A 111,728-nucleotide genomic window follows, 5' to 3' on the forward strand; every position below is an offset into this window, starting at 1 on the left:
TGGCGCAGGGCCAACTGGTCGGAGGCCAGGAAGTTCTCACCGTGGCCCAGGCCGATCACCAGCGGGCTGCCGCTGCGTGCGGCCAGCAGGCGGTCTGGCTGGCTGGCGCTGATCACCGCCAGGCCATAGGCGCCATGCAGTTGCTTGACGGTCGCCTTGAGGGCGTCGGCCAGGTCCGGCAGGCTTTTGAGGGTGTGGTGCAGCAGGTGCACGATCACTTCGGTGTCGGTCTGCGAGGTGAATACGTAGCCCAGGCCCTTGAGCTGTTCACGCAGCACATCGTGGTTCTCGATGATGCCGTTGTGCACCACCGCCAGGTCGTGGCCGGAGAAATGCGGGTGTGCATTGCCTTCGGTTGGCGCGCCATGGGTCGCCCAGCGGGTGTGGGCGATACCCAGGTTGCCGACCAGCGGCTCGGCGGCAACGGCCGCTTCCAGCTCGCTGACCTTGCCGATGCGACGACGGCGTTCAAGGTGGCCCTGCTGGGTGAAGACAGCCAGGCCGGCACTGTCATAGCCGCGGTATTCCAGGCGCTTGAGGCCTTCGATCAGGATGGTGGTGATGTTGCGTTCGGCGACGGCGCCCACGATTCCACACATAGATGTTGCTCCTAGCTGATAGCGGCACAGATGAGGTTGATGCCGCGGGCTTGAATTTGATCGCGTGCCTCCTGGGGCAGGCGTTCGTCGGTAATCAGGGTATTCACGCTGGCCCAGGGCAGCTCCAGGTTGGGAATCTTGCGCCCGACCTTGTCCGACTCGACCATCACGATCACTTCGCGGGCCACCTCGGCCATCACCCGGCTCAACCCCAGCAATTCGTTGAAGGTGGTGGTGCCGCGCACCAGGTCGATACCATCGGCACCAATGAACAGTTGGTCGAAATCGTAGGAGCGTAGTACCTGCTCGGCAACCTGGCCCTGGAACGATTCGGAATGCGGGTCCCAGGTGCCGCCGGTCATCAGCAGTACCGGTTCGTGTTCCAGTTCGCTCAAGGCACGGGCCACGTTCAGCGAGTTGGTCATCACCACCAGCCCCGGTTGCTGACCCAGTTCGGGGATCATCGAAGCCGTGGTGCTGCCGCTGTCGATGATGATGCGCGCATGCTCGCGAATCCGCGCCACGGCGGCACGAGCGATGGCCTGTTTGTAGAGAGAGACGCGCTGGCCCTGGTCGGCGAACAGTTCCTGAGGAAGGGTCACCGCGCCACCGTAGCGGCGCAGCAGCAGGCCGTTGGCCTCCAACGCGGCGAGGTCCTTGCGAATGGTGACTTCGGAGGTTTCGAAACGCTTGGCCAGTGCATCCACACTCACCTCGCCCTGCTCATGCAGCAAGGCCAGGATGTTGTGGCGGCGTTGAGGTGTGTTTCGTTTCGACATGAGAAGTTAAGTTTCGATTCGAAAGATAATGACGTCAATCAAAACCTAAAGCTTTCATTTGGTCAAGCAGGCAATGAAACTATTTCTGTGGATAAGGCGTTGCTGGGGTCAGGTTATCCACACTCGAATGCCAGGCAAAAAAAAAGCCGACTTATGCACAATGCGGTCGGCTTTTTCAGAGCTGTGGACAACTCAGCTCTTCTTGATCTTCTCTGGCCGTTTCCAGCCATCGATGTTGCGCTGACGACCGCGGGCCACGCCCAACTGGCCAGCCTCGACCGTCTGGGTGATGGTGGACCCCGCAGCGGTGGTGGCCCCATCGAGGATATCCACAGGCGCCACCAGCGAGTTGTTGGAACCGATGAAGACATCTTCGCCCAGTACGGTACGGAATTTGTTGGCCCCGTCGTAGTTGCAGGTGATGGTGCCGGCGCCGATATTGGTGCGCGCCCCCACCTCGGCATCACCCAGGTAGGTCAGGTGGCCTGCTTTGGCACCTTCACCCAGGTGGGCATTCTTCAGTTCGACAAAGTTACCCACATGCGCACGGGCATCCAGCACGCTGCCCGGGCGCAGCCGCGCGAACGGACCGGCATCGCTGCCCTCGCCCAGCACGGCACCTTCGAGGTGGCTGTTGGCCTTGACCACTGCGCCCTTGCGCAGGGTACTGTTCTTGATCACGCAGTTCGGGCCGATGACCACGTCATCCTCGATCACCACGCGGCCTTCGAGGATAACGTTGACGTCGATGAGCACGTCACGCCCCACGATGACTTCGCCGCGCACGTCGAAACGCGCCGGGTCACGCAGGGTCACGCCCTGGGCCATCAGGCGACAACCTTCGCGCAATTGATAATGACGCTCCAGTTCGGCCAACTGACGACGGTCGTTGGCGCCCTGCACTTCCATCGGGTCCAGCGGCTGCTCGGTGGCCACCACCAGGCCGTCGGCCACTGCCATGGCGATCACGTCGGTCAGGTAGTACTCACCCTGTGCGTTGTGGTTCGACAGGCGGCCCAGCCACTCGGCCAACCGAGCCCCCGGTACGGCAAGGATGCCGGTGTTGCCTTCATTGATCGCCTTCTGTGCGTCGCTGGCATCCTTGTGCTCGACAATGGCAGCCACCTGGCCCTGGTCGTCGCGCACGATACGGCCGTAGCCGGTCGGGTCGGCCAGGGTCACAGTGAGCAGGCCCAGTTGCTGCGGGTTTACCCTGGCCAGCAAACGCTGCAGGGTGTCCACCTCGATCAGCGGTACATCGCCGTAGAGGATCAGCACGGTGTCGGCACTGAGCGCCGGCAAGGCCTGGGCCACGGCGTGGCCTGTGCCCAGCTGTTTGTCCTGCAACACAAAATTCAGGTCATCGGCAGCCAGTCGCTCGCGAACCAGCTCGGCACCATGTCCGATCACCACGTGAATACCCTGGGGCTCGAGCTGGCGGGCGCTGTGGATAACATGGCCAAGCATCGAGTTGCCGGCGACCGGGTGCAGTACCTTGGGCACGGCCGAGCGCATGCGTGTGCCCTGGCCTGCCGCGAGAATAACGATATCGAGAGACATTGACTGGCTACCAAATCCGGGGAGAGGTCGATGAATGACCGAAATGAGATATGCAGAAAAAGAAAAAGGGTAGCCGAGGCTACCCTTTAACTCAATCGCGGCGAAAGCAATCAGCCTGTAGGCCGAATTACCTTCCCTTGCGCAACTGCTGGACGGTGCGCAGCTGAGCTGCGGCTTCGGCCAGACGTGCGGCAGCGGCGCCGTAGTCGAACTCCGCGCCTTTGGCGTTCAGGGCGTTCTCGGCAGCCTTGAGGGCTTCCTGGGCCTGAGCTTCGTCCAGGTCGGCAGCACGTTGCACGGTATCGGCAAGCACCTTGACCATGTTCGGCTGGACCTCGAGGAAACCACCAGAGATGTAGAACACCTCTTGGGCGCCACCCTGCTTGGTCAGCGTGATCGGACCAGGCTTCAGATTAGTGATCAGCGGGGCGTGGCCTGGAGCGATACCAAGATCACCCAGGTTGCCGTGCGCAATCACCATCTCGACCAGGCCGGAGAAGATCTCTCCTTCCGCGCTGACGATATCGCAATGGACTGTCATAGCCATCTGCTTGCCTCAACCTGATTAGCGCCCCTCGCGGGGCGCCGGGATTACAGTTTCTTGGCTTTCTCGACTGCTTCTTCGATGCCGCCGACCATGTAGAACGCTTGTTCTGGCAGGTGGTCGTAGTCACCGTTGAGGATGCCTTTGAAGCCAGCAATGGTGTCTTTCAGGGAAACGTATTTGCCTGGAGAACCGGTGAAGACTTCAGCCACGAAGAACGGCTGGGACAGGAAGCGCTGGATCTTACGAGCACGGGAAACCAGTTGCTTGTCGGTCTCGGACAGTTCGTCCATGCCCAGGATCGCAATGATGTCCTTCAGCTCTTTGTAGCGCTGCAGCACGTACTGAACGCCGCGAGCGGTTTCGTAGTGCTCGTTGCCGATCACGTTCGGGTCCAGCTGGCGCGAAGTCGAGTCCAGTGGATCGACCGCTGGGTAGATACCCAGGGAGGCGATGTCACGGGACAGTACGACGGTGGCGTCCAAGTGGGCGAAGGTGGTGGCTGGCGACGGGTCGGTCAGGTCGTCCGCAGGTACGTATACGGCCTGGATCGAGGTGATCGAACCTTCCTTGGTCGAAGTGATACGTTCTTGCAGAACGCCCATCTCTTCAGCCAGGGTCGGCTGGTAACCTACCGCCGAAGGCATACGGCCCAGCAGTGCGGATACTTCGGTACCGGCCAGGGTGTAACGATAGATGTTGTCGACGAACAGCAGAACGTCGTTACCTTCGTCACGGAACTTCTCGGCCATGGTCAGGCCGGTCAGCGCTACGCGCAGACGGTTTCCTGGTGGCTCGTTCATCTGACCGTAGACCAGCGCTACCTTGTCGAGAACGTTGGAGTCCTTCATCTCGTGGTAGAAGTCGTTACCCTCACGAGTACGCTCACCCACACCGGCGAACACGGAATAACCGCTGTGCTCGATGGCGATGTTACGGATCAGCTCCATCATGTTTACGGTCTTGCCTACACCGGCACCACCGAACAGACCAACTTTACCGCCTTTGGCAAACGGGCAGACCAGGTCGATAACCTTGATGCCGGTTTCCAGCAGGTCGTTGCCGCCTGCCTGGTCAGCGAACGAAGGCGCTTCGCGGTGAATGCCCCAGCGCTCTTCTTCACCGATCGGACCAGCTTCGTCGATCGGGTTGCCCAGCACGTCCATGATCCGGCCCAGGGTCGCTTTACCGACCGGTACGGAGATGGCTGCGCCGCTGTCGACGACGTCCAGACCGCGCTTCAAGCCTTCGGTCGAGCCCATCGCAATGGTACGGACCACGCCGTCGCCCAGCTGCTGCTGAACTTCCAGGGTGGTTTCCGCGCCTTGTACTTTCAGTGCGTTGTACACGCTCGGCACGCTGTCACGTGGGAATTCCACGTCGATGACGGCGCCGATGATTTGAACGATACGTCCGCTACTCATAGCTGGATCCTCTGAATATTTGAACCGTTAAACCGCGGCAGCGCCGCCGACGATTTCCGAGATCTCTTGGGTGATCGCAGCCTGACGCGCCTTGTTGTAGATCAGCTGCAATTCGCTGATCAGGTCGCCGGCGTTGTCGGTGGCGTTCTTCATTGCGATCATCCGCGCAGCTTGTTCGGCCGCGTTGTTCTCGACCACCGCCTGGTAGACCTGCGACTCCACGTAACGCACCATCAGGCCGTCCAGCAGCTCCTTGGCGTCAGGTTCGTAGAGGTAGTCCCAGTGGTGCTTGAGTTCTTGATCCGGGGTTGCAACCAACGGAATCAACTGCTCGACCGTTGGGGCTTGCGTCATGGTATTGATGAACTTGTTCGATACCACGGACAGACGATCGATACGACCATCCAGGTAAGCGTCCAGCATGACCTTGACGCTGCCGATCAGATCATTGATCGACGGCTCTTCGCCCAGGTGGCTGATCGCTGCAACGACGTTACCGCCGTAGCTGCGGAAAAACGCCGCACCTTTGCTGCCCACCACGCACAGGTCGATTTCGACCCCTTGCTCGCGGTTGGCTGCCATGTCCTTGACCAGGGCCTTGAACAGGTTGGTGTTCAAGCCACCGCACAGACCACGGTCACTGCTCACAACCACATAACCGGCGCGCTTGACAGGGCGTTCGATCATGAAGGGGTGGCGGTATTCCGGGTTGGCGTTGGCCAGATGACCAATCACCTGGCGGATACGCTCCGCATAGGGACGGCTAGCAGCCATGCGCATTTGAGCCTTGCGCATCTTGCTGACCGCCACTTTTTCCATGGCGCTGGTAATTTTTTGCGTGCTTTTGATGCTCGCAATCTTACTGCGAATCTCTTTTGCGCCTGCCATGTAACACCTATCAGGTTAGCAAGCGGGGGCTGCAAAGCCCCCGCTGCGGCTTACCAGGTTTGGGTGGCCTTGAACTTCTCGATACCGGCTTTGATGCCAGCGTCGATTTCGTCGTTGAAGTCACCCTTCACGTTGATCTTCGCCATCAGTTCGGCGTGATCACGGTTGAAGAAAGCGATCAGCGCTTGTTCGAAGCTGCCGATCTTGGTGATTTCGACGTCGGTCAGGAACCCACGCTCAGCGGCATACAGCGACAGCGCCATGTCCGCGATGGACATTGGAGCGTATTGCTTCTGCTTCATCAGCTCGGTAACACGTTGACCGTGCTCGAGTTGCTTGCGGGTGGCTTCGTCCAGGTCAGAAGCGAACTGGGCGAATGCCGCCAGTTCACGGTACTGAGCCAGAGCGGTACGGATACCACCGGAGAGCTTCTTGATGATCTTGGTCTGAGCGGCACCACCTACACGGGATACCGAAACACCGGCGTTCACTGCAGGGCGGATGCCCGAGTTGAACATGGCCGATTCCAGGAAGATCTGACCGTCGGTGATCGAGATCACGTTGGTCGGAACGAACGCGGAAACGTCGCCAGCCTGGGTTTCGATGATCGGCAGTGCGGTCAGCGAGCCGGTCTTGCCAGTTACGGCACCGTTGGTGAACTTCTCTACGTACTCTTCGGAAACGCGCGATGCACGCTCCAGGAGGCGGGAGTGGAGATAGAACACGTCACCTGGGTATGCTTCGCGTCCTGGTGGACGGCGCAGCAGCAGGGAGATCTGACGGTAGGCAACAGCCTGCTTGGACAGGTCATCGTAGACGATCAGTGCGTCTTCGCCGCGGTCACGGAAGAACTCGCCCATGGTGCAACCGGCGTATGGCGCCAGGAATTGCAGTGCGGCGGATTCCGAAGCACTGGCAACCACCACGATGGTGTTGGCCAGGGCGCCGTTTTCTTCCAGCTTGCGAACGATGTTGGCAACGGTCGAACGCTTCTGGCCGACAGCAACATACACACAGAAAATACCGGAGTCTTTCTGGTTGATGATGGCGTCGATGGCCATGGCGGTCTTGCCGATCTGACGGTCACCGATGATCAGCTCACGCTGGCCACGGCCGACAGGGATCATGGCGTCAACCGATTTGTAGCCAGTCTGTACAGGCTGGTCTACCGATTTACGCCAGATAACGCCCGGTGCAACCTTTTCAACAGCGTCGGTCTCGGTGTTGTTCAGCGGACCTTTGCCATCAATTGGGTTACCCAGTGCGTCGACGACGCGACCCAGCAGTTCCTTACCAACCGGAACTTCGAGGATGCGGCCGGTGCACTTGGCGCTCATGCCTTCAGCGAGGGTGTCGTACGCGCCCAGTACTACCGCACCAACGGAGTCTTGCTCCAGGTTGAGGGCCATACCGAACACGCCGCCCGGAAACTCGATCATTTCGCCGTACATAGCGTCGGCCAGACCGTGAATCCGCACGATACCGTCAGAAACGCTGACGACAGTACCTTCGTTGCGGGCTTGGGAGGCTACATCGAGTTTCTCGATGCGGCCCTTGATGATTTCACTAATTTCGGAAGGATTGAGTTGCTGCATTGCTCTGCTGCCCCTTCAAACTCAAGATTTCAATGCTTCGGCCAGTTTCGCGATTTTGCCGCGTACTGAACCATCGATAACCAGGTCGCCGGCGCGGATTACGACACCACCGATCAGGCTGGCATCCTCCGTCGCGTGCAGGCGCACTTCCCGGCTGAGTCGTGCACTGAGAACCTTGGCGAGTTTGTCTTGCTGTTCTTGGTTCAACGCAAAAGCACTGGTGACTTCCACGTCCACGGATTTCTCTTGTTCGGCCTTGTACAGATCGAACAGAGCCGAAATCTCCGGCAACAGCAGGAGACGTTCGTTTTCCGCGGCAACATGAATGAAATTCTGTGCCTGTGCATCGAACTTGTCACCGCACACGTCAATAAACGCGGCGGCCTTTTCTGCGCTCGTCAGTCGCGGGGCCTTGAGCAGGCGCTGCATTGTGTCGTCTTGAGACACTGCAGCAGCCAGGCCGAGCATGGCTGACCAATTGGCCAGTTGCTGATGGGCCTGGGCGTGCTCAAAGGCCGCCTTAGCGTAAGGTCGGGCCAACGTGGTCAGTTCTGCCATGATCGCCCTCGCTTAAATTTCAGCGGCCAGTTTATTAACCAGCTCCGCATGCGCGTTTTGATCGATTGTGGCGCCAAGGATCTTTTCAGCACCGTTGACGGCCAGGCTACCCACTTGGGCGCGCAGCGCGTCTTTGACACCGTTCAGTTCCTGTTCGATCTCGGCTTGAGCCTGGGCCTTCACACGGTCAGCTTCGACGCGAGCCTGGTCACGGGCTTCCTCGACGATCTGGTTACCGCGTTTCTTGGCTTGCTCAATGATTTCGGCTGCCTGAGCTTTAGCTTCGCGCAGTTGCTGACCCGCTTTATCTTGGGCCAGCTCCAGGTCGCGAGCTGCTCGGTTGGCAGCGTCCAGTCCTTCCGCGATCTTCTTCTGACGTTCTTGCAAAGCCGCGATGACCGGAGGCCACACGAACTTCATGCAAAACAGTACAAAAATGAAGAACGCAACGGACTGGCCAATCAGGGTTGCATTAATGTTCACGCCAACACCTCGCTCGTTCTAAGTCCATCACACCAATCCACTCGAAAATTCGAGTGATTAGCCAGCGATTTGACCAACGAAGGGATTAGCGAAGGTGAAGAACAGAGCGATACCAACACCGATCATGGTCACGGCGTCGAGCAGACCGGCGACGATGAACATTTTGACTTGCAGCATCGGAACCATTTCTGGCTGGCGAGCAGCGCCTTCCAGGAACTTGCCGCCCAGCAGGCCGAAACCAATGGCGGTACCCAGGGCACCCAGGCCGATCAGCAGAGCAACAGCGATAGCGGTAAGACCAACTACAGTTTCCATCTTTCCTCCCGACTTTTACGTCGTATTGGTTAGGTTTTTTAGTTTGAAGCGGTAAAACAAAATCGTTTGGTACAGCTGCCCTTGCGGACTTTTTCGGCCTCCCCCCACCCCGGCGGAGAGGCCTCAGACACGCCAGGCGGTCTTAATGGTTATCTTCGTGAGCCATCGACAGGTAGACGATGGTAAGCATCATGAAGATGAACGCTTGCAGGGTGATGATCAGGATGTGGAACACAGCCCACGCCCATTGCAGCACCACGCCCAGGCCGCTCAGCCACAGCAGACCGGCACCGAACATCACGGCGATCAGGATGAACACCAGCTCGCCGGCATACATGTTGCCGAACAGACGCAGGGCCAGCGAGATCGGCTTGGCGATCAGGGTCACGAATTCCAGCAGGAAGTTGACCGGGATCAGCAGGATCTGGACGAAGATGTTCTTGCTGCCGAACGGGTGCAGGGTCAGCTCGCCGATGAAGCCGCCGATGCCCTTGACCTTGATGCTGTAGAAGATGATCAGCGCGAACACGCAGAAGGCCATCGCGATGGTGGCGTTCGGGTCGGTGGTGGATACGGCACGGAACGGGATGTGCGGATCACCGGAGATCAGCATCGCCAGTTGCGGGATCCAGTCGACCGGGATCAGGTCGACGGCGTTCATCAGGAACACCCACACGAAGATGGTCAGGGCCAGCGGTGCGATGACCGGGCTGCGGCCGTGGAACGAGTCCTTGACGCTGCCGTTGACGAATTCGACCATCACCTCGACGAAGTTCTGCAGGCCGCCGGGTTGACCGGAAGTCGCTTTTTTCGCCGCCATGCGGAACAGGAGGATGAAGATCAGACCCAGCGCAACGGACCAACCCAGGGTGTCCACGTGGAACGCCCAGAAGCCCATTGCCTTGGCTTCTGCTGCGGAATGGGCAAAGCCCCAACCGCCGTCTGGTAATTGCCCGAAGGTCAAGTTCTGCAAGTGGTGCTGGATATAGCCCGAAGCGGTTTCTGCTGCCATGTTTGCCTCAAACGCCCTAAGGTCTCGAAAGTCTCGTTTTTATCAGCAGGGGCGCGAACCAGCTGACCAACTGGGTCAGCAAGAAGACGCCGAATACTGCTAATGGCGCCAATGGCTTCACTCCTGCGAACGTCAATGCGAACAGCACTGCCGTCAAAATCAATTTGCCTGCCTCGCCAGCGTAGAACGACTTGACGATGGCCTGCGCTGCCCTGGCGCCGGTGTAACGGAACGCCTTGTAGGCAAAGTACAGATTCGGCAGCCAGGCGATCAGTCCTCCGCAGAGTGCCGAATAGCCGCTGACCACTCCATGCCACTGCCACACCCCCAACGATGCCAGCAGCAACACGACAAATTGAGCGAACAGTACCGGAAAAACCGCCCAGCGATGGAAAGGCAAGCGGTTTGGCGTGCGGGTCTCCATCACAACTGCTCCTCGAAAGTCGACCAACCAGTCAGTAATGACTTGGCATAATTTGTGCCGACAAAATGCGCGCAGAGTATAGGGGCGCTTGGACCCCTATTCAACTGCTGGGTAGTGATTTCCGACTGCGCGCTACAAAGCGAATTGTTTCAGCGGATGTGAGCGAGCACGCCCTGCAACTCGTCCAGGGAGTTGTAACGGATCACCAACTGGCCTTTGCCCTTGTTGCCGTGACGGATCTGTACCGCCGAGCCCAGCCGCTCTGCCAGACGCTGTTCAAGGCGGGTGATGTCCGGATCGGGCTTGGCCGGTTCCACCGGCTCGGGCTTGCCGCTGAGCCACTGGCGAACCAGGGCTTCGGTCTGGCGTACGGTCAGGCCTCGTGCGACAACGTGTCGCGCCCCGTCGACCTGCTGTTCTTCAGGCAAACCGAGCAGCGCACGGGCATGCCCCATCTCCAGGTCGCCGTGGGACAGCATGGTCTTGATGACTTCCGGCAGCGAGATCAGGCGCAGCAGGTTGGCCACGGTCACCCGCGACTTGCCCACAGCATCCGCGACCTGTTGCTGGGTCAGCTGGAATTCCTGCTGCAGGCGCTGCAGCGCGATGGCCTCTTCCACCGGGTTGAGGTCTTCGCGCTGGATGTTCTCGATCAGCGCCATGGCGATGGCGGTTTCATCCGGCACATCGCGCACCATCGCCGGGATGGTCTCCATGCCGGCCTGCTGGCTGGCGCGCCAGCGGCGTTCGCCGGCGATGATCTCGAAGCGGTCGTCACCGATCGGGCGGACCACGATCGGCTGCATCACGCCCTGGCTCTTGATCGAATGCGCCAGTTCTTCAAGGGCCTGCGGGTCCATGTCCCGACGGGGCTGGTATTTGCCGCGCTGGATCAGGTCCAGCGGCAGGTGTTGCAGTTCTTTCTGGTCGACCTTGACAGCCTGCTCTTCGAGCGCGCTGACGGTAGGACCACTGAGCAGTGCATCCAACCCACGTCCGAGACCTCGTTTCTTAACGGCCATGCGGATTCCTTAAGTTGCCTGTGCGGCAGTGCGGGTTTGACGGCGTTGACGGCGTACCAGTTCACCGGCCAGGGCCAGATAGGCCAGGGCGCCACGGGACTGCTTGTCGTAGGCCAGGGCCGGCATACCGAAGCTCGGGGCCTCGGCCAGGCGAATGTTGCGCGGGATCACCGTATCGTAGAGCTGCTCGCCGAAGTGTTCCTTGAGCTGCGCGGACACGTCGTTGATCAGGCTCAGGCGCGGGTCGTACATGGTGCGCAACAGGCCTTCGATCTTGAGCTGCGGATTGAGCTTGGCAGCGATGCGCTTGATGTTATCCACAAGGTCGCTCAAGCCTTCCAAGGCAAAGTATTCACATTGCATCGGAATGATCACGCCATCGGCGGCCACCAGGGCATTGAGCGTCAGCATCGACAGCGACGGCGGGCAGTCGATCAGGATGTAGTCGTAACTCTCGCGGATCGGCGCCAGCGCTGTGCGCAGCCGGCTCTCCTTCATCTGCATTTCGAGCAGAACCACTTCGGCGGCAGTGAGGTCGCGGTTGGCCGGCAGCAGTTGATAACCGCCGTGCTCGGACACGTGCATGGCCTGAGCCAGGTCGCACTCGCCGATCAGCAGGTCATAGACCGAATGTTCAAGGACGTGTTTATCCACACCGCTACCCATGGTGGCGTTGCCCTGTGGATCGAGGTCAATCAGCAGCACGCGGCGCTTGGTAGCCACCAGCGATGCAGCGAGATTGATGCAGGTGGTGGTCTTGCCCACACCACCTTTCTGGTTCGCGATCGCGAATACCTTAGCCATTCTTGCTTGTGTTCCCAGTCATGCCGTGCGGCGCAGTATCAGCAGATGGCGCTGGCCTTGGCAACCCGGAACGGTCAAGGCCTGCTCGCTATCCACTTTGAAATCTGCCGGCAATGCTACCAGCTCATCAGCCGGATGCAGCCCTTTCATTGCCAGCCACTGCGTCTGGGCGTCGCCAAGGTGGCGCGTCCAATTGGTGAAGTTCTCCATGCTGCTGAAAGCACGAGAAACAATTCCGGAGAAAGGCTGTTCCGGCTGGAACGCCTCGACCCGGCTGTGGATAACTTGCAGGTTATCCAGCTTCAGCTCCAGTTTCACCTGGGTGAGGAAGCGGGTTTTCTTGCCGTTGCTGTCCAGCACCGTGACCTGCTTGTGCGGATGCAGGATAGCCAGGGGAATGCCCGGCATGCCGCCGCCGCTACCGACGTCGAGCCAGCGCTCGCTGTCGCTGTGGATAAACGGCATGACGCTCAGGCTGTCCAGCAGGTGGCGGGACACCATTTCGTCGGGATTGCGCACTGCAGTCAGGTTGTAAGCCTTGTTCCACTTGATCAGCAGCGCCAGATAAGCCAGCAGTTGCGCGTGCTGGGCCTCGCTCAGCTCGACACCAAGCTGGCGGGCACCTGTGGACAACTCCTGGGCGTGTTGAGGGGTGACCATAGAACTCAAGCGCTTTGCTCCAACTCGCGGCCTGCGCCGCGTTTTTTCAGGTGAATCAGCAACAGGGAAATAGCCGCCGGGGTCACGCCGGGAACGCGCGAGGCCTGGCCGAGTGTCTCTGGGCGGGCCTGGCTGAGCTTACCCTGAATCTCCTTGGACAACCCGGAAATACCAGCGTAGTCGATATCCTCGGGCAGGCGGGTGTCTTCGCTTGCCCGCAGGCGAGCGATTTCTTCCTGTTGCCGGTCGATGTAACCGGCGTACTTGGTCTTGATCTCGACCTGCTCGGCCACCTGAGGGTCGATTTCTCCACCGCCGGTCACTTCCACCAACCCGGCATAGTCGATTTCCGGGCGGGTCAGCAGGTTGAGCAGGTTGTATTCATGGCTGAGCGGCGTGCCGAACTTATCCACAATCGCCTGGCCCATCGCGGTATTGGGCTGAACCCAGGTGGACTTCAGGCGTTGCTCCTCGCGCTCGATGCTTTCGCGCTTGGCGCTGAACGCGGCCCAGCGTGCATCGTCGACCAGGCCCAGTTCACGGCCTTTTTCGGTCAGACGCAGGTCGGCGTTGTCTTCACGCAGAATCAGGCGGTACTCGGCCCGCGAGGTGAACATGCGGTACGGCTCCTGGGTACCCAGGGTGATCAGGTCGTCGACCAGCACCCCGATGTACGCCTCGTCGCGGCGCGGGCACCAGCTTTCGCGGCCCTGTGCACGCAGCGCGGCGTTGGCACCGGCCAGCAGCCCCTGCGCGCCGGCCTCTTCGTAACCGGTGGTGCCGTTGATCTGGCCGGCGAAGAACAACCCGCCGATGGCCTTGGTTTCCAGGCTGTACTTCAGGTCACGCGGGTCGAAGTAGTCGTATTCGATGGCATAGCCCGGGCGCACGATGTGCGCGTTTTCCATGCCGCGGATCGAACGCACCAACTGCAGCTGCACGTCGAACGGCAGGGATGTGGATATCCCGTTCGGGTACAGCTCGTGGGTATTGAGCCCTTCTGGCTCGATGAATACCTGGTGGCTCTGCTTGTCGGCAAACCGGTGGATCTTGTCTTCGATCGACGGGCAGTAACGCGGGCCGATGCCCTCGATCACGCCGGAGTACATCGGCGAACGATCGAGGTTGGAAGCAATGATCTCGTGAGTGCGTTCGTTGGTGTGGGTAATCCAGCAACTGACCTGACGCGGGTGCATGGCCTTGTCGCCCATGAACGACATCACCGGTATCGGGGTGTCACCGGCCTGTTCGGTCATCACCGAGAAATCCACCGAACGCCCGTCGATACGCGGCGGCGTGCCGGTTTTCAGGCGACCCATGCGCAGCGACAGCTCACGCATGCGGTGCGCCAGAGCGATGGCCGGCGGATCGCCGGCACGCCCACCGGAATAATTCTGCAGACCGATGTGGATAAGTCCGCTGAGGAAGGTACCCGTGGTCAGCACCACAGAATCGGCATGGAAACGCAGACCCATCTGCGTGACGACGCCGCGTACCTGGTCCTGCTCGACGATCAGGTCGTCACAGGCCTGCTGGAATATCCACAGGTTGGGCTGGTTTTCGAGAATCTCGCGTACCACGGCCTTGTAGATGGCGCGGTCGGCCTGGGCGCGGGTTGCACGCACCGCCGGGCCTTTGCGGTTGTTCAAAACGCGGAATTGGATACCGCTCTTGTCGGTAGCCAGGGCCATGACACCGCCCAGCGCATCGATCTCCTTGACCAGATGGCTCTTGCCAATACCGCCAATGGCCGGGTTGCAGCTCATGTGCCCGAGGGTTTCCACGTTGTGGGTCAGCAGCAGGGTTTTCACACCCATGCGTGCAGACGCAAGCGCAGCCTCGGTTCCGGCATGGCCGCCGCCGATGACGATCACTTCAAAACGGGAAGGGAAATCCACCACGCACCTCGTGCCTGTTTCGGGAATAGATAGGAATAACGCACAAGTATAGGGACTTACCCCCCTTCTAGGAACCGCTTGAACAAAATTTAACCAGCCTGTGGATGAGTGGCTGACAATAGAAATAAAGAGAGAAAAATTTATTAAAGCTTTGTTTTTATGTTTATTCTTAGTGAGGCACCTTTCTGTGGATAAACCTCTACAGCCCTTATTCCACCTTATGTACAGAGGTTCAAAAGGCTGTGGTCTAGTGGCCATGAGGGGTCTGGATAAGCGCCTTAAGCCTGTGGATGAAACACCCACTTATCAACAGGGGGAGTTATCTCCAGCCTTGAGGCCGGGTTATCAACCGAGCTGAGGCGGGGTTTTCCACAGGGCTTATTCTGCGGTTTGTGAGTAAGACAGGCACGCGAAAGCCCCGGAGCGTTCCGGAATTCTCGACAGGGGATAAAAAATTGAGGGGGATGACAGCCGACAACGAGGCCCTGGATCGGCCCCGTTGTGGATAAACGGACTACTTGCCGATGCAGAAGCTGGAGAAGATGCGCCCCAGCAGGTCATCGGAGCTGAAGGCGCCGGTAATTTCGCCCAGGGACTGCTGGGCCTGGCGCAGGTCTTCGGCCAGCAGCTCTCCAGCGCCCGCCAGGGTCAATTGCGCATGACCGTGGTCCAGGTGCGAACTGGCCTGGCGCAGGGCGTCCAGGTGGCGCCGGCGGGCACTGAAGCCGCTTTCGGCAGTCTGTTCGTAACCCATGCAGGCCTTGAGGTGATCGCGCAGCAGTTCCAGGCCCTGGTCGGCGCCCTTGGCACTGAGGGTGATGGTGACGTGACCATCGTCGGACAACTGCAGGCCCACGGGGTCGCCACTGAGGTCGGCCTTGTTGCGAATCAGCGTGACCTTGGCCGGGTCGGGGCGCTGTTCAAGGAATTCAGGCCACAATGCGAACGGATCATCGGCTTCAGGTGCCGTGGCATCCACCACCAATAGCACCCGATCGGCCTCGCCAATGGCTTTGAGGGCGCGTTCCACCCCAATCTTTTCCACATGGTCTTCGGTATCGCGCAGGCCGGCGGTGTCCACCACGTGCAACGGCATGCCGTCGATGTGGATATGTTCGCGCAGCACATCCCGGGTAGTACCGGCGATGTCCGTCACGATGGCCGCCTCGCGCCCGGCCAGTGCGTTGAGCAGGCTGGACTTGCCGGCATTCGGCCGCCCGGCGATCACCACCGTCATGCCGTCGCGCAACAGCGCACCCTGCCCCGCCTCGCGCTGCACTGTGGATAAACTCTCGCGCACTTCCTCGAGCATGCGCAGGACGTGGCCATCGGCAAGAAAATCGATTTCCTCTTCGGGAAAGTCGATTGCCGCCTCGACGTAGATACGCAGGCTGATCAGTTTTTCGGTGAGGTTATCCACACGGCGGGAAAATTCGCCCTGCAACGAGCGCAGCGCATTACGCGCCGCCTGTGCAGAACTGGCCTCGATCAGGTCGGCGATGGCTTCGGCCTGCGCCAGGTCGAGCTTGTCGTTGAGAAAGGCGCGCTCGCTGAATTCGCCCGGGCGCGCCAGGCGGCAACCCAGTTCCACGCAGCGCTGCAGCAGCATGTCGAGCACAACCGGGCCGCCGTGGCCCTGCAGTTCCAGCACATCTTCACCGGTAAAGGAGTTGGGCCCGGGAAAATACAGGGCAATGCCTTCATCCAGTACCAGGCCATCGTCGCCCTTGAACGGACCGTAATGGGCATACCGCGGGGTGAGCTCACGGCCGGTGATGGCCAACCCGGCCTTGCTGGCCAGCGGTCCGGAAATACGCACGATTCCTACACCGCCACGACCCTGGGCAGTGGCAATTGCAGTGATGGTTTCACGACGAGCATTCATCAGCGAAGGCCTCAGACAAAAACGACAGATAGCAAAACGCCCCACGAGGGGGCGTTTTATCCACAGGTTAGCTGGCTAACCCGTCAAGCGGTGGCTTTGTTGCTCGCCGCTTCGATCTTGCGGGTGATGTACCACTGCTGTGCGATCGACAGGCAGTTGTTCACAACCCAGTACAGCACCAGACCTGCCGGGAACCACAGGAAGAAGAAGGTGAAGATGATCGGCATCAGCTTCATCACCTTGGCCTGCATCGGATCCGGCGGCGTCGGGTTCAGGCGCTGCTGGATGAACATGGTCGCGCCCATGATGATCGGCAGGATGAAGAACGGATCCTTGATCGACAGGTCGGTAATCCAGAACATCCACGGGGCCTGGCGCATTTCAACGCTTTCCAGCAATACCCAGTAGAGCGAAAGGAAGACTGGCATTTGCACCAGGATCGGCAGGCAGCCGCCCAGCGGGTTGATCTTCTCTTTCTTGTACAGCTCCATCATGGCCTGCGACATCTTCTGCCGGTCATCGCCATGTTGTTCTTTCAGCGCGGCCAGTTTAGGTGCCACGGCACGCATGCGCGCCATCGACTTGTAGCTGGCAGCGGACAGCGGGAAGAACAGCAGCTTGATCAGCATGGTCAGGACGATGATCGACCAGCCCCAGTTGCCGAGCAGCTCATGGATATGTTGCAGCAGCCAGAAGATCGGCTGGGCAATGAACCACAGGATGCCGTAGTCGACAGTCAGCTCCAGGCCCGGGGACAGCGCCTTGAGTTTTTCCTGGCTCTTGGGACCGGCGTACAGCAGCGTGCTGGTTTCGCCCTGGGCGCCGGCAGCCACGTTCAGCTCCGGACCGGTGAACCCGATGATGTAGTTGCCCTGGCTGTCCTTGCGTGTCTGAACAACGTTGTTGTCCGACTTGTTGGGAATCCAGGCGGTCACGAAGTAGTGCTGCAACCAGGCAACCCAGCCGCCGGTAACATTTTCTTTCAAACTACCTTTGTCGATGTCCTTCATCGACACTTTCTTGTACGGCTCGGCACTTGTCCACAGGGCGGCGCCCAGATAGGTGGCGGTACCGGTGGCGGTGCTCGACGACGGATCGGAGCTGGCATCGCGCTTGAGCTGTGCAAACAGGTTGCCTGTCCACGGCTTGCCGCTCTGGTTGTCGATCAGGTGAGTGACTTTCAGGTCATATTCACCACGGTTCAGGGTGAAACGCTTGATGTAGTTCACACCCGCGTCGCTGAACTTGAGGTCGACGACCAGTTGGTTCTGGCCATCGGCCAGTTGATAACTTTTCTGCTCGGCGGAATACAGCGGGCGACCAGCGGCACGTGCATCGGGGCCGTTGGCACCGGTCAGGCCGCTCTGAGCCAGGTAAACGCGCTCGCCGCCGTTATCGAACAGCTGGAACGGAATTTCCGGATGGTCCTGGCGACGTGGATATTTCGGCAGGGTCAGCTGCGCAATATCACCGCCGTTGGGGTTGATAGCCAGGTCGAGGACATCGGTCTTGACCCTAATCAGGTCTGTGCTGACGGCAACCGGTGCAATTTCTGCAGGGGTGGTTTCAGCAGTGGCGCTCGGAACATCGGCGCTGGCGCCGGATGTGCCAACGGTCGGGGTATCGGGCAAGCCCGGCGCGACGGTGCTGGCAGCAGTATTCTGAGTCGGCAGGGCAGCCTGGCCGTAGTCCTGGTTCCACTTGAGGACCATGACATAGGACACGATTGCCAGGGCGGCGATCAGGATCGTGCGTTTAATATCCATGATTACTCGGCTATCGAAGAAGAAGTACGGGAAGTGGGAGCAGGCGGAACCGGGTCATAACCGCCGGCATTCCACGGATGACAACGCCCGAGACGACGAGCGGTCAACCATCCACCGCGCAATGCGCCATGTGTTTCGATGGCTTCAATCGCATAGGTGGAACAGGTCGGATAGAAACGACAGTGGCTGGCCATCAGAGGGCTAATGGCGTAACGGTAAAACTGGATCGGAACGAGTACCAGTTTACGCATCTGGACGGTCTACCCCTGCAGATTCGCTGTTAACCACTGGAGCGGGCCGACTGCGTGCAAGGCGCTTCCAGAGCTTGCCAAAATGTTGGTGCAATTCTGGGTTTTCTACGTCGCCCAGGCCTTTGCGCGCGACGATCACGATGTCCCAACCGGCCAGCAAATGCTGGTGGAGACGAAACGAATCGCGCATCAAACGCTTCAAGCGGTTGCGTTGAACGGAGAGCTTGACGCTCTTTTTCCCGATCACGAGCCCCAGGCGGGGATGATCCAGGCCGTTCTCGCGGGCAAGGAGCAAGAGACTCTTGCCTGGCACCTTGCCGGATGGAGAGTCAAAGACCGCTTTGAAGTGTCGGGGTGTCAGAAGACGCTTTTCCCGACTGAAGTCCTGACTCACCACCTGTGCCGAAAAATCAAACTGCCAGACGCTTACGGCCTTTGGCACGACGGCGGGACAGTACGGCACGGCCGTTCTTGGTAGCCATACGGGCACGGAAACCGTGAGTGCGGGCGCGCTTGATGGTGCTTGGTTGGAAAGTACGTTTCATGGCGTGTTACCTGGTTCGTCGACAACGGGCCGGAATGGCCCCCGTTTTAAGAGACCGGCGATTCTAGAGAAAGCAGCGCCATAGGTCAATTTCCAACCAGCTTTTCCTTATGGATAAAAAACCGGGCGCCTTCGCATGCTCGTCCACAGGCCTGTGCCCCGGATGACAGGGACACAGCCTTGCCGGACGCTTAAACATAGAAAAAAGAAGAGAAGGTATTTAAAGCTTTTTTGTAAATCTTATAGAACTTAGGCAGCTGTTTTCTGTGGATAGAACGCTACAGGCCTTGTTCTACGTACTGTACAGAGAAAAGAAACCCTGTCGGGAAGCGGTGCTCTGGCTGTGCTGTGCAGGCGCAAAAGCTGTGGATTAAAAGGTCTGTTATCCACAGCGCAGTTATCCACCGATTTCGACCCCCACTTGTGCAAAGTGCTCAGGCATGGTTATCCACAGGGCTTATTCACAGCGGTAAAGTGACGTTTTTGCCACTAACCTGCTGATTTATCGCCACCCTCGACACACCTGCATGTGGATAACTGCGCTGGCGGTCGGTACAATGGCCGCTTGTTTTTGCCTCACCGGCGTTCAACTCAGGGGATATCCGTGTCAGTGGAACTTTGGCAGCAGTGCGTGGACCTTCTGCGCGACGAACTGCCTGCCCAGCAATTCAACACCTGGATCCGTCCGCTACAGGTCGAAGCCGAAGGCGACGAGTTGCGCGTCTATGCGCCTAACCGGTTCGTACTCGATTGGGTCAATGAAAAGTACCTGGGTCGCTTGCTCGAACTGCTGGGCGAACACGGCAACGGCATCGCCCCTGCGCTTTCCTTATTAATAGGCAGCCGACGCAGTTCGGCACCCCGTGCTGCGCCCAACGCACCGCTCGCCGCCTCGGTCGCCGCTTCCCAGGCCCAGCAGGCTGCGCAGGTCGCTGCCGTGGCAGCCCCGGCAGCGCCAGCACCTGTGCCGGCAGCGCCCCAGGTCGAAGATGCACCTTCGCGCGACAGCTTCGACTCGATGGGCGAGAACACTGCCGTGGTGGCTCCACCCAGCAGCCGTACCGAACAACGTACTGTGCAGGTAGAGGGTGCGCTCAAACACACCAGCTACCTGAACCGCACCTTCACCTTCGAGAATTTCGTCGAGGGCAAGTCCAACCAGCTGGCCCGCGCGGCTGCCTGGCAGGTCGCCGACAACCCCAAGCATGGCTACAACCCGTTATTCCTCTATGGCGGGGTGGGCCTGGGTAAGACGCACTTGATGCACGCTGTGGGTAACCACCTGCTCAAGAAGAATCCGAATGCCAAGGTGGTGTACCTGCACTCGGAGCGCTTCGTAGCCGACATGGTCAAGGCGTTGCAGCTCAATGCCATCAACGAGTTCAAGCGCTTCTACCGCTCGGTCGATGCGCTTCTGATTGACGACATTCAATTCTTTGCCCGCAAGGAGCGTTCGCAGGAGGAGTTTTTCCACACCTTCAACGCCCTGCTCGAAGGTGGCCAGCAGGTGATTCTCACCAGCGACCGCTACCCCAAGGAAATCGAAGGCCTCGAGGAGCGCCTCAAGTCCCGCTTTGGCTGGGGCCTGACCGTTGCCGTAGAGCCGCCGGAGCTCGAGACCCGCGTTGCGATCCTGATGAAGAAGGCCGACCAGGCCAAGGTCGACCTGCCACATGACGCTGCGTTCTTCATTGCCCAGCGCATCCGCTCCAACGTGCGGGAACTGGAAGGCGCGCTGAAGCGGGTCATTGCCCACTCGCACTTCATGGGCCGCGATATCACCATCGAGTTGATTCGCGAGTCGCTCAAGGATCTGCTGGCACTGCAGGACAAGCTGGTGAGTGTGGATAACATTCAGCGCACAGTGGCCGAGTACTACAAGATCAAGATTTCCGATCTGCTGTCCAAGCGGCGTTCGCGTTCGGTGGCAAGGCCGCGTCAGGTGGCCATGGCCCTGTCCAAGGAACTGACCAACCACAGCCTGCCGGAAATCGGCGACGTCTTCGGCGGCCGCGATCACACCACGGTGTTGCACGCGTGCCGCAAGATCAACGAACTCAAGGAATCCGACGCGGATATCCGCGAGGACTACAAGAACCTGCTGCGTACCCTGACGACGTGATGAACGTCAGCGCGGCTTTTTTTTAAGGCAAGGGACTAGACCATGCATTTCACCATTCAACGCGAAGCCCTGTTGAAACCCCTGCAACTGGTCGCAGGCGTCGTCGAGCGCCGCCAGACCTTGCCGGTATTGTCCAACGTGCTGCTGGTGGTCCAAGGCCAGCAACTGTCGCTTACAGGTACTGACCTGGAAGTGGAACTGGTTGGCCGTGTGCAACTGGAACACCCTGCCGAGCCCGGCGAGATCACCGTACCTGCACGCAAGCTGATGGATATCTGCAAGAGCCTGCCGAGCGAAGCGGAGATCAGCATCAAGGTCGACGAGCAGAAGGTCATCATCAAGGCCGGCCGCAGCCGTTTCACCTTGTCGACCCTGCCAGCCAACGATTTCCCCACCGTCGAGGAAGGCCCGGGTTCGCTGACCTGCACCCTGGAGCAGAGCCGCCTGCGCCGCCTGATCGAGCGCACCAGCTTCGCAATGGCCGTGCAGGACGTGCGCTACTACCTGAACGGCATGCTGCTGGAAGTCTCCACCGGCACTCTGCGCGCGGTCGCCACCGATGGTCACCGTCTGGCCATGTGCTCGATGCAGGCCGATATCGGTCAGGCTGATCGCCACCAGGTGATCGTACCTCGCAAGGGTATCCTTGAGCTGGCGCGCCTGCTCACTGATCCGGAAGGCACCGTTGCCATCGTGCTGGGCCAGCAACACATTCGCGCCACTACTGGCGAATTCACCTTCACCTCCAAGCTGGTGGATGGCAAGTTCCCGGACTACGAGCGCGTATTGCCAAAGGGCGGCGACAAACTGGTACTGGGTGATCGCCAGGCACTTCGCGAAGCGTTCAGCCGTACCGCGATTCTGTCCAACGAAAAGTACCGCGGCATTCGTCTGCAACTGGCGGCTGGCCAACTGAAGATTCAGGCCAACAACCCCGAGCAGGAAGAAGCCGAAGAAGAGATCGGCGTCGACTACAACGGCGGTTCGCTGGAAATCGGTTTCAACGTGAGCTACCTGCTCGACGTGCTGGGCGTGATGACCACCGAACAGGTTCGTCTGATCCTGTCTGATTCCAACAGCAGCGCCCTGCTGCAAGAGGCGGACAATGACGATTCTGCATACGTCGTCATGCCGATGCGCCTGTAATTTGTCCAGCACTCGCTAGATGTCCCTCAGTCGCGTTTCAGTCACCGCGGTGCGCAACCTGCACCCGGTGACCTTCTCCCCCTCCCCCCGCATCAACATCCTGTATGGCGCCAACGGCAGCGGCAAAACCAGCGTGCTGGAAGCCATCCATTTGCTCGGCCTGGCCCGTTCATTTCGCAGCACTCGCCTTACACCGGTCATCCAGTATGAAGAACTGGCTTGTACGGTATTCGGCCAGGTCGAACTGAATGAAGGTGGTTCCAGCAACTTGGGCATATCGCGGGAACGGCAAGGGGATTTCACCATTCGCATCGACGGGCAGAACGCCCGCAGTGCCGCCCAACTGGCAGAGATACTGCCGCTGCAACTGATCAACCCGGACAGTTTTCGCCTGCTTGAAGGTGCGCCCAAGATTCGCCGGCAATTCCTGGATTGGGGTGTGTTCCACGTGGAACCTCGCTTCATGTCCACCTGGCAGCGCCTGCAGAAGGCCCTGCGGCAGCGGAACTCATGGTTGCGGCATGGTACACTTGACGCTGTTTCGCAAGCAGCCTGGGACCGGGAGTTATGCCTGGCCAGTGCGGAAATCGACGAGTACCGCCGTAATTACATCAAAGCGCTGAAACCCGTCTTCGAACAAACCTTGAGCGAATTGCTGGAGCTCGAGGGGCTGACCCTGAGTTACTACCGAGGGTGGGACAAGGACAGAGACCTCAGTGAGGTCCTGGCTGGCTCGCTCCATCGGGATCAGCAGATGGGCCACACACAGGCAGGTCCGCAACGTGCGGATCTGCGGCTCAGGTTAGGCGCCAACAACGCGGCCGATATCCTGTCTCGCGGCCAGCAGAAACTGGTGGTGTGCGCACTGCGTATCGCCCAGGGGCATCTGGTCAGCCAGGCACGCCGCGGCCAATGTATTTATCTGGTGGATGACCTGCCGTCCGAATTGGACGAGCAGCACCGTCGTGCACTTTGCCGCTTGCTGGAAGAATTACGCTGCCAGGTGTTTATCACCTGTGTAGACCACGAATTATTGAGGGAAGGCTGGCAGACGGATACGCCAGTTGCCTTGTTCCACGTGGAACAAGGCCGTATCACCCAGACCCACGACCATCGGGAGTGAAGGCATGAGCGAAAATCAAACGTACGACTCCTCTAGCATTAAAGTGCTCAAAGGGTTGGATGCCGTACGCAAGCGTCCCGGTATGTACATTGGCGACACCGATGATGGTAGCGGCCTGCACCACATGGTGTTCGAGGTGGTCGATAACTCGATCGACGAAGCCCTCGCCGGCCACTGTGACGACATTACCGTAATCATCCACCCGGATGAGTCCATCACCGTTCGCGACAACGGCCGCGGCATCCCGGTCGATGTACACAAGGAAGAAGGGGTTTCCGCCGCAGAGGTCATCATGACCGTACTGCACGCCGGCGGTAAGTTCGACGACAACTCCTACAAGGTATCCGGCGGCCTGCACGGTGTGGGCGTCTCGGTGGTGAACGCGCTTTCCGAAGAGTTGATCCTCACCGTTCGCCGCAGCGGCAAGATCTGGGAGCAGACCTACGTTCACGGTGTACCGCAGGCTCCGATGAAGATTGTCGGCGACAGCGAAACCACCGGCACCCAGATCCACTTCAAGCCATCGTCCGAAACCTTCAAGAACATCCACTTCAGCTGGGACATCCTGGCCAAGCGGATTCGTGAACTGTCGTTCCTCAACTCTGGCGTAGGCATCCTGTTGAAGGACGAACGCTCGGGTAAGGAAGAGGAATTCAAGTACGAAGGTGGCCTGCGCGCATTCGTCGAATACCTGAACACCAACAAGACTCCGGTGAACGAAGTGTTCCACTTCAGCGTTCAGCGCGAGGATGGTGTGGGTGTGGAAATCGCCCTGCAGTGGAACGACAGCTTCAACGAGAACCTGTTGTGCTTCACCAACAACATTCCGCAGCGCGACGGCGGTACTCACCTGGTGGGTTTCCGTTCGGCGCTGACGCGTAACCTGAACAACTACATCGAGCAGGAAGGTCTGGCCAAGAAGAACAAGGTCGCGACCACCGGTGATGATGCCCGTGAAGGCCTGACCGCAATCATCTCGGTGAAGGTGCCTGATCCCAAGTTCAGCTCGCAGACCAAGGACAAGCTGGTTTCGTCCGAAGTCAAAACCGCCGTGGAACAGGAGATGGGCAAGTACTTCTCCGACTTCCTGCTGGAAAACCCGAACGAAGCCAAGGCTGTGGTCGGCAAGATGATCGACGCTGCGCGCGCCCGTGAAGCGGCCCGTAAAGCGCGTGAAATGACCCGTCGCAAGGGCGCGCTGGACATTGCCGGGCTTCCGGGCAAGCTTGCCGACTGCCAGGAGAAAGACCCTGCCCTCTCCGAACTGTACCTGGTGGAGGGTGACTCCGCAGGCGGCTCGGCCAAGCAAGGTCGCAACCGCAAGACCCAGGCTATCCTGCCGCTCAAGGGTAAGATCCTCAACGTCGAGAAAGCACGTTTCGACAAGATGATCTCGTCCCAGGAAGTGGGCACGCTGATCACCGCACTGGGCTGTGGCATCGGCCGCGAAGAGTACAACATCGAGAAGCTGCGCTATCACAACATCATCATTATGACCGATGCTGACGTCGACGGTTCGCACATCCGTACCCTGCTGCTGACCTTCTTCTTCCGTCAGTTGCCGGAGCTGGTCGAGCGCGGCTACATCTACATCGCGCAGCCGCCGCTGTACAAGGTCAAGAAGGGCAAGCAGGAGCAGTACATCAAGGACGACGAGGCCATGGAAGAGTACATGACCCAGTCGGCCCTCGAAGATGCCAGCCTGCACCTGGACGAGTCCGCGCCACCGGTTTCCGGTGTCGAGCTGGAGCGTCTGGTCAACGAATTCCGTACCGTGATGAAGACCCTCAAGCGTCTGTCGCGCCTGTACCCGCAAGAGCTCACCGAGCACTTCGTGTACCTGCCGGCCATCTCGGTGGAGCAGCTGTCCGACCACGCGCACATGCAGAACTGGCTCGCCAGGTTCGATGAGCGCCTGCGCAACACCGAGAAGTCCGGCTTGCTGTACAAGGCCAGCCTGCGTGAAGACCGCGAGCGCAACGTGTGGCTGCCAGAAGTGGAAATCACTTCCCACGGCCTTGCCAGCTACGTGACCTTCAACCGCGACTTCTTCGGCAGCAACGACTACCGCACCGTGACCGCGCTGGGCGCCCAGCTTGCCACCCTGCTGGGTGAAGGTGCCTACGTGCAGCGTGGCGAACGCAAGAAAGCCATCACCGAGTTCAAGGAAGCCCTGGACTGGCTGATGGCCGAAAGCACCAAGCGTCACACCATCCAGCGCTACAAAGGGCTGGGCGAGATGAACCCGGACCAGCTGTGGGAAACCACCATGGACCCGACTGTGCGCCGCATGCTCAAGGTGACCATCGAAGACGCGATCGCTGCCGATCAGATCTTCAACACCCTGATGGGCGACGCCGTGGAACCGCGCCGCGAGTTCATCGAAAGCAACGCCCTGGCGGTATCCAACCTGGACTTCTGACCGGTTGCAGTACCTCTGAAAGCGGGCAGTTATCCACAGTGACAACGCCCTCGAAAGGCCAACCCTCAGGGGTTGGCCTTTTTGTATTCCTGCCTAGCTGCTGCTGCGCCCTAGGCGTGAGCACTCAAGAAACACCCAGCTCGCGCAGGCGCCGATACAGGGTGCGCTCGCTCAGCCCCAGGTGGCGGGCAAGCTCGCTGCGCGATCCTTCGAAGCTGTCCAGCGCCTGGGCGATGTCGCGCAATCGGGTATTCGAGCGGTGTGGGGCACTGGCGGGCGAGTCGGCTCTCAGCTCCGTGGGCAGGTGCTCGGCGCGGATGATGCCGTCGTCGCTGAACAACCTCGCCCGCTCCAGAATGTTGCGCAGCTCGCGGATGTTGCCGGGGTAGCGGTACAGCCCCAGCAAGGTCATGGCCTCCTCGTCGACCCGCGGCGCAGCAGACCCGGCCAGGCGCTGCAGCAGGGTCTCGATCAGCAGGGGCAGGTCTTCGAAGCGCTCGCGCAGTGAAGGCAGGCGGATCGGGAAGCCGCTGATACGGTAGTAGAGGTCTTCGCGAAAGCTGCCGGCGGTGGCCATTTCCTTGAGCGGCTTGTGGGTGGCCGAGATCAGGCGGAAATCCGAATGCACCGTGCGCAGGCTGCCCACCGGGCGAAAGCTGCCCGACTCGATCAGACGCAGCAGCTTGACCTGCATCGCCAGCGGCACCTCACCGATCTCGTCGAGAAACAGGGTGCCGCCATGGGCGGCTTCGGCCAGGCCGATCTTGCGCTGGTTGGCACCGGTGAATGCGCCCTTCTCGTAGCCGAACAGCTCGCTCTCCAGCAACGTCTCGGTCAGCCCCGTGCAGTCCACCACCACCAACGGACCGCTGGCACGCGGGCTGCTGGCATGCAGGGCGCGGGCGAACAGCTCCTTGCCGGTGCCGGACTCCCCTTGCAGCAGCACCGGTATCTGCGCCGGCGCGGCCCGCTGGACACCGGCAAGGGCCTCCTGGAAGGCCGCCGAACGCCCTACCAGGCCGAACTGCTGCGGCTGTGCCGACGCCACGGCGATGCTGGTCAGGCGTTCGACAAAGGCGATCACTTCACCCTGCTCGTCCAGGATCGGGCGCAACTCCACGTCCACATGTTCCGGCCCTCGCGGGGTGTGATGCACATGCAGCACCCGCTCGGGGGTGCGGCTATGCCTGGCCTTGCGCATCGGGCAGTGCTCGCCCGCCTGGTCGCACGGCACCGCGTAGTGGTGCGAGACGTGGTGGCACTTCTGGCCGATCGGCGCGGCGCCCACCACCCCGAATTGATGCAGGTACGCGGTGTTGGCGGCAAGAATGTTGTACTGCAGGTCGAGCACGATGCTCGGCTGAGGTTCGTGTTCGAGGTAGGACACCAGCGCCTGCAGGGCGGGGCTGGCGGGTGTGTCGGGGTTCATGGGCATGACGGCACCAGGGGCAAGGCAGGCCCGCAGCTTAACCGAACGCCTCGCTCACTGCCAAAAACTGCCAGCCTCTGCCAACCAGCTGCCAGAACCGTGGCAGGCAGTTTCGGCCAGAGGGTCCAGACTCAGGTAAACCGGGCGTGCTGGCCGGGAGCACGCGTGAATCTGCGCTGGCACATATCTTGATGACTGTTGGTCGAATGCCTGCACGGCTGGCCGGCAGGCATCAGCGGATTTCTCTGGAGAGCGGTAATGATCATCGGCGGTAACCTGTATGTAGAAGCGTTGTTCGACAGCGCGACCTCGACCATCAGCTACCTGGTCATGGACCAGGCCAGCGCGCACTGCGCCCTGATCGACAGCGTGCTGGACTATGACCCCAAGGCCGGGCGTACCGATACCGCCTCGGCCGACAAGCTGATCGCCCGGGTACGGGAGCTGGGTGGCCAGGTGCAGTGGATACTCGAGACCCATGTGCACGCCGACCACCTCTCTGCTGCCGCCTATCTCAAGCAGGCGCTGGGTGGCCAGGTGGCCATCGGCAGCCGCATCACCCAGGTGCAGAAGGTGTTCGGCACGCTGTTCAATGCCGAACCCGGCTTTGCCCGTGATGGCAGCCAGTTCGATGTGCTGCTGGACGACAACGGCGAGCTCGCCCTTGGCACGCTCAAGCTGCGCGCCTTGCACACACCGGGGCATACCCCGGCCTGCATGACCTACCTGGTACAGGCCGGTGACGAGTGCGTCGCGTTCGTCGGCGACACCTTGTTCATGCCGGATTACGGCACGGCCCGCTGCGACTTCCCCGGGGCCGATGCGCGCACCCTGTACCGCTCGATCCAGCGCATCCTGGCCCTGCCGGATGCCACCCGCCTGTTCATGTGCCACGACTACCTGCCCGGAGGCCGTGCATTGCGCTACATGACCACGGTGGGCGAACAGCGCGCCAGCAACATTCACATTCGCGACGGCATCAGCGAGGACTGCTTCGTGGCCATGCGCGAAGCCCGTGACGCCACCCTCGACATGCCGCAACTGATCCTGCCCTCGGTACAGGTGAACATGCGCAGCGGCCAGTTGCCCGAGCCGGAAGACAACGGTGTGCGCTACCTGAAGATCCCGCTCAACAAGCTCTGAACCTGCTGCACCAGAATTATTATTAAAGGACGTACTGCCATGCCTGCCCCCTCTTCTGCCGCTGCCCGCGAGGTCAGCCACCACAAGGTGCTGATCGTCGGCGCCGGTGCCGCCGGAATCGCCACCGCCTCCAGCCTGCTGGCGCGTGATGCCTCGCTGGATATCGCGATCATCGACCCCGCCGACGTTCACTATTATCAACCTGGCTGGACCATGGTCGGCGCGGGCGTGTTTCGCGCAGCGTCCACCGCCCGCACCCTGGCCTCGACCGTGCCGGCGGCGGTCAGGTGGATCAAGGCCGCCGTGCAACAGTTCGACCCGCAGGCGCAGACCGTCAGCCTGGATGACGGGCGCCTGGTGAGTTACGAACAGCTGGTGGTATGCCCCGGGCTGCGGTTGGCCTGGGACGCCATCGACGGCCTGGTCGAGACCCTCGGCCAGAACGGCGTGACCTCCAATTACCGCTACGACCTGGCGCCCTACACCTGGCAGCTGGTGCAGGGCCTGAAGGAAGGCCGCGCCGTGTTCACCCAGCCACCGATGCCGATCAAGTGCGCCGGTGCCCCACAAAAAGCCCTGTACCTGTCGTGCGACCACTGGCTGCGCAGCGGGCGCCTGGGGGCGATCCAGGCGCAGTTCTTCAACGCCGGCAACGTGCTGTTCGGTGTCGCCGACTATGTGCCGGCGCTGATGGAATACATCGACCGTTACGGCGTGGACCTCAACTATTCACACCGGCTGGTGGCGGTGGACGGGCCGGGCAAGCGCGCGACCTTTCTGCGCACCCTGCCCGACGGCAGCAGCGAAACCGTGGTGCAGGCATTCGACATGCTGCATGTGGTACCGCCGCAGGTTTCGCCGGACTTCATCCGCAACAGCCCGCTGGCCGATGCGGCCGGTTGGCTCGAGGTCGACCCGGCCACCCTGCGCCATGCGCGCTACGGCAACATCCATGGCCTGGGCGATGTGATCAACACCAGCAATGCCAAGACGGCCGCCGCTGCCCGCAAGCAGGCGCCGGTGGTGGCCAACAACGTGCTGGTGGCACTGGGACGCCTGTCGCGTCTGGCCGAATACGACGGCTACGGTTCGTGCCCGCTGACGGTGGAGCGCGGCAGGATCGTGCTGGCCGAGTTCACCTACGGCGGCAAGCTGGCACCAAGCTTTCCGCGCTGGTTGCTAGACGGGCGCAGGCCCACGCGCCTGGCCTGGCTGCTCAAGGCGCGGATACTGCCGCCGCTGTACTGGCGCTGCATGCTCAAGGGGCGCGAATGGCTGGCCAAGCCGGTTGCGCGACTGCGTGAGGCGCGCCAGTGACAGAGCATGAACTGGTCGGCGCCGGTCTGGGCGCCCTCATTGGCATCATCCTGGCCCTGACGGGCGCCGGTGGCGGCATTCTTGCGGTGCCGCTGCTGGTGTTCGGCCTGGGCCTGAGCATGGTCGAGGCGGCCCCGGTCGGCCTGCTGGCGGTGGGCCTGGCGGCAGGTGTAGGTGCGGTGCTGGGGCTGCGTCAGGGGCTGGTGCGCTACCGGGCGGCGCTGTTCGTCGCGCTGATCGGTATGTGCGCCACCCCCTTCGGCCTGCTGCTGGCGCATCGCCTGCCCAATGCACCGCTGGCGCTGGGGTTCAGCGTGGTGCTGGTGTATGCCTGCGCACGCATGCTGCGCAAGGCCCGGCGCGAGCTGCGGGGCGAGCCGCCCTGTGCGGATCGTGCCCTGCAGCCCTGTGTGCTCAACCCGTTGCAGGGGCGCTTGCGCTGGACCCTGCCCTGCGCCCGCGCGTTGGCCTTCACCGGCTTGCTCAGCGGCCTGCTGTCCGGCCTGCTCGGGGTCGGTGGCGGGTTTGTGATCGTGCCTGCCCTGGGGCGCTACACCAACCTTGAGATGAAAAGCATCGTCGCCACGTCGCTGGCGGTGATCGCCCTGGTGTCGCTGGGCAGCGTGTTGAGCGCCAGCCTCAGCGGGGTGATGCACTGGGGTGTCGGCGTGCCGTTTGCCGGCGGTGCGGTGGCGGGCCTGGTGGTTGCGCGCCAGTTCGCCCACCGCCTGGCCGGGCCGCGTCTGCAACAGGGCTTTGCGCTGGTGGGGATAGCGGCTGCCCTGTTGCTGGCGGTCAACACCCTGGCGCGCTGAACGCCGCTCACTCGGCGAGCAGTTCGCCCTGCTCGTCGGCGCACAGCGCCAGCAGGTAGTCCCACACTACCCGCAGGCGCACCGACTTGTGCAGTTCGCGCCGGGTGCTGATCCAGTAGCTGCGCTGGATGGTTTCGCTGGGCAGCACGCGCACCAGGTGCGGGTCGTGGCGGGCCATGTAGTTGGGCAGTACCGCGATGCCCAGCCCGGCACGCGCCGCATGCTGCTGGGCGATCACGCTGGTGCTGCGAAACACCACGTTCGGTGCGCGGCAGAAGCTGTTGAGAAACAGCAACTGCTGGCTGAACAGCAGGTCGTCCACGTAGCCGATCCAGCTGTGCCGGGCCAGGTCTTCGCGGCTGTTGAGCGGCGCAGCCCTGGCCAGGTACTCGGGGCTGGCATACAGCGCCAGGCGGTAATCGGTGAGTTTTCGCGTGATCAACAGGTCGGCATGCGGGCGTTCCAGGTGAATGCTGATCTCTGCCTCGCGATTGATGATGCTGACAAAGCGCGGCACTGCGACCAGCTCCACCTCCAGCCCGGGGTAGCGTTCGAACAGGCTGCCCATGCGCGGGGTGAAGAACATGATGCCGATGCCCTCGGTCACCCCCAGGCGAATCTTGCCCAGCGGCGTGATGGCCTGGGTGATCTCCTCCTGCGCCAACAAGGCGACGTTCTCCATGGCTTCGGCGTGCTTGAGCAGGGCCTGCCCGGCCGGGGTCAGTTCATAGCCCTGGGCGTGCTGCACGAACAGTGCCGTGCCCAGGCTGCTCTCGATGCTCTCGATATGCCGGGCCACGGTGCTATGGGTGGTGTTGAGGCGCTTGGCCGCGGTCAGCAGGCGGCCGCTACGCTGCAACTCGAGAAAAAACCGCAGGTCATTCCAGTCGAACATGCTTTTCCTTGTGAATCAGAGGTTCACTTGCGTTGTTCTAAAACGCACAGCCGTTGCGTGAAATCTAACGTGTTCAACTCGAAAATAATCAATAACACTGGCCTGGACAAGAATAAAAATCAGGCGCGAGGTCTTCATGGCACCAGCCGATCATTCCTACGACTACGTGGTAGTCGGTGCCGGCCCTGCCGGCTGTCTACTGGCCAATCGGCTGTCTGCCGACCCTGGCTGCCGCGTGCTGCTGCTCGAAGCCGGCGGTCGCGACAACTACCCCTGGATCCACATTCCGGTGGGCTACCTCTATTGCATTGGCAACCCGCGTACCGACTGGTGCTTCAAGACCGAAGCGCAACCGGGGCTCGACGGTCGCAGCCTGGGCTACCCACGGGGCAAGGTGCTGGGCGGGTGTTCCTCGATCAACGGCATGATCTACATGCGCGGTCAGGCCCGCGACTACGATCACTGGGCCGAACAGGGCAATCCCGGGTGGGCCTGGAATGACGTGCTGCCACTGTTCAAGGCCAGCGAAAACCATTTTGGCGGCGCCAGCGAGCTGCACGGCAACGCTGGCGAATGGCGGGTCGAACGCCAGCGCTATTCGTGGGCGATCCTCGATGCGTTTCGCGAGGCGGCAGCCCAGAGCGGCATCGCCAGCATTGACGACTTCAACGGTGGGGATAACCAGGGCTGTGGATACTTTCAGGTCAACCAGCGCAGCGGCGTGCGCTGGAATGCGGCCAAGGCATTCCTGCGCCCCGTGCGCCACCGCCCCAACCTGACGGTGCTGACCGGCGTCGAGGTGGACAAGGTGCTGCTCGACAATGGTCGCGCTTCGGCCGTTCAGGCGCGCTGGCAGGGCAGCGAACAGCGTTACCAGGCCCGCCGCGAAATCATCCTGTGTGCCGGGGCGGTGGGTTCGCCGGGCATTCTTCAACGCTCCGGCATCGGCCCGCGGCCATTGCTGGAACGCCTAGGCATCCCGGTACTGCACGAATTGCCCGGCGTGGGCGGCAACCTGCAGGATCACCTGCAACTGCGCCTGATCTACAAGGTCAGCAACGTGCGCACCCTCAACCAGGTGGCCAACACCCACTGGGGCAAGCTGGGCATGGGCCTGCGCTATCTGTATGACCGCAGCGGCCCGTTGGCCATGGCGCCGAGCCAGCTGGGGGCGTTCGTGCGCTCGCACCCCGAGCAGCCCACGCCCAACCTGCAGTACCACGTGCAGCCCCTGTCGCTGGACCGCTTCGGCGAGCCGCTGCACCGCTTTGCCGCATTTACCGCCTCGGTGTGCAACCTGCGCCCGCTCAGCCGCGGGCGTGTGGATATCCGCTCGGCCAACCCGGGCGATGCACCGGTCATCGACCCCAACTACCTCAGCGAGCCTGAAGACCTGCGCGTCGCCGCCCAGGCCATCCGCCTTACCCGACAGATCGTACAGGCCCCTGCCCTCGCCGCTTTTGCACCGGTCGAATACCTGCCAGGCGCAGCACTCGATACCGAGGAGCAGTTGCAGCAGGCTGCCGGGCAGATCGGCACAACCATTTTCCACCCGGTAGGTACCTGCCGCATGGGCAACGGCCCGCTGGATGTGGTGGACGCACAGTTGCGCGTGCATGGCGTGGCGGGGTTGCGCATCGCCGATGCCTCGATCATGCCGCAGATCACCTCTGGCAATACCTGTTCACCCACCCTGATGATCGGCGAGAAGGCCGCGCAACTGATTCTTAAGGCCGCACCCGCAGCCAGCAACAGCAGTGGCAAGACCGCGTTAGCGACGCCCTGAGGGCGGCGTGCAGTGACGTCGGCAGCAGTCGGCCGGCGACGACAGTGGAACAACAACAAGAATCACTGTGCCCGCAAGGGCCGAGGACAGCACGATGTCGGACACTCTTCAACAGCAGGGCGCTGCAGCCGCGGGCAACAGCCGCCGCGAAGAACGCAAGATCATTTTCGCGTCATCCCTCGGGACGGTTTTCGAGTGGTATGACTTTTTTCTCTATGGGGCGCTGGCGGTCGTCATCAGCAAGCAGTTCTTCGCCGGGGTCAACGACACCACGGCGTTCATCTTCGCGCTGATGGCGTTCTCTGCCGGGTTCCTGGTACGGCCCTTCGGCGCTCTGGTGTTCGGGCGCCTGGGCGACATGATCGGGCGCAAATACACCTTCCTGGTCACCATCGTGCTGATGGGCCTGTCGACCTTTGCGGTGGGCCTGCTGCCCAACTACGCCAGCATCGGCATTGCCGCGCCGATCATCCTGGTGGTGCTGCGCATGCTCCAGGGCCTGGCCCTGGGCGGCGAATACGGCGGCGCGGCCACCTATGTGGCCGAGCACGCGCCGCCCGGCAAGCGCGGCTTTCACACCGGGTTCATCCAGTCCACCGCTACCCTCGGCCTGCTGCTTTCGCTGCTGGTGGTGCTGGGCAGCCGTTACCTCACGGGCGACCAGTTCGAGGTATGGGGCTGGCGCCTGCCGTTTTTGCTGTCGATCGTGCTGCTGGGTATCTCCACCTGGATCCGCATGAGCATGCACGAGTCGCCGGCCTTCGTGAAAATGAAGGCCCAGGGCAAGACCAGCAAGTCGCCGATTCGTGAGTCGTTCGGCTCGTGGGCCAACCTCAAGATCGTGCTCACCGCACTGTTCAGCATCAACGCCGGCCAGGCGGTGACCTTCTACACCGCGCAGTTCTACGTGCTGTTCTTCATGACCCAGATGCTCAAGATGGACCCGGCCCAGGCCAATACCCTGCTGATCATCAGCGTGGTGATCGGCGCGCCGTTCTTCGTGTTCTTCGGCTGGCTGTCGGACCGGATCGGGCGCAAGCCGATCCTGATGCTCGGCCTGCTGCTGGCCACCGTGCTGTACTTCCCGCTGTTCAAGGGCCTGAGCCACTACGCCAACCCGCAGATCGACGCGGCCAGCCGCCAGGCGCCGATCGTGGTGATGGCCGATCCGCAGGGCTGCACCTTCCAGTTCGACCCGGTGGGCAAGGCACGTTTCGACAGCACCTGCGACAAGGTCAAGACCTTCCTGGTCAAGCAGGGCCTGCCGTACAGCTCGCAATCGATGCCTGCCGGCACCGAGGTGGTGGTGACCATCGGCGAGCAGCGTATCGACGGCTTCGACGAAGCGGCCATGCGTGCGGCCATCGAAAAGGCTGGCTACCCGGCCAAGGCAGACCCGGCCAACGTGAACCAGCCGATGGTGGTGCTGCTGATCGTGGTGATGATCCTGATCGCGACCATGACCTATGGTCCGCTGGCGGCGGTGATGGTGGAGCTGTTCCCCACGCGCATCCGCTACACCTCGATGTCGCTGCCGTATCACATCGGCAATGGCTGGTTCGGCGGCTTCCTGCCGACGGTATCGTTCGCGCTGGTGGTGTATACCGGGGATATCTTCTACGGGCTGTGGTACCCGGTGCTGATTACCGGGGTGAGCCTGGTGGTGGGGATCTTCTGCCTGACGGAGACCAACAAGGTGGACCTGGACAAGGTGTGAAAGGGCCTTAAGTAATCCACAAAAAAACCGGCCTAAAAGCCGGTTTTTTTATCGCGCGAAAAAACTTATGCACGATTTTCGCAAAACAGTCATACAGAGAAATAAGCAGTTAAATCATAAGGTTAGCGAATTTTTCTGAAAGAAATCCAAATACTGTGCACACGTTATCCACAGAACGGTCAGGTCACCGGCTGGGCGTCGTCGGGGGCGTGCGCCGGCAGCGAACCGAGGTCGCGCTGGGTCTGCTCGTTCCATGCCGCCGCACGGTCGTTGAGCGCTGCGATGGCGCGTGGCCCGGTGCCTTCGGCATACATAGGCTCGCCGATCACCACCTCGATGGTGCCGGCGCGCTTTCCCCAGCCTTCCTTGGGCCAGTACTTGCCGGCGTTGTGCGCGATCGGCAGCACCGGCAGGTTGGCATTAACCGCCAGCGCGGTACCGCCACGGGAGAACTTGCCGATCTTGCCGAACGGCACGCGGGTACCCTCCGGGAAGATCAGCACCCACACACCGTCCTTGAGCAGCTTGTCGCCTTCGGTGGCCACCTGCTTGAGCGCAGCCTTGGGGTTGTCGCGGTCGATGGCGATGGGCCGCAGCATGGCCATGGCCCAGCCGAAGAACGGCACGTACAGCAGTTCGCGCTTGAGCACCTGGCTCAAGGGCTGGAAATAGGCGGAGAGGAAAAACGTCTCCCAGGTGCTCTGGTGATTGGAGAGGATCACGCAGGGTTGCGCCGGAATGTTCTCGGCCCCGGTGACGTTCACCCGAATGTTCAGGAAAACACGCACCAGCACCAGCGCAAAACGGCACCAGTACACATTGATGAAGCGGTAACGGGCGCGGAACGAAAGGAACGGCGCGATAAAGAAGCTCAGGGTGCACCACAGCAACGAGCTGGTACCCAGCAGCAGGTAAAAAAGAAAAATTCTGATCGCCTGCAGGATCGACATAGCGGAATGTACCGTTGCGGGCTAACCCGCCTGTGTGTGGATAAGTGCACTGGCGATCGACGCCAGGTCATCGAAAATCAGCGTTGCCTCGGGCACGCCCTTGCTCAGGGTCTGCTCGCCTTTGCCGGTCATTACCAGAACCGGTTGTGCATCGACGGCGCGCGCGGCTTCCAGGTCACCCTTGCTGTCACCCACGAACCACACCCCGGCCAGGTCGACCGCGTAATGGTTGGCAATGGTGCGCAGCATGCCCGGCCTGGGCTTGCGGCAATCGCAGCCGTCGTCCGGGCCATGCGGGCAATAGACGATCAGGCCCACCTCGCCGCCCTGCGCCGCCACCAGCTCGCGCAGGCGCGCGTGCATGGCGTCGAGGGTGGCCAGGCTGTAATAGCCACGGGCGATGCCCGACTGGTTGGTGGCCACCGCCACCGTCCAGCCGGCCTTGCTCAGCTGCGCAATGGCCTCGATCGAACCCGGGATGGGAATCCACTCGTCCAGCGACTTGATGTAGGCGTCGGAGTCCTGGTTGATCACCCCGTCCCGATCGAGAATCAGCAGCTTCACGTCCTACCCCAGCAGCGAGATGTCGGCCACGCCCAGGAACAGGCCGCGCAGGCGGCTGAGCAGGGCATAACGGTTGGCTCGCACGTTGGCGTCGTCGGCGTTGACCATCACCGCCTCGAAGAACGCATCCACCGGCTCGCGCAGCGCGGCCAGGCGCGCCAGCGACTCGCTGTACTGACGCGCAGCGGCCATCGGTTGTACCGCCTGATCGGCCTGTTGAATGGCCGAGTACAGCGAGAACTCGTTGGCGTTGTCGAAGTACTTGGGCTCTACCGAGGTAGCCACCGAACCTTCGGCCTTGCTCAGCAGGTTGGACACACGCTTGTTCACCGCAGCCAGGGCTGCGGCTTCCGGCAGCTTGCGGAACGCCTGCACGGCTTGCACGCGCTGGTCGAAGTCCAGTGCCGAGCCTGGCTTGAGCGCACGTACCGAGAGGTAGGTGGCCACGTCGATGCCTTCATCTTCGTAACGCGCACGCAGGCGGTCGAAGACGAATTCCAGCACCTGCTCGCTCAGGCCGGCAGCCTTGACCTTGGCACCGAACTGGGCGACGGCGACGTTCACCGCCTCGTTCAGGTCCAGGTCCAGCTGCTTCTCGATCAGGATACGCAGCACGCCCAGGGCGGCGCGGCGCAGGGCATAGGGGTCCTTGCTGCCGGTTGGCAGCATGCCGATGCCGAAGATGCCGACCAGGGTGTCGAGCTTGTCGGCGATGGCCACGGCCGCACCGGTCAGGGTCGAGGGCAGTTCGGCACCGGCACCGCGCGGCATGTACTGCTCGTTCAGGGCCAGGGCGACGTCTTCGGGCTCGCCGTCGTTGAGGGCGTAGTAGTAGCCGGCAACGCCCTGCATTTCAGGGAACTCGCCAACCATCTCGGTGGCCAGGTCGCACTTGGACAGCAGGCCGGCACGCGCCGCGCGCTGGGCGTCGCCGCCGATGCGCTGGGCAATGAAGGCAGCCAGCTTGGCCACGCGCTCGGCCTTGTCGAACACGCTGCCCAGCTGTGCCTGGAACACCACGTTCTGCAGGCGCTCGTTGAAGCTTTCGAGCTTCTGCTTCTTGTCCTGCTTGAAGAAGAACTCGGCGTCGGTCAGGCGCGGGCGCACGACCTTCTCGTTGCCTTCGATGATCTGCTTCGGATCGCGGCTCTCGATGTTGGCCACGGTGATGAAGCGCGGCAGCAGCTTGCCGTCCACGTCCAGCAGGCAGAAGTACTTCTGGTTGTCCTGCATGGTGGTGATCAGGGCTTCCTGCGGCACCTCGAGGAAACGCTCCTCGAACGAGCACACCAGCGGCACCGGCCATTCGACCAGCGCGGTCACTTCGTCGAGCAGGGCCGGCGGCACTATCGCGGTGCCTTCCTGCAGGGTGGCCAGTTCGGCGGTGCGTTTGCTGATCAGCTCGCGGCGCTCGTTGGCGTCGGCCAGCACATAGGCAGCGCGCAGGTCGGCCAGGTAGTTGGCAGGCGAGGTGATGCGCACGGCTTCAGGGTGGTGGAAGCGGTGGCCACGCGAGTCGCGGCCGGCCTTCTGGGCGAGGATGGTGCAATCGATGACCTGGTCACCGAGCAGCATCACCAGCCACTGGGTCGGACGCACGAACTCTTCCTTGCGTGCACCCCAGCGCATGCGCTTGGGAATCGGCAGGTCGTTGAGCGAGTCTTCGACGATGGTCGGCAGCAGGCTGGCGGTCGGCTTGCCGACGATGTTCTGGCTGTAGCGCAGCTTCGGCCCGCTCTGGTCGATTTCACTGAGGTCCACGCCGCACTTCTTGGCAAAACCCAGGGCGGCCTGGGTCGGGTTGCCGTCGGCGTCGAACGCGGCCTGGCGTGGCGGTCCGTCGAGGTTGACGCTGCGGTCCGGCTGCTGGGTGGCCAGGGCGGTGATCAGCACCGCCAGGCGACGTGGCGCGGCGTACACGGTCTTGCTCTCGAAGCTCAGGCCGGCCGCTTGCAGGCCCTTGTCGATGCCGGCCAGGAAGGCTTCGGCCAGGGTGTTCAGGGCCTTGGGTGGCAGCTCTTCGGTGCCCAGTTCTACCAGGAAATCTTGAGCACTCATTGTGCAGCCTCCAGCTTGGCCAATACTTCGTCACGCAGGTCCGGGGTCGCCATCGGGAAGCCCAGCTTGGCACGGGCCAGCAGGTAGGCCTGGGCCACGGCACGCGCCAGGGTGCGCACGCGCAGGATGTACTGCTGACGCGCGGTCACCGAGATGGCGCGGCGTGCATCCAGCAGGTTGAAGGTGTGCGAGGCCTTGAGCACCATTTCATAGCTTGGCAGCGGCAGCGGCTGGTCCAGTTCGATCAGGCGCTTGGCTTCGCTCTCGTAGAAGTCGAACAGTTCGAACAGCTTGTCGACGTTGGCGTGCTCGAAGTTGTAGGTGGACTGCTCCACCTCGTTCTGGTGGAACACGTCGCCGTAGGTCACCTTGCCGAACGGGCCGTCGGCCCATACCAGGTCGTAGACCGAGTCCACGCCCTGCAGGTACATGGCCAGGCGCTCCAGACCGTAGGTGATCTCGCCGGTGACCGGGTAGCACTCGATGCCGCCGGCCTGCTGGAAGTAGGTGAACTGGGTCACTTCCATACCGTTGAGCCAGACTTCCCAGCCCAGGCCCCAGGCGCCCAGGGTCGGCGACTCCCAGTTGTCTTCGACGAAGCGGATGTCGTGCACCAGCGGGTCCAGGCCCACGTGCTTGAGCGAGCCCAGGTACAGTTCCTGAAAGTTGTCCGGGTTCGGCTTCAGGACCACCTGGAACTGATAGTAGTGCTGCAGGCGGTTGGGGTTTTCGCCGTAGCGGCCGTCAGTCGGGCGACGACTGGGCTGCACATAAGCGGCGTTCCAGGTTTCCGGGCCGATGGCGCGCAGGAAGGTGGCGGTATGAAAAGTGCCGGCGCCTACTTCCATATCGTAGGGCTGAAGTACCACACAACCTTGCTCGGCCCAGTACTGCTGCAGGGCGAGGATCAGGTCTTGGAAGGTACGCACGGCTGGCGTAGGCTGGCTCACGAAATTCACCTTTTCCAGGGCTGCGAATATAAAGAGCGGGAGTATAACCCGATTCGCCCCCGCCTCTACCCTTGGAGCCTTATGCCACGCTGCTTTTGGTGTACCGATGATCCGTTGTACCAGGCGTACCACGACAGCGAGTGGGGCACGCCCCAGCGCGAGCCTGGCGCGCTGTTCGAAATGCTGCTGCTCGAAGGCTTTCAGGCCGGGTTGTCGTGGATCACGGTGCTGAAGAAGCGCGAGCGCTACCGTGAGGTGCTGTTCGGCTTCGACCCGCAGCGCCTGGCGCAGATGACCGATGCCGAGATCGAGGAGCGCATGCTCGACCCCGGCATCATCCGCAACCGCCTCAAGCTCAACGCCGCGCGGCGCAACGCCAGGGCCTGGCTGGCGCTGGACGAGCCGGCGCAGTGGCTCTGGTCGTTCGTCGGCGGGGTGCCGAAAATCAATCATTTCAGCCAGCGCAACGAGGTGCCGGCGGTGACCGACGAGGCCACGGCCATGAGCAAGGCCCTGAAGAAGGCCGGCTTCACCTTTGTCGGGCCGACCATCTGCTATGCCTTCATGCAGGCCACTGGCATGGTCATGGATCACACCACCGATTGCGATCGTTACGCCGCCCTGCGCCGCTGACGGTTACAATGCGCGGCTTGCAGAAGGAGGAACCTGCCTGTGGATAAGTTCAAGGGCGCCTTGATGGTCGGGGCGTTGCGATTGTTTGCCAAGTTGCCCTGGGGCGCGGTGCAGCGGGTTGGCGCGGCCATCGGCTGGATCATGTGGAAGGTGCCCAACAGCTCGCGCAACGTGGTGCGCATCAACCTGGCCAAGTGTTTTCCCGAGATGGACCCGGCCGAACGCGAGCGCCTTGTGGGCCGCACGCTGATGGACATCGGCAAGTCGTTCACCGAAAGCGCCTGTGCGTGGATCTGGCCGGCGCAGCGCTCCATCGACCTGGTGCGCGAGGTCGAGGGCCTGGAGGTGCTGCACGAGGCACTGGCGTCGGGCAAGGGCGTGGTGGGCATCACCAGCCACCTGGGCAACTGGGAAGTGCTCAACCACTTCTATTGCAGCCAGTGCAAGCCGATCATCTTCTACCGCCCGCCCAAGCTCAAGGCGGTGGATGACCTGCTGCGCGAACAGCGCGTGCAACTGGGCAACCGCGTGGCGGCGTCGACCAAGGAAGGCATCCTCAGCATCATCAAGGAAGTGCGCAAGGGCGGCCAGGTGGGCATTCCGGCCGACCCGGAGCCGGCGGAATCGGCGGGGGTGTTCGTGCCGTTCTTTGCCACCAAGGCACTGACCAGCAAGTTCGTGCCGAACATGCTGGCCGGTGGCAAGGCGGTGGGGGTGTTCCTGCATGCGTTGCGCCTGCCGGACGGTTCGGGCTTCAAGGTGATCCTGGAAGCGGCGCCGGATGCGATGTACAGCACCGACGTGGAGACCTCGGCGGCGGCCATGAGCAAGGTGGTGGAGCGTTATGTGCGGGCGTATCCAAGCCAGTACATGTGGAGCATGAAGCGCTTCAAGAAGCGCCCGCCGGGCGAGACGCGCTGGTACTGAGCGCCCCTTCGCCGGCAAGGCCGGCTCCTACAGGCGATTTGCGTAGGAGCCGGCCTTGCCGGCGAATGAAGCGACGCGCGCTCAGGCCTTGTCGAGCTTCCTGAGAAACACCGTCATCTCCTTCTCCGCCTGCTTGTCCCCATGCGCCTGCGCTGCAGCCAGCCCTTCGGTCCAGGCCTGGCGCGCGCCGGCCACGTCGCCCTGCACCTGATACGCCTTGCCCAGCAGCTTCCACGCCGCCGAGTACTTGGGGTCGAACTCCACGCAGCGGCGCAGGTGCAGCGCGGCCTCTGCGCCGTTGCCCTCATCCAGCCAGGCCTTGCCCAGGCCGAAGCGTAGCAGCGAGTTATCCACACCCTTGGCCAGCATCTTTTCCAGTGATTCGCGCATTCCGGTTTCTCCCTAGAAGAAGCTCAGGCCCACGTGGAACAGCTTCTCCACGTCGCGGATGTACTTTTTATCCACAACGAACAGGATCACGTGGTCGCCGGACTCGATCACCGTGTCGTCGTGGGCGATCAGCACCTGCTCGTCGCGGATGATCGCACCGATGGTGGTGCCCGGCGGCAGCGCGATGTCCTCGATGGCCTTGCCGATCACCTTGCTCGACTTCGAATCGCCGTGGGCAATGGCCTCGATGGCTTCGGCCGCGCCACGGCGCAGCGAGTGCACGCTGACGATGTCGCCGCGGCGCACGTGGGCCAGCAAGGTGCCGATGGTGGCCTGCTGCGGGCTGATGGCGATGTCGATCTCGCCGCCCTGCACCAGGTCGACATAGGCCGGGTTGTTGATGATGGTCATCACCTTCTTCGCGCCCAGGCGCTTGGCCAGCAGCGAGGACATGATGTTGGCTTCGTCATCGTTGGTCAGGGCCAGGAAGATGTCGGCGTCGGCGATGTTCTCTTCCAGCATCAGGTCGCGGTCCGAGGCGCTGCCCTGCAGCACCACCGTGCTGTCGAGGGTGTCGGACAGGTAACGGCAACGCGCCGCGTTCATCTCGATGATCTTGACCTGGTAGCGGCTCTCGATGGCCTCGGCCAGGCGTTCGCCGATCTGCCCGCCGCCGGCAATCACCACGCGCTTGTTGGTTTCGTCGATGCGGCGCAGCTCGCCCATCACTGCGCGGATGTGGTTCTTGGCGGCGATGAAGAACACCTCGTCGTCGGCCTCGATCACCGTGTCGCCCTGTGGCTTGATCGGCCGGTCGCGACGGAAGATCGCCGCCACGCGGGTGTCCACGTTGGGCATGTGCTCGCGGATCTGGCGCAGCTGCTGGCCCACCAGCGGGCCGCCGTAGTAGGCCTTGACCGCCACCAGCTGGACCTTGCCCTCGGCGAAGTCGATCACCTGCAGGGCGCCGGGGTGCTCGATCAGGCGCTTGATGTAGTGGGTGACCACCTGTTCGGGGCTGATCAGCACGTCGACCGGGATCGCCTCGTTGTTGAACAGGCCGCTGCGGGTCAGGTAGGCCGACTCGCGAACCCGGGCAATCTTGGTCGGGGTGTGGAACAGGGTGTAGGCCACCTGGCAGGCGACCATGTTGGTCTCGTCGCTGTTGGTCACCGCCACCAGCATGTCGGCATCATCCGCACCGGCCTGGCGCAGCACCGTCGGCAGCGAGGCGCGGCCCTGCACGGTGCGGATGTCGAGGCGATCGCCCAGATCGCGCAGGCGGTCGCCATCGGTGTCGACCACGGTGATGTCGTTGGCTTCGCTGGCCAGGTGCTCGGCCAGCGTGCCGCCGACCTGCCCCGCGCCCAGGATGATGATCTTCATCCGCTCTCCCTTGTGCTGGTTAGTGTCCGCGAACGGCGGCGATCTTGATCAGCTTGGCATAGTAGAAGCCATCGTGGCCGCCTTCCTGCGCCAGCAACTGCCGGCCATGGGGCTGGCGGATGCCGGCCTCGGTGGCCAGGTCCAGCTCGCGCGCGCCCGGCGTGCGGGCCAGGAACGCCTCGATCACTTCGGTGTTCTCGGTCGGCAGGGTCGAGCAGGTGGCGTAGAGCAGGATGCCGCCCACTTCGAGGGTTGGCCACAGCGCGTCGAGCAGCTCGCCCTGCAGGCTGGCCAGGGCAGCGATGTCATCGGCCTGGCGGGTCAGCTTGATGTCCGGGTGGCGACGGATCACACCGGTGGCCGAGCAAGGGGCGTCCAGCAGGATGCGCTGGAAGGTCTTGCCGTCCCACCAGCTGGCGGTGTCGCGGGCATCGCAGGCGATCAACTGGGCATCCAGGCCCAGGCGGTCGAGGTTTTCACGCACGCGGGTCAGGCGTTTGGCTTCCAGGTCGATGGCCACCACCGCCTCCAGCCCGGCATGCGCCTCGAGCAGGTGGCAGGTCTTGCCGCCGGGGGCGCAGCAGGCGTCGAGCACGCGCTGGCCGGGCGCCAGGTCGAGCAGGTCGGCGGCCAGCTGCGCGGCTTCGTCCTGCACGCTGATCCAGCCCTGTTCGAAGCCCGGCAAACCGCGCACGTCGCAGGCCTCGGCGAGCAGGATACCGTCACGGCTGTACGTGCACGGCGCGGCATCGATGCCGGCTTCGCGCAGCAGGCCCAGGTAGGCATCGCGGCTGTGGTGGCGGCGGTTGACCCGCAGGATCATCGGCGGGTGGGCATTGTTGGCGGCGCAGATGGCTTCCCACTGCTCGGGCCAGAACGCCTTGAGCGACTTCTGCAGCCAGCGCGGGTGCGCGGTGCGCACCACCGGGTCGCGTTCGAGTTCGGCAAGCATCTCGCTGCTCTCGCGCTGGGCGCGGCGCAGCACGGCATTGAGCAGGGCCTTGGCCCAGGGCTTTTTCAGCTTGTCGGCGCACCCGACCGTTTCGCCGATGGCGGCGTGGGCCGGCACGCGGGTGTACAGCAGCTGGTAGAGGCCCACCAGCAGCAACGCCTCGACATCCGCGTCGGCGGCCTTGAACGGCTTTTGCAGCAGGCGCTCGGCCAGTGCCGACAGGCGTGGCTGCCAGCGTGCGGTACCGAAGGCCAGGTCCTGGGTGAGGCCGCGATCGCGGGCCTCGACCTTGTCCAGCTGGGCGGGCAGCGAACTGTTGAGCGAGGCCTTGCCGCTGAGCACGGCGGCCAGGGCGCGGGCGGCGGCCAGACGCGGGTTCATTGGCCCAGCACCGTGCCGCTGGCGAATTTTTCGCGGCGGCTGTTGTACAGGTCGCTGAAGTTCAGCGCCTTGCCGCCGGGCAGTTGCAGGCGGGTCAGGCACAGCGCCTGCTCGCCGCAGGCCACGATCAGGCCGTCCTTGCTGGCAGACAGGATCTCGCCCGGCGTGCCCTTGCCATCGGCCAGGCGCGCACCCAGCACCTTGAGGGTTTCGCCGCCCAGGGTGCTGTGGCAGATCGGCCACGGGTTGAAGGCGCGGATCAGGCGCTCCAGTTCCTCGGCGGGGCGCGACCAGTCCAGACGCGCCTCGTCCTTGTTCAGCTTGTGGGCATACGTGGCCAGCGCGTCGTCCTGCACTTCGCCGTGCAGGGTGCCCGCGCCCAGGCCGTCGATGGCCTGCAGCACCGCAGGCGGGCCCAGTTCGGCCAGGCGATCGTGCAGGCTGCCGCCGGTGTCGCTGGCGCTGATCGGGGTGCAGACCTTGAGCAGCATCGGCCCGGTGTCCAGGCCGGCCTCCATGCGCATGACCGTCACGCCGCTTTCGGCGTCGCCGGCCTGCACCGCGCGCTGGATCGGCGCGGCGCCGCGCCAGCGTGGCAGCAACGAGGCGTGGCTGTTGATGCAGCCCAGGCGCGGAATATCCAGCACCGCCTGGGGCAGGATCAGGCCGTAGGCCACCACCACCATCAGGTCGGGCTTGAGTGCGGCCAGCTCGGCCTGCGCCTCGGGGCTGCGCAGCGTCGGCGGTTGCAGCACCGGGATGGCGTTATCCACAGCCAGCTGCTTGACCGGGCTGGGCATCAGCTTCTGGCCACGGCCGGCCGGGCGGTCTGGCTGGGTGTAGACCGCGACGATTTCATGGGGGCTGGCCAGCAGGGCCTTGAGGTGTTCGGCGGCAAACTCGGGGGTGCCCGCGAAGACGATGCGCATGCAGTTCTCGCTTAAAAAGAAAAAGGCTTGCCGGAGCAAGCCTTCTGGAATGAGGGATCAAGCGTTCTGGCGGTGCTGCTTTTCCAGTTTCTTCTTGATGCGGTCGCGCTTGAGGTTCGACAGGTAGTCGACGAACAGCTTGCCGTTGAGGTGGTCGCATTCGTGCTGGATGCACACGGCCAGCAGGCCTTCGGCGATCAGTTCGAAGGGCTTGCCGTCGCGATCCAGGGCCTTGACCCTGACCTTCACCGGGCGGTCGACGTTCTCGTAGAAGCCGGGTACCGACAGGCAGCCTTCCTGGTACTGGTCCATGTCGTCGGTGAGCATTTCCAGCTCGGGGTTGATGAAGACCCGCGGTTCGCTGCGGTCTTCGCTCAGGTCCATGACCACCACGCGCTTGTGCACGTTGATCTGGGTGGCGGCCAGGCCGATGCCAGGGGCTTCGTACATGGTTTCAAACATGTCATCGATCAACTGACGGATGCTGTCGTCCACTTCCGTCACCGGTTTGGCGATGGTGCGCAGGCGCGGGTCCGGGAATTCGAGGATGTTCAAGATGGCCATAAGCGTATGAGCTGCACTGTGCGATGGGTTGCAAACATGAATGCACATAATAAAGGTATTCGGCGCGTTCGGCACCCTTCTCAAGGTCGGCTAGGGTTTTGAAGGCGACTGGCGGCCCGCACCGGGCGGCGAGTTGTCAAACTATTATCAACAGAGTTATCCACAGGTTTTCACGCGTGGCTGACCCGCCTTCGATCAAGGATGATCCGATGCCCCTCCCGCCTGTTGCGGCGTGCTCGCCGGTTGAACTCGAGGCACGTCTGCGCCTGCACCGCCTTCCCGATATCGGGCCAAAGGGCTTTGGCCTGCTGCTGGAAGCCTTTGGCAGCGCGGCCGCCGCGCTTGATGCGCCCGCCACACAATGGCGGGCGCTGGGCCGCAGCCCGGCCAGCATAACGGCCCGCCACAGTGCCGAGGCTTACGCCGGTGCAGCGGCTGCAATGGCCTGGCTAGAGCGGCCCGGGCAGCATTTGCTGATGTGGGACGCCCCCACCTACCCTGGCTTGCTGGCCGAGCTTTGCGATGCCCCGCCCCTTCTGTTCATTGCCGGCGACCCGACGATTCTGGAGCAGCCGCAGCTGGCCATCGTCGGCAGCCGGCGCGCTTCACGCCCGGCCCTGGACACCGCGGCCGCGTTTTCCAGGCAACTGGCCCAGGCCGGTTTCGTGATTACCAGCGGCCTGGCGCTGGGGGTCGACGGTGCCGCTCACCAGGCTGCAATGGATGCTGGCGGACGCACTATCGGCGTGCTCGGCACCGGCCTGCAAAAACTTTATCCACAGCGACATCATGCTCTCGCGCAGGCCATGGCCGAGCGCGGTAGCGCAGTGGTCTCGGAGTTCCCGCTGGATGCCGGACCGGTGGCGGCCAACTTCCCGCGGCGCAATCGCATCATCAGCGGGCTGTCGCTCGGCGTGCTGGTGGTGGAGGCCAGCCTGGCCAGCGGTTCGCTGATCACCGCGCGCCTGGCGGCCGAACAGGGGCGCGAGGTGTACGCGATTCCTGGCTCCATCTACCATCCGGGGGCCAGGGGCTGCCATCAATTGATACATGATGGCGCGATGCTGGTGGAGAGCATAGAGCAGATTCTGGAAAGTTTGCGTGGCTGGCAGAACCTTCCGTCGGCCGCCCCCGAGCCGGTGGTGCACCCGCTGCTGGGGTTGCTGCTGGCGGCGCCGCACACCACCGAGGCGTTGGCGCTGGCCAGCGGTCAGGCCCTGCCCCAGGTGCTGGCCACGCTCACCCAACTGGAGCTGGACGGGCGTGTGTGCAGTGACGCGGGGCGTTGGTTTGCCCGGCCGGGCTAAGTACACTGCGTACCAGCCTTTGAACGCGGAGTGACAACGATGGTGAACAGTTGGCGTGTGCAACAAGCCGCGCGGGAAATTCGGGCGGGTGCGGTACTGGCCTATCCGACCGAGGCGGTCTGGGGCCTGGGCTGTGACCCGTGGAACGAGGAGGCGGTGGACCGCCTGCTGGCGCTCAAGTCCCGCTCGGTGAACAAGGGGCTGATCCTGATTGCGGACAACATCCGCCAGTTCGACTTCTTGTTCGAGGACTTCCCCGAGCTGTGGCTGGACCGCATGGCCAGCACCTGGCCGGGGCCCAATACCTGGCTGGTGCCGCACCAGGGCATGTTGCCGGAATGGATCACCGGCGTGCATGACACCGTGGCGCTGCGGGTCAGCGACCACCCGGTGGTGCGCGACCTGTGTTCGCTGGTGGGCCCGCTGGTGTCGACCTCGGCCAACCCGCAGGGCCGGCCGGCAGCGCGCTCGCGCCTGCGCGTGGAACAGTACTTCCACGGGCAGCTGGATGTGATCCTGGGCGGCAGCCTGGGCGGGCGGCGCAACCCGAGCGTGATTCGCGACCTGGCCACGGGGCAGGTCGTCAGAGCGGGGTGACCCCATTCGCCGGCAAGGCCGGCTCCTACAGGCGCGCCAACGTCTGTAGGAGCCGGCCTTGCCGGCGAAGCATTCAGCGCCGATTCAGGGCAGCAGTACCGTAGACCCAACCGTCCGCCGCGCCGACAACTCTGCCTGAGCCTTGGCCGCCTCGGCCAGCGGATAGCGCTGCTGGATATCCACAGCCAGCTTGCCGCTGGCGATCATTTCGAACAGCTCGTCGGCCATCGCCTGGGTGTTCTCGGCATTGTTGGCATAGCTGGCCAGCGTCGGCCGGGTCACATACAGCGAGCCCTTCTGCGCCAGGATCCCCAGATTGACTCCGCTCACCGCGCCCGACGCATTGCCGAAGCTCACCATCAGCCCGCGCGGCGCCAGGCAGTCCAGCGAGGTCAGCCAGGTGTCCTGGCCCACGCCGTCGTACACCACCGGGCACTTCTTGCCGCCGGTCAGCTCCAGCACGCGTTGCGCCACGTCTTCACGGCTGTAGTCGATGGTTTCCCATGCACCCAGGGCCTTGGCCCGCGCCGCCTTCTCCGGCGAGCTCACGGTACCGATCAGCTTCACGCCCAGGGCCTTGGCCCACTGGCAGGCCAGCGAACCCACCCCACCGGCGGCGGCATGGAACAGCACCGTCTGGCCGGCCTGCAGCGCGTAGGTCTGGCGCAGCAGGTACTGCACGGTCAGGCCCTTGAGAATCACCGCGGCGGCCTGCTCGAAGCTGATGCTCTCGGGCAGCTTCACCAGGTTTGCTTCAGGCAGCGTGTGCACCTCGCTGTAGGCACCCAGCGGACCGCCAGCGTAGGCCACCCGATCGCCCACCTTGATCCGCGTCACGCCCTCGCCCACCGCCTCGACCACGCCGGCAGCTTCGGTGCCCAGGCCCGAGGGCAGTGCCGGCGGCGCGTACAGCCCGCTGCGGAAATAGGTGTCGATGAAGTTCAGACCAATGGCGTGGTTGCGCACGCGGACCTGTTGCGGGCCGGGCGCGGCGGGTTCGAAGTCGACCAGGGTCAATACCTCGGGGCCGCCATGCTGGCTGAACTGGATACGCTTGGCCATCTGCACTCTCCTGCTGGATCCGGGAAAACCCCTATCGGACGCCTTTGCTTGATCGCCGTCAACTGCGGGTGGCCTGCCGCCGGTGGTATGCTACGCGCCGAATTCAGCGCCGGCCCCCGCCTGGCCCGGCCCTAGCCCGTTTCCAAGGTGACCTGATGACTACCCGCACCGAGGCCGTGAAGGCCTACCTGCTCGACCTGCAAGACCGGATTTGCGCCGCCCTGGAAAGCGAAGACGGCGGCGCCCGCTTCGTCGAGGACGCCTGGGTACGCGAAGCCGGTGGCGGTGGGCGCACGCGGGTGATCGGCGAAGGCAATGTCATCGAAAAAGGCGGGGTCAACTTTTCGCACGTGTTCGGCAGCGGCCTGCCGCCGTCTGCCAGCGCGCACCGCCCCGAACTTGCTGGCCGTGGTTTCGAGGCGCTGGGGGTGTCGCTGGTGATCCATCCGCACAACCCCCATGTACCGACCTCCCACGCCAACGTGCGCTTCTTCATTGCCGAGAAGGAAGGTGAAGAGGCGGTATGGTGGTTCGGCGGCGGCTTCGACCTCACGCCCTACTACGCCCACGAAGAAGACTGCATCCACTGGCACCGCGTGGCCGAGCAGGCCTGCGCACCGTTCGGCGCCGATGTGTACCCGCGCTACAAGGCCTGGTGCGACCGCTACTTCCACCTCAAGCACCGGGGCGAGCCGCGGGGCATCGGCGGCTTGTTCTTCGACGACCTGAACGAGTGGGACTTCGACACCTGCTTCGCCTTCATCCGCGCCATTGGCGATGCCTACGTCGAGGCCTACCTGCCCATCGTGCAACGGCGCAAGGCGCAGCCGTACACCGCCCAGCAGCGTGAATTCCAGGAGTTCCGCCGCGGGCGCTACGTGGAATTCAACCTGGTGTACGACCGTGGCACCCTGTTCGGCCTGCAATCGGGCGGCCGTACCGAGTCGATCCTGATGTCGCTGCCGCCGCAGGTGCGCTGGGGCTATGACTGGAAGGCTGCGCCGGGCAGCGAAGAAGCACGCCTGACCGAGTACTTCCTGCAGGACCGCGACTGGCTGGGCCTGGACAAGGCCGCTCACTGAACCCATTGTGGATAACGTGCCCGATTCGCCGGGCGGACTCAGGAAACGCGTCATGGACCAGTACGTTGTATTCGGCAACCCGATCGGCCACAGCAAGTCGCCGCTGATTCACCGGCTGTTCGCCGACCAGACCGGCCAGCAGCTGGAGTACAACACCCTGCTGGCGCCGCTGGACGACTTCAGCATGTGCGCGCTGGGCTTCTTCAAGCAGGGCAGCGGCGCCAACGTCACCGTGCCCTTCAAGGAGGAAGCTTACCGCCTGGTGGGTGACGGCCTGACCGCACGCGCCTGGCGAGCCGGGGCGGTGAACACGCTGACCCGGCTGCCCGACGGCAGCCTGCAGGGCGACAACACCGACGGTGCCGGCCTGGTGCGCGACCTCACGGTGAATGCCGGGGTCGAGCTCAAGGGCAAGCGCATCCTGCTGCTGGGGGCCGGCGGCGCGGTGCGCGGGGTGCTCGAGCCGTTGCTGGCGCATGAGCCTGCGTCGCTGGTGATTGCCAACCGTACGGTAGAAAAGGCCGAGCAGCTGGCCCGCGAGTTCGACGACCTGGGGCCGGTGGCCGCCAGCGGCTTCAGCTGGCTGGAAGAGCCGGTGGACCTGATCATCAACGCCACCTCGGCGAGCCTGGCCGGCGAGATGCCGCCGATTGCCGCGAGCCTGATCGAACCGGGCGTGACCGTGTGCTACGACATGATGTATGCCAAGGAGCCCACGCCGTTCTGTCGCTGGGCCACCGAGCACGGTGCGGCCAAGGTGCTGGACGGGCTGGGAATGCTGGCTGAGCAGGCGGCGGAGGCGTTCTTCATCTGGCGCGGGGTGCGCCCGGACACCGGGCCGGTGCTCGATGAGCTGCGCCGGCAGCTGGCGCGGGGCTAGAACGCGGCGCTGCCTTCGCCGGCAAGGCCGGCCCCTGTAGGCGCCGGCCTTGCCGGCGAAGGGCGCAACTCAATCCTCAAACTGGACCGGGCAATCAGCCGCCCCTTCCAGCTTCTGCAACTCCTCCACCACCTGCCCCCTCGCCCGCCGCAGCACCAGCTGACGCCCCTGCCGGCGCAGCCGCCGCGCCTCCTGGTGCAGCATCTCCACCCCCGAGTAATCGATGAAGTTGATCTGCCGCGCATCGATCACCACCACCGGTGCCTGGCACCGCTGCAGGCGCACCTGCAGATAATGGCTGGCGCCGAAGAAGATCGAGCCGAACACCCGCAGCACATCCGCCTCGCCTTCGCGCGACTGCTGTACCCGTGGCTGCGAAGTGCGCTTGAGGTAGAAGAACAGCGACGCCAGCACCCCGGCATAAATCGCCGTCTGCAGTTCCAGCAGCAAGGTGGCGACGCAGGTCAGCAGCATCACCAGAAACTCCGGCCGGCTGACCCGGTACAGCGCCCGAATCGCACGGTGATCCACCAGCCCCCAGCAGATCAGCAGGATGCTGCCGGCCATCGCCGGGATCGGGATGTGCGCGATCAGGCTGGCGCCCGCCACGGCGAACAGCGCCACCCACAGGGCCGAGAACACCCCCGCCAGCGGTGACTGCGCCCCGGCCTCATAGCTGAGCCCGGAACGGGTGAACGAGCCCGACGACAGGTAGCCGGAGAACCATGCACCGCCCAGGTTGGACAGGCCCTGGGCGCGGATCTCCTGGTTGGCGTCGATCAGCTGTTCGGAGCGGATCGACAGCGAGCGCGCAATCGACAGGCTGGTGACCAGCCCCAGCATGCCCACCGCCACGGCACTGGGCAGCAGGCGCAGGATCAGCTCCAGGTCCAGCAGCGGCAGCGGGCTCAGCGGGGGCAGCCGGCCAATGAACGCCGGCACCAGCGCCACATGGCCGAACAGTGCCGGCCACAGCCACACCAGCAGGCTGGCGCCGGCAAGGCTGATCAACAGCGCCGGCCAGCGCGGCCGTGCGAGCTTGATCGACAGCCCCAGCAGCAAGGTGCCCAGCCCCAGCAGCAGCGATGGCCAGTCGATGTCGCCGGCATGCTGCAGCAGGCCTTGCAGGGTTCTGAGGGCGGTGGCCTGGCTGGCGAGGTCGAGCCCCAGCAGGTTCGGCACCTGGCCCAGGGCGATCACCACTGCAGCGCCGAGGGTGAAGCCGAGCACCACCGAGTGCGAGACGAAATTCACCAGCGCGCCGAAGCGCAGCATGCCCACCAGCCACTGGAACACCCCGGCCAGGAAGGTCAGCAGCAGGATCAGGCGGATGTAGTCGTCGCTGCCGGGCACCGCCACGGGGCTGATGCTGGCGTAGAGCACGATGGAAATGGCGGCGGTGGGCCCGCAGATCAGGTGCCACGACGAGCCCCACAGGCACGCGATCAGCACCGGCACGATGGCCGCGTACAGCCCGTACTCGGCGGGCAGGCCGGCGATCAGCGCATAGGCGATCGACTGCGGCAGGGCCAGGATCGCCCCGCTGAGCCCCACCAGCAGGTCGCGCCGCACGCTGGCACGGGTTTGCCGAGGCAACCAGGCGAGAAAGGGAAACAGACGGTGGCGCTCTAGCCAGGCCATGAAGCTCTCTATGCAGTGCGGTGAAGGCTCAGGGTGCAGGCTATGGCGGCCCGGTGCAAGTCAGGGGGCCTCGATGAAATTCACCTGTTCGCCAACATGCAGGTTCAGGTCCAGCAGGTCGGCAATGCCCGCAGCGATGCCTGCCAGGCTGTCCGGGTGCTCGCTCAGTGGCGTGTTGACCAACGTCCAGCGCAGGCCACCGGCCTGCAACAACTCCGCCAGCGGCGCCGCGCCGCCGCCAAACTGGCCCACCAGCACGATGCGACGCAGGGGCGTGCGGGCCATGCCCGCGAGCAGGGCCTGGGTCATCAGCCCCTGCCGCGAGAAGTCGCCGGGCGCCAGGCCGTCGAGCAGGCACACCACGGCCGAGCCGCCGGCGATGCTCTGTTCGGCCTGGTCTGCGCTGGCCAGGCCGCCGTTCTTGACGTGCAGGCCGGGGCGCGCCTGGGGCTGGTTGAGGTCGTCGAGGATCAGGGTCACCTCGTGCTGGCGCTGCAGCAGTTCGCTTACCAGCGCATCACCCAGGGTGCACTGGCCGCCGAGCAGGATCAGTTTGAAGACAGGTGTTTCGGCGTTTTTCACGATAGCGCTCCGGGGGTATCCTGATGGCCTTTGGACCTGCGGGAGCACCTGGGGGTTCGGTCGAATTCAGGAGGCAGCGTGCAACGGATAAAGGGGTATCACGCCCATGTGTATTACGACGCCGGTACGATGGAGCAGGCGCGGGCGCTGTGCGAGGAAGCCGCCACGCTGTTTGGCGTGAGCATGGGGCGCATGCATCAGAAACCGGTGGGGCCGCACCCGGACTGGAGCTGCCAGCTGGCATTCGGGCCGGAGATGGTGGGCGTGGTGCTGCCGTGGCTGGCGTTGTACCGCAAGGGGCTGGTGGTGTTTCTGCATCCGCTGACCGGCGATGAGCTGGCCGATCATCGGGACCATGCGATCTGGATGGGGGCCGTGCGGCCGCTGGATCTTTCGATGTTCGAAGGGGCCTGAAGCGGCGGCGAAAGAGGCGACGCGGTATCAGCCTTTGCGCGCGCCGCGCACACCTTCGGCCAGCGCCGAACACAGCGCCAGCACATCGCTTACCGCCTGCTCGCCCGTACTGGCGTTGGCCACCTTGTCCACCAGCGCCGAACCCACGACCACACCATCGGCCAGCCGCGCAATGGCTGCCGCCTGTTCAGGCGTGCGAATGCCGAAGCCCACGCTGATCGGCAGGTCGGTGTGGCGGCGCAGGCGCTCGATGGCGCCGCTTACCTGATCGCTGGTCGCCGAGCCTGCGCCGGTCACGCCGGCTACCGACACGTAGTACACAAAGCCCGAACTGCGCTCCAGCACGCGTGGCAGGCGCGCGTCATCGGTGGTCGGGGTGGTCAGGCGGATAAAGTCGATGCCCGCGGCCTGGGCCGGGGTGGCCAGCTCGGCGTCGTGCTCCGGCGGCAGGTCGACGATGATCAGGCCGTCCACGCCCGCATCCCTGGCCTCGGCCACGAACTTCTCCACGCCGAAGCGGTGGATCGGGTTGTAGTAACCCATCAGCACGATCGGCGTGGTGGCATTGCCGGTGCGGAACTCGCGCACCATCTGCAGGGTTTTGGCTAGGGTCTGCCCGGCCTCCAGCGCACGCAGGGTGGCCAGCTGGATGGCCACGCCGTCGGCCATCGGGTCGGTGAACGGCATGCCCAGCTCGATCACGTCGGCACCCGCAGCCGGCAGGCCCTTGAGGATCGCCAGCGAAGCGTCGTAGCCCGGGTCACCGGCGGTCACGAAGGTCACCAGGGCAGCGCGACCCTCGCGCTTGAGGTCGGCAAAACGTTGTTCAAGACGGCTCATGCCTGCTTCTCCTGCGCGGCCATGTGGCTCATTACGGTTTGCATGTCCTTGTCGCCACGCCCCGAAAGGCACACCACCATCAGGTGGTCCCTGGGCAGGGTGGGCGCACGCTTGATGGCTTCTGCCAGCGCGTGGGAGGTTTCCAGCGCCGGGATGATGCCTTCCAGGCGGCAGGTAGCGTGGAACGCATCCAGCGCCTCGTCGTCGGTGATGCTCACGTACTCGACGCGCTTCACTTCGTGCAGGTAGGCGTGCTCCGGGCCGATGCCGGGGTAGTCCAGGCCGGCGGAAATCGAGTGGGCGTCGGTGATCTGGCCATCGGCGTCCTGCAGCAGGTAGGTGCGGTTGCCGTGCAGCACGCCGGGCACGCCGCCGTTGAGGCTCGCTGCGTGCTTGTCGGTGTCGACCCCGTGGCCGCCGGCCTCGACGCCGATGATCTGCACACTGGCGTCATCGAGGAAGTCATGGAACAGGCCCATGGCGTTGGAGCCACCACCCACGCAGGCGATCAGGCTGTCGGGCAGGCGCCCTTCCTTGGCCTGCAGCTGCTCGCGGGTTTCCTTGCCGATGATCGACTGGAAGTCGCGCACCATCGCCGGGTACGGGTGCGGGCCGGCCACGGTGCCGATCAGGTAGAAGGTGTCGTCGACGTTGGTCACCCAGTCGCGCAGCGCTTCGTTCATGGCGTCCTTGAGGGTGCCGGTGCCGGCGGTGACCGGCACGATCTCGGCGCCCAGCAGCTTCATGCGGAACACGTTGGCCTGCTGGCGCTCGATGTCGGTGGCGCCCATGTAGATCACGCAGGGCAGGCCGAAACGTGCGGCCACGGTGGCGGTGGCCACACCGTGCATGCCGGCGCCGGTTTCGGCGATCAGGCGCTTCTTGCCCATGCGCTTGGCCAGCAGCACCTGGCCGATGCAGTTGTTCACCTTGTGCGCGCCGGTGTGGTTGAGCTCTTCGCGCTTGAAGAAGATCTTCGCCCCGCCGCAGTGTTCGGTGAGGCGCTCGGCGAAGTACAGCGGGTTAGGACGGCCGATGTAGTCGCGCTGGAAGTACGCCAGTTGCTCGTTGAACTCGGGGTCGGCCTTGGCCGCTTCGTATTCACGGGCCAGGTCGAGCACCAGCGGCATCAGGGTTTCGGCCACGTAGCGGCCACCGAATGCGCCAAACAGGCCGTTGGCATCGGGGCCGCTGCGGAAGTTGGTCTGGGTCATGGGTCGCTCCAGGGCGTGGGTATGAGGTCGCAATGGGCCTACTCTACCCACGACACGCGCCGCTGAAAACCGATAAGATCGCCACAACCTGTCAGGAAAACTCACACGTCAATGGCCAGAGAACTGCCCCCGCTCAATGCCCTTCGGGCCTTTGAAGCCACCGCCCGGCTCAACAGCGTCAGCCAGGCTGCCGAGCAACTGCACGTGACCCACGGTGCGGTGAGCCGGCAGTTGAAGGTGCTTGAAGAGCACCTGGGCGTGAGCCTGTTCGTCAAGGAAGGGCGCGGCATTAAACTCACAGATGCCGGTGTGCGCCTGCGCGACGCCAGCAGCGACGCCTTCGAGCGCCTGCGCAGCGTGTGCGCCGAGCTGGGCCAGGACCGCGCCGACGCACCGTTCGTGCTGGGTTGTTCAGGCAGCCTGCTGGCGCGCTGGTTCATTCCGCGCCTTGGGCGCCTGCAGGCCGACCTGCCGGAGCTGCGTCTGCACCTGTCGGCGGGCGAAGGCGACCTGGACCCGCGCCGGCCGGGGCTGGATGCGCTGCTGGTATTCGCCGAGCCGCCGTGGCCGGCCGACATGCAGGTGCACGTGCTGGCACAGGAATGCATCGGGCCGGTGCTCAGCCCGCACTTTCCAGGGTTCGACCGCCTGCGTCAGGCGCCAGCCAGCGCCTTGCTGGGGGAAACCCTGCTACACACCACCTCGCGGCCCCAGGCCTGGCCCGACTGGGCCCGCCAACAGCACATCGACCCGCAGGCAATGCGCTACGGGCAAGGGTTCGAGCATCTGTATTACTTGCTGGAGGCAGCTGTGGCCGGCCTGGGGGTGGCGATCGCCCCGCAGCCGCTGGTGGCCGATGACCTGCGTGCCGGCAGGCTGGCGGCACCGTGGGGCTTTGGTCCTACGCGGGCGTCATTGGCCCTGTGGGTGCCCCGGCGCGCCGCGGACGGGCGCGCCGAGCAGCTGGCGCACTGGTTGCGCGCCGAACTGGGGCGGCAGGCGCTTTAGTCGCCGCGCTTGCACAGCAGGTAGGCGGCCAGCAGGCCCAGTGCGCCCACGGCCACGCCGGCGGTGGTCCAGGGGTGTTGCTGGGCATAGTCACGGGTGGCGATGCCGGTTTCGCGGGTCTTGGTCTTGACCTCTTCATAGGCATCGGTGAGCAGGCTGCGCGAGTGACGCAGGGCATTTTCGGCATTGCCCTTGAGGCTCTTCAGGGTCTTGCGCGACTCGTCCGAAGCATCGTCTTTGAGGTTTTCCAGAGATTTGAGGAGACTTTCGATTTCCGCTTCCATGCTTTGCAACGAGGCTTTACGTAGCGAGCTATTGGCCATGGTGGCTCTCCTTCAGGGTTTGAGTGGCATGTGAAGAATGGGACTGCGCAGTGCCGCGAAAGTGCAGAGCAATCGAACTTTTGCCAGGTTTTTACCCACACAGGTAAACCTGCCTGGCGCTGCTAGGCTCAATGCACACCATTGATGGAGAGTAGTCATGTCTGATCACCACACGTACAAGAAGGTCGAACTGGTCGGCTCCTCGCCCAGCAGCATCGAGGACGCGATAAACAATGCCCTGGCCGAAGCGGCCAAGAGCATCAAGCACCTGGAGTGGTTCGAAGTGACCGAGACCCGGGGCCATATCAAGGATGGCAAGGCGGCGCATTTTCAGGTAACCATCAAGGTGGGCTTCCGTATCGCCAACAGCTGATGGCGGCCGGCTGGCCCTGAACCCTTTTTGATCTGAACAAGGAATGCGATCGATGAAGAAGCTGGTATTGGCGTTTGGCTTGATGACCCTGGCCGGGACTGCGCTGGCGGCGGGCAAGCCGTGTGAAGAATTGAAGAGCGAGATTGCCGCGAAGATCGACGCCAATGGCGTACCGCACTATTCGCTGGAGATCGTCGACAAGGGCGCTGCGACCGATGGCAAGGTGGTGGGGTCGTGTGAAGGCGGTACCAAGGACATCGTGTACAAGCGCGGTTGATCGGTGAGTCTTTCGCCAGCAAGGCTGGCTCCCACGTAGGAGCCAGCCTTGCTGGCAAAAGGGCCCTCAGTTGCCCTTGATGACCTGAGACAGAATCTCGTAGGACCGGATCCGGTCCGCATGCTCGTACAGGTCGCAGGTAAAGATCAGCTCATCAGCACCGGTCTGCTCCAGCAGCACGTCCAGTTTGGCGCGGATCTTCTCTGGCCCGCCCACCATCGCCAGGCCCAGGAAACTTCCCACTGCCTCCCGCTCATGGGGCTGCCACAGGCCGTCCATGCTGTCGACGGGCGGGCGCTGCACCAGGCTCTGCCCACGCATCAACGCCAGAATTCGCTGATACACCGAGGTGGCCAGGTACTCGGCCTGCTCGTCGGTATCGGCCGCCACCAGCGGTACACCCAACATCACGTAGGGCTTGTCGAGCACCGTCGAGGGCTTGAAGTGGTTGCGGTACACGCGGATCGCTTCATGCATCATGCGCGGCGCAAAGTGCGAGGCAAACGCATACGGCAAGCCGCGCATCCCCGCCAGCTGTGCACTGAACAGGCTCGAGCCCAGCAGCCAGATCGGCACCTCGGTGCCATACCCCGGCACGGCAATCACTTTCTGGTCGGGCGTGCGCGGGCCCAGGTAGCGCACCAGTTCCTCTACATCGTCCGGGAAGTCGTCGGCGCTGCCCGAGCGCTCGCGGCGCAGGGCGCGGGCGGTCATCTGGTCGGAGCCCGGCGCACGTCCCAGGCCCAGGTCGATACGGCCCGGGTACAGGCTGGCCAGGGTGCCGAACTGCTCGGCAATCACCAGCGGCGCGTGGTTGGGCAGCATCACCCCGCCTGCACCCACGCGGATCGTCGAGGTACCACCGGCCAGGTACCCCAGCAGCACCGAGGTGGCGGAGCTGGCAATGCCGTCCATGTTGTGGTGCTCGGCCACCCAGAAGCGGTTGTAGCCGAATTTCTCCACGTGTTGCGCCAGGTCCAGCGAGTTGCGCAGCGACTGGGCCGGGCCGCTGTCCTGGCGTACCGGTACCAGGTCGAGGGTGGAGTATTTGATGTCCGCGAGTCGCGTCATGGCGTGTACGCCTCCTGAATGGTTAGGCCGACAGCATGCCGCGACCTTTCTGACTCTGTATGGGCAGATCACAGGTATTCAATGCCTGCCCCTGCAATCGGGCTGAACTTGCCCGTGGTGACGCCCTCTGAATTGAACGCCAGGCGCGATCCCCCGCGCTCTCAGGCACTCAGGAGGCTTTATGAGTTCGATAAAAAAGACAGCATCGGCAATCTGGCAAGGCGACCTGAAAACCGGCAAGGGCCAGCTCTCCACCGAGAGTGGCGCCTTGAAGGCCAACCCCTATGGCTTCAACACCCGGTTCGAAGGCCAGCCTGGTACCAACCCTGAAGAACTGATCGGCGCTGCCCATGCAGGCTGCTTCTCCATGGCCTTTTCGATGATCCTCGGCGAAGCCGGCCTGACCGCCGAGCGTATCGACACCATCGCCGAAGTGACCCTGGACAAGCAGCCCGATGGTTTTGCCATCACCGCCGTGCACCTGATCCTCAAGGCCAAGGTGCCCGGTGCCGACAAGGCGAAATTCGAGGAGCTGGCCAACAAGGCCAAGGCGGGATGTCCGGTATCCAAGGTGCTCAAGGCCCAGATCAGCCTGGACGCCACCCTGGTGGACTGACGCCGGCGCAGATCAGAACGACGCACGGCTTCTTGTGGTCAAATGGCTGTCGGCAGATGGTCTGCCGCCACAAGGAGCTGTTCTGATGACTCGTATTGCATTCGCTGTGCTGACCTCGTTGCTGGCCACCAGTGCGCTGGCCGCGCCCAAGGACTGCGCCGAGCTCAAGGCCGAGATCGAAGCCAAGATCCAGGCCAACAATGTCTCTTCCTACACCCTGGAAATCGTGACCAACGATGAAGTCCATGACCAGAACATGGTGGTGGGCAGCTGTGAGAACGGCACCAAGAAGATCATCTACCAGAAAAACGATCGCTAGCCGTCACGGGATGCAGAAGATGTCGTTCTGTTCTTCGGCGACCAGCTTGCGCTGCGCGTCGTACAGATAGGCACTGGGCTGCATGGCCGGGGCGCGGGCTTCGATGCGGTAGCGCTGGCCGGCCTGGAAGTCGTCGTAGCGAATCTTCAGGTAGCAGGTGCGTTCGGTAGGGTCGGTGCTGAAACCGCCTGAATACACCTCGAAATCAAAGCGCACCACCAGTTCGTGTTTGCCCGGCGTGACCTGGAAGAAACGGCCGTCGTTCAGGCGCTGACCATCCAGGCGGTCGGCCATGAGCACCTTGCCCGGCGTGACGGTATACAGGTCGATCCAGGCCTGCTTGCTGTCGACCGGTGGCAGGGGACTGGCACAGGCCCCCAAGGTACTGATGGCAAGCAGCATCATGGGCTGGCGCATGGCAATCTCCGCTGGCGGGCTACAAGCTACAAGCATAGCGCCATTAGTCTGTTCAGGTACGCTGGCATCCGGCAGGCAAACCGGTGCCGACCAGTTTGCGCTGCTCGTCGTAGAGCTTGGCCCAGGGCCTGAAGCCGATACTGCCGGCCTGCAACTGATAGCGCTGGCCGGCATTGAAATCCTTGAATTTCACGTTCAGCTGGCAATCGCGCCACAGTGGTTCGTCCACCGGCCCGATATTGCCGGGCGCTACCGCGAACTGATAGCGCACCGTCAGCTCGTGACTGCCCGGCGTGACTTCGAAGTAGCGGGTGTCGGCCCAGCTGCGCTCGTCCACCTCCAGCGCGTGCAGGGTGTCGTCGGCAGCGGGCTGGAGGTCGACCCAGGCCTGGTTCGGGTCGGCGGCGGGCAGGCCGGCGCAGCCGGTCAGGGCCAGCACAGCGCTGGCGGCAAGCATCGTACGCATGGCAAAACTCCGGGCAGGCAGGATAGTCTTGGGCCGATGAGCACTTGAGCGAGACATCCCTGCACATGGTTCGAATTTTTTTCTGGTTGCGCTCAAGCCCCGGGGCACTCGACCGCGTTTTCCGCGGGTTGGTTCCCGTGCTGCTGCTCGGGCTGCTCAACGGTTGCACCAGCCTCGGCTACTACAGCCAGCTGGCCAGCGGGCAATGGCAGCTGCTGCGCGCGCGCGAGCCGGTGGCGGTGCTGGTGGCCGACCCGGCCACCCCCCCTGCCCTGCGCCAGCACCTGGCGAAAGCGCAGCAGGCACGCGCTTTTGCCAGCAGCCACCTTAAGCTGCCGGACAACCGCAGCTACCGGGTGTACGCCGATATCGGGCGCCCGTTCGTGGTGTGGAACGTGTTCGCCACCCCGGAGTTTTCGCTGGAACCGCATACCTACTGCTTTCCCATCGCCGGTTGCGTGGCCTATCGCGGCTACTACAGCCAGGGTGCGGCGCGCGGGGCGGCGGCGTTGCAGAAGGCGCAGGGGCAGGATGTGTATGTGGGCGGGGTGGAGGCCTATTCGACCCTGGGCTGGTTCGACGACCCGATTCTCAGTTCGATGCTGGGCTGGGGCGACGAGCGCCTGGCCACGGTGATCTTCCACGAACTTGCGCACCAGCGCGTGTACGTGAAGGACGACACGGCGTTCAACGAGTCGTTTGCCACCTTTGTGGAGCAGGAAGGTTCGCGCCAGTGGCGCGCGGCCCGCGGGCTGGCGCCCTTGCCGCAGGGTGGAGCGCGCCAGCGTGACGAGTTCGTGGGGCTGGTGCTGGCCAGCCGCGAGCGGCTCAAGACGTTGTATGCACAGCCGCTGGACGAGGCAGCGATGCGCGCGGGCAAGCAGGCCGAGTTCGAGCGCCTGCGCAGCGAGTACCGGGTGCTGCGCGATACAAGGTGGCAGGGCGACAAGCGCTATGACGCGTGGATCAACGCGCCGATGAACAACGCCAAGCTGCTGCCGTTCGGGCTGTATGACCAGTGGGTGCCTGCGTTTGCAGCGTTGTTCCGGGAGGTTGGCGGAGATTGGGCGGTGTTCTACCAGCGGGTCGAGGCCTGGGGGCGGTTGCCGTTCGAGCAGCGCCAGCAGGCCCTGGAAAGCTCCGCCGGCAAGGCCGGCTCCTACAACGCTTCGCACCCCCTGTAGGAGCCGGCATTGCCGGCGAAAAGGCCTTCAGGACCGCATGAAGGCCCGATGCAGCTCGCCCAGCGTGTCGAAATGATACGCCGGCTGCTCTGCGGTCAATTCCTCGCGGCTGCCAAACCCGTAGCCCACCGCCACTGCTTCCAGCCCGTTGCTGCGCGCGCCGATCAGGTCGTGCTTGCGGTCGCCGATCATCAGTGTCTGCGCCGGGTCCAGGTTTTCTTCGGCCAGCAGGTGCGCAATCAGCTCCACCTTGTTGGTGCGCGTACCGTCCAGCTCGCTGCCGTAGATGACCTTGAAATGCCGGGCAAAATCGAAGTGCCGGGCAATCTCGCGGGCGAACTCCCAGGGCTTGGAGGTGGCGATGTACAGCGTGCGCCCCTGCGCCTGCAGCCCTTCGAGCAACTCGCTCACGCCCTCGAACACGCGGTTCTCGTACAACCCGGTGACCTTGAAGCGCTCACGGTAGAAGTTCACCGCCTGCCATGCCTTGGCCTCGTCGAAGCCGTAGAACTGCATGAACGCCTGCAGCAAGGGCGGGCCGATGAAGTGTTCCAGGCGGGCCAGGTCCGGCTCGTCGATGTCCAGCTTGGCCAGGGCGTACTGGATGGAGCGCGTGATGCCTTCACGGGGGTCGGTGAGTGTACCGTCGAGGTCGAACAGAATGGTTTGCTGGTGCATGACAGTCTCGAAAAAAGGGGGCTGTGGATAACTCACTCGGGCTGGTCGAAGCCTTCGGCCAGGTGCAGGTCCTTGAGCTTCACGTAGTTGGCGGCGCTGTAGGGGAAGAACGCGCGTTCCTTGTCGGTCAGCGCCCGTGCCTGCTTCACCGGGCTGCCCACGTACAGGAAGCCGCTCTCCAGCGTCTTGCCCGGCGGTACCAGGCTGCCGGCACCGATGATCACCTCGTCCTCGACCACCGCGCCGTCCATGATGGTGCTGCCCATGCCGACCAGAATGCGGTTGCCCAGGGTGCAGCCATGCAGCATGACCTTGTGGCCAATGGTCACGTCATCGCCGATCAGCAGCGGGTAGCCGTCGGGATTGAACGGGCCGGCATGGGTGATGTGCAGCACGCTGGCGTCCTGCACGCTGGTGCGCGCGCCGATGCGGATGCGGTGCATGTCGCCGCGGATCACCGTCAGGGGCCATACCGAGCTGTCCTCGCCGATCTCGACATCACCCAGCACCACTGCGCTGCGGTCGACGAAGGCGCGGGCGCCGAGACGCGGAATGTGTTGCTGGAAGCTGCGGATGGCCATGAATAGTGTCTCTCTGTAAGGCTGATAGCTGCGGTCAGCGTCGATTGTAATTAAGATGGAGCGGTGTTTCTTCTGCCAAGGTGTTTAACCGTGAGTGCGAACAACCCGCTTCTGCAGTCTTATGACCTGCCGCCCTTCTCGGCGATCCGTGCCGAGCATGTGCTGCCGGCGATCGAACAGATCCTGGCCGACAACCGCAGCGCCATCGCCTCGATCCTGAAAACCCAGGGCCAGAACCCCACCTGGGCCGGCCTGGTGCTGGCCATGGACGAACTCAACGACCGACTGGGCGCCGCCTGGAGCCCGGTCAGCCACCTCAACGCGGTGTGCAACAGCGCCGAGCTGCGCGAGGCCTACGAGGCCTGCCTGCCGGCCCTGAGCGCCTACGCCACCGAAATGGGCCAGAACCGCGAGCTGTTCCAGGCCTATGAAGCGTTGATCGCCAGCCCCGAAGCCGCCGGCTTCGATGTGGCGCAGAAAACCATCCTCGAACATGCCCTGCGTGACTTCCGCCTGTCGGGTATCGACCTGCCGGCCGACCAGCAGAAGCGATATGCCGAGGTGCAGAGCAAGCTTTCGGAACTGGGCAGCCGTTTCTCCAACCAGCTGCTCGACGCCACCCAGGCCTGGACCAAGCACGTCACCGACGAGGCCGCACTGGCCGGCCTGACCGAATCGGCCAAGGCGCAGATGGCGGCCGCCGCGCAGGCCAAGGGCCTGGATGGCTGGCTGATCAGCCTGGAATTCCCCAGCTACTACGCCGTGATGACCTACGCCCACGACCGTGCCCTGCGCGAAGAACTGTACGCGGCCTACTGCACCCGCGCCTCGGACCAGGGCCCCAACGCCGGCCAGTTCGACAACGGCCCGGTGATGCGCGAGATCCTCGACCTGCGTCAGGAGCTGGCCGAGCTGCTGGGTTATGCCAACTTCGCCGAGCTGAGCCTGGCCACCAAGATGGCCGAGTCCAGCGACCAGGTGCTGAGCTTCCTGCGTGACCTGGCCAAGCGCAGCAAACCCTTCGCCGCCCAGGACCTGGCCCAGCTCAAGGCCTACGCCGCCGAGCAGGGCTGCCCGGACCTGCAGAGCTGGGACAGCGGTTTCTATGGCGAGAAGCTGCGCGAACAGCGTTACAGCGTGTCGCAGGAAGCCCTGCGTGCCTACTTCCCGATCGACAAGGTGCTGTCGGGCCTGTTCACCATCGTGCAGCGCCTGTACGGCATCGAGATCGCCGAGGTGAAAGGCTTCGATACCTGGCACCCGGACGTGCGCCTGTTCGAGATCAAGGAAAACGGCCAGCACGTGGGGCGCTTCTTCTTCGACCTGTACGCCCGCGCCAACAAGCGCGGCGGTGCCTGGATGGACGGCGCCCGCGACCGTCGCCGCACGGCCGATGGCAGCCTGCAGAGCCCGGTGGCCAACCTGGTGTGCAACTTCACCCCGGCCGCCCCGGGCAAGCCGGCGCTGCTGACCCACGATGAAGTCACCACCCTGTTCCACGAGTTTGGCCACGGCCTGCATCACCTGCTGACCCGCATCGAGCATGCCGGGGTATCCGGCATCAATGGCGTGGCCTGGGACGCGGTCGAGCTGCCGAGCCAGTTCATGGAGAACTGGTGCTGGGAGCCCGAAGGCCTGGCGTTGATCTCCGGTCATTACGAAAGTGGCGCTGCCCTGCCGCAGGACCTGCTGGAGAAGATGCTGGCGGCGAAGAACTTCCAGTCGGGCCTGATGATGGTGCGCCAGCTGGAGTTCTCGCTGTTCGACTTCGAACTGCACGCCAGCCACGGCGATGGCCGCAGCGTGCTGGAGGTGCTCGAAGGGGTGCGCGACGAGGTTTCGGTGATGCGCCCGCCGGCGTACAACCGCTTCCCCAACAGCTTTGCGCACATCTTCGCCGGCGGCTACGCGGCCGGTTACTACAGCTACAAGTGGGCTGAAGTGCTGTCGGCCGATGCCTTCTCGCGCTTCGAGGAAGAGGGTGTGCTCAACGCCGAAACCGGTCGCGCCTTCCGCGAGGCGATTCTGGCCCGTGGCGGCTCGCAGGCGCCGATGCGCCTGTTCGTCGACTTCCGTGGCCGTGAGCCGTCGATCGATGCGCTGTTGCGCCACAGTGGCCTGAGCGAGGACCTGGCGGCATGAGCAAGACCAAGAAACGCTTCATTGCCGGGGCCGTATGCCCGGCGTGCAGCGAGCCGGACAAGCTGATGATGTGGAGCGAAGACGGCGTGCCACACCGCGAGTGCGTGGCCTGCGGGTTCTCCGACACGCTCAACGAACAGGGCCTGTCGGTGCCCAAGGAACTGGGCACCCGCGTCAACCAGGCCGAGGCCAAGGCGCCCCAGCCTGCGGTGCAGACGGTGCAGTTCTTCCCCAATCCGAAGCTGAAGAAGCCCTAGCGGGCCGTGTGGCTGGTGCAGGGGCATACATAGTTAGCCCCTGGCGCACCGGCAACCCTTGAAAGTGACGGGACCTTCCCGTCACTCAAGGAGCTGCCCATGACCAGCAATCCCCTGCTCGCCCCCCTCGATCCGCCAGCCTACGCCGACATCCGCCTGGAACACCTGACGGCGGGCATCGACCAGATCATCCTCGACAACCACAACGCCCTGGCCCGCATCATCCTGGCCCAGCGTGGCCTGCCCACCTGGGACGACCTGGTGATGGCCATCGATGCACTGGATGCACGCCTCAACAACGCCGTTCGCCTGATCGTGCCCCTGTACACCCGCGGCGAGGCCTGGAAGGCCGCCGTGGACGAGTGCTGGCTCAAGACCCAGGCCTATCATCAGGCAAAGCTGCAGAACGCCACGTTGCTGGCGCTCTATCAGCGTCTGGCCGACAGCGCCCACGGTGCGCTGTTCAGCCACGAACGCAGGATGTCGCTGCAGCAGTCGATCAAGGCCTTTCGCCTGAGCGGCGCCGAGCTCGGTGAAACCGAGCGTGCCCGCCTGATGGCCCTGCAAACCAGCATCAGTGCCCAGCGCAACCTGTTCCTCGACAACCTGGCACACGCCACCGGCGCCTGGACCCTGCACATCACCGATGCCCGGCGCCTGCAGGGGGTCGACGCGCTGGAGACCGCCGCCATGGCGCGCAAGGCCCAGGCCAAGGGCCTCGAGGGCTGGCTGGTGACCTTGGAAGAGGCCCCGTGCCTGGCCATCCTGCAGCAGGCCACAGACCGCAGCCTGCGTGAAACCGTGTATCGGGCCTACCATGGCCGCGCGTCGGAGCTGGACGCAGGCCCCGACAACGGCCCGGTGCTGCTGGAGTTGCGACGACTGCGCCATGAGCAGGCGCAACTGCTGGGGTTTGCCAGCTTTGCCGAACTCAGCCTGCAGACCAAGACGGCAGAATCGACGCAACAGGTCACGCGGTTTCTGCAGGACCTGAGCACCCACAGCGCCGCCTGGCGTAGCGCCGAAACCGCGCGGTTGCGGGCCTTCGACCAGCAGGCGCGCCTGGGTGGCCTGCAGCCCTGGGACATCGCCTTTTACGCGCAGCGTGCGCATCGGCACCCGCTGGCGCTGTCTGGCGAGGAAATGCGTGGCTACTTCCCGCTGGAGCAGGTGGTGCTGGCCATGACGCAGCTGGCCGATACCCTGTTCGGCGTGCAGATCACACCGTCCAGCACGTTGCAGGCCTGGCATGCGGATGTGCGGTGCTTCGAGGTAACCCAGGGCCATGCGCTGGTGGGGTACCTGTACATGGATGCGATCACCCGCCCGGGCAAGGAGGACTACGCCTGGAGCCTGCGGGTATGGAACCGCCACGTGGATGCCGAGGGTCGTTTTCACAAGGGCGCGGCGGCGCTGTTCTGCGCAGTCGAGCGTGGCGACGGGGTTGCCCCACCGTTGCTGACCCACCTGGACCTGCGCAAGCTGTACCACGAGTTCGGTCACTGCCTGCACCAGCTGCTGGTGGCCACCACCGATTACCGCCTGTCCGATATCGACAGCCTGGGGCCCGACGGGATCGAGTTCTTCAGTGAGCTGCTGGAGCGCTGGTGCTGGTCGGCCGAGTACCTGGCCGGTATCTCCCACCACTACCAGACAGGCAAGGCACTGCCGCAGTCCACGGTGCAGGCGTTTCTCGACCAGCAGAAACAGCAGCAAGGGCTCAAGTTTGCCCGAGACCTGGCAATGGCGCGCCTGGACCTGCACCTGCATGGCGAGACCTACCCGGCTGCTGCGCAAAGCCTGCAGCAGCAGGTGGTGGAACAGTTCGACGCAGTGCTGCCCTGGCCGCTGGGCGATTTCGAGCGCCCGGCCCAGGCCTTCGATCACCTGGCCAGCGGCTACGAGGCGGGCTATTACAGCTACCTGTGGTCACGGGTCTACGCGATCGATGCCTTCGCCCGGTTCGAAGCCGAAGGCGTGCTCAACCCGGCCACCGGGCGTGCCCTGCTCGAGGCCATTGTTGCCCCGGGGGCCGGGCGCTCGATCACGGCAGGGTTCAAGGTGTTTCGCGGGCGTGAGGTGAGCCCCCTGCCGTTTCTGCAGTGGCATGGCCTTACCCCGTAGCCACGTCGGACGCCGAGCGGTGCTGGAGGTCCTGGTGGCGATGCAGTACTGTATATAAAAACAGTACAGGGGCTCGCCATGTTCACTCCAGCGCCTGTGCGTGGTCGCGGTACCGCGCACAACCCGCACAACCGCTTCGCCCCTGCCCGCTCTGTGGCCGAGGATGATGGCTGGTACCAGGAGGTGCCGCTGACCCAGGGCACCGAAGTCCGCATCGAGACGGCCAAAACCATCATCACCCGTAACACCTCGCCCGACCTGCCCTTCGACCGCTCGATCAACCCCTACCGAGGTTGCGAGCATGGCTGCCTATATTACGCTATAAGACACTGGCACAGCTTTTATGGTGCTCTTGGCCTTGCCCTGACCCTGCAAAGGATTGAGAATGAGGCATAACGCTATCAGGCAAGGAATGCGGTTGAGTGATGGGGATTGATAGGTCAAATCGACTGCTGACGTTGCCAAAGAGCTAATTGGGTATTCATAAGCAAATTTATAATGAGCTAAGGAACAGCAAGATGGGTGGGATTTTGGGCGGGTTGCTGGCGTTTTACATACTCTGTAAACCTCTGGAATGGGCGTTATTAAAAAGATTTTTCACCAGCTTCAATGTGATTGTTGTGTTTAGCTCGGCCATAGTTTTTTTTGCAATACTGATTTTGTGGTATTTAAAAAGGAATGAACCATACGCTTTTCATCCTTCATTATTCGTGGACTATTTTTTGGCAGCGATAATACTTCCGTCAGTGCGTATATTTTTTAATAAACGCAAAACAAAAAAGCAATCGCAGCCAAGCGTTTAATAATAAAGGCAGGTGATTATTATGGGCGACTTCGAAAGAACTTTTGGAGCAGGGGCGAATCTCGACTCCATAATAGATGGATATAGTAGGGAATATCGTAGGGAGCAGAGAAGCTCTGTCGCTTACTCAAAGGCTACGCCTGCTGATACAGGCGCGAAGACTTTTTCATCGTTTCAAGAGGCATTGAGTTGGGCCAAAGCTAATCCGGGACAGGCGATCACCAGAATTCCGGGCCAAGAAGGATTCATGGTTAAAAATCGTTGATTAAAAGGACAAATAGCACGGCTGCCTGTGTCACGCTATAAGACACTTAATTGAAGGCCAGTATCAGCTCGAAAGAAGTGAAAAATCATGGGCGAAATGATATCGTTTTGACATGCGATTAAGGAGCTTTTGCTAATGAAGAAATGGATATATCAGAAATCGCTGGCGATATGCTTGGGAGCATTAGCACTTTATATACTGATTTGGTGCACTGTCTCATATATAGGCGTTCAGGTGACATACGTCCTTGGGCCTATAATCCTAATATTCGGTCTGATTGCTTACTTTGCTGCTCCATCTGAAAATTTAACTGATAAGGAATAGTCGATGAAGATTTTAAAGTTTCTTTCACTTGGTTCGCTATTGATAATCGCAATAAATTTTGGCCTTGCACTATACTCTTCAATGAACGGAAACTATGATGTTGGTTATGTGCATCGTATGGTTTCCTTCATTTTTATATTTGTAATTTCTACTGCTCTATGGTTGATTGTTTCTGTGTTCAAGAAATTTAAAGCAAGAGAAAATAGAAATTAATTTAAGGCTTTATTGGTTATTACGCTTAAAGCAAGAACTCACGCCTTTACAGGCGTCAAAGGTGAGATTGTTAAAGTTATCTTGAATAGACTTCTACAATCTCATTACAAGAGCCATTTTGAAATTTGAACTTATGTGCTTCTGTAATTAGATGGTTGTCAGAGGTGCGAGCAGATTTAAAATATGTTTTTGAAACGCAGTTGGAAAAATTAATATTTTCTTGTCTTTGTTGTTCCTTGGCTTTTTCAATTCTGTTGTATTCAGCGACTGCTTGCTCATGTGCAGTTTTAGAAAATGCTTTTGGATTGACATAAAGAACAAATACAAAAAAACAAAAAGCAATAAAACAAGTGTCGCAAAATTTACAATATCCCATAGTCCAATTTTTTGTTATATCTGAATTTTACATTTTTGCTTTTGATTCTGCTTTAAAAAAGAGCACATTTTTTTTTTTCATCACATATGGTAAACAGGACAAAAAGTGCAACTATAAAAAAGCCTCAAATGAGGCCGTTTTTCTTTTTTGTATAGTAAGTTCTTCTACTAATACCTAACTCAATCCAAGGTTGTGATTTTGATTCACCTGTCTGCTTTTTCATACCCTTCTCACGTCTTAATAATTCCTTTTTCTCCTTGTCTCTACGTCTTTTTTCGTCGTCAGAAATAATAGTTTTTAGATGTTTTTGTTCTTCTTCTGTAATGCTGAAAACATTGATTAAATAAGAGTTTTTAGGTGTGTAAAGGGGAATATAATCATTGTGCTTTATTGCATTGATTGAAGTTTCAAGATTGTATTGCCTAACTCTATTTTCAAGAGTGCTTAAATCAGTAAAGCGCCAATTTTTATCCTTAAAAACTTTTTGTCCGATTTTTTCTGCTTGCTCTTGGAACTCAACGAAATTGATACGTCCAGTTATACCCATAAAATTGCAAATCCAAAATGTAAAATTCATGCGTTCGCCAGTTACGTCTTCACGAATTGCGATCAATTTTAAGAGGTCTTCATAGCGTGCTTTTGCAAGTGTTCTGGTGTTTTTAGCGATGAAGTTTTTGCTTGGTTCTTGCTTCGGTTCGTTAGCTACTGGCAATGCCATAGCCTTCTTAATAGTAGGCTGAATTTCTTTTAGAACTCTTGGTTTAGGTTCTTTCTTAATGCCAAGCACTTTATCAAGGTCTTCTTGCTCTGTATGTGGTTCAAGAACTTGAAGCATATAGTCGAAAGACTGATTTTCGTGAACTTCAAGTAATTCAGCACGTTTACCAGTTTTGCCATTTATGGTTCCACACAATCTTAAAAGCCTTGCAACATCAAGCGCTTTTGTGTCAGAACCAAAATCTTCAAATAACTTATTGATGACTCGCTGGGCGATTTTCCATTTCTGAACATTCAAAGGCGTTCTATATTTCCCTTTTCTGTTCTTTTTGGAAAGTTGGAAGACTGGCTGTTTCTCTTTGAAAATCCATTTTAAGTAGTATCCGTTACCTGAATACATTATCGTAGGATAGGGTAAATTATTAAGGTGACATACATCTTTCACATCGTTTATTAGTATTTCGTGTGTCGTGCCTTTGTATTTTTCTGTCTTATATGTGTCTAAATCGCAGGACAACATAACGAGGTTACAAAGTCTTTTTTCGCTTCTACCGAAACTGAATTGATTAGATGTTATATAGCAGTTTTCAGCATCACGATATAATTCAAGAGATTTTTCTAAATCTTGAACTTCGTATGTATTTTGTAAAAAGCCATTTTTGTATTGTTCGCCTTTTAAACATATGGCGATTTTAGCGAATTTAGGGAAGTCTTTTAGTTCACGTTCTGATTGAACATGATAGTTGAGAGGCTCATAAATATTTTCAAAAAAGTTTGTTAATGGTCTTGCTTTTTGAAATTGTGCGGTATAATAAGTATGTAAGTTCAATTGAGATAATGTTTGGTCGTGCTTTCATTATAACAATTAAAATTTAAAATCAAGTCCCTAATGGGACTTTTCTTTTATTTAAGTTTTGGTAAGTGTCTACGCTTCTTTTCTTCCTCTGTTTTTACCGGAGTTTCATCTGGCAGGGTTTTAGGAGGTGGCTCGCTCCGAACTGGCTCGGCGGGCGGCGTGGCTTCAATTGCTGGCGGTTCTGGCTTTCTGTGCAAATCCAATTGAGCCTGGAACGGCTCATGGTCAAAGGCTTTGTAGCGCTCTGGGTGCAGTGCATATCTTTCAAGCAACTCTTTCAAATCTTGCGCTTTGGGTGTGTAGCCTTCAATTTCAAGGCCCATAAGACAGCCCACAAGCCACGCTTTACGCTTGAACGCATCATCGCCAAATAGATCGTATTTCGTGCCTCCATTCTTCTCTTGAAGGGCTTGAAAGCCAGCCTTGATGGACATTTCCGTTGGATTTTGAAAACTGCAAAAATTGTCAGAAATTACGAAACTTGATTTGAATTTAGGATTATTACTGGTGAAGGTCTTGCCGTCCTGACTATCAAATTTCTGATAAAGCAGTTTTTTCTTGTTTGGTTTATCGAAATTTCGCTCTGGCGATATAGAGCCAAAGCCACAAGGTTCAGCGGTTTCTTGTCTGGGTGGTGCATCTTCATAACTGCGCATCAATTCGACTAAACGACCTTCATCATCGATCTCAAAATGCTGGGTGAGTTTTGAGATTTGCAAGCCTGCGGAGCTTGGTTTTATTGATGTTGTGCCTTTGGTGATATAATACCCTGACGCTTTTGATGGGTCTTTTTTGCTATTATTCAGTTTGATTGTGTAGCCGTTTAATTTGAGCAGATCGAAAAACTGACGTGCTGTTTTTGAATTATCAAGTAGTGATTTCAATTCTTTCTTGTATTTTGCTTCATCACTTTGCTTGCCGGTATGGTGCTCAAATTTTCTTGCTCCTGCGGTTAGGTTGATACGATTTTTGTCTTCTCTTGATTGTTTGATTTGGTCGTTTTTCAAGCCATACTTTGCTTCAATCTTTTCAGCAAGATTTTCAATTTCTCGATAATTATTCTTCTTAAAAAAAGGCTTATTGTCGAAATTTCGATTTTCCATTAAAAGATGAATATGCGGGTTTTTAGTGTCTCGATGTATTGCAAATGCGTAATTTCTATCACTGCCAAAGTGTTTTTCAACCAGTTCATCAGCAATGGATTTCAATTTTTCATCACTAATTTCACTGTGGCTTTCTTCAAAACTAATGACATAGTGCATTTCATTCGATTTCTGTTTTGCTGTTAATCTACTATTGAAATCGTCTTGAATGTCTTGCGATGTTTGCTTTAAATTAGTGAAGTCAATAGGAATGTTGCCACCTGTGGCAGAGCATTTCTTTTCATTGAAAATATAGGTGGCAAGGTTTTTTGTGTTCGCTCTTATGCGTGGAATTTCTTTGATTAGCATCTTGTCACTCGATGCTAATTATTCTTTTCAAAGTTTCGAGAGACTCTAATAAACGGCTTTGAAAGCTTGGAAAAGTATTGAGAAAATATTCGTTGAAATCTTCGATTTTGAGATTTTGAAAATTTTGATGTGACTGACTTGCGACATTCGTAAATGCGTTGATTTCAGTGGCGTGCTGAGTAAAGAAATTAGTTTCAAATTTGAGTTTATAAATCTTCAATTCAAGCATAAATTGATAAAACAAATCATCAAATGTAAGGCTTTGATTTTCTTTTTTTAGTGCTTTGAATTTTGACTTTATAAGAGTGAAATCTTTATCGGAGTAAGTTAGATTTAATTTCTTAGACTTCTTGCTTTCATCATCAAAAGGTGTTGCTTCTGTCAAGCAAGTTGCATTGCTGTTTGGCTCCGCTCTGAAAGTTTTAGTGCTGAAAAGAAGTCTGGAAATATCTACTCTTGACTGTCTTAAAGTGCGAACTATTTTATCAGCATCTTCTGTTTTGTATTCAGGCTTTTTCCTGATGTGGTTAGTATAGTTATTGGTTGTATTAGAAAGTGTCTGATTGTATTTTCTCAAAATCAAGTTGCTTTCATTTGTTACGACTATATAGGTGGCGCAGTCATAGATAATAAAGTCTTTGAACGCCTTGGCGATTGAAAATTTATCAGCGGAAACGCTATTGAAACTAACAATAAAATCTTTTAGAACTTCGTTATTTATTGCTGTAATGCAAGGGCATATTCTTCTAACTGCTGTTGATGTTTTTGATGTTGTCATTATTTAAAATGTTTGTTTTATACCTTAATCGTAACATATTTTTTTCAAAAATCCCGCCTTAATGATTTTAGTATACAACCCTTGTGGGAGTATACTGTTGTCCCGACAGTATGGAGGGCAAGCGTAAAAAGAGGAAAAACCGCCAGCGTTTTCCTCCTTTTTACTCTGCTTGCTTCTTTTGATTACGCTTTTGATGTGATAGTTGTAAACAACCCCTTTGATTTCATTAGTCATAGCACAAGAAAAAAACGGATTTTTAATCCGTTGTTTTCTTGTGCTCACTTCTTTAAATAGAGTTCGTGAGTCTCTTGCATCACTTGCTCAATGATTGCGATATTTGAGAAATCAGAATCAAGAGTAAATTCATCTTCAAGAACAAATCTTTTTATGCCGTTTTGAAATTCAATTAGCATCGTTGGTATGCCAATACCACGCTTGCCTCCAGGTTTTTTCCGCCAGAAAAAATGGATCTGCTTTACAATTTTTCGAAGATGGTTGTTGATTTGAATTCGCTTTCTTACGCCATCTTCTGACCTATCATTTAGCAAAGCAAGAATATTTTCTTGTGAGAACGATTTGCTAATTTCTTGCTGTTCAACATGCTCGTTTTTGGTTTCGATTAGCTTTTGTAGTTCAACAGCCAAGGCTTTCAATTCTTGTTCGTTTTCTAAAAGTAGGTCAGTTAGAAAATCTGGAATGTCCCTACTTTTTTCAACTGCTTCACGTATCTGTCTTTTGAGATTTGAGCCTTGCTTTTCTTTTTTTGAGATATTTGATTCAGTGGTTTTGATTTTTTTATTTAGATCAAGAATTTCTTCATCATTATTGAAAACTTCTGTCATATTCAACTTTTCAGTTTTCTCAAAAAAATTCTGCATTGCTTCACTTGCATCATATGAAAGTCGATGCGACAAAGTGCATTTTCCAGTCATTGAATTAGTGCAGATATAGTAGTGCTTGTTAGGTCGTTCTTCGCTGGATTTATCCATATATCGAATTGTGCCGCCACAATGATAGCAATAGATAAACCCTTGAAAAACATTTAATCTGGTTTTGTTGAATTTACCAGCGAACGGTTTTCGCCCTATGGTTTTTTCTTGAACCTCATCGAACATTTCTTTTGAGATAATGGCTGGATAATAATTTTCAATAGTCGAGCCTTCGGCGAAAAGTTTCATTTCTCCGTTTTCATTTTCTTGAAACTTCATCGGCTGGTGCTCACCAATGACCTTGCGATTTTTTAGAAGATACTGAACTTGATGAATAGAATATTTCTTGTCATTAGGTTCAAGCCATTCATTCAACAAACGAGCTGTTTCACTTAACCCGTTGGTCAAAGCAAGCTCAAACATTTTTCGGATTTTTCGAGCTTCATTTTCGACCACGACAAAACGAGCATCAGATTTTTCAGGGTCTTTGTTTCTGATGGAACCTTCAACTGAAATCCAGCTTGGTGTTTTTCGAGTCTTTGGGATTTTCAAAGAACGCATTTCTTTTCGATAGATGTTCCAAGCAGCGCTTGTAAAATCTGATTTTCGTTCTGACTCTTTGTTGGCTCTGTCAAATTCGATAATGACATTGAAAAAATCCGAACTGATTAAATTTTCACGAGTGTAGATTTTGCCAGTGTCGAGAATTGCAATATCAATTCCTTGACTTAAAAGGTCGATGAAAATTCGAGTCGATTTGATGATTTTCTGTCTTGAAAGCCTGTCGAAGTTTTCGATTAGCAAGATGCTATTAGGCTCTACAAGCCCGCTCTGGACGAGATCAATGAAACCGCCAAGCTGACCTTGCGTTGCGTTTTTTCCTCGAAAAGCGGACACGCCAAGGTCTTCCAGAGTGCTGTCCACTTCAAGGTCGTGCCGATTTAGGAAGCTCTCAATGTCGCTTTGGCGAGCGTATGACGTGCCAAGCTCCTGCTTTTTCGATGAGAAACGAATGTAGGGGTAGCATTTACGTGGCATCTGAAAGGCCTCCAAAGCACTGGTGTCTTTTAGAGTAACACGGCTGCATCTATTGCTATGCCCGCCCCAGCCACGCCTACTGGGACCTGTCGCCGGGGCTCGATTTCGAGACCAAGCTGATCGCCAAGACCAACGCGGCGGCGGTGCTGGAACAACAGCTGTCGAAGAAAGGCTACGTGTGCGCCCCGATCAACCTGGGGTCCAACACCGACCCGTACCAGCCCATCGAGCGCGAACAGCAGCTGACCCGGCGCCTGCTCGAAGTGCTGCTGCGCTACCGTCACCCGGTCACCATCGTGACCAAGGGCTCGCTGATCCTGCGCGACCTCGACCTGCTGGCCGAACTGGCACAGCAGCGCCTGGTGTCGGTGATGATCAGCCTGACCACCCTCGACGACGAGCTCAAGCGCACCCTGGAACCGCGTGCCGCCGCGCCCAAGGCGCGGTTGCGGGCGATTCGGGTGATGCGCGAGGCGGGTGTACCGGTAGGTGTGCTGTGTTCGCCGATGATCCCGATGATCAACGACAGCGAACTGGAACACCTGCTGGAGGCGGCCAAGCAGGCCGGGGCACTGCACGCGGCCTACATGCTGCTGCGCCTGCCGCTGGAGGTGGCGCCGCTGTTCGAGCAATGGCTGCAGGATCATTACCCACAACGTGCGACCCATGTGCTGAGCCTGATCCGTCAGAGCCGTGGCGGCGAGCTGTACGACAGCCGTTTTGGCGCACGCATGCGGGGCGAAGGCGTGTTTGCCGACTTGCTGGCGCAGCGTTTCGACAAGGCCATGCGCCGCCTGGGACTGAACCGGCGTGAAGGCCATGCGCTCGATTGCAGCGCGTTCTGCCCGCCCGGTGGGCAGTTGTCGCTGCTGTAATGCATTAATGGGTAGTTGCCATTAATGCTTTTTTGCTAGTATCCGAGGCCCGCCCTTTTGTTCTGGAACGCCCGTTCTAGAGCCTCCAAATTCAGTTTGAGTTAAGTTTTTCCGCGTAGCGTGAAACGCCAGGCAGCCGCACTGTGCTTTATTGAGCGTGAGCGACATCCAAGCTTCATTGCGTTGTCTGAATCTTGAACCGGTAAAATGGACTTACCTTCAAACCGTCAAAGAGGATCAACAATGAAAGACCAGGACCCCTCTCAAAACGGCCCGGCTGATCAAGCCGAAAGCGCCGATGCCGCACTGAAGCATATCGTCGACGGCTTTTTGCATTTTCATCATGAAGTCTTCCCGCAACAGGAAGAGCTCTTCAAGAAACTCGCCACTGCGCAGAAGCCGCGGGCGATGTTCATTACCTGCGCCGACTCGCGCATCGTGCCCGAACTGATTACCCACAGCTCCCCAGGCGATCTGTTCGTGACCCGCAATGTGGGTAACGTGGTGCCGCCCTACGGGCAGATGAACGGTGGTGTATCCACGGCCATCGAGTACGCGGTGATGGCCCTGGGCGTGCAGCACATCATCGTGTGCGGGCATTCCGATTGCGGGGCCATGCGTGCCGTGCTCAACCCGCAGAGCCTGGAGAAGATGCCCACGGTAAAGGCCTGGTTGCGGCATGCCGAGGTGGCGCGCACGGTGGTCGAAGACAATTGCCATTGCCACAACGAACACGAAAGCATGCAGGTGCTGACCAAGGAAAACGTCATCGCGCAGTTGCAGCACCTGCGTACCCACCCTTCGGTCGCCTCGCGCCTGGCGGCCGGCCAGTTGTACATCCACGGCTGGATCTACGACATCGAAACCAGCGAAATCACCGCCTATGACGCGGTAAGTGACCGCTTCCTGCCCTTGCAGAGCGGCCAGCCGATTCCCTGCGCCACCCCGCGCGGGCGCTACTAGCCACACCTCATTCGCAACAGGGTGACTGAAGGCTGCACGTTCGCGTGCAGCCCAGGTAGTCGGCTGCCTTGAATTTCCATGAATGCCTTGCCGGCCTGCCGGCGGCTTGCGGCTGCCCGCGTGGCGGCGTTACTGCGGCGTGCGGGCCAGCGGAATGGCCCGGCGTGATCGATAGAGGGAGAATCAAGGTGAACATGACGCAATTGAAAGCGGCCCTGCCGCGTGAACTGCTGGCTTCGGTGGTGGTGTTTCTGGTGGCGCTGCCGCTGTGCATGGGCATCGCCATCGCTTCCGGCATGCCCCCGGCCAAGGGTCTGATCACCGGCATCGTCGGTGGCCTGGTGGTGGGGTTCATCGCCGGCTCGCCATTGCAGGTCAGCGGCCCGGCGGCGGGCCTGGCGGTGCTGGTGTTCGAGCTGGTACGCCAGCATGGCATGGCCATGCTCGGGCCGATCCTGCTGCTGGCGGGCCTGCTGCAACTGCTGGCAGGGCGCCTGCGCCTGGGCTGCTGGTTCCGGGTCACGGCGCCGGCGGTGGTGTACGGCATGCTCGCCGGTATCGGCGTGCTGATCGTACTGTCGCAGGCGCATGTGATGTTCGACGCCAGCCCGCAGCCTTCCGGGCTGGCCAACCTGACGGCGTTCCCACAGACCGTACTGCAGGCGCTGACCCCGGAAGGCCCCGGCAATGCCTGGCAGGCGGGTGCGTTGGGCCTGGGCACCATCGCGATCATGTGGGGCTGGGAGCGCCTGCGCCCGCAGCGTCTGCGCTTCGTGCCGGGGGCCTTGCTCGGGGTGGCGCTGATGACCCTGCTGAGCCTGTGGCTGGCGTTGCCGGTGAACCGCGTGGTCGTGCCCGCCAACCTGGCCGAGGCCATCGACTGGCTGCGCCCCGCCGACCTGCTGCAACTGGCCAACCCGCACCTGCTGGTGGCGGCGCTCGCCCTGGCATTCATCGCCAGTGCCGAGACGCTGCTGTCGGCGGCAGCGGTGGACCGCATGCACAGTGGCCAGCGTTCGGACTTCGACCGTGAACTGTCGGCCCAGGGGGTGGGCAACATGCTCTGTGGCGTGCTGGGGGCGTTGCCGATGACGGGGGTGATCGTACGCAGTTCGGCCAACGTGCAGGCCGGTGCGCAGACGCGGCTGTCGGCTATTCTGCATGGGGCATGGCTGCTGGCGTTCGTGGTGGTGCTGAGCAGTGTGCTGCAGCAGATCCCGGTGGCGAGCCTGGCAGGTGTACTGGTGTACACCGGCTTCAAGCTGGTGGACTTCAAGGCGTTCCGCGGGTTGGGGCGCTATGGGCGCATGCCGATGTTCACCTACGCGGCGACCGCACTGGCGATCATCTTCACCGACCTGTTGACCGGCGTACTGCTGGGTTTCGCCCTGACTTTGCTCAAGCTTGCGCTGAAAGCGGCGCGGTTGAAGATCAGCGTCAGCCACTTGGATACGCCGGGGCACCTGGAGCTTCGCTTGAGCGGTGCGGCGACGTTTCTCAAGGTCCCGGCACTGGCCCGGGTGCTTGATAACGTACCAGTATGTACCACGTTGCATGTACCGCTGGCCCAACTCAGCTACATCGACCACGCGTGTCTCGAGCTGCTGGAGGACTGGGGCCGGGCGAATGCGGGCAATGGATCGGTACTGGTGATCGAGCCGCGCGGGTTGAAGCGGCGCACCGAGGGGCGGGCGCGTATGGCGGCAGGGCTTGGCGCCTGAACGAATCGCCAGCAAGGCTGGCTCCTACACGGGGTGTAATCCTGTAGGAGCCAGCGTTGCTGGCGAAGGCTGCGCCGCCGAGCCGGTCAGGCCGACTGATCCAGCTCCAGCCCCACGCCCAGCTGGCGCGACAGGCACGGCCAGCGCTTCCACGCCGCGCCGGTGTCCGGGCTGCTCAGCTTGTCGCGGTAGGCCTCTACCGATTCGAGCGCGAAGCTTTCGTCGTTGAGCATTTCGTCCACCGAGTGGTGCACCACCTCATCCAGCTGGTTGGCGAATGCCTCGCCGATCAGCTGATGCGCGATCAGGTTGGCCACGGTGGTATCCAGTGGGATCAGTGGCTGCTTGAAATGCTTGATGTACAGGTCGTTCACTTCCTCCACCAGGCGGTGCGCCAGGTAGGCCTCATCCAGCAGGCAGCCCAGGCCGACCTGGCCATGCATGATCGCCGGCGGCTGCAGGAAATAGGCTTCGGCAATTTTCAGTACCGGTTTGATCTGCGACTCGATGCCCGCCTCGCGCGCCACCGCATTGGCGGCCTCCAGCAATTCGGGTACCTGATCGATGTACGCGTCGACAAACCCCACAAGCGCCGCATGCGGGTCTTGCTCAGGCAGGTTGATCGAGGGATGCAGGTGGGGCAGTTGCACTTCAAGTTGCTTTTTCAACTGGCCGGTTTGGACCTCATGTTGACGGGCACGGGTGATCTGCTCGCGCAAAGCGGCGATGTTCATGACAACTCCAGGGACAAGGGAAACACACGGATGACATAAGGTAGCTCGGTTCGAAAAAGAGTTAAGACGGATTTGTCATAAACGATTTGCGTTTATGTCGCTGTAAGGCATATCAAATGGCCATCAACCCCCTCTCGGCGATTTTTTGCGCGGTCCGGGCGGCTGTCTATACTCCGCTTTGAAAGTGATTGGTTGATGAGGCCCGCCTGCTGTCCAGCAGGGGCTCGCCGTCGAAGTTCGCCGTCTTGACGCCGTACCCTTAGCCGTAGGCCCTGCCTCCGGGATAACAAGAATCATAAGGGGAACCCGCAATGATGCGACATCCACATGCCTGGATGGGCCTGCTGTTGTGGTCACTGTTCACGCCGGCACACGCCGCCTGGACCGTGAATATGGCGCCGGGGGCGACTGAAGTCAGCAACGCCGTGTTCGACCTGCACATGACCATCTTCTGGATCTGCGTGGTGATCGGCATCGTGGTGTTCGGCGCGATGTTCTGGTCGATGATGGTGCACCGTCGCTCCACCGGCCAGCAGCCGGCGCATTTTCATGAGCACACCTGGGTCGAGATCATGTGGACGGTGGTGCCGTTCCTGATCTTGGTGGCCATGGCCATCCCCGCCACCAAGACCCTGGTGGACATCTATGATGCCAGCGAGTCGGACGTGGATATCCAGGTCACCGGCTACCAGTGGAAGTGGCACTACAAGTACCTGGGCCAGGACGTGGAGTTCTTCAGCAACCTGGCCACCCCCGCCGATCAGATCCACAACAAGGCACCCAAGGACGAGCACTACCTGCTGGAGGTCGATCAGCCGCTGGTGATCCCGGTGGGTGCCAAGGTGCGCTTTCTGGTGACTGCCGCCGACGTCATCCATTCCTGGTGGGTGCCGGCGTTCGCGGTCAAGCGCGATGCCATCCCCGGTTTCGTCAACGAGGCCTGGACCCGTGTCGAGAAGCCGGGCATCTACCGCGGCCAGTGCACCGAACTGTGCGGCAAGGACCACGGCTTCATGCCGGTGGTGGTGGAGGTCAAGTCCAGGGCCGACTACGACACCTGGCTGGCCGAACGCAAGGCCGAGTCGGCCAAGCTCAAGGAGCTGACCAGCAAGGAGTGGACCCTGCAGGAGCTCAGCGAGCGCGGCGACAAGGTCTACCACACCACCTGCGTGGCCTGTCACCAGGCCGAAGGCCAGGGCCTGCCGCCGATGTTCCCGGCGCTCAAGGGTTCGAAGATCGCCACCGGCCCGATCAAGGATCACCTGAACATCGTCTTCCACGGCAAGGCCGGCACGGCCATGGCGGCGTTCGGCAAGCAGCTCTCGGAAGTGGATATCGCCGCCGTGATCACCTACGAGCGCAACGCCTGGGGCAACAACAAGGGCGACATGGTCACGCCGAAGGATGTGCTGGCGCTCAAGCAGGCCGACAGCCAATGAACCGGGGAGACAGGACATGAGTACAGTCATCGACGACCACGGTCATGCCGCCCATGACCACGCCCACGGCCCGGCCAAGGGCCTGATGCGCTGGGTGCTGACCACCAACCACAAGGACATCGGCACGATGTACCTGTGGTTCGCCTTCGCCATGTTCCTGCTCGGCGGCTCGTTCGCCATGGTGATCCGCGCCGAGCTGTTCCAGCCCGGCCTGCAGATCGTGGAGCCGGCATTCTTCAACCAGATGACCACCATGCACGGCCTGATCATGGTGTTCGGTGCGGTGATGCCGGCCTTCGTCGGCCTGGCCAACTGGATGATCCCGCTGATGATCGGCGCGCCGGACATGGCCCTGCCGCGCATGAACAACTTCAGCTTCTGGCTGCTGCCGGCAGCGTTCCTGCTGCTGGTATCGACCCTGTTCAGCCCCGGCGGCGGGCCGAATTTCGGCTGGACCTTCTATGCCCCGCTGTCGACCACCTACGCACCGGCCAGCGTGACCTTCTTCATCTTCGCCATCCACCTGATGGGCATCAGCTCGATCATGGGCGCGATCAACGTGATCGCCACCATCCTCAACCTGCGCGCCCCCGGCATGACCCTGATGAAGATGCCGCTGTTCGTCTGGACCTGGCTGATCACCGCGTTCCTGCTGATCGCGGTGATGCCGGTGCTGGCCGGGGTGGTGACCATGATGCTGATGGACATCCATTTCGGCACCAGCTTCTTCAGCGCCGCCGGTGGTGGCGACCCGGTACTGTTCCAGCACGTGTTCTGGTTCTTCGGTCACCCCGAGGTGTACATCATGATCCTGCCGGCGTTCGGCGCGGTCAGCTCGATCATCCCGGCGTTCTCGCGCAAGCCGCTGTTCGGCTACACCTCGATGGTCTACGCCACCGGGGCCATCGCCTTCCTGTCGTTCATCGTGTGGGCGCACCACATGTTCGTGGTCGGCATCCCGGTGGTGGGCGAGCTGTTCTTCATGTACGCCACCATGCTCATCGCGGTGCCCACCGGGGTGAAGGTGTTCAACTGGGTGAGCACCATGTGGGAAGGTTCGCTGACCTTCGAGACGCCGATGCTGTTCGCCATCGCCTTCGTCATCCTGTTCACCATCGGCGGTTTTTCGGGGTTGATGCTGGCCATCGCCCCGGCCGACTTCCAGTACCACGACACCTACTTCGTGGTGGCGCACTTCCACTACGTGCTGGTGCCGGGGGCGATCTTCGGCATCTTCGCCTCCGCCTACTACTGGCTGCCCAAGTGGACCGGGCACATGTACGACGAAACCCTCGGCAAGCTGCACTTCTGGCTGTCGTTCATCGGCATGAACATGGCGTTCTTCCCGATGCACTTCGTCGGCCTGGCGGGCATGCCGCGCCGGGTGCCGGACTACAACCTGCAGTTCGCCGACTTCAACATGGTGTCGTCGATCGGCGCGTTCACCTTCGGCGTCACGCAGATCTTCTTCCTGTTCATCGTGATCAAGTGCATCCGTGGCGGCAAGCCGGCCCCGGCCAAGCCATGGGATGGCGCCGAAGGGCTGGAATGGTCGGTGCCCTCGCCCGCGCCCTACCACACCTTCCAGACCCCGCCGGAAGTGAAATGAGGGTGCTGCCATGAACGAGCGCACGTCGCTGCGGCGACTGGTGACGCGGCTGATGCTGCTGACCGTGGTGATGTTCGCCTTCGGCTTTGCCCTGGTGCCGATCTACGACGTGATGTGCAAGGCCTTCGGCATCAACGGCAAGACCGGCGGGCAGTACGCAGGCAGCCAGGTCAGCGACCCCACGCGCTCGGTGAAGGTGCAGTTCCTGTCGACCAATGCCAGCGACATGGTCTGGGACTTCTACTCCACCGCCGACCAGATCGACGTCAACCCGGGCGCGGTGAACCAGATGATCTTCGTGGCGCGCAACCCCACCGACAAGCCGATGACCGCCCAGGCCATCCCCAGCATCAGCCCGGCGGAGGCGGCCGCGTACTTTCACAAGACCGAATGCTTCTGCTTCAGCCAGCAGGTGCTGCAGCCGGGTGAGCGCATCGAGATGCCGGTGCGCTTCATCGTCGATCGCGACCTGCCCAAGGATGTGAAACACCTGACGCTTGCCTACACGCTGTTCGATATCACCGCTCGCCAGCCGCCGGTGGCCCACGTGGCCACCCAGACCGTACAGAGCGCCCGATAAGGAGAACGATCCATGGCTGCTCATCAGCACTACTACGTACCGGCGCAGAGCAAGTGGCCGATCATCGCCACCCTCGGCATGCTGATCACGGTGTTCGGCCTGGGCACCTGGTTCAACGACATGAAGGCCGGCCACGAGGACTCCCATGGCCCGCTGATCTTCTTCGTCGGCGCACTGTGCCTGGCCTACATGCTGTTCGGCTGGTTCGGCGCGGTGATCAAGGAAAGCCGCGCCGGGCTCTACAGCCCGCAGCTGGACCGCTCGTTCCGCTGGGGCATGTCGTGGTTCATCTTTTCGGAGGTGATGTTCTTCGTGGCCTTCTTCGGTGCGCTGTTCTACGTGCGCCACCTGGCAGGCCCGGCGCTGGGTGGGGAAGGTGCCAAGGGCGTGGCGCACATGCTGTGGCCGAACTTCCAGTTCGCCTGGCCGCTGCTGCATACCCCCGACCCCAAGCTGTTCCCACCGCCCAGCGATGTGATCGACCCGTGGCACCTGCCGCTGATCAACACCATTCTGCTGGTCAGCTCCAGCGTGACCATCACCATCGCCCACCATGCCCTGCGCAAGGATCACCGCGGTGCGCTGAAATTCTGGCTGGCGCTGACCATCGTGCTGGGCGTGGCGTTTCTCATCCTGCAGGCCTACGAGTACCACGAGGCCTACACCGAACTGGGCCTGACCCTGCATTCGGGGATCTACGGCGCCACCTTCTTCATGCTCACCGGGTTCCACGGGGCCCACGTGACCATGGGCACGATCATCCTGTTCGTGATGCTGATGCGCATCCTGCGCGGGCATTTCAGCGCAGACAAGCACTTCGGCTTCGAGGCTGCCAGCTGGTACTGGCACTTCGTGGATGTGGTGTGGGTGGGGTTGTTCATCTTCGTGTATGTGCTGTAACCGCGCCTAGAACGGCGCGTGGGACACCAGTTGGCCGCTGTAGAAACCCCAGGCGACCAGCGCCAGGGTGATGGCGGCCAGGCTGACACGGATTTTCAGGGCGGTGAGCAGGCGGGTCGAGTTGTCATCGTCCTTGACCAGAAAGAACAGGCCGCTGAACAGGCTGATCACGGTCGCCAGCAGCATCAGGACAATCGCGGCTTTGAGCATGGCGGTACTCCGGGGGATGCGATGACTACAACAAGTATAGCGACAGCCGTTGCGGGGCCCCGATGAGGCCGTTCCGCCCCGGCCGGGTGCCGACCCTGGTGGTGATGTTGCTGCTGCCGGGGCTGATTGCGCTGGGCTGCTGGCAGTTGGGGCGCGCCGCCGAAAAGCGCGAGTTGCTGGCCACCTATGCAGAGCGCCGGGTGGCAGCGCCCCTGGCCAGCGAGCAGCTGGCGCAGGCGAGCGACCCGGCCTATCGCCGGGTGCACCTGTATGGCCGTTTCGACCGCACCCACAGTGTGCTGCTCGACAACCGCCTGCGCGACGGCCAGGCCGGGGTCGAGCTGCTGCAACCCTTTCACGACCAGGCCAGCGGCCTGTGGCTGCTGGTCAATCGCGGCTGGCTGCCCTGGCCCGACCGGCGTGTGGCGGTGCAGTTCAGCACCCCCGAGACACCGCTTGCCCTGCAGGCCTGGGTCTATGTGTCGCCGGGCAGCACCTTCCAGTTGCACGCCGACCCGCAAGGGGGCCGCTGGCCGCACCTGCTCACGGCGGTGGATGCCGCGCAGCTGTGGCCGCAGCTGGGCCGCGAGGGCTTTGCCCATGAACTGCGCCTGGAACCGGGCCCGGCCAGCTACCGGCTGGACTGGCCAGTGGTGGCGATGGGCCCGGAGAAACACCTGGGCTACGCCGTGCAATGGTTTGCCCTGGCCGCGGCGCTGGTTGCGCTGTACCTCTATTTCGGCTGGCACAACGACAAGGAGAACCACCATGGGCGCCGTCATGCATCCATCCGGCACGTCTGAAGTGCCGCGCCGTCGTTGGCGCGGGCGGTTGCAGCTGATTCTGATCCTGCTGGTGGTGGTGGGGCCGATGATGCTCGCCACCGGCATGTACAAACTGCAGTTCTGGGTGCCGGAAAGCCGCAGCTACCACGGCGAACTGATCGGCAACGGCCAGGGCCGCGCCGAGCTGGGGGTCGCGACCGACGAGGCGCGTTGGCAACTGCTGGTCAGCACCCCTGGTGACTGTGACGCAGACTGCCAGCAACTGGTGTACCTGGCGCGCCAGGTACAGATCGGCCTTGGCCGCGACGCCGCCCGTGCCAGCCACGCGCTGGCCGCCGGGCAACCGTTGAGCGAGGCGTATCAGGCCAGGCTTGCGCGCGAGTACCCGCAACTGCAGCGCTATGCGCTGGAGCTGGCGCAGTACAGCAGGGCCGCCGGGAGCCTGAAGGGCGCGCAGCTGTGGATCGTCGACCCCCACGGCAACCTGGTGTTGCGCTACGACGCACGGGTCAAGGGCAAGGACCTGCTCAACGACCTGCGCCATCTGCTCAAGCTGTCCAACATCGGCTAGGAGGCACGCACCATGGCCAGACCCGGATACCGCCTCGCCGTGTTCGCCACCTTCCTCGCGCTGGTGGTGGTGCTGCTGGGGGCCTATACCCGCCTGACCCACGCCGGCCTGGGCTGCCCCGACTGGCCGGGCTGCTACGGCTTCATCAGCGTGCCCAAGACCGAGGCGCAACTGGCACATGCCGAACGCCACTACCCGGACACGCCGGTCGAGGCCCACAAGGGCCGCAACGAGATGGTGCACCGTTATTTTGCCGGCACCTTGGCGCTGGTGATCGCCATGCTGGCGGTGCAGGCGCTGCGTCGGCATGGGCACAACGGCCAGCCGTACCGCCTGCCGCTGCTGCTGTTGGCGGTGGTGTTCTTCCAGGCCGCGTTCGGCATGTGGACGGTTACCCTCAAGCTGTGGCCGCAGGTGGTCACGGCGCACTTGCTGGGCGGCTTTGCCACCCTGAGCCTGCTGTTTCTGCTGAGCCTGCGCCTGTCGCGCGCGTTCATGCCCCTGCCCGGCCTGCCGCTGCGGCTAAGGCGCCTGGCGGCACTGGCGTTGCTGCTGGTGATCGGGCAAGTCGCCCTGGGCGGCTGGGTGAGCGCCAACTATGCCGCGGTGGCCTGCGTCGACCTGCCGACCTGTCACGGTCAGTGGTGGCCCGAGGCGGATTTTGCCAACGGCTTTCACCTCACCCAGCACATCGGCCCCAACTACCTGGGCGGACAACTCGACAGCGAGGCGCGCACCGCCATCCATATCACCCACCGCCTGGGGGCGCTGCTGGTCACGCTGGTGTTGCTGACCCTGGCCTGGCAGCTGCACGCTATCGGTCTGCGGCGCCTGGCCAGGCTGGTGCTGCTGGCGCTGGCGGTGCAGGTGGGGCTGGGCATCAGCAATGTGGCGTTCGGGCTGCCGCTGGCGGTGGCGGTGGCGCACAACGCCGGTGGCGCGGCGCTGCTGCTGACGCTGGTGCTGGTCAACTACCGCACGCGCCTGGCCACGCAGCCCAAGGCGCGCAGGGTCAGCCAGGGCTGGCGCCTGACGCCGCTGCGCCCGGTGGGCGTGGTGCATTATCTGGGAGAGAACCCATGGCAACGCTTCTGAACCCCGCGCGCCAGCAGGCGCTGTGGCGCGACTACCTGGAGCTGACCAAGCCCAAGGTGGTGGTGCTGATGCTCATCACCTCGCTGGTGGGGATGTTTCTGGCCACCCGCGCGGGCGTGCCGTGGACGGTACTGGTGTTCGGCAACCTGGGCATCGGCCTGTGTGCGGGCGCAGCGGCGGCGGTCAACCATGTGGTGGACCGGCGCATCGACGCACTGATGGCGCGCACCCACAAGCGGCCGCTGGCCGAGGGGCGCGTCGCACCGCTGGCGGCGCTGGCGTTCGCCTTGCTGCTGGCGGTGCTGGGCATGGTGCTGCTGCTGAGCTTCACCAACGCACTGACCGCCTGGCTGACCCTGGCCTCGCTGCTGGGCTATGCGGTGCTCTACACCGGCTTTCTCAAGCGGGCCACGCCGCAGAACATCGTGATCGGCGGGCTGGCCGGGGCGGCGCCGCCGCTGCTGGGCTGGGTGGCGGTGACCGGGCATGTGGGCGCCGAGCCCCTGTTGCTGGTGCTGATCATCTTCGCCTGGACTCCGCCGCACTTCTGGGCCCTGGCCATCCATCGCAAGGAGGAGTACGCCAAGGCCGATATCCCGATGCTGCCGGTGACCCACGGCGAGCACTACACCAAGCTGCACATTCTGCTGTACACCGCCGCCCTGCTGGCGGTGAGCCTGTTGCCTTACGTGATCCACATGAGCGGGCCGCTGTACCTGGCCTGCGCCGTGGTGCTGGGCGGGCGCTTCCTGCACTGGGCCTGGGTGTTGTACCGTGGCAGTCGGCCGCACGCGGCGATCAGGACCTTCAAGTACTCTATCGCGTACCTGTTCCTGCTGTTCATCGCGCTGCTTGTTGACCATTACCTACTGTTGAACCTATGACTCGAACCCAGAAAACCGTTTTCATCCTCGTTGCCCTGGTCGCACTGATTCTCGGGCTTACCATCAACAAGGTGCTGAGCAATCGCAGCCAGGGCGACCCCACGGCGCTGATCGATGCCGGGATCATCCTGCTGCCGCAGAGCCGCCAGGTGCCGGCGCTGCAGATGACCGACGAGAACGGCCAGCCGGTGGTGCTGGACCAGCTCAAGGGCAAGTGGTCGCTGCTGTTCTTCGGCTACACCTTCTGCCCGGACATCTGCCCGACCACGCTGGCGCAACTGCGGCAGGTCAAGAGCGAGCTGCCCAAGGAGGCGGTGGACCGTTTGCAGGTGGTGCAGGTGAGCGTCGACCCGAACCGGGATACACCGGCGCAGTTGAAGACGTACCTGGGCTACTTCGACAAGGATTTTCGCGGGGTGACGGGGTCGCTGGAGGATACGCAGAAGCTGGCCAATGCGGTGAGCATCCCGTTCATTCCGGCCGATACCAGCAAGCCGAACTACACGGTCGATCACAGTGGCAACCTGGCGCTGCTCGGGCCGGATGGTACCCAGCGCGGGTTCATTCGGGCGCCGTTCAACAACCAGAAGCTGGTGGCGCAGTTGCCGGGGCTGGTCAAGCGCGACTGAAAGCTTCGCGGGTCAAGCCCGCTCCCACAGGTACAACCCTGGTTTCAAGGGCGGTGGAGAACTTGTGGGAGCGAGCTTGACCCGCGATGGGCTGCGTAGCAGCCCTTGGCATTTCTGAATCAGAACGCTGGCTTGACCGCGCCCTTGTACTTCTCTTCGATGAACTTCTTCACTTCAGGCGTGTGCAGGGCTGCTACCAGCTTCTTCACCGCGTCCGAATCCTTGTTGTCCTCGCGGGTCACCAGGATGTTCACATAAGGCGAATCGCTGCCTTCGATGACCAGGGCGTCCTTTTCAGGGTTGAGCTTGGCTTCCAGCGCATAGTTGGTGTTGATCAGCGCCAGGTCGACCTGGGTCAGCACGCGCGGAATGGTGGCAGCTTCCAGCTCACGGAATTTCAGGCCCTTGTCGTTGCCGGTGATGTCCTTCACGGTCGACAGGATGTTGGTGTTGTCCTTGAGCTTGATCACGCCAGCCTTGTCCAGCAGCAGCAAGGCACGGCCGCCGTTGGTGGCGTCGTTGGGGATGACCACGGTGGCGCCCGATGGCAGTTCGTCGAGCTTCTTGAGCTTGTTCGAATAGGCGCCCAGCGGCTCCAGGTGCACGCCGGCAACGCTGACCAGGTGAGTGCCCTTGGCCTTGTTGAACTCGTCCAGGTACGGCTGGTGCTGGAAGAAGTTGGCATCCAGGCGCTTCTCGGCCACCTGCACGTTGGGCTGGACGTAGTCGGTGAACACCTTCACCTTCAGGTCCACGCCTTCCTTGGCCAGCGCCGGTTTGACGAACTCGAGGATCTCGGCGTGCGGTACCGGGGTGGCGGCAACAGTCAGGGTCTCGGCCGCGTGGGCAGAGAAGGCCGCGACGGCGGCAACAGCAGCAAGCAGTCTTTTCATCTAATCGCTCCTTGTGAGGGCCGTTCCGGCCCCCGGCGCGTCGGCGTGGCCGACCCTTGGTTACTTACGGGAAAAATGCACAACCAGTTTGTCGCCGACACTCTGCAGAACTTGAACCAGCACCAGCAGCAGTACCACGGTGACTACCATCACGTCGGTCTGAAAGCGCTGGTAGCCGAAGCGGATGGCCAGGTCACCCAGCCCGCCGGCACCCACCACACCCGCCATCGCGGTGTACGACACCAGGGTGATGGCCGTCACGGTGATGGCTGCGAAGATGCCCGGCCGCGCTTCGGGCAGCAGGGCGTTCATGATGATCTGGCGCGTGGTGGCCCCCATCGACTGGGTGGCCTCGATGATGCCGCGGTCGACCTCGCGCAGGGCGGTTTCCACCAGTCGCGCGAAGAACGGCGTGGCACCGACCACCAGTGGCGGGATGGCCCCGGCCACGCCCAGCGAGGTGCCGGTGATGAGCACGGTGAACGGGATCATCACGATCAGCAGGATGATGAACGGCAGCGAACGCAGCACGTTGACCACCAGCGACAGCAGCGCATACACGCGCTTTTCTTCGAACAGCTGGCGCGGGCCGCACAGAAACAGCAGCACGCCCAGTGGCAGGCCCAGCAGTACGGTGAACAGCAGCGAGCCGAACAGCATGATCATGGTATCGATCGTGGCCAGCCAGATTTCGGCCCAGTCGATGTTGGCAAAGAAACTCAGGGCGTCCATCAGCGCAGTACCTCCATATGAACATCTGCCGCAATGAAGCGGGCAAATGCCGCCTCGATGTCGCCACCGGTGATGGCCAGGGTCAGTTGACCGTAGGGGGTGTCCTTGATGCGGTCGATACGCCCGGCGAGGATGCTGTAGTCCACCCCGGTTTCACGGGCCACGGTGCCCAGCAGCGGCGCATAGGTGGCGTCGCCCTGGAAGGTCAGGCGCACGATGCGCCCCGGTACATGGGCAAAATCGTCGCGCTGTTCGCTTTCGTCGACCTGCTCGTCTTCCTGCACGAAACGCTTGGTGGTCGGGTGCTTGGGGTGCAGGAACACCTGCGCCACCGGGCCCTGTTCGACGATCTGCCCGGCGTCCATCACTGCCACCTGGTCGCACACGCGGCGGATCACGTCCATCTCGTGGGTGATGAGCACGATGGTCAGCTTCAGCTCGCGGTTGATCTCGGCCAGCAATTGCAGCACCGAGGCGGTGGTTTGCGGGTCCAGGGCGCTGGTGGCTTCGTCGCACAGCAGGATCTTGGGCTTGGTGGCCAGGGCGCGGGCGATGCCGACGCGCTGCTTCTGGCCGCCGGACAGCTGTGCCGGGTATTTCCTGGCATGCTCGCTCAGCCCTACCCGGGCCAGCAGCTCGCCGACGCGCTGGTCGATCTCGGCGCGCGACATGCGCCCGGCCAGGGTCAGCGGCAGCGCCACGTTGTCGGCCACGGTCTTGGAGGCCAGCAGGTTGAAGTGCTGGAAGATCATCCCGACCTGCTGGCGGAAGCGGCGCAGGTCGTTGGCATTGAACGCCGTGACGTCTTCGCCGTCGACGATGATCTTGCCGCCGCTGGGAGCCTCGAGACGGTTGATCAGGCGCAGCAGGGTACTTTTGCCGGCACCGGAATGGCCGATCAGACCGAACACCTGGCCGTCTTCGACGCGCAGGCTGGTCGGGTGCAGTGCGGGGATGTCCCTACCGGCGACGCGGTAGGTTTTATGGACTTGTTGAAACTCGATCACGTAGCGAACCTTGTGGGGCGCATGAAATAGGGTCAGCTGTTAGCCGGGGGCGCATTTTAGCCTGTTCGTATATAGGTTCTTAGCATTTATTTCGTGTTTGACCAACGCTTGAGGAATAACGCGATCAGTGGTTGCTCGCTGGTCATTCGAAAGGAACGCCCGGCACTCCTGTCAGTCACTACCTGAAGAGCCCCATCCAGGGGCCCCGCGTACGATGATGAGGAGTTGCAGACCCATGCCCAGCAAGAAGAATGCGCCCCAGGAAAGTCAACTCGCCGGCGCCCAGACGCCCGACAAGGCCAACACCAACGCCAAGCTCCAGAGCCTGGAGCCGTTTCGCAGCGATGCCACCGGCCAGGCGCTGCGCACCAACCAGGGGGTCAAGGTTGCCGACAACCAGAACACCCTCAAGGCCGGTGACCGCGGCCCCTCGCTGCTTGAAGACTTCATCATGCGCGAGAAGATCACGCATTTCGACCATGAGCGCATTCCCGAGCGCATCGTGCATGCCCGCGGCACCGGCGCGCATGGCTACTTCCAGGCTTACGAGTCGCATGCCGCACTGACCAAGGCCGGCTTCTTGCAGGACCCGGACAAGATCACCCCGGTGTTCGTGCGCTTCTCCACCGTGCAGGGGCCGCGTGGCTCGGGTGACACGGTGCGCGACGTGCGCGGCTTTGCCGTCAAGTTCTTTACCGATGAGGGCAACTTCGACCTGGTTGGCAACAACATGCCGGTGTTCTTCATTCAGGACGCGATCAAGTTTCCCGACTTCGTGCATGCGGTCAAACCCGAACCGCACAACGAGATCCCCACCGGCGGTTCGGCCCACGACACCTTCTGGGACTTCGTCTCGCTGGTGCCCGAGTCGGCGCACATGGTGATCTGGGCGATGTCCGACCGCGCGATACCGAAAAGCCTGCGCACCATGCAGGGCTTTGGCGTGCACACCTTCCGCCTGATCAACGCCGAAGGCGTGGCCAGTTTCGTCAAGTTCCACTGGAAGCCCAAGCAGGGTGTGCATTCGCTGCTGTGGGACGAGGCGCAGAAGCTGGCGGGCAAGGACACTGACTATCACCGCCGCGACCTGTGGGAAGCGATCGAGACCGGCAACTACCCGGAATGGGAACTGGGCGTGCAGATCGTGCCCGAGGCCGACGAGCATAAGTTCGAGTTCGACCTGCTCGACCCGACCAAGATCATCCCAGAAGAGCTGGTACCGGTGACGCCGCTTGGCAAGATGGTGCTCAACCGCAACCCGGACAACTTCTTTGCCGAAATCGAGCAGGTGGCGTTCTGCCCCGGTCATATCGTGCCGGGCATCGACTTTTCCAACGACCCGCTGCTGCAGGGCCGGCTGTTCTCCTACACCGACACGCAGATCAGCCGCCTGGGTGGCCCGAACTTCCACGAGATCCCGATCAACCGGCCCGTGGCACCCAACCACAACGGCCAGCGCGATGCCCAGCACCGTACCACCGTGCACAAGGGCCGGGCGTCCTACGAGCCCAACTCCATCGATGGCGGCTGGCCGAAGGAAACCCAGCCGGCGGCGCAGGATGGCGGCTTCGAGACCTACCCCGAGCGCATCGAGGCGCACAAGGTGCGCCAGCGCAGCCCCTCGTTCGGCGATCACTTCTCCCAGGCGCGGCTGTTCTTCCAGAGCATGAGCCCGACCGAGCAGGAGCACATCATCAGTGCCTACAGCTTCGAGCTGGGCAAGGTGGAGCGCGAGCATATCCGTGCCCGCGAGGTGAACGAGATTCTCGCCAACATCGACCTCAAGCTGGCAGCGCGGGTAGCGCAGAACCTTGGCCTGCCGGCGCCCAAGGCCGGCACCGTGGACGTCAAGCCTCAGTCGCTCAAGGCTTCGCCGGCGCTGAGCCAGATGAACCTGCTGGGCGAAGGCATCAAGGGGCGCAAGGTGGCGATTCTGGTGGCCGATGGCGTGGATGCCACGCTGGTGGACCCGCTGGTGAAGGCGTTGCAGGCCGAGAGCGCCCAGGGCGTGCTGCTGGGGCCGACCTCGGCACCGGTGAAGACCGCTGCCGGCAAGACCCTGGCGGTGGATGCCTCGATGGAAGGCATGCCGTCGGTGGTGTTCGATGCGGTATGGATCGCCGGTGGCAAGGCCAGCCTGCAGGCCCTGAGCGGCGATGGCGTGGCGCTGCACTTCGTGCTGGAGGCCTACAAGCACCTCAAGCCGCTGGGTACCGACAGCGATGCCAAGGCCGTGCTCGACAAGCTGGGCCTCAAGGCGGATGAAGGCATGGTGGTGGGCAGCGATCAGAAGGCCTACAAGGCGTTGATCGCGGCGATTGCCAAGCACCGGGTGTGGTCGCGGGAAGCGGCCGCCAAGGCCATTCCGGCGTAGTCAAAAAGGCCGGCTCCTGCAGGAGCCGGCCTTGCCGGCGAAGAAGGCACCGCCGACATCACTCGGCGCGCCGCGGCGTAAGCACCACCTGCGCTGGCTGGTTGCGATGAATCTCGTGGGCCTGCTGCAAGGCGAAGCTCGCGTCGCGCTTGCTTACCCGCTTGGCCAGCAAGGTCTGTAGCCACGGCGCGTCATCACGGCGCGGCACCTGGAACACCACGTCACACTGGTAATTCACCACATCGGTGGCGATGTCATCCAGTTGTCGGCGCAGTTCTTCTATTTTCGTGATTTTCAACGCCACTACGGTGCTCGGCGCCGTGGGGTCGATGACTTTTGCCGGCGGCTTGGCTTCCGCCGCCTTGAGCGCGGCCTCGGCCTTGTCCAGCTCGGCCTTGCGCGCCTGGGTGATGGCGCCATTCACGCCGCCGGTCAGCGCCGGGGCCTTGGGCATCAGCGCACGGGCACGTGCCAGCGCGGTGGCTGCGGCATTCACATCGCCCTTCTGCAGCACGATCTGGCTGCGCTGCAGGTAGGCTTCGGCCAGCTGGCGCTGCATGGGTTCGAGGCGTGCATCGTCCGGCGACTGGGCCTGCAAGGTGGCCAGCTGGTCTTCGGCGGTGGCCAGCTCGCTGCTGGCGATGTTCTGCTCCAGCAGCTGCCAGGCATCGGGCTGCGCGGGCGGCGGCGGGTCGACCGGCGCGCTGGAACAGGCGGCCAGCAGCACGGAAAACGCGGCAAGGAGCAGATAACGGGAGGCGAACGGCTTCATTCCTGCGACTCTCTATTTGCGCAAAAAGCGAGCAAGTCTACACCCAGCGCGCTGGCGCGAAAATAACTCTTCAGGATGTAGCGGCGATTAAAATGTCGCAGGGCGCGACCCTGTCGGCCGCACCCTGCCCATGGGGCTGCGCGCTCAGCGCCGGGGCAGCGCCAGGCTCACCAAGAATAGCACTGCCGCACACACCACGATGGATGGGCCGGCCGGGGTGTCCTTGAACCACGACAGGGCCAGCCCGCCACACACCGCCACTACGCCGATCAGGCTGGCGCCCAGGGCCATCTGTTCCGGCGAGCGCGCATGCCGCTGTGCGGCTGCGGCGGGGATGATCAGCAGCGAGGTGATCAGCAGCACGCCGACGATCTTCATCGCCACCGCGATCACCACCGCGATCAGCAGCATCAGCGCCAGGCGCAGCGCAGCCACCGGCAGGCCTTCGACCCGGGCCAGTTCCTCGTGCACGGTCACCGCCAGCAGCGGGCGCCACAGCGCCACGATCAGCAACAGGACCAGCGCACTGCCGCCCAGGATCCACGCCAGGTCGCCCGGGCTGATCGCCAGCAGGTCGCCGAACAGGTAGGCCATCAGGTCGATGCGCACATCGTGCATGAAGCTCAGCACCACCAGGCCCAGCGACAGCGTGCTCGGCGCGAGAATCCCCAGCAGGGTGTCGGAGGCCAGCGGCTGGCGCTGCTGCAGGGTTACCAGCAACAGCGCCAGCAACAGGCAGCCGACGGTCACCGCCAGCGTCGGGCTGACGTCCAGCACGAAGCCCAGGGCCACGCCCAGCAGCGCCGCGTGGGACAGCGTGTCGCCGAAATACGCCATGCGCCGCCACACCACGAACGAGCCCAGCGGGCCCGCCACCAGCGCCAGGGCCAGGCCTGCAAGCAGGGCATACAACAGAAAATCAGCCATGCTTGCAGTGGTCTCCGTGCACATGCCCGCCAGGGGCCGGGGTGACCACCGACCCGTGCAGGTCGTGGGCGTGGTCGTGATGATGGTGGTAGATCGCCAGGCTTGGCGCGTTGTTGCCGAACAGCTCGACGAAGGCCGGGTCGCCGCTGACCTGCTCCGGGTGGCCCGAGCAGCACACGTGGCGGTTGAGGCACACCACCTGATCGGTGGTGCTCATCACCAGGTGCAGGTCGTGGGAAACCATCAGCACGCCGCAGCCGTAGCGGTCGCGCAGGCGCGTGATCAGGCTGTAGAGCTCGGCCTGACCGGCCACGTCGACGCCCTGTACCGGCTCGTCGAGCACCAGCAATTCTGGCTTGCGCAGCAGCGCGCGGGCCAGCAGCACCCGCTGCATCTCGCCGCCGGACACGGTCTGGATGGGGCTGTCGATGACGTGTTCGGCGCCCACTTCGTTGAGGGCCGCCAGTGCTGTCTTGCGGTCCACGCCCGGCACCAGGCGCAGAAAGCGCAGTACCGACAGCGGCAAGGTGGCGTCCACCTGGATCTTCTGCGGCATGTAGCCGATGCGCAGTCGCGGCTTGCGCCATACGCTGCCGGTATGCGGCGCCAGCAGGCCGAGTACGGCGCGTACCAGGGTGGTCTTGCCGGCGCCATTGGGGCCGATCAGGGTCACGATCTGCCCGGGCTCCACGCACAGGTCGATGCTGTCGAGCACGGCCTGGCCGCCGAAGGTGACGCCCACCTGCTCGAGGCGGATCAACGCGTTGCTCATCAGGCGCTCCGGCAGGTGCCGCACAGACCGACCACTTCGACGGTCTGGGTCTCGACACTGAAACCCACATCATTGGCGCTGGCCACGATGGCGTCGCTGATGGAGGCTTGCTCCAGTTCGATTGCCACGTGGCATTGGCGGCAGATCAGGAACTGGCCCTGGTGGGCATGCTCGGGGTGGCTGCAGCCCATGAAGGCATTGAGCGACGCGATGCGGTGCACCAGGCTGTTTTCCAGCAGGAAATCCAGTGCGCGGTACACGGTGGGCGGTGCGGCGCGGCGGCCGTCCTGCTCGCTGAGCACGGCAAGGATGTCGTAGGCGCCCAGCGGCTTGTGGCTTTGCCATACCAGCTCCAGCACGCGGCGGCGCAGGGCGGTCAGGCGCAGGCCCTGACGCGCGCACAGCGCATCGGCCTCGGCCAGCGCGCTGTGCACGCAGTGGGAGTGGTCGTGGGGACGGTTGGCCAGCGGGGTATTGGGCATGGGCAGCGACGGTTCTGTTGAGAGACGTTATTATGTTACCCGTTCCTGCCCCGATGAGTGCCTATCGTGTCCCGATTTTTTGCCCTTTTTGTCGCTTTTGTCACAAGCAGCCTGTTGATGACCCCGGCGCAGGCCGAGGTTCAGGTGCTGACCAGCATCAAGCCGCTGCAGCTGATCGCCGCAGCGGTGCAGGACGGTGTCGGTACGCCGGATGTGCTGCTGCCACCGGGCGCTTCGCCGCACCATTACGCCTTGCGCCCTTCCGATGTGCGCAAGGTGGGCCAGGTGGACTTGCTGTACTGGGTCGGCCCGGACATGGAGGGTTTTCTGCCCCGTGTGCTGGGTAGCCGCAGCAAGCCGACGGTGGCGGTGCAGAACCTGCCGGGCCTGACCTTGCGCCATTTCGGCGAGGACAGCCATTCCCACGCGCAAGACGCCGACGAGCACGACCATGACCACCGCCCAGGCAGCCTGGATGCGCACCTGTGGTTGTCGTCGGTGAACGCGCGGGTGATTGCGGCGAAGATGGCGGCTGACCTGGGCGCGGCCGATCCGCAGAACCAGGCGCGCTACACCGCCAACGCCAAGGCATTCGGCGAGCGCCTGGATGCCTTGGATGCGCGGCTCAAGGCGCGGGTGAGCGCTGTTGCGGGCAAGCCATACTTTGTCTTCCATGAAGCCTTCGATTACTTCGAGACGGCCTACGGGCTCAAGCACACCGGCGTGTTCAGTGTGGCGGCGGAGGTGCAGCCGGGCGCGCAGCACGTGGCCGCGATGCGCAAGCGCCTGCAGGAAGTGGGCAAGACCTGTGTATTCAGCGAGCCGCCGCTACGCCCGCGGCTGGCCGAGACGCTGACAGCGGGGTTGCCGGTGACGCTGGCCGAGCTGGATGCGCTGGGCGGCACGATGCCAGCGGATGCCAATGGCTATGAGCGGTTGCTAGAGAACCTGGGCAATGGATTGGCGGGGTGCCTGGAAAAGCTCTGACCCACCGATCTGTAGGAGCCGGCCTTGCCGGCGAAGGGCTGCGCTGCAGCCCAACGGCTCCGCCGGCAAGGCCGGCTCCTACCTGGAGTGGCTCAGTTACAACGCGAACGGCAGGGCGATGTCCACCTGCTGACGCGCCGCCAGGCGCACCTCGAAATCCGCCGGGTCGTGAATCAGCACGTCCATCCCGGCAAACGACTCGGCCGCAATCAGCCGCGACAGCCAGAACCGCACGCAGGCCACCCGCAACATCACCGGCCACAGGTGTGCCTCGGCTGCGGTGAACGGGCGCAGCGCCGCATATGCACCGAGCAACGCCCGCGCCCGCGGCGGGTCGATCTGCCCGGCATCGTCGCAGCACCAGTCGTTCAGGGTGATCGCCAGGTCATACAGCATCGGCCCGGAGCACGCATTGTAGAAATCGATCAGCCCGGTCAGGTGGGTGCCTTCGAACAAGGCGTTGTCGCGGAACAGGTCGGCATGCAGGTTGGCCCGCGGCAGCGCCATGATCTGGCCCTGGTGCGCGACGATCTCGTCCAGGCAGCCCTGCAGCAGCGCCTGTTGCGTCGGGTTCAGGCGCGGCATCAGTTCGGCGCCGGTGGCCAGCATCCAGTCCAGGCCACGGTCGGTCTTGCGCTCCAGCACCTTGTGCTGGGTCGCGGTGTGTAGGTGGCCGAGCAGTTCGCCCACCTGTACGCAATGCTGGTTGTTCGCCACCTTGATGTGCTTGCCCGGCAGGCGCGGCTGCAGCAGCGCCGGCTTGCCGGCCAGCTCGCGCAGGGCCACGCCGTCGCGGGTGCGCAGCGCATAGGGCACCGGCAGGTCGGCCTCGTGCAGCACGTCGAGCAGTTCGATGAAGAACGGCAGGTCCTGGATCGGCCCGCGTTCGACCAGTGTCAGCACGAACTCACCCTGTTCGAGGCTGACGAAGAAGTTGCTGTTCTCGGTGCCGGCGGCAATTCCCTGGAAGTCCCGCAGGCGACCCAGTCCATAGGGCGCCAGAAAGGTTTCCAGCTCGGGCCGGGTCAGTGGGGTGAAGACAGACATGGTCAAAAACTGCTCATTCGGGCACTTCCCGCAGGAAGTGCCAGGTGGATGGTAGGGGCTCGCATTACCACTCGAAGATTTTCCAGGAAGGAATCAGCATGTCGGGTTGGTCGGAACGGATGAAGTTGCCTTCCGAGCCGTCTGCGCGCACCAGAAAGTAAGGCTTGCCCCCTTTGGGGGTGACCTTGATGGCATACAGGAAACCGTTCTGGCGGTATTCCTGGATGGTCTTGTCGCCTTCCGTGCGAATGGTTACATCCGGATCGGCCGAAGGCGCTTCATCCGCCGCATTGGCTACCAGTGGAGCGGCAGCCAACACACCGAGCAGCAACAGGCGATTTAGTCTACGCATGATAACCTTGTCCCTTTGTCGTCAATGTTCCGGACATTCTAGCGCCGGGCCCGTTGAAAAGGTTGATTCTGCTCATGAGCCAAGCTCCCCTCGTCCTGGTGGACGGTTCGTCCTACCTGTACCGCGCGTTCCACGCGCTGCCACCGCTGACCAACTCCAAGGGCATGCCCACCGGCGCGGTGAAGGGTGTGCTGAACATGCTCAGGAGCCTGCGCAAGCAGTACCCGGACAGCCCCTTCGCGGTGGTGTTCGACGCCAAGGGCGGCACCTTTCGCGACGAGATGTACGCCGAGTACAAGGCCAACCGGCCGAGCATGCCCGACGACATGCGTGTGCAGATCGAGCCGCTGCACGCCAGCGTCAAGGCGCTGGGCTTCCCGCTGCTGTGCGTGGAGGGGGTCGAGGCCGACGACGTGATCGGCACCCTGGCCCGCAGCAGCGCCGCGGCGACCCGCCCGGTGGTGATCTCCACCGGTGACAAGGACATGGCCCAGCTGGTGGATGCGCACATTACCCTGGTCAATACCATGTCGGGCTCGTCGATGGACATCGAGGGCGTGAAGGAGAAGTTCGGCGTCGCACCCGAGCAGATCATCGACCTGCTGGCGCTGATGGGCGACTCATCCGACAACATCCCCGGGGTCAAGGGCGTGGGCGAGAAGACCGCCGTCGGCCTGCTGGTGGGCGTCAATGGCGGTATCAAGGAGCTGTACGAGAATCTCGACCTGGTGCCGAGCCTGCCGATCCGCGGGGCCAAGACCCTGCCGGCCAAGCTGCTGGAGCACAAGGAGCTGGCGTTCCTGTCGTACCAGCTGGCCACGATCAAGGTCGACGTGCCGCTGGAGGTCGGGCTGGACGACCTGCACCTGGGCGAACCTGACCGCGAAACGCTGCTGCAGCTGTACACCGAACTCGAATTCAAGGGCTGGATCGACGAAGTTCAGCGCGAGAACAAGCGCTTGGAGCTCGCCCCGCCCCCCCCTGCCGCCAAACCCGACGCCGAGGCGCCCCCGGTGGTCGCTGCCGAGCCGGTAGCCCCTGTCGAGGCCGCCTACGAAACCATTTTGGACAAGGCACGTTTCGACGTGTGGCTGCAAAAGCTCAAGGACGCCGAGCTGTTCGCATTCGATACCGAAACCACCGGGGTCGATGCGCAGCAGGCCCAGCTGGTCGGCCTGTCGTTTGCGGTCAAGCCCCATGAGGCCGCCTACATCCCGCTGGCACACGACTACGAAGGCGCTCCGCAGCAGCTGGACCGCGAGCTGGTGCTGAACGCGCTCAAGCCGCTGCTGGAAGACCCGAACAAGGCCAAGGTCGGGCAGCACGCCAAGTACGACATCAACATCCTGGCCAACTGCGCGGGCATTACCGTGCGTGGGGTGGCCTTCGACACCATGCTCGAATCCTATGTGCTGAATTCCACGGCCACCCGCCACGACATGGACAACCTGGCCAAGAAGTACCTGGACCACATCACCATCGGCTTCACCGACATTGCCGGCAAGGGTGCCAAGCAGCTGACCTTCAACCAGATCCACCTGGACAAGGCCGGCCCCTACGCCGCCGAAGATGCCGACATCACCCTGCGCCTGCACCACAAGCTGCACGCCGAGCTGGCGGCGCTGCCAAGCCTGGCCAGCGTGCTGAGCGATATCGAGATGCCGCTGGTGCCGGTGCTGGCGCGTATCGAGCGCGAGGGCGCGCTGGTGGATGCCGACCTGCTCAGGATCCAGAGCGGCGAGCTGGGCGACAAGATGGACGCGCTGGAGCGCGAAGCCATCGAGCTGGCGGGCGAGCCGTTCAACCTGGGTTCGCCCAGGCAGCTGGGCGCCATCCTTTATGACAAGTTCGGCCTGCCGGTACTGAAGAAGACCCCCAAGGGCCAGCCGTCGACGGCTGAAGAAGCCCTTGAGGCGCTGGCCGAGGAAGGCTTCCCGCTGCCCAAGGTGCTGATGCAGTACCGCTCCATGAGCAAGCTCAAGAGCACCTACACCGACCGCCTGCCCGAGCAGATCAACCCGCGTACCGGGCGTATCCACACTTCCTACCAGCAGGCGGTGGCTGCCACCGGCCGCCTGTCGTCCAGCGACCCGAACCTGCAGAACATCCCGGTGCGTACCGCCGAGGGCCGGCGCATTCGCCAGGCCTTCATCGCGGCGCCCGGCTACAAATTGCTGGCGGCGGACTACTCGCAGATCGAGCTGCGCATCATGGCCCACCTAGCCAAGGACGAAGGCCTGCTCAGCGCCTTCCGCAACGGCCTGGACGTGCACACTGCCACCGCGGCCGAAGTGTTCAAGGTGGAGCTTGGCGACGTGACCTCCGACCAGCGGCGCAGCGCCAAGGCGATCAACTTCGGCCTGATCTACGGCATGGGCGCAAAGAAGCTGGGCAAGGACATCGGCGTCGACAGCAAGACGGCCAAGGCCTACATCGACGTGTACTTTGCCCGCTACCCGGGCGTGCGCGACTACATGGAGCGCACCCGCAAGCAGGCGGCCGACCAGGGCTACGTGGAAACGCTGTTCGGGCGGCGCCTGTACCTGCCGACCATTCACTCCAACCGTCCGCAGGAGCGTGCTGGCGCCGAGCGTACCGCGATCAACGCGCCGATGCAGGGCACCGCAGCTGACATCATCAAGCGCGCCATGGTCACGGTGGACAACTGGCTGGCGAGCACTGCGCTGGATGCCCGGGTGATCCTGCAGGTGCACGACGAACTGGTGCTGGAAGTGCGCGAGGACCTGGTGGAACAGGTGGCGCAGGAGATTCGCGTGCACATGAGCGGTGCCGCGCAGCTGGATGTACCGCTGGTGGTGGATGTGGGCGTGGGGGCGAACTGGGACGAGGCGCACTGAAAAGCGTGGTTGGCGCCTACCAGAAACAGAAATTTGCTGCGGCATAAGGTCGCGGCAATTTCTGCATTTTCGGCCTATGGAAAATAGTTTCCCGCGCCGAGGAACTAAACCGGTGAACCACGACTCAGAGTAACTGAATGGCTGGTGAAGCCCTTCGATGCTCCTATGTTGTGTTAAGTGTTGGCAGATATCTGGACCCCGCCCTAGCGGTCCGGAACTTGAACCCCGAACTTCCCCCTCCCCATACGAAGTCCGGGGTTTTTTTTGCCCGGCATTTGCCGGGCAGCCCTTATTCTGCGGGCTTGTCCGGCAGTTGCAGCCAGCGAGCCAGTACCGTGTAGGCCTCTTCCAGCCCCTGGCGCTTGGGCGCCGAGAACAGCTGGATGGTCACGCTGTCGCCCCACCCCTTGCGGATTTCGGCCTGTACCTTGAGCAGCGTGCCCTTGGCCGCGCCGAAGGTCAGCTTGTCGGCCTTGGTCAGCAGGATGTGCATCGGCATGCCGCTGGCCACGGCCCAGTCGAGCATCATCTTGTCGAAGTCGGTCATGGGATGGCGCACGTCCATCATCAGGATCAGGCCCTTGAGGCTCTCCCGGCTGCCCAGGTAGGCCTCCAGGTGGCGCTGCCAGTGCTGCTTGAGCGGGATCGGCACCTTTGCATAACCATAGCCCGGCAGGTCGACCAGACGCCGATCGTCGTCCAGACTGAAGAAATTCAACAGCTGGGTACGCCCCGGGGTTTTCGAGGTGCGCGCCAGGCTCGCGTGGGTCAGGGTGTTGAGGGCGCTGGACTTGCCGGCGTTGGAGCGGCCGGCAAAGGCCACTTCGAAACCTTCGTCGTCCGGGCACTGGTCGACTTTGGCGGCACTGAGGGCGAATTTGGCCTGCTGGCAGAGTCCGAGGATGGGGTTTTTGACTTGCATGGTATTTCCGATTGGGCGTTGCTCGAGGGGGTCTCGGCAAGCGGTGTCGTTTCCGTTTCAGGCACGGGAGTATATAATGCCCCAGTTTTTGTGTGCGCATTATCCCAGCGTAGGAGGATGTGCACGGGAGCTGCTTGACCAAGCTTGCGCAGTAGACGCAGTGCAGCCCCAACCCTGAAAGGGTCGTATTCGGCGCTCAGGCTACACAGGATCCCTACAGCGTGGAAGTCACGCCTGACATAAGGGACCGCAGAGGCTGTCGAAGCAGCTCCCCAGGGTTTCAAGGCTATGCCGCCGCGTGGTTTGTGCATGGACTGCAGTAACGAGGACGATCAGGCCACCCTGACCGGGTGAGTCAACAAGACAGGTTGCCTCGATACATAACTCTTTCACCCTTAGCCGTAGTTGGATTAGCTGATGAACAAACTATTCGTGAGTCTGCTGTTGACCTTAGGCATCACCGGGGCTGCCAACGCTGCCGGCAATATCGTTGGGGATGCTGCTGCCGGTCAGGCAAAAACCGCTGTATGTGGCGCGTGTCACAACCCCGACGGCAACAGCATGGCGCCGAATTTCCCGAAACTGGCCGGCCAGGGCGAGAAATACCTGGAGAAGCAACTGCACGACATCAAGTCGGGCAAACGTACCGTGCTGGAAATGACCGGCATGCTGGCCGCGTTCAACGATCAGGACCTGGCCGATATCGCGGCCTATTTCGCCAGCCAGAAAGGCAGCGTGGGCGCCGCCGACCCGGCGCTGGTCGAGCGTGGTCGCGCACTGTTCAACGGCGGTGATCTGGAAAAAGGCCTGCCGGCCTGCACCGGTTGCCACTCGCCCAACGGCGCAGGCATTGCCGCCGCCGGCTTCCCGCACCTGGGTGGTCAGCACGCAAGCTACGTGGCCAAGCAGCTGACGGACTTCCGTGAAGGCAACCGCACCAACGATGGCGATGCCACCACCATGCGCACCATCGCCAGCAAGCTGAGCAACAAGGACATCGACGCGTTGTCCAGCTACATCCAGGGCCTGCACTGAGCCCCGGTTTAACGCTGGGTTAATACAGCGGCGCAAAAATGAAAAGGGTGGCCCGGGCCACCCTTTTTTGTGCCCGCTGCCGTTACACTAACGAACTCGGGCCTGCCCCGGCCTGTCTGAACCCAGGTCGCGACGAGGCGACACATCACTGCTCAGGAGTAACGCATGCGTAATCTGATTCTCGGCGCCGCGCTGGTCGCCGCCAGCGCCTTCGGTATGACGGTCCAGGCCGCAGACCCTGTGATCGCCGGCAAGGAATATGTCGAGCTGAGCAACCCGGTACCGGTGTCCCAGCCTGGCAAGATCGAAGTGGTCGAGCTGTTCTGGTATGGCTGCCCGCATTGCTACAGCTTTGAACCGACGATCAACCCGTGGGTCGAAAAGCTGCCTGACGACGTGAACTTCAAGCGTATCCCCGCCATGTTCGGCGGCCCATGGGACGCCCACGGGCAGATGTTCCTGACCCTGGAAGCCATGGGCGTGGAGCACAAGGTGCATGCGGCCGTGTTCGATGCCATCCAGAACCAGCGCAAGCACCTGACCAAGCCTGAAGAGATGGCCGACTTCCTGGCCACCCAGGGTGTGGACAAGGACAAGTTCCTGGCCACCTTCAACTCGTTCGCCATCAAGGGACAGGTCAACCAGGCCAAGGAACTTGCCAAGCAGTACAACATCAAGGGCGTTCCGAGCATGGTCGTCAACGGCAAGTACACCTTCGACCTGGGCACCGCAGGTGGCCCGAACGGCGTACTGAACGTTGCTGACCAACTGATTGCCAAGGAACGCGCCGCCAAATAAGAGGCGAAACTATGCGCCGCTGGAAATCCGAGCGCCTCGTCGGCCTGCACGAACCGCAGGTCAACGAGCACCATATCGATGCAAGTGGTCTACCGTCCGACGGTCGCTTGCGTCTGCTCAGCTTCAATATCCAGGTAGGCATCAGCACCGAGCGTTACCGGCACTACCTGACCCGCAGCTGGCAGCACCTGCTGCCGCACATGGGGCGTGCCGGCAACCTGCAGAAGATCGGCAACCTGCTGGGCGACTTCGACCTGGTGGCCCTGCAGGAAGCCGACGGCGGCAGCCTGCGCTCGGGCTACGTCAACCAGGTTGAACACCTGGCGCAACTGGGTGCTTTCCCCTACTGGTACCAGCAGCTCAACCGCAACCTCGGGCGCCTGGGCCAGCACAGCAACGGCGTGCTCAGCCGCCTCAAGCCGCAACTGCTCGAAGACCACCCGCTGCCCGGCCCGGCCGGCCGCGGTGCGATCCTGGTGCGGTTCGGTGAAGGCGAGGATGCGCTGGTGGTGGTGATGATGCACCTGGCGCTTGGCGCGCGAACCCGCGCCCTGCAGCTGGGCTACATCCGCGAGCTGATCGGCGGCTATCGTCACCAGGTGCTGATGGGCGACATGAACACCCATGCCACCGACCTGCTGCAGCACTCCCCGCTGCGCGACCTGGGCCTGATTGCGCCGCAGGTCGAAGCGACCTTCCCCAGCTGGCGACCACAGCGTTGCCTTGATCATATTCTGCTCAGCCCGAGCCTCACTCTGGAACGGGTCGAGGTGCTGTCCCAGCCGATTTCCGACCATCTCCCCGTGGCGGTCGAGATTCGTTTGCCTGATGCCCTGACTGTCGATACCCTTCCGGCCTTGCGTTAGTCCCCTTATCTGCGGACCTTGGCATGACCGACGAAGCTCAACGCTGGAAAGAAAAATACCTCAAGAGCATCGAGCAGCAGGAAAAGCTCGAACGCCGGTGGGACGCCCGTCTCGACCTGCTGCGCCGCGGCCTGGTGCGCAGCACCCTGGCGGCCGAAGGCAGCGACCGCGCGGTAGACCAGTGCATGAAGGAAATGCGCGAGGTCATCCGTACCGACAACATGGACGCCGCCCTGGCCGGGTTGATCCCGCGTCTGGAAAAGGCCGTGCTCGATTCCGAGCAGCGCCGTGAAACCCGGATCGCCCAGGTAGGCACCGCGCTCAACGCGCTGGTGGCCCAGTTGCAGAAGCTGCCGTTGCCCAGCGAGGTCAGCCGACCACTGAAGAAATTTGCCAAGCAGCTGGATGCGCGGGCCAGCCAGTCACGCGAGATGCCGTTGCTGCTGAGCGAGCTCAGTGGCTTGCAGGGCAAGGCGCTGGCGGTGCTGGAGCACCCAGAAGAGGCGAGCAAGCCGGGGTTTCTGCAGCGCTTGTTTGGCGGGCGTGAAGAAGAGACGCAGGTCGCTCAACCCGAGGCGCAGGCCCTGGAGCCGGTGGCGCAAGCAGCGGTCGAACCTGTGCATGAGCAGCCTGCGCCGGCTGCGGCGGATGTGGATGAACTGCAGCCGTTGCCCGAGCCCCCAGCCTTGGTCGACACAGAGGACGCCGGAGCTGCTGCGCAGCCCATCGCCGGCAATGCCGGCTCCTACACTGTAGGCGCCAGCCTTGCTGGCGAAGAGGCCCCAGCGCTCACACCGCCACCCACGCCTGCCCCGGTGCTGACCGAGCACGCGGACGCTGTCGAAGTCGATGGGGCACCCGAACCCACCCCCGAAGAACTCCTCTACGCCCTCCCCGACGGCACCGAGCCTTCCTATAGCTCCGTCGCCACCCATATCGAGCAGACCCTGCTCGGTTTGCTCGACGATCTGACCCTGCCCGAACGCCACAAGCCCCAGGCCCTGGCGGTGCGTCAGCGCCTGGAGCACGGGCTGAACTGGTACGAGCTGCTGCCGGTGCTGGATGACCTGGCGGTACTGATGCTGGCCATCACCGACAGCGGCCAGCATGAATTCGAAGCCTACCTGCAACAGCTCAACGAGCGCCTCGAGACGTTCCAGAGCCACCTGCAGGAGGCCAGCGAAGGGCATGCCGACAACAGCTCCGTCGCCCGCGACCTCAATACCCAGCTGCGCGAACAGGTCGATGGCCTGCAAAGCAGCGTGCAGGGCGCTGCCGACCTCGACAGTCTCAAGCACATCCTCGAGAACCGCCTCGAGGGCCTGCTCGGCACCATGGACGAGCACCAGCATCAGCGTGACCTGCGCGAGCAGGAACTGGCCAGCCGCCTGCAAGGCCTGGCCGAGCGGGTCGCGAGCATGGAGCAGGAAGCCCTGGGCTACCGCGAGCACCTTGAAGAACAGCGCCAGAAGGCCCTGATCGACCCGCTCACCGGCTTGCCCAACCGCGCCGCCTGGGCCGAGCGCCTGGAGCAGGAAATGCTCGCCTGGCAGGAAAACGGCGGCCACCTGCTGATGGCCATGCTCGACCTCGACCACTTCAAGCGCATCAACGACAGCTACGGCCACCAGGCCGGCGACAAGGTGCTCAAGATCGTTGCCAACGAGCTGCGCAAGCGTCTGCGCAGCCGCGATTTCATCGCCCGCTTCGGCGGCGAGGAGTTCGTCCTGCTGGTGCCGCAGACCGCGCTGGGTAGCGGTATCGAGCTGGCCGAGACGCTGCGCGGCGCCATCGAAGCCTGCCCGTTCCACTTCAAGGGCGAACGGGTGACCATCACCCTGTCCATCGGCATCACCGCGTTCCGCTCCGGCGAGCGCAGCGACGCAGTGCTCAAGCGCGCCGACGAGGCGCTGTACCGCGCCAAGCACCTGGGTCGCAACCGCGTCGAACAGGGGTGAACGGGTTTGCGCAGGATACGTTATGCTATTGCATTACCGACTGCCCAGGCCCTGCCCCATTTCCATGAAAGCCTTCCTTACCGCGCTTGTGATGCTGACATTGGCCGGTTGCGCCACCGGCCTGAAGATCGACCGTAGCCACCCCTCGGTCAACCAGGACAACCGCATCCAGTTCGTGGTGCTGCATTACACCAATGCCAACCTCGAGCGCTCGCTGGCCCTGCTGACCCACGGTGAGGTCAGCAGCCATTACCTGATCGGCGACAACCCGGCAACCATCTATCAGCTGGTGGATGAAAGTCGTCGCGCCTGGCATGCCGGCGACAGCCAGTGGGAGGGCCGGACCTGGCTCAACTCCACTTCCATCGGCATCGAGATCGTCAACCCGGGCTTCACCGACACCCCCACCGGGCGCGTGTGGCACCCCTACAGCGAGGCGCAGATCCAGGCGCTGATCGTACTGCTCAAGGACATCGTGCAGCGCAACGGCATCCAGCCGCGACACATCATCGGCCACAGCGACATCGCGCCCCTGCGCAAGCTCGACCCGGGCCCGATGTTCCCCTGGAAACGCCTGGCCGACGCCGGCCTTGGCGTCTGGCCCAACGCTCAGGCGGTGGCGCAGCAGCGCGCGCGCTTTGACGTCAACCCGCCAAGCATCACCTGGTACCAGCAGCAACTGGCGCGCTTTGGCTACGCCATCGAGCAGACCGGCGAGCTGGACGTGAGCACCCGGCATGTACTGGCAGCGTTCCAGATGCGCTTTCGGCCACAGCTGTTCGACGGCCAGCCGGATGCCCAGACTGCCGCGATTCTGCAGGTGCTGAACAGCCAGCGCTGAGCGGTACCGCCCAACGGGCAGGCTGATTCGTCCGGCAGTTGCTATACCTCATGGTATTCAACGGGATGATTCTTGATGTCGCCTGCCCTTGCCACGTTGCGTCGCCTCCTCTATCGACCCTGGCTGCTGGCCACGCTTGCGGCCACGGCGAGTGCAACCCTGTTGCTGCTGGCCAGCCTCGGCGTGGCCATGCACCAGGTGCAGCAGCGCGAAAGCGCGCAGATGAACGCCAAGGGCGAGCGCTTTCTCGAACGCCTGGAGCAGATCTTCGGCCAACTGCGCGAAAGCGTCGACGCCCTTCAGGCACAGCCCCTGCGCGGGTGCAGCAGTGCGATGCAGGCAGCCTTGCAGCAGGTGACCTTCGACAACCGCTTCGTGTTCGAGGCCACTTACCTCGACGGCACGCAGTCGTGCTCCAACCGGCTGGGCAGCAGCAACTTCGACCCGCTGCGGGCACCGGACATCCAGGGCCCCACCTACAGCTACTGGCTCAATACCACCACCGAACCCGACGACAACCGCGCCGCACTGGTGCTGGGGCGTGGGCACTTTCGCGTGTCGACGTCGCGCGGGCACCTGACCGACGTGGTCGACCTGCCGCCCGGTGGCAGCCTGCTGGTGGTGCTCGACCACGGCGCGCGTGCCGTGCCGGTCCTGGGCCCGGAGCAGCCTTGGCCGCCCGGCGACCAGTGGCCGCCACCGCCCAGGGTGGACCTGATGGAACTGCCCGATCGCCTGGTATACCGCATGCCCACCAAATCGCCTGACTACCAGCTGGTGCTGATCACCCCGCGCGAAAGCCTGTCGCTGAAGATGAACGGCGTGCTCTGGCTGCTGTTCCCCGGCAGCCTGCTGCTGGCCTGGTGCATCGGCTGGCTGGTGCTGCAGCTGGTGCGCCAGAGCCGTTCGATGAGCTCGGAGCTGCAGGGCGCGCTGCGCCGTGGCGAAATGCAGGTGCTGTATCAGCCGATCTTCGAGCTGGCCAGCCGGCGCTGCGTGGGCGCCGAGGCCCTGGTGCGCTGGCGTCGCCCCGACGGCACGCTGACCAGCCCCGACCTGTTCATCCCGCTGGCGGAGAACACCGGGCAGATCCGCCAGATCACCGACTTCGTGCTGCAGCGTGTGCTCGAACAGCTGGGCCAGCTGCTGCGCGCCAACCGCCAGTTGTATATCTCGGTGAACCTGGCGGCGTGCGATGTGATGGTGCCGCGCATCGGCCGGGTGGCGGCGCGCCTGCTGGCCTTGCACCATGTGTCGGCCAGCCAGATCGCCTTCGAGGTCACCGAGCGCGGGCTGATCGACGTGGTGGTGGCGCGGGACAACCTGCAGGCCTTGCGGGCGGTGGGGCACCAGGTGCTGATCGACGACTTCGGTACCGGCTATTGCAGCCTGGCCTACCTGCAGACCTTGCCGGTGGACTGCCTGAAGATCGACAAGGCGTTCATCGATGCCCTGGGGCACGACGCGGCCAGCAGCGGCGTGGCCCCGCACATCATCCGCATGGCCCACGCCCTGCAGTTGCGGGTGATCGCCGAGGGTATCGAGTACGAGGACCAGGCGTTGCTGCTCAATAGCGAGGGGGTCAACTATGGCCAGGGCTGGTTGTTCGCGCACCCGCTCAGTGCGCGCCAGTTCGTCGAGCTGGTGACCCGGGGGCGGCGGCTGGGGCCGCGGCGGATCGATGACGAGGCGTAGCGCCCCCTCGCCAGCAAGGCTGGCGCCTGCAGGCGAAGGCGGTTACACCGGCAGCGCCATGTAGAACTGCGTGCCCTGCCCTGGCCGTGAGTACACGCCCATGCGCCCGCCATGCAACTGCACGATCTCCTTGCACAGTGCCAGGCCCAGCCCGGCACCGCCTTTCTTGCGCCCAACCTGCACGAAGGGCTCGAAAATCCGCCCCTGCTGGCCATAGGCAATGCCTTCGCCATTGTCCTCGATACTGATGATCACCCGTTCGGCATGCCGCCGGGCATTGAGGCGGATACTGCCCGCCACCGGCGTATGGCGGATGGCATTGTCCAGCAGGTTGTCCAGCACCCGGTCCAGTTGCGCCGGGTCGGCCTGGATGCGCGGCAGTGGCGCGGCAAGCTCCACGCGCAACTCGATCTGCTTGTCGGCCAGCGCCGTTGCGAAGCGCTCGCGGGCCCGCGACAGCAACTCGTCGATCGCGCAGGGTTGCAGTTCGAGCTTCTGCAAGCCGCTCTGGTAGCGCGAAAAGTTGAGCAGGTCGTTGATCAGCTGGGTCAGCCGCTGCATCTCCTCGCCAATGGTGTCGAACAGGTCCGCCTCGCGGCTCTCGGCTGGAAACGTCAGGCGCTCGCGCAACAGGCCGAAGGCCATGTGCATGCCGGTCACCGGGGTGCGCAACTCGTGGGAGGCGCGCAGCACGAACTCGCTGCGCACCCGTTCGAAGGCGCGCTGCTCGGTGACGTCGTGCAGCACCATCACCGCGCCCAGGATCTGCCCCTGTGGATGGCACACCGGGGTCAGGCTGTAGGCCAGCAGGCGGGTTTCTTCATCTATTTCCAGGCTCAGGTCGTCCGGCACGCGGTCCAGGCTGCCGCCACGCAATATCAGGCGCAGTTGGTCGTCCAGCTCCGGGCGTTGCAGCGCCTTGCCCAGGCCCTGGCCCAGGCGGCTGGCGTCCCAGCCCAGCTGGCGCTGGGCCACCGGGTTGAGGTGTTCCAGATGGCCTTCGCGGTCGATGATCAGCAGGCCGTCGTCGATGCTGTCGAGCACCGCCTGCAGGCGCTGCTGGCCGGCCAGCAGTTCGTCGACATTGGTGGCCTGATGCTTGCGCAGTGCCTCGGCCATCAGCCCGAAACGGCGGGTGAGCTGGTTGATCTCCACGGCTGGGGTTACCGGCAGGGTGACCTCGAAATTGCCCTGGCCGATCTGGTCGGCGGCCTTGGCCAGCGCCTCGATCGGCTGGCCGAAGCGGCGTGCGATGCCGTGGGCAGTGATGAAACCCAGCACCAGCACGGCAAGCCCGAGCAGGCCCAGCATGCTGGAGACCAGCAGGGCACGTTCGCGGGCCTTCTGTTCACTGTGGTTGATATGCGCCAGGGCCTGCTTGTGCGAGTCGATCAGGTCGGTGCGCAACTGGTTGAAGGCTTCGCCCAGGGGTTGGTCCGGGCCCAGGTTGCGGCTGGGCTCGGGGCTGTCGCGAAAGGCCTTGAGGAAGGCCTGGTAATCACGGTTGGCGGTACTGAAACCCGCAAACCCCTCGGCCTGGCGTTCATGGCTCAGGCCCTCGTCGAGCAGTTGCTGAAACTTGTCCTGCAGCGGTTGCAGCGCCTGCACCTCGCTGTCCGGGTCCAGCAGCAGGGACAGCTGTTCACCCAGGTTCTGACGCAGCTTCAGGCCCAGGTCGAGGATGTAGGAGTTGTCGCTGATCAGCTTCTGCTGCGAGCTGGCCATCTGCTGCACGCTGACCAGGCCCAGAATCAGGCCCAGCAGGGCCACGGTGATCAGCGCCGAGATGCTGAGAAAAAGCCGCGTGCGCAGCTTCATCGCCAGCTTCACAGGTTGTACTGCTTGCGCTTGCGGTACAGCGTCGAGGCATCGATGCCCAATGTCTTGGCGGCCTGGTCAAGGGTGTCGCTGGTGGCCAGCACCGCACCGATGTGCGCGCGCTCCAGCTCGTCGAGGCTCAATGCAGCCCCCACCCGCGGCGCGTTGCTGGTGGGTTGTTCGGCCATGCCCAGGTGGCTGACCTCGACCCGCTCCTGCGGGCAGATGATGCTCGCCCGTTCGATCACGTTGCGCAGCTCGCGAATGTTGCCCGGCCAGCGGTAGTTGAGCAGCGCGGCGCGGGTCTCGTCGCTGAAACCGCGTGCGGGGCGCGCGTATTCCTTGACGAAGCGCGCCAGGAAGCGGTCGGCCAGGGTCAGGATGTCTTCGCTGCGTTCGCGCAGCGGCGGCAGGTGCAGGGTAATCACGTTCAGACGGTACAGCAGGTCTTCGCGAAAACGCCCGTCGCGCACCATGTCCTCCAGGTTGAGGTTGGTGGCTGCCAGAATCCGCACGTCGGCGCGGCGCGTGACCGGGTCGCCGACCCGCTCGTATTCCTTGTCCTGGATGAAGCGCAGCAGCTTGGGTTGCAGGGTCAGCGGGAAGTCGCCGATCTCGTCGAGAAACAGCGTGCCGCCGTCGGCCTGGTTGACCCGGCCCAGGGTGCTTTCGCTGGCCCCGGTAAATGCCCCGCGACTATGGCCGAACAGCTCGCTTTCCATCAGTTCGGCCGTCAGCGACGGGCAGTTGATGGTCACGCAGGCCTTGCGCGAGCGTTTGCTC

107 protein-coding genes and 2 pseudogenes (2 of these 109 cut by a window edge) are annotated in these 111,728 nt (G+C 62.1%); 48 read left to right on the forward strand and 61 right to left on the reverse strand.

Annotated features, from left to right (window positions below; all coding sequences use genetic code 11):
- The 21 genes from glmS to rpmH form a co-directional block, all read right to left on the reverse strand.
- On the reverse strand, nucleotides 1–599 hold the 5' portion of the coding sequence (glmS, locus tag NJH59_RS12490) for a glutamine--fructose-6-phosphate transaminase (isomerizing) (protein ID WP_043860659.1). Its footprint begins 1,237 nt before the window's first position; the window shows 599 of its 1,836 coding nt (coding positions 1–599); the start codon lies at nucleotides 597–599; its stop codon lies beyond the left edge, outside the window.
- Nucleotides 600–610: 11 nt separating this feature from the next.
- Nucleotides 611–1,378 (reverse strand): DeoR/GlpR family DNA-binding transcription regulator, encoded by a 768-nt coding sequence (locus NJH59_RS12495; protein WP_043860660.1) that lies wholly within the window; start codon nucleotides 1,376–1,378, stop codon nucleotides 611–613.
- Nucleotides 1,379–1,570: 192 nt separating this feature from the next.
- Complete coding sequence (gene glmU / locus NJH59_RS12500) at nucleotides 1,571–2,938, reverse strand: bifunctional UDP-N-acetylglucosamine diphosphorylase/glucosamine-1-phosphate N-acetyltransferase GlmU (protein WP_253086847.1); 1,368 nt, start codon at nucleotides 2,936–2,938, stop codon at nucleotides 1,571–1,573.
- A 127-nt stretch (nucleotides 2,939–3,065) separates the two neighbouring features.
- Nucleotides 3,066–3,485 carry a F0F1 ATP synthase subunit epsilon gene (locus NJH59_RS12505; RefSeq protein WP_043860662.1) on the reverse strand — a complete coding sequence of 140 codons (420 nt, stop codon included), beginning with the start codon at nucleotides 3,483–3,485 and terminating at the stop codon, nucleotides 3,066–3,068.
- Nucleotides 3,486–3,529: 44 nt separating this feature from the next.
- On the reverse strand, nucleotides 3,530–4,906 hold the full coding sequence (gene atpD / locus NJH59_RS12510) for a F0F1 ATP synthase subunit beta (RefSeq protein ID WP_043860663.1): 1,377 nt from the start codon (nucleotides 4,904–4,906) through the stop codon (nucleotides 3,530–3,532).
- 27 nt (nucleotides 4,907–4,933) lie between these two features.
- Nucleotides 4,934–5,794 carry a F0F1 ATP synthase subunit gamma gene (atpG, locus tag NJH59_RS12515; protein ID WP_054916061.1) on the reverse strand — a complete coding sequence of 287 codons (861 nt, stop codon included), beginning with the start codon at nucleotides 5,792–5,794 and terminating at the stop codon, nucleotides 4,934–4,936.
- 50 nt (nucleotides 5,795–5,844) lie between these two features.
- Nucleotides 5,845–7,389: a F0F1 ATP synthase subunit alpha gene (gene atpA / locus NJH59_RS12520; protein ID WP_043860665.1), complete on the reverse strand. Its 1,545-nt coding sequence runs from the start codon at nucleotides 7,387–7,389 to the stop codon at nucleotides 5,845–5,847.
- A gap of 21 nt (nucleotides 7,390–7,410) precedes the next feature.
- Entirely contained in the window at nucleotides 7,411–7,947 is a 537-nt protein-coding gene (locus tag NJH59_RS12525) for a F0F1 ATP synthase subunit delta (RefSeq protein WP_043860666.1), read from the reverse strand.
- Nucleotides 7,948–7,959: 12 nt separating this feature from the next.
- Nucleotides 7,960–8,430 (reverse strand): F0F1 ATP synthase subunit B, encoded by a 471-nt coding sequence (locus NJH59_RS12530; protein WP_043860667.1) that lies wholly within the window; start codon nucleotides 8,428–8,430, stop codon nucleotides 7,960–7,962.
- A 57-nt stretch (nucleotides 8,431–8,487) separates the two neighbouring features.
- Nucleotides 8,488–8,745: a F0F1 ATP synthase subunit C gene (gene atpE, locus NJH59_RS12535; RefSeq protein WP_003097235.1), complete on the reverse strand. Its 258-nt coding sequence runs from the start codon at nucleotides 8,743–8,745 to the stop codon at nucleotides 8,488–8,490.
- A 142-nt stretch (nucleotides 8,746–8,887) separates the two neighbouring features.
- Nucleotides 8,888–9,757 (reverse strand): F0F1 ATP synthase subunit A, encoded by an 870-nt coding sequence (gene atpB, locus NJH59_RS12540; RefSeq protein WP_043860668.1) that lies wholly within the window; start codon nucleotides 9,755–9,757, stop codon nucleotides 8,888–8,890.
- A 16-nt stretch (nucleotides 9,758–9,773) separates the two neighbouring features.
- Entirely contained in the window at nucleotides 9,774–10,181 is a 408-nt protein-coding gene (locus tag NJH59_RS12545) for a F0F1 ATP synthase subunit I (RefSeq protein WP_043860669.1), read from the reverse strand.
- Nucleotides 10,182–10,330: 149 nt separating this feature from the next.
- Entirely contained in the window at nucleotides 10,331–11,203 is an 873-nt protein-coding gene (locus NJH59_RS12550) for a ParB/RepB/Spo0J family partition protein (protein ID WP_043860670.1), read from the reverse strand.
- Nucleotides 11,204–11,212: 9 nt separating this feature from the next.
- Nucleotides 11,213–12,007, reverse strand: coding sequence for a ParA family protein (locus tag NJH59_RS12555; protein ID WP_043860671.1), 795 nt, complete (start codon nucleotides 12,005–12,007; stop codon nucleotides 11,213–11,215).
- Nucleotides 12,008–12,025: 18 nt separating this feature from the next.
- Nucleotides 12,026–12,676, reverse strand: coding sequence for a 16S rRNA (guanine(527)-N(7))-methyltransferase RsmG (gene rsmG, locus NJH59_RS12560; RefSeq protein ID WP_100634892.1), 651 nt, complete (start codon nucleotides 12,674–12,676; stop codon nucleotides 12,026–12,028).
- Nucleotides 12,673–14,565: a tRNA uridine-5-carboxymethylaminomethyl(34) synthesis enzyme MnmG gene (mnmG, locus tag NJH59_RS12565; protein WP_054916064.1), complete on the reverse strand. Its 1,893-nt coding sequence runs from the start codon at nucleotides 14,563–14,565 to the stop codon at nucleotides 12,673–12,675. Before mnmG ends, rsmG begins: the two co-directional genes overlap by 4 nt.
- A gap of 514 nt (nucleotides 14,566–15,079) precedes the next feature.
- Nucleotides 15,080–16,450, reverse strand: a complete 1,371-nt coding sequence (gene mnmE, locus NJH59_RS12570) for a tRNA uridine-5-carboxymethylaminomethyl(34) synthesis GTPase MnmE (protein ID WP_043860673.1) — start codon at nucleotides 16,448–16,450, stop codon at nucleotides 15,080–15,082.
- 83 nt (nucleotides 16,451–16,533) lie between these two features.
- The gene (yidC, locus tag NJH59_RS12575; RefSeq protein WP_043860674.1) at nucleotides 16,534–18,216 is read right to left on the reverse strand and encodes a membrane protein insertase YidC; all 1,683 of its coding nucleotides are present in this window, start codon (nucleotides 18,214–18,216) and stop codon (nucleotides 16,534–16,536) included.
- 2 nt (nucleotides 18,217–18,218) lie between these two features.
- The gene (gene yidD, locus NJH59_RS12580; RefSeq protein ID WP_078481305.1) at nucleotides 18,219–18,467 is read right to left on the reverse strand and encodes a membrane protein insertion efficiency factor YidD; all 249 of its coding nucleotides are present in this window, start codon (nucleotides 18,465–18,467) and stop codon (nucleotides 18,219–18,221) included.
- The gene (gene rnpA, locus NJH59_RS12585; RefSeq protein ID WP_196933215.1) at nucleotides 18,460–18,864 is read right to left on the reverse strand and encodes a ribonuclease P protein component; all 405 of its coding nucleotides are present in this window, start codon (nucleotides 18,862–18,864) and stop codon (nucleotides 18,460–18,462) included. The genes yidD and rnpA overlap by 8 nt, the downstream gene beginning before the upstream one ends.
- 13 nt (nucleotides 18,865–18,877) lie before the next feature.
- Nucleotides 18,878–19,012, reverse strand: coding sequence for a 50S ribosomal protein L34 (gene rpmH, locus NJH59_RS12590; RefSeq protein ID WP_002551315.1), 135 nt, complete (start codon nucleotides 19,010–19,012; stop codon nucleotides 18,878–18,880).
- A gap of 603 nt (nucleotides 19,013–19,615) precedes the next feature.
- On the opposite strand from rpmH, the gene dnaA reads away from it, so the two are divergent.
- From dnaA to gyrB, 4 genes are read left to right on the forward strand one after another with little or no spacing between them, the layout of a single operon-like run.
- Nucleotides 19,616–21,133, forward strand: a complete 1,518-nt coding sequence (gene dnaA / locus NJH59_RS12595; protein ID WP_058541975.1) for a chromosomal replication initiator protein DnaA — start codon at nucleotides 19,616–19,618, stop codon at nucleotides 21,131–21,133.
- Nucleotides 21,134–21,175: 42 nt separating this feature from the next.
- Nucleotides 21,176–22,279 (forward strand): DNA polymerase III subunit beta, encoded by a 1,104-nt coding sequence (gene dnaN, locus NJH59_RS12600; RefSeq protein WP_043860677.1) that lies wholly within the window; start codon nucleotides 21,176–21,178, stop codon nucleotides 22,277–22,279.
- 19 nt (nucleotides 22,280–22,298) lie between these two features.
- The gene (gene recF, locus NJH59_RS12605) at nucleotides 22,299–23,402 is read left to right on the forward strand and encodes a DNA replication/repair protein RecF (protein ID WP_253086848.1); all 1,104 of its coding nucleotides are present in this window, start codon (nucleotides 22,299–22,301) and stop codon (nucleotides 23,400–23,402) included.
- Nucleotides 23,403–23,406: 4 nt separating this feature from the next.
- Entirely contained in the window at nucleotides 23,407–25,824 is a 2,418-nt protein-coding gene (gene gyrB, locus NJH59_RS12610) for a DNA topoisomerase (ATP-hydrolyzing) subunit B (RefSeq protein WP_054916057.1), read from the forward strand.
- 124 nt (nucleotides 25,825–25,948) lie between these two features.
- Here the strand turns inward: gyrB and NJH59_RS12615 are convergent, their stop codons facing one another.
- Entirely contained in the window at nucleotides 25,949–27,259 is a 1,311-nt protein-coding gene (locus NJH59_RS12615; protein ID WP_078481299.1) for a sigma-54-dependent Fis family transcriptional regulator, read from the reverse strand.
- A 252-nt stretch (nucleotides 27,260–27,511) separates the two neighbouring features.
- On the opposite strand from NJH59_RS12615, the gene NJH59_RS12620 reads away from it, so the two are divergent.
- Genes NJH59_RS12620 through NJH59_RS12630 form a run of 3 tightly spaced genes read left to right on the forward strand, consistent with a single transcriptional unit; the run spans nucleotide 27,512 to nucleotide 30,528 of the window.
- The gene (locus NJH59_RS12620; protein WP_043862233.1) at nucleotides 27,512–28,396 is read left to right on the forward strand and encodes an MBL fold metallo-hydrolase; all 885 of its coding nucleotides are present in this window, start codon (nucleotides 27,512–27,514) and stop codon (nucleotides 28,394–28,396) included.
- Nucleotides 28,397–28,435: 39 nt separating this feature from the next.
- On the forward strand, nucleotides 28,436–29,713 hold the full coding sequence (locus tag NJH59_RS12625) for an FAD/NAD(P)-binding oxidoreductase (RefSeq protein ID WP_054916055.1): 1,278 nt from the start codon (nucleotides 28,436–28,438) through the stop codon (nucleotides 29,711–29,713).
- Nucleotides 29,710–30,528, forward strand: coding sequence for a sulfite exporter TauE/SafE family protein (locus tag NJH59_RS12630; RefSeq protein ID WP_043862235.1), 819 nt, complete (start codon nucleotides 29,710–29,712; stop codon nucleotides 30,526–30,528). The genes NJH59_RS12625 and NJH59_RS12630 overlap by 4 nt, the downstream gene beginning before the upstream one ends.
- A gap of 7 nt (nucleotides 30,529–30,535) precedes the next feature.
- Here NJH59_RS12630 and NJH59_RS12635 read toward each other — a convergent pair whose 3' ends face one another.
- Entirely contained in the window at nucleotides 30,536–31,423 is an 888-nt protein-coding gene (locus NJH59_RS12635; protein ID WP_054916053.1) for a LysR family transcriptional regulator, read from the reverse strand.
- 136 nt (nucleotides 31,424–31,559) lie between these two features.
- Between NJH59_RS12635 and NJH59_RS12640 the strand changes: the two genes are divergently transcribed.
- Together NJH59_RS12640 and NJH59_RS12645 are read left to right on the forward strand one after the other, a co-directional pair.
- Nucleotides 31,560–33,209, forward strand: a complete 1,650-nt coding sequence (locus NJH59_RS12640; protein ID WP_104571753.1) for a GMC family oxidoreductase — start codon at nucleotides 31,560–31,562, stop codon at nucleotides 33,207–33,209.
- Nucleotides 33,210–33,303: 94 nt separating this feature from the next.
- Nucleotides 33,304–34,926 carry an MFS transporter gene (locus NJH59_RS12645; protein WP_253086849.1) on the forward strand — a complete coding sequence of 541 codons (1,623 nt, stop codon included), beginning with the start codon at nucleotides 33,304–33,306 and terminating at the stop codon, nucleotides 34,924–34,926.
- 179 nt (nucleotides 34,927–35,105) lie between these two features.
- Here NJH59_RS12645 and NJH59_RS12650 read toward each other — a convergent pair whose 3' ends face one another.
- The 4 genes from NJH59_RS12650 to glyQ are packed head-to-tail and all read right to left on the reverse strand — an operon-like array spanning nucleotide 35,106 to nucleotide 39,448.
- Entirely contained in the window at nucleotides 35,106–35,876 is a 771-nt protein-coding gene (locus NJH59_RS12650; protein ID WP_043862239.1) for a 1-acyl-sn-glycerol-3-phosphate acyltransferase, read from the reverse strand.
- Nucleotides 35,877–35,897: 21 nt separating this feature from the next.
- Nucleotides 35,898–36,440 (reverse strand): D-glycero-beta-D-manno-heptose 1,7-bisphosphate 7-phosphatase, encoded by a 543-nt coding sequence (gene gmhB / locus NJH59_RS12655; RefSeq protein ID WP_100634899.1) that lies wholly within the window; start codon nucleotides 36,438–36,440, stop codon nucleotides 35,898–35,900.
- Nucleotides 36,441–36,443: 3 nt separating this feature from the next.
- The gene (glyS, locus tag NJH59_RS12660) at nucleotides 36,444–38,498 is read right to left on the reverse strand and encodes a glycine--tRNA ligase subunit beta (protein ID WP_043862241.1); all 2,055 of its coding nucleotides are present in this window, start codon (nucleotides 38,496–38,498) and stop codon (nucleotides 36,444–36,446) included.
- On the reverse strand, nucleotides 38,495–39,448 hold the full coding sequence (glyQ, locus tag NJH59_RS12665) for a glycine--tRNA ligase subunit alpha (protein WP_043862242.1): 954 nt from the start codon (nucleotides 39,446–39,448) through the stop codon (nucleotides 38,495–38,497). Before glyQ ends, glyS begins: the two co-directional genes overlap by 4 nt.
- Nucleotides 39,449–39,529: 81 nt before the next feature.
- Here glyQ and NJH59_RS12670 point away from each other — a divergent pair, with 81 nt between their 5' ends.
- Together NJH59_RS12670 and NJH59_RS12675 are read left to right on the forward strand one after the other, a co-directional pair.
- Nucleotides 39,530–40,081: a DNA-3-methyladenine glycosylase I gene (locus NJH59_RS12670; protein WP_043862243.1), complete on the forward strand. Its 552-nt coding sequence runs from the start codon at nucleotides 39,530–39,532 to the stop codon at nucleotides 40,079–40,081.
- Between the two features lie 39 nt (nucleotides 40,082–40,120).
- Nucleotides 40,121–41,008: a lysophospholipid acyltransferase gene (locus NJH59_RS12675; protein ID WP_054916050.1), complete on the forward strand. Its 888-nt coding sequence runs from the start codon at nucleotides 40,121–40,123 to the stop codon at nucleotides 41,006–41,008.
- An 81-nt stretch (nucleotides 41,009–41,089) separates the two neighbouring features.
- On the opposite strand, the gene NJH59_RS12680 is transcribed toward NJH59_RS12675, so the two are convergent.
- The 5 genes from NJH59_RS12680 to def are packed head-to-tail and all read right to left on the reverse strand — an operon-like array spanning nucleotide 41,090 to nucleotide 45,610.
- Complete coding sequence (locus NJH59_RS12680; protein WP_088514199.1) at nucleotides 41,090–41,398, reverse strand: tetratricopeptide repeat protein; 309 nt, start codon at nucleotides 41,396–41,398, stop codon at nucleotides 41,090–41,092.
- A gap of 12 nt (nucleotides 41,399–41,410) precedes the next feature.
- Nucleotides 41,411–42,784: a Trk system potassium transporter TrkA gene (trkA, locus tag NJH59_RS12685; RefSeq protein WP_043862246.1), complete on the reverse strand. Its 1,374-nt coding sequence runs from the start codon at nucleotides 42,782–42,784 to the stop codon at nucleotides 41,411–41,413.
- Between the two features lie 19 nt (nucleotides 42,785–42,803).
- Nucleotides 42,804–44,117, reverse strand: a complete 1,314-nt coding sequence (gene rsmB, locus NJH59_RS12690; protein WP_078481293.1) for a 16S rRNA (cytosine(967)-C(5))-methyltransferase RsmB — start codon at nucleotides 44,115–44,117, stop codon at nucleotides 42,804–42,806.
- Nucleotides 44,114–45,046 (reverse strand): methionyl-tRNA formyltransferase, encoded by a 933-nt coding sequence (gene fmt / locus NJH59_RS12695; RefSeq protein ID WP_253086850.1) that lies wholly within the window; start codon nucleotides 45,044–45,046, stop codon nucleotides 44,114–44,116. Before fmt ends, rsmB begins: the two co-directional genes overlap by 4 nt.
- A 57-nt stretch (nucleotides 45,047–45,103) precedes the next feature.
- Nucleotides 45,104–45,610, reverse strand: coding sequence for a peptide deformylase (gene def / locus NJH59_RS12700; protein ID WP_043862249.1), 507 nt, complete (start codon nucleotides 45,608–45,610; stop codon nucleotides 45,104–45,106).
- 209 nt (nucleotides 45,611–45,819) lie between these two features.
- Between def and dprA the strand changes: the two genes are divergently transcribed.
- On the forward strand, nucleotides 45,820–46,917 hold the full coding sequence (gene dprA, locus NJH59_RS12705; protein ID WP_253086851.1) for a DNA-processing protein DprA: 1,098 nt from the start codon (nucleotides 45,820–45,822) through the stop codon (nucleotides 46,915–46,917).
- A gap of 39 nt (nucleotides 46,918–46,956) precedes the next feature.
- A complete protein-coding gene (locus NJH59_RS12710; RefSeq protein WP_043862251.1) occupies nucleotides 46,957–47,514 on the forward strand; it encodes an L-threonylcarbamoyladenylate synthase in 558 nt (185 codons plus the stop codon).
- Nucleotides 47,515–47,598: 84 nt separating this feature from the next.
- Here NJH59_RS12710 and NJH59_RS12715 read toward each other — a convergent pair whose 3' ends face one another.
- A complete protein-coding gene (locus NJH59_RS12715) occupies nucleotides 47,599–48,576 on the reverse strand; it encodes an NADPH:quinone reductase (protein ID WP_253086852.1) in 978 nt (325 codons plus the stop codon).
- Between the two features lie 155 nt (nucleotides 48,577–48,731).
- Here NJH59_RS12715 and hemF point away from each other — a divergent pair, with 155 nt between their 5' ends.
- Nucleotides 48,732–49,658 (forward strand): oxygen-dependent coproporphyrinogen oxidase, encoded by a 927-nt coding sequence (gene hemF / locus NJH59_RS12720; RefSeq protein ID WP_043862252.1) that lies wholly within the window; start codon nucleotides 48,732–48,734, stop codon nucleotides 49,656–49,658.
- A gap of 52 nt (nucleotides 49,659–49,710) precedes the next feature.
- Nucleotides 49,711–50,538, forward strand: coding sequence for a shikimate dehydrogenase (gene aroE / locus NJH59_RS12725; protein ID WP_043862253.1), 828 nt, complete (start codon nucleotides 49,711–49,713; stop codon nucleotides 50,536–50,538).
- Between the two features lie 69 nt (nucleotides 50,539–50,607).
- Here the strand turns inward: aroE and NJH59_RS12730 are convergent, their stop codons facing one another.
- Both NJH59_RS12730 and NJH59_RS12735 read right to left on the reverse strand, forming a co-directional pair.
- A complete protein-coding gene (locus NJH59_RS12730; RefSeq protein ID WP_054916044.1) occupies nucleotides 50,608–52,179 on the reverse strand; it encodes a SulP family inorganic anion transporter in 1,572 nt (523 codons plus the stop codon).
- A 60-nt stretch (nucleotides 52,180–52,239) separates the two neighbouring features.
- The gene (locus NJH59_RS12735) at nucleotides 52,240–52,761 is read right to left on the reverse strand and encodes an NAD(P)H-binding protein (protein WP_058541986.1); all 522 of its coding nucleotides are present in this window, start codon (nucleotides 52,759–52,761) and stop codon (nucleotides 52,240–52,242) included.
- Nucleotides 52,762–52,839: 78 nt separating this feature from the next.
- On the opposite strand from NJH59_RS12735, the gene NJH59_RS12740 reads away from it, so the two are divergent.
- Nucleotides 52,840–53,175 (forward strand): DOPA 4,5-dioxygenase family protein, encoded by a 336-nt coding sequence (locus tag NJH59_RS12740; protein WP_043862256.1) that lies wholly within the window; start codon nucleotides 52,840–52,842, stop codon nucleotides 53,173–53,175.
- 27 nt (nucleotides 53,176–53,202) lie between these two features.
- Here the strand turns inward: NJH59_RS12740 and trpA are convergent, their stop codons facing one another.
- Together trpA and trpB are read right to left on the reverse strand one after the other, a co-directional pair.
- Nucleotides 53,203–54,015, reverse strand: coding sequence for a tryptophan synthase subunit alpha (gene trpA, locus NJH59_RS12745; protein WP_043862257.1), 813 nt, complete (start codon nucleotides 54,013–54,015; stop codon nucleotides 53,203–53,205).
- Nucleotides 54,012–55,229, reverse strand: a complete 1,218-nt coding sequence (gene trpB / locus NJH59_RS12750) for a tryptophan synthase subunit beta (protein ID WP_043862258.1) — start codon at nucleotides 55,227–55,229, stop codon at nucleotides 54,012–54,014. The genes trpA and trpB overlap by 4 nt, the downstream gene beginning before the upstream one ends.
- 111 nt (nucleotides 55,230–55,340) lie before the next feature.
- Here trpB and NJH59_RS12755 point away from each other — a divergent pair, with 111 nt between their 5' ends.
- Nucleotides 55,341–56,237, forward strand: coding sequence for a LysR family transcriptional regulator (locus NJH59_RS12755; RefSeq protein ID WP_043862259.1), 897 nt, complete (start codon nucleotides 55,341–55,343; stop codon nucleotides 56,235–56,237).
- On the opposite strand, the gene NJH59_RS12760 is transcribed toward NJH59_RS12755, so the two are convergent.
- Nucleotides 56,234–56,560: a YqjD family protein gene (locus NJH59_RS12760; RefSeq protein ID WP_043862260.1), complete on the reverse strand. Its 327-nt coding sequence runs from the start codon at nucleotides 56,558–56,560 to the stop codon at nucleotides 56,234–56,236. The genes NJH59_RS12755 and NJH59_RS12760 overlap by 4 nt on opposite strands.
- A gap of 157 nt (nucleotides 56,561–56,717) precedes the next feature.
- On the opposite strand from NJH59_RS12760, the gene NJH59_RS12765 reads away from it, so the two are divergent.
- A complete protein-coding gene (locus tag NJH59_RS12765) occupies nucleotides 56,718–56,933 on the forward strand; it encodes a dodecin (RefSeq protein WP_043862261.1) in 216 nt (71 codons plus the stop codon).
- Nucleotides 56,934–56,985: 52 nt separating this feature from the next.
- The gene (locus NJH59_RS12770; RefSeq protein WP_043862262.1) at nucleotides 56,986–57,210 is read left to right on the forward strand and encodes a DUF1161 domain-containing protein; all 225 of its coding nucleotides are present in this window, start codon (nucleotides 56,986–56,988) and stop codon (nucleotides 57,208–57,210) included.
- 66 nt (nucleotides 57,211–57,276) lie between these two features.
- Here the strand turns inward: NJH59_RS12770 and NJH59_RS12775 are convergent, their stop codons facing one another.
- Nucleotides 57,277–58,281: an LLM class flavin-dependent oxidoreductase gene (locus NJH59_RS12775; protein ID WP_043862263.1), complete on the reverse strand. Its 1,005-nt coding sequence runs from the start codon at nucleotides 58,279–58,281 to the stop codon at nucleotides 57,277–57,279.
- A gap of 181 nt (nucleotides 58,282–58,462) precedes the next feature.
- On the opposite strand from NJH59_RS12775, the gene NJH59_RS12780 reads away from it, so the two are divergent.
- Nucleotides 58,463–58,897 carry an OsmC family protein gene (locus NJH59_RS12780; protein ID WP_088514205.1) on the forward strand — a complete coding sequence of 145 codons (435 nt, stop codon included), beginning with the start codon at nucleotides 58,463–58,465 and terminating at the stop codon, nucleotides 58,895–58,897.
- Between the two features lie 85 nt (nucleotides 58,898–58,982).
- Complete coding sequence (locus tag NJH59_RS12785) at nucleotides 58,983–59,216, forward strand: DUF1161 domain-containing protein (protein ID WP_043862264.1); 234 nt, start codon at nucleotides 58,983–58,985, stop codon at nucleotides 59,214–59,216.
- Nucleotides 59,217–59,219: 3 nt separating this feature from the next.
- On the opposite strand, the gene NJH59_RS12790 is transcribed toward NJH59_RS12785, so the two are convergent.
- Both NJH59_RS12790 and NJH59_RS12795 read right to left on the reverse strand, forming a co-directional pair.
- A complete protein-coding gene (locus NJH59_RS12790; protein WP_043862265.1) occupies nucleotides 59,220–59,633 on the reverse strand; it encodes a hypothetical protein in 414 nt (137 codons plus the stop codon).
- A gap of 52 nt (nucleotides 59,634–59,685) precedes the next feature.
- Entirely contained in the window at nucleotides 59,686–60,099 is a 414-nt protein-coding gene (locus NJH59_RS12795) for a hypothetical protein (RefSeq protein WP_054916040.1), read from the reverse strand.
- A 65-nt stretch (nucleotides 60,100–60,164) separates the two neighbouring features.
- Here NJH59_RS12795 and NJH59_RS12800 point away from each other — a divergent pair, with 65 nt between their 5' ends.
- Entirely contained in the window at nucleotides 60,165–61,283 is a 1,119-nt protein-coding gene (locus NJH59_RS12800) for an aminopeptidase (protein ID WP_104571744.1), read from the forward strand.
- A 27-nt stretch (nucleotides 61,284–61,310) separates the two neighbouring features.
- Here the strand turns inward: NJH59_RS12800 and NJH59_RS12805 are convergent, their stop codons facing one another.
- Complete coding sequence (locus NJH59_RS12805; protein WP_054916038.1) at nucleotides 61,311–61,961, reverse strand: HAD family hydrolase; 651 nt, start codon at nucleotides 61,959–61,961, stop codon at nucleotides 61,311–61,313.
- A 32-nt stretch (nucleotides 61,962–61,993) separates the two neighbouring features.
- Entirely contained in the window at nucleotides 61,994–62,542 is a 549-nt protein-coding gene (locus tag NJH59_RS12810; protein WP_043862269.1) for a gamma carbonic anhydrase family protein, read from the reverse strand.
- Nucleotides 62,543–62,632: 90 nt separating this feature from the next.
- Between NJH59_RS12810 and prlC the strand changes: the two genes are divergently transcribed.
- From prlC to NJH59_RS12835, 5 genes and pseudogenes are all read left to right on the forward strand, one after another.
- Nucleotides 62,633–64,684 (forward strand): oligopeptidase A, encoded by a 2,052-nt coding sequence (gene prlC / locus NJH59_RS12815; protein WP_043862270.1) that lies wholly within the window; start codon nucleotides 62,633–62,635, stop codon nucleotides 64,682–64,684.
- Nucleotides 64,681–64,941 carry a YheV family putative zinc ribbon protein gene (locus NJH59_RS12820; RefSeq protein ID WP_043862271.1) on the forward strand — a complete coding sequence of 87 codons (261 nt, stop codon included), beginning with the start codon at nucleotides 64,681–64,683 and terminating at the stop codon, nucleotides 64,939–64,941. Before prlC ends, NJH59_RS12820 begins: the two co-directional genes overlap by 4 nt.
- Nucleotides 64,942–65,040: 99 nt before the next feature.
- A complete protein-coding gene (locus NJH59_RS12825) occupies nucleotides 65,041–67,065 on the forward strand; it encodes a M3 family metallopeptidase (RefSeq protein WP_253086853.1) in 2,025 nt (674 codons plus the stop codon).
- A gap of 78 nt (nucleotides 67,066–67,143) precedes the next feature.
- Nucleotides 67,144–67,380: pseudogene (locus NJH59_RS12830) on the forward strand (radical SAM protein); the annotation flags it as partial.
- 509 nt (nucleotides 67,381–67,889) lie between these two features.
- Nucleotides 67,890–68,132, forward strand: a complete 243-nt coding sequence (locus NJH59_RS12835; protein ID WP_177033433.1) for a hypothetical protein — start codon at nucleotides 67,890–67,892, stop codon at nucleotides 68,130–68,132.
- Nucleotides 68,133–69,169: 1,037 nt separating this feature from the next.
- On the opposite strand, the gene NJH59_RS12840 is transcribed toward NJH59_RS12835, so the two are convergent.
- From NJH59_RS12840 to NJH59_RS12855, 4 genes are all read right to left on the reverse strand, one after another.
- Complete coding sequence (locus NJH59_RS12840; RefSeq protein WP_253086854.1) at nucleotides 69,170–70,591, reverse strand: hypothetical protein; 1,422 nt, start codon at nucleotides 70,589–70,591, stop codon at nucleotides 69,170–69,172.
- Between the two features lie 74 nt (nucleotides 70,592–70,665).
- A complete protein-coding gene (locus NJH59_RS12845) occupies nucleotides 70,666–72,069 on the reverse strand; it encodes a relaxase/mobilization nuclease domain-containing protein (RefSeq protein WP_177033555.1) in 1,404 nt (467 codons plus the stop codon).
- A gap of 4 nt (nucleotides 72,070–72,073) precedes the next feature.
- Nucleotides 72,074–72,847, reverse strand: a complete 774-nt coding sequence (locus tag NJH59_RS12850; protein ID WP_177033557.1) for a hypothetical protein — start codon at nucleotides 72,845–72,847, stop codon at nucleotides 72,074–72,076.
- 278 nt (nucleotides 72,848–73,125) lie between these two features.
- The gene (locus NJH59_RS12855) at nucleotides 73,126–74,814 is read right to left on the reverse strand and encodes a recombinase family protein (RefSeq protein ID WP_253086855.1); all 1,689 of its coding nucleotides are present in this window, start codon (nucleotides 74,812–74,814) and stop codon (nucleotides 73,126–73,128) included.
- A 38-nt stretch (nucleotides 74,815–74,852) separates the two neighbouring features.
- On the opposite strand from NJH59_RS12855, the pseudogene NJH59_RS12860 reads away from it, so the two are divergent.
- From NJH59_RS12860 to NJH59_RS12870, 3 genes and pseudogenes are all read left to right on the forward strand, one after another.
- A pseudogene (locus NJH59_RS12860) lies at nucleotides 74,853–75,689 on the forward strand (PA0069 family radical SAM protein); the annotation flags it as partial.
- A 243-nt stretch (nucleotides 75,690–75,932) separates the two neighbouring features.
- A complete protein-coding gene (locus NJH59_RS12865) occupies nucleotides 75,933–76,652 on the forward strand; it encodes a carbonic anhydrase (protein ID WP_043862274.1) in 720 nt (239 codons plus the stop codon).
- Nucleotides 76,653–76,846: 194 nt separating this feature from the next.
- On the forward strand, nucleotides 76,847–78,373 hold the full coding sequence (locus tag NJH59_RS12870) for a SulP family inorganic anion transporter (RefSeq protein ID WP_173925030.1): 1,527 nt from the start codon (nucleotides 76,847–76,849) through the stop codon (nucleotides 78,371–78,373).
- Nucleotides 78,374–78,459: 86 nt separating this feature from the next.
- Here the strand turns inward: NJH59_RS12870 and NJH59_RS12875 are convergent, their stop codons facing one another.
- Nucleotides 78,460–79,107 carry a hypothetical protein gene (locus tag NJH59_RS12875; RefSeq protein ID WP_123753542.1) on the reverse strand — a complete coding sequence of 216 codons (648 nt, stop codon included), beginning with the start codon at nucleotides 79,105–79,107 and terminating at the stop codon, nucleotides 78,460–78,462.
- Nucleotides 79,108–79,418: 311 nt separating this feature from the next.
- Here NJH59_RS12875 and coxB point away from each other — a divergent pair, with 311 nt between their 5' ends.
- From coxB to NJH59_RS12895, 4 genes are read left to right on the forward strand one after another with little or no spacing between them, the layout of a single operon-like run.
- Nucleotides 79,419–80,546 (forward strand): cytochrome c oxidase subunit II, encoded by a 1,128-nt coding sequence (coxB, locus tag NJH59_RS12880; protein ID WP_043862277.1) that lies wholly within the window; start codon nucleotides 79,419–79,421, stop codon nucleotides 80,544–80,546.
- Between the two features lie 16 nt (nucleotides 80,547–80,562).
- Nucleotides 80,563–82,155: a cytochrome c oxidase subunit I gene (gene ctaD / locus NJH59_RS12885; RefSeq protein ID WP_054916033.1), complete on the forward strand. Its 1,593-nt coding sequence runs from the start codon at nucleotides 80,563–80,565 to the stop codon at nucleotides 82,153–82,155.
- 10 nt (nucleotides 82,156–82,165) lie between these two features.
- Nucleotides 82,166–82,735, forward strand: a complete 570-nt coding sequence (locus NJH59_RS12890; protein WP_043862279.1) for a cytochrome c oxidase assembly protein — start codon at nucleotides 82,166–82,168, stop codon at nucleotides 82,733–82,735.
- Nucleotides 82,736–82,747: 12 nt separating this feature from the next.
- Nucleotides 82,748–83,635, forward strand: a complete 888-nt coding sequence (locus tag NJH59_RS12895) for a cytochrome c oxidase subunit 3 (protein WP_043862280.1) — start codon at nucleotides 82,748–82,750, stop codon at nucleotides 83,633–83,635.
- 6 nt (nucleotides 83,636–83,641) lie between these two features.
- On the opposite strand, the gene NJH59_RS12900 is transcribed toward NJH59_RS12895, so the two are convergent.
- Nucleotides 83,642–83,845 carry a twin transmembrane helix small protein gene (locus tag NJH59_RS12900; RefSeq protein WP_043862281.1) on the reverse strand — a complete coding sequence of 68 codons (204 nt, stop codon included), beginning with the start codon at nucleotides 83,843–83,845 and terminating at the stop codon, nucleotides 83,642–83,644.
- Between the two features lie 62 nt (nucleotides 83,846–83,907).
- Here NJH59_RS12900 and NJH59_RS12905 point away from each other — a divergent pair, with 62 nt between their 5' ends.
- Genes NJH59_RS12905 through NJH59_RS12925 form a run of 5 tightly spaced genes read left to right on the forward strand, consistent with a single transcriptional unit; the run spans nucleotide 83,908 to nucleotide 87,809 of the window.
- Nucleotides 83,908–84,648 (forward strand): SURF1 family protein, encoded by a 741-nt coding sequence (locus NJH59_RS12905; protein ID WP_123753541.1) that lies wholly within the window; start codon nucleotides 83,908–83,910, stop codon nucleotides 84,646–84,648.
- Nucleotides 84,614–85,201: a hypothetical protein gene (locus tag NJH59_RS12910; RefSeq protein WP_054916031.1), complete on the forward strand. Its 588-nt coding sequence runs from the start codon at nucleotides 84,614–84,616 to the stop codon at nucleotides 85,199–85,201. Before NJH59_RS12905 ends, NJH59_RS12910 begins: the two co-directional genes overlap by 35 nt.
- Before the next feature lie 12 nt (nucleotides 85,202–85,213).
- Nucleotides 85,214–86,296 (forward strand): heme A synthase, encoded by a 1,083-nt coding sequence (locus tag NJH59_RS12915; protein ID WP_054916030.1) that lies wholly within the window; start codon nucleotides 85,214–85,216, stop codon nucleotides 86,294–86,296.
- Nucleotides 86,281–87,180, forward strand: a complete 900-nt coding sequence (gene cyoE / locus NJH59_RS12920) for a heme o synthase (RefSeq protein ID WP_043862285.1) — start codon at nucleotides 86,281–86,283, stop codon at nucleotides 87,178–87,180. Before NJH59_RS12915 ends, cyoE begins: the two co-directional genes overlap by 16 nt.
- Nucleotides 87,177–87,809, forward strand: a complete 633-nt coding sequence (locus NJH59_RS12925; protein ID WP_253086856.1) for an SCO family protein — start codon at nucleotides 87,177–87,179, stop codon at nucleotides 87,807–87,809. Before cyoE ends, NJH59_RS12925 begins: the two co-directional genes overlap by 4 nt.
- Nucleotides 87,810–87,928: 119 nt before the next feature.
- Here NJH59_RS12925 and NJH59_RS12930 read toward each other — a convergent pair whose 3' ends face one another.
- From NJH59_RS12930 to NJH59_RS12940, 3 genes are read right to left on the reverse strand one after another with little or no spacing between them, the layout of a single operon-like run.
- Nucleotides 87,929–88,702 carry a MetQ/NlpA family ABC transporter substrate-binding protein gene (locus NJH59_RS12930; RefSeq protein ID WP_043862287.1) on the reverse strand — a complete coding sequence of 258 codons (774 nt, stop codon included), beginning with the start codon at nucleotides 88,700–88,702 and terminating at the stop codon, nucleotides 87,929–87,931.
- A gap of 60 nt (nucleotides 88,703–88,762) precedes the next feature.
- On the reverse strand, nucleotides 88,763–89,434 hold the full coding sequence (locus NJH59_RS12935) for a methionine ABC transporter permease (RefSeq protein WP_043862288.1): 672 nt from the start codon (nucleotides 89,432–89,434) through the stop codon (nucleotides 88,763–88,765).
- Nucleotides 89,434–90,441, reverse strand: a complete 1,008-nt coding sequence (locus tag NJH59_RS12940; protein ID WP_054916029.1) for a methionine ABC transporter ATP-binding protein — start codon at nucleotides 90,439–90,441, stop codon at nucleotides 89,434–89,436. The genes NJH59_RS12935 and NJH59_RS12940 overlap by 1 nt, the downstream gene beginning before the upstream one ends.
- 217 nt (nucleotides 90,442–90,658) lie before the next feature.
- On the opposite strand from NJH59_RS12940, the gene katE reads away from it, so the two are divergent.
- Nucleotides 90,659–92,815 carry a catalase HPII gene (gene katE / locus NJH59_RS12945; RefSeq protein ID WP_263010531.1) on the forward strand — a complete coding sequence of 719 codons (2,157 nt, stop codon included), beginning with the start codon at nucleotides 90,659–90,661 and terminating at the stop codon, nucleotides 92,813–92,815.
- 58 nt (nucleotides 92,816–92,873) lie between these two features.
- Here katE and NJH59_RS12950 read toward each other — a convergent pair whose 3' ends face one another.
- The 4 genes from NJH59_RS12950 to zur all read right to left on the reverse strand — a co-directional run bounded on the left by NJH59_RS12950 (nucleotide 92,874) and on the right by zur (nucleotide 95,768).
- On the reverse strand, nucleotides 92,874–93,587 hold the full coding sequence (locus tag NJH59_RS12950) for a PA5502 family lipoprotein (protein ID WP_043862291.1): 714 nt from the start codon (nucleotides 93,585–93,587) through the stop codon (nucleotides 92,874–92,876).
- 144 nt (nucleotides 93,588–93,731) lie between these two features.
- Nucleotides 93,732–94,514: a zinc ABC transporter permease subunit ZnuB gene (gene znuB, locus NJH59_RS12955; protein ID WP_043862292.1), complete on the reverse strand. Its 783-nt coding sequence runs from the start codon at nucleotides 94,512–94,514 to the stop codon at nucleotides 93,732–93,734.
- A complete protein-coding gene (znuC, locus tag NJH59_RS12960; RefSeq protein ID WP_043862293.1) occupies nucleotides 94,507–95,286 on the reverse strand; it encodes a zinc ABC transporter ATP-binding protein ZnuC in 780 nt (259 codons plus the stop codon). The genes znuB and znuC overlap by 8 nt, the downstream gene beginning before the upstream one ends.
- Entirely contained in the window at nucleotides 95,286–95,768 is a 483-nt protein-coding gene (zur, locus tag NJH59_RS12965; RefSeq protein ID WP_043862294.1) for a zinc uptake transcriptional repressor Zur, read from the reverse strand. The genes znuC and zur overlap by 1 nt, the downstream gene beginning before the upstream one ends.
- A gap of 66 nt (nucleotides 95,769–95,834) precedes the next feature.
- Between zur and NJH59_RS12970 the strand changes: the two genes are divergently transcribed.
- Complete coding sequence (locus tag NJH59_RS12970; protein WP_253086858.1) at nucleotides 95,835–96,755, forward strand: zinc ABC transporter substrate-binding protein; 921 nt, start codon at nucleotides 95,835–95,837, stop codon at nucleotides 96,753–96,755.
- 96 nt (nucleotides 96,756–96,851) lie between these two features.
- Here the strand turns inward: NJH59_RS12970 and NJH59_RS12975 are convergent, their stop codons facing one another.
- Together NJH59_RS12975 and NJH59_RS12980 are read right to left on the reverse strand one after the other, a co-directional pair.
- On the reverse strand, nucleotides 96,852–97,802 hold the full coding sequence (locus NJH59_RS12975; protein WP_043862339.1) for a homoserine kinase: 951 nt from the start codon (nucleotides 97,800–97,802) through the stop codon (nucleotides 96,852–96,854).
- A 64-nt stretch (nucleotides 97,803–97,866) separates the two neighbouring features.
- Nucleotides 97,867–98,154 carry a DUF2782 domain-containing protein gene (locus tag NJH59_RS12980; RefSeq protein ID WP_043862296.1) on the reverse strand — a complete coding sequence of 96 codons (288 nt, stop codon included), beginning with the start codon at nucleotides 98,152–98,154 and terminating at the stop codon, nucleotides 97,867–97,869.
- A gap of 74 nt (nucleotides 98,155–98,228) precedes the next feature.
- On the opposite strand from NJH59_RS12980, the gene polA reads away from it, so the two are divergent.
- Nucleotides 98,229–101,012 (forward strand): DNA polymerase I, encoded by a 2,784-nt coding sequence (gene polA / locus NJH59_RS12985; protein WP_253086859.1) that lies wholly within the window; start codon nucleotides 98,229–98,231, stop codon nucleotides 101,010–101,012.
- 289 nt (nucleotides 101,013–101,301) lie between these two features.
- On the opposite strand, the gene yihA is transcribed toward polA, so the two are convergent.
- A complete protein-coding gene (gene yihA / locus NJH59_RS12990) occupies nucleotides 101,302–101,934 on the reverse strand; it encodes a ribosome biogenesis GTP-binding protein YihA/YsxC (RefSeq protein ID WP_054916024.1) in 633 nt (210 codons plus the stop codon).
- Nucleotides 101,935–102,351: 417 nt separating this feature from the next.
- Here yihA and NJH59_RS12995 point away from each other — a divergent pair, with 417 nt between their 5' ends.
- The 6 genes from NJH59_RS12995 to NJH59_RS13020 all read left to right on the forward strand — a co-directional run bounded on the left by NJH59_RS12995 (nucleotide 102,352) and on the right by NJH59_RS13020 (nucleotide 109,127).
- Nucleotides 102,352–102,969: a c-type cytochrome gene (locus NJH59_RS12995; RefSeq protein ID WP_043862299.1), complete on the forward strand. Its 618-nt coding sequence runs from the start codon at nucleotides 102,352–102,354 to the stop codon at nucleotides 102,967–102,969.
- A 165-nt stretch (nucleotides 102,970–103,134) separates the two neighbouring features.
- Nucleotides 103,135–103,767 carry a thiol:disulfide interchange protein DsbA gene (gene dsbA, locus NJH59_RS13000; protein WP_043862300.1) on the forward strand — a complete coding sequence of 211 codons (633 nt, stop codon included), beginning with the start codon at nucleotides 103,135–103,137 and terminating at the stop codon, nucleotides 103,765–103,767.
- 11 nt (nucleotides 103,768–103,778) lie between these two features.
- On the forward strand, nucleotides 103,779–104,633 hold the full coding sequence (locus NJH59_RS13005) for an endonuclease/exonuclease/phosphatase family protein (protein ID WP_043862301.1): 855 nt from the start codon (nucleotides 103,779–103,781) through the stop codon (nucleotides 104,631–104,633).
- A 23-nt stretch (nucleotides 104,634–104,656) separates the two neighbouring features.
- Complete coding sequence (locus NJH59_RS13010) at nucleotides 104,657–106,591, forward strand: GGDEF domain-containing protein (RefSeq protein ID WP_253086860.1); 1,935 nt, start codon at nucleotides 104,657–104,659, stop codon at nucleotides 106,589–106,591.
- A 64-nt stretch (nucleotides 106,592–106,655) separates the two neighbouring features.
- On the forward strand, nucleotides 106,656–107,432 hold the full coding sequence (locus tag NJH59_RS13015) for an N-acetylmuramoyl-L-alanine amidase (RefSeq protein ID WP_043862303.1): 777 nt from the start codon (nucleotides 106,656–106,658) through the stop codon (nucleotides 107,430–107,432).
- 75 nt (nucleotides 107,433–107,507) lie between these two features.
- Nucleotides 107,508–109,127, forward strand: coding sequence for an EAL domain-containing protein (locus NJH59_RS13020; protein ID WP_043862304.1), 1,620 nt, complete (start codon nucleotides 107,508–107,510; stop codon nucleotides 109,125–109,127).
- 42 nt (nucleotides 109,128–109,169) lie between these two features.
- On the opposite strand, the gene NJH59_RS13025 is transcribed toward NJH59_RS13020, so the two are convergent.
- Entirely contained in the window at nucleotides 109,170–110,945 is a 1,776-nt protein-coding gene (locus NJH59_RS13025; protein WP_173925029.1) for a KinB sensor domain-containing domain, read from the reverse strand.
- Between the two features lie 8 nt (nucleotides 110,946–110,953).
- Nucleotides 110,954–111,728 carry the 3' portion of a sigma-54-dependent response regulator transcription factor AlgB gene (gene algB / locus NJH59_RS13030; RefSeq protein ID WP_253086861.1) on the reverse strand. It continues 572 nt past the right edge of the window, so only the last 775 of its 1,347 coding nucleotides appear in the window; its start codon lies beyond the right edge, outside the window; it ends in the stop codon at nucleotides 110,954–110,956.

This window comes from Pseudomonas sp. VE 267-6A, assembly GCF_024126555.1.
Taxonomy (GTDB): Bacteria; Pseudomonadota; Gammaproteobacteria; order Pseudomonadales; family Pseudomonadaceae; genus Aquipseudomonas; species Aquipseudomonas palmensis.

Excerpts from the sequence above, each read along its gene's own strand:
- NJH59_RS12495 (WP_043860660.1), bottom strand. The coding sequence starts at position 1,378 with ATGTCGAAACGAAACACACCTCAACGCCGCCACAACATCCTGGCCTTG.
- glmU (WP_253086847.1), bottom strand. The coding sequence starts at position 2,938 with ATGTCTCTCGATATCGTTATTCTCGCGGCAGGCCAGGGCACACGCATG.
- NJH59_RS12505 (WP_043860662.1), bottom strand. The coding sequence starts at position 3,485 with ATGGCTATGACAGTCCATTGCGATATCGTCAGCGCGGAAGGAGAGATC.
- atpD (WP_043860663.1), bottom strand. The coding sequence starts at position 4,906 with ATGAGTAGCGGACGTATCGTTCAAATCATCGGCGCCGTCATCGACGTG.
- atpG (WP_054916061.1), bottom strand. The coding sequence starts at position 5,794 with ATGGCAGGCGCAAAAGAGATTCGCAGTAAGATTGCGAGCATCAAAAGC.
- atpA (WP_043860665.1), bottom strand. The coding sequence starts at position 7,389 with ATGCAGCAACTCAATCCTTCCGAAATTAGTGAAATCATCAAGGGCCGC.
- NJH59_RS12525 (WP_043860666.1), bottom strand. The coding sequence starts at position 7,947 with ATGGCAGAACTGACCACGTTGGCCCGACCTTACGCTAAGGCGGCCTTT.
- atpE (WP_003097235.1), bottom strand. The coding sequence starts at position 8,745 with ATGGAAACTGTAGTTGGTCTTACCGCTATCGCTGTTGCTCTGCTGATC.
- atpB (WP_043860668.1), bottom strand. The coding sequence starts at position 9,757 with ATGGCAGCAGAAACCGCTTCGGGCTATATCCAGCACCACTTGCAGAAC.
- NJH59_RS12545 (WP_043860669.1), bottom strand. The coding sequence starts at position 10,181 with ATGGAGACCCGCACGCCAAACCGCTTGCCTTTCCATCGCTGGGCGGTT.
- NJH59_RS12550 (WP_043860670.1), bottom strand. The coding sequence starts at position 11,203 with ATGGCCGTTAAGAAACGAGGTCTCGGACGTGGGTTGGATGCACTGCTC.
- NJH59_RS12555 (WP_043860671.1), bottom strand. The coding sequence starts at position 12,007 with ATGGCTAAGGTATTCGCGATCGCGAACCAGAAAGGTGGTGTGGGCAAG.
- mnmE (WP_043860673.1), bottom strand. The coding sequence starts at position 16,450 with ATGAATGCTCGTCGTGAAACCATCACTGCAATTGCCACTGCCCAGGGT.
- yidC (WP_043860674.1), bottom strand. The coding sequence starts at position 18,216 with ATGGATATTAAACGCACGATCCTGATCGCCGCCCTGGCAATCGTGTCC.
- yidD (WP_078481305.1), bottom strand. The coding sequence starts at position 18,467 with ATGCGTAAACTGGTACTCGTTCCGATCCAGTTTTACCGTTACGCCATT.
- rpmH (WP_002551315.1), bottom strand. The coding sequence starts at position 19,012 with ATGAAACGTACTTTCCAACCAAGCACCATCAAGCGCGCCCGCACTCAC.
- dnaN (WP_043860677.1), top strand. The coding sequence starts at position 21,176 with ATGCATTTCACCATTCAACGCGAAGCCCTGTTGAAACCCCTGCAACTG.
- recF (WP_253086848.1), top strand. The coding sequence starts at position 22,299 with ATGTCCCTCAGTCGCGTTTCAGTCACCGCGGTGCGCAACCTGCACCCG.
- gyrB (WP_054916057.1), top strand. The coding sequence starts at position 23,407 with ATGAGCGAAAATCAAACGTACGACTCCTCTAGCATTAAAGTGCTCAAA.
- NJH59_RS12615 (WP_078481299.1), bottom strand. The coding sequence starts at position 27,259 with ATGCCCATGAACCCCGACACACCCGCCAGCCCCGCCCTGCAGGCGCTG.
- NJH59_RS12620 (WP_043862233.1), top strand. The coding sequence starts at position 27,512 with ATGATCATCGGCGGTAACCTGTATGTAGAAGCGTTGTTCGACAGCGCG.
- NJH59_RS12625 (WP_054916055.1), top strand. The coding sequence starts at position 28,436 with ATGCCTGCCCCCTCTTCTGCCGCTGCCCGCGAGGTCAGCCACCACAAG.
- NJH59_RS12635 (WP_054916053.1), bottom strand. The coding sequence starts at position 31,423 with ATGTTCGACTGGAATGACCTGCGGTTTTTTCTCGAGTTGCAGCGTAGC.
- NJH59_RS12640 (WP_104571753.1), top strand. The coding sequence starts at position 31,560 with ATGGCACCAGCCGATCATTCCTACGACTACGTGGTAGTCGGTGCCGGC.
- NJH59_RS12645 (WP_253086849.1), top strand. The coding sequence starts at position 33,304 with ATGTCGGACACTCTTCAACAGCAGGGCGCTGCAGCCGCGGGCAACAGC.
- NJH59_RS12650 (WP_043862239.1), bottom strand. The coding sequence starts at position 35,876 with ATGTCGATCCTGCAGGCGATCAGAATTTTTCTTTTTTACCTGCTGCTG.
- glyS (WP_043862241.1), bottom strand. The coding sequence starts at position 38,498 with ATGAGTGCTCAAGATTTCCTGGTAGAACTGGGCACCGAAGAGCTGCCA.
- NJH59_RS12670 (WP_043862243.1), top strand. The coding sequence starts at position 39,530 with ATGCCACGCTGCTTTTGGTGTACCGATGATCCGTTGTACCAGGCGTAC.
- NJH59_RS12680 (WP_088514199.1), bottom strand. The coding sequence starts at position 41,398 with ATGCGCGAATCACTGGAAAAGATGCTGGCCAAGGGTGTGGATAACTCG.
- trkA (WP_043862246.1), bottom strand. The coding sequence starts at position 42,784 with ATGAAGATCATCATCCTGGGCGCGGGGCAGGTCGGCGGCACGCTGGCC.
- rsmB (WP_078481293.1), bottom strand. The coding sequence starts at position 44,117 with ATGAACCCGCGTCTGGCCGCCGCCCGCGCCCTGGCCGCCGTGCTCAGC.
- fmt (WP_253086850.1), bottom strand. The coding sequence starts at position 45,046 with ATGCGCATCGTCTTCGCGGGCACCCCCGAGTTTGCCGCCGAACACCTC.
- def (WP_043862249.1), bottom strand. The coding sequence starts at position 45,610 with ATGGCCATCTTGAACATCCTCGAATTCCCGGACCCGCGCCTGCGCACC.
- dprA (WP_253086851.1), top strand. The coding sequence starts at position 45,820 with ATGCCCCTCCCGCCTGTTGCGGCGTGCTCGCCGGTTGAACTCGAGGCA.
- NJH59_RS12710 (WP_043862251.1), top strand. The coding sequence starts at position 46,957 with ATGGTGAACAGTTGGCGTGTGCAACAAGCCGCGCGGGAAATTCGGGCG.
- NJH59_RS12715 (WP_253086852.1), bottom strand. The coding sequence starts at position 48,576 with ATGGCCAAGCGTATCCAGTTCAGCCAGCATGGCGGCCCCGAGGTATTG.
- hemF (WP_043862252.1), top strand. The coding sequence starts at position 48,732 with ATGACTACCCGCACCGAGGCCGTGAAGGCCTACCTGCTCGACCTGCAA.
- aroE (WP_043862253.1), top strand. The coding sequence starts at position 49,711 with ATGGACCAGTACGTTGTATTCGGCAACCCGATCGGCCACAGCAAGTCG.
- NJH59_RS12730 (WP_054916044.1), bottom strand. The coding sequence starts at position 52,179 with ATGGCCTGGCTAGAGCGCCACCGTCTGTTTCCCTTTCTCGCCTGGTTG.
- trpA (WP_043862257.1), bottom strand. The coding sequence starts at position 54,015 with ATGAGCCGTCTTGAACAACGTTTTGCCGACCTCAAGCGCGAGGGTCGC.
- trpB (WP_043862258.1), bottom strand. The coding sequence starts at position 55,229 with ATGACCCAGACCAACTTCCGCAGCGGCCCCGATGCCAACGGCCTGTTT.
- NJH59_RS12755 (WP_043862259.1), top strand. The coding sequence starts at position 55,341 with ATGGCCAGAGAACTGCCCCCGCTCAATGCCCTTCGGGCCTTTGAAGCC.
- NJH59_RS12760 (WP_043862260.1), bottom strand. The coding sequence starts at position 56,560 with ATGGCCAATAGCTCGCTACGTAAAGCCTCGTTGCAAAGCATGGAAGCG.
- NJH59_RS12765 (WP_043862261.1), top strand. The coding sequence starts at position 56,718 with ATGTCTGATCACCACACGTACAAGAAGGTCGAACTGGTCGGCTCCTCG.
- NJH59_RS12770 (WP_043862262.1), top strand. The coding sequence starts at position 56,986 with ATGAAGAAGCTGGTATTGGCGTTTGGCTTGATGACCCTGGCCGGGACT.
- NJH59_RS12775 (WP_043862263.1), bottom strand. The coding sequence starts at position 58,281 with ATGACGCGACTCGCGGACATCAAATACTCCACCCTCGACCTGGTACCG.
- NJH59_RS12780 (WP_088514205.1), top strand. The coding sequence starts at position 58,463 with ATGAGTTCGATAAAAAAGACAGCATCGGCAATCTGGCAAGGCGACCTG.
- NJH59_RS12785 (WP_043862264.1), top strand. The coding sequence starts at position 58,983 with ATGACTCGTATTGCATTCGCTGTGCTGACCTCGTTGCTGGCCACCAGT.
- NJH59_RS12790 (WP_043862265.1), bottom strand. The coding sequence starts at position 59,633 with ATGCGCCAGCCCATGATGCTGCTTGCCATCAGTACCTTGGGGGCCTGT.
- NJH59_RS12795 (WP_054916040.1), bottom strand. The coding sequence starts at position 60,099 with ATGCGTACGATGCTTGCCGCCAGCGCTGTGCTGGCCCTGACCGGCTGC.
- NJH59_RS12800 (WP_104571744.1), top strand. The coding sequence starts at position 60,165 with ATGGTTCGAATTTTTTTCTGGTTGCGCTCAAGCCCCGGGGCACTCGAC.
- NJH59_RS12805 (WP_054916038.1), bottom strand. The coding sequence starts at position 61,961 with ATGCACCAGCAAACCATTCTGTTCGACCTCGACGGTACACTCACCGAC.
- NJH59_RS12810 (WP_043862269.1), bottom strand. The coding sequence starts at position 62,542 with ATGGCCATCCGCAGCTTCCAGCAACACATTCCGCGTCTCGGCGCCCGC.
- NJH59_RS12820 (WP_043862271.1), top strand. The coding sequence starts at position 64,681 with ATGAGCAAGACCAAGAAACGCTTCATTGCCGGGGCCGTATGCCCGGCG.
- NJH59_RS12825 (WP_253086853.1), top strand. The coding sequence starts at position 65,041 with ATGACCAGCAATCCCCTGCTCGCCCCCCTCGATCCGCCAGCCTACGCC.
- NJH59_RS12835 (WP_177033433.1), top strand. The coding sequence starts at position 67,890 with ATGGGCGACTTCGAAAGAACTTTTGGAGCAGGGGCGAATCTCGACTCC.
- NJH59_RS12845 (WP_177033555.1), bottom strand. The coding sequence starts at position 72,069 with ATGCTAATCAAAGAAATTCCACGCATAAGAGCGAACACAAAAAACCTT.
- NJH59_RS12850 (WP_177033557.1), bottom strand. The coding sequence starts at position 72,847 with ATGACAACATCAAAAACATCAACAGCAGTTAGAAGAATATGCCCTTGC.
- NJH59_RS12855 (WP_253086855.1), bottom strand. The coding sequence starts at position 74,814 with ATGCCACGTAAATGCTACCCCTACATTCGTTTCTCATCGAAAAAGCAG.
- NJH59_RS12865 (WP_043862274.1), top strand. The coding sequence starts at position 75,933 with ATGAAAGACCAGGACCCCTCTCAAAACGGCCCGGCTGATCAAGCCGAA.
- NJH59_RS12870 (WP_173925030.1), top strand. The coding sequence starts at position 76,847 with ATGACGCAATTGAAAGCGGCCCTGCCGCGTGAACTGCTGGCTTCGGTG.
- NJH59_RS12875 (WP_123753542.1), bottom strand. The coding sequence starts at position 79,107 with ATGAACATCGCCGCTTTGCGCGAGCAGATCACCCGTGCCCGTCAACAT.
- coxB (WP_043862277.1), top strand. The coding sequence starts at position 79,419 with ATGATGCGACATCCACATGCCTGGATGGGCCTGCTGTTGTGGTCACTG.
- ctaD (WP_054916033.1), top strand. The coding sequence starts at position 80,563 with ATGAGTACAGTCATCGACGACCACGGTCATGCCGCCCATGACCACGCC.
- NJH59_RS12890 (WP_043862279.1), top strand. The coding sequence starts at position 82,166 with ATGAACGAGCGCACGTCGCTGCGGCGACTGGTGACGCGGCTGATGCTG.
- NJH59_RS12895 (WP_043862280.1), top strand. The coding sequence starts at position 82,748 with ATGGCTGCTCATCAGCACTACTACGTACCGGCGCAGAGCAAGTGGCCG.
- NJH59_RS12900 (WP_043862281.1), bottom strand. The coding sequence starts at position 83,845 with ATGCTCAAAGCCGCGATTGTCCTGATGCTGCTGGCGACCGTGATCAGC.
- NJH59_RS12905 (WP_123753541.1), top strand. The coding sequence starts at position 83,908 with ATGAGGCCGTTCCGCCCCGGCCGGGTGCCGACCCTGGTGGTGATGTTG.
- NJH59_RS12910 (WP_054916031.1), top strand. The coding sequence starts at position 84,614 with ATGGGCGCCGTCATGCATCCATCCGGCACGTCTGAAGTGCCGCGCCGT.
- NJH59_RS12915 (WP_054916030.1), top strand. The coding sequence starts at position 85,214 with ATGGCCAGACCCGGATACCGCCTCGCCGTGTTCGCCACCTTCCTCGCG.
- cyoE (WP_043862285.1), top strand. The coding sequence starts at position 86,281 with ATGGCAACGCTTCTGAACCCCGCGCGCCAGCAGGCGCTGTGGCGCGAC.
- NJH59_RS12925 (WP_253086856.1), top strand. The coding sequence starts at position 87,177 with ATGACTCGAACCCAGAAAACCGTTTTCATCCTCGTTGCCCTGGTCGCA.
- NJH59_RS12930 (WP_043862287.1), bottom strand. The coding sequence starts at position 88,702 with ATGAAAAGACTGCTTGCTGCTGTTGCCGCCGTCGCGGCCTTCTCTGCC.
- NJH59_RS12935 (WP_043862288.1), bottom strand. The coding sequence starts at position 89,434 with ATGGACGCCCTGAGTTTCTTTGCCAACATCGACTGGGCCGAAATCTGG.
- katE (WP_263010531.1), top strand. The coding sequence starts at position 90,659 with ATGAGGAGTTGCAGACCCATGCCCAGCAAGAAGAATGCGCCCCAGGAA.
- NJH59_RS12950 (WP_043862291.1), bottom strand. The coding sequence starts at position 93,587 with ATGAAGCCGTTCGCCTCCCGTTATCTGCTCCTTGCCGCGTTTTCCGTG.
- znuB (WP_043862292.1), bottom strand. The coding sequence starts at position 94,514 with ATGGCTGATTTTCTGTTGTATGCCCTGCTTGCAGGCCTGGCCCTGGCG.
- znuC (WP_043862293.1), bottom strand. The coding sequence starts at position 95,286 with ATGAGCAACGCGTTGATCCGCCTCGAGCAGGTGGGCGTCACCTTCGGC.
- zur (WP_043862294.1), bottom strand. The coding sequence starts at position 95,768 with ATGCCCAATACCCCGCTGGCCAACCGTCCCCACGACCACTCCCACTGC.
- NJH59_RS12975 (WP_043862339.1), bottom strand. The coding sequence starts at position 97,802 with ATGTCTGTCTTCACCCCACTGACCCGGCCCGAGCTGGAAACCTTTCTG.
- NJH59_RS12980 (WP_043862296.1), bottom strand. The coding sequence starts at position 98,154 with ATGCGTAGACTAAATCGCCTGTTGCTGCTCGGTGTGTTGGCTGCCGCT.
- polA (WP_253086859.1), top strand. The coding sequence starts at position 98,229 with ATGAGCCAAGCTCCCCTCGTCCTGGTGGACGGTTCGTCCTACCTGTAC.
- yihA (WP_054916024.1), bottom strand. The coding sequence starts at position 101,934 with ATGCAAGTCAAAAACCCCATCCTCGGACTCTGCCAGCAGGCCAAATTC.
- NJH59_RS12995 (WP_043862299.1), top strand. The coding sequence starts at position 102,352 with ATGAACAAACTATTCGTGAGTCTGCTGTTGACCTTAGGCATCACCGGG.
- dsbA (WP_043862300.1), top strand. The coding sequence starts at position 103,135 with ATGCGTAATCTGATTCTCGGCGCCGCGCTGGTCGCCGCCAGCGCCTTC.
- NJH59_RS13005 (WP_043862301.1), top strand. The coding sequence starts at position 103,779 with ATGCGCCGCTGGAAATCCGAGCGCCTCGTCGGCCTGCACGAACCGCAG.
- NJH59_RS13010 (WP_253086860.1), top strand. The coding sequence starts at position 104,657 with ATGACCGACGAAGCTCAACGCTGGAAAGAAAAATACCTCAAGAGCATC.
- NJH59_RS13015 (WP_043862303.1), top strand. The coding sequence starts at position 106,656 with ATGAAAGCCTTCCTTACCGCGCTTGTGATGCTGACATTGGCCGGTTGC.
- NJH59_RS13020 (WP_043862304.1), top strand. The coding sequence starts at position 107,508 with ATGTCGCCTGCCCTTGCCACGTTGCGTCGCCTCCTCTATCGACCCTGG.
- NJH59_RS13025 (WP_173925029.1), bottom strand. The coding sequence starts at position 110,945 with ATGAAGCTGCGCACGCGGCTTTTTCTCAGCATCTCGGCGCTGATCACC.